Genomic DNA, 115,343 nt, shown 5'->3' with positions numbered 1-115,343 from the left:
GTGGAATACATGTTGGAGCAGAATGAAGATATAGGGATAAGCACAGGAACGGTAAACCCAATAGTGTGTGAATGCAATGACGGTTACCTGAATGACATAAGAGGACTGCACGTTAAGAAGAGACACGTATTTGAAAGCCTTAGAAGTGCAAGTCAATACTTTGAGGAAGGCGCAGTGGGTGCCGGCACAGGAATGTCCTGCTTTGGACTTAAAGGCGGCATAGGCTCATCCTCCAGAATGATTAAGCTGGATGATAAGGGTTATACTATAGGAGTTCTGGTGCTATCAAATTTTGGTGTAAAGGAAGACCTGATGCTGGACGGCGTGAAGGCAGGGAATACTATTTGGAGAAAGGGGTTGGCAAAGGAAGAGGACAAAGGCTCGGTAATTGTAATTATTGCAACTGATGTACCCTTGTCTGACAGGCAGCTTAAAAGAGTATCAAAAAGAGCGGCAGTGGGTTTGTCCAGACTGGGCTCGTTTTTAGGCAACGGAAGTGGCGATGTTGTAGTATCCTTCAGTACTGCAAACAGAATAAATCACTACGAAGAGCGGGATATTATTGATATTAAGCTGATAAATGAAGAGAAAATAAATCTGTTGTTCAGAGCCGCCGCAGAAGCTACTGAAGAGGCTGTGCTTAATTCCATGGTTGCATGTGATGCTGCGGAAGGAAGAGATGGAAATGGGAGAGATACGCTTAAGAAGTATATTGAGATAATTAAATAATAACGGAGAGTGGATATATGAGGACCATTGGAATAGTTGGCGGAATGGGTCCTTTGGCTGCCGCCAGACTGTTTGAGCGAATTGTTGTACTTACAAAAGCTAACAGTGATAATGAACATATTCCAATGATAATTGATAATAATACAAATATACCGGACCGGACGGAATCCATATTGAACAATGGGGCTAATCCCATCTTTGAGCTTGTAAGGTCTGCGTTAAAGCTTGAAATGATGGGGGCAGATGTGCTAATAATGGCATGCAATACTGCCCACTATTATTATGATGAAATTATTAAGTTTGTCAGGATTCCCATGATAAATATGGTGGAGGAGACGGCTAAATATATAAAAAGCAGTTGTCCATCCGCAAGACGTATAGGCTTGCTAGCCACTGAAGGCACTTGCAAATCAGGAATATATACAAAGGTATTTGAAAAGTCAGGAATGGAGATTGTCATACCGGAGCGGTCGGAGCAGGAACATATTACAGCACTGATATATGACATCAAAAAGGGTAGAGGGGATATTGATCCTGCTAATGTAATAGATGTTGTATCGGCTTTGAAGCACCGTGGAGCTGAAGTGATAGTGCTGGGCTGCACCGAGCTTCCACTGGCAGTCAGCAGATTCGGCATATGCAGCAGCTATGTGGATTCTTCCGAGGTTCTGGCAATGAGTGCAATAGCTTATGCAGGGAAGGACATACTATATGAAAAAAAGGATAGCAGCATGCAGTGATTTTTTAGCGATTTTCTGGTAATATAGATGATAGTACTTTATTGGGGGATAAGCTAATGAAAAAAATAAGTGTGATTTTTGTAGCATTGTTCATTGTATTGATGCCGATTATGCTAGTTCTAACAGATGTGCAGGTGGTTGCATATGACAGGGATTACTACAGAACGGAGTACATTAAGTATAATGTTCCTGAGCAAATAGGCATGAGTATTGAGAACCTTATGCTTTCAACAGAGCAGCTGCTGCTGTACCTTGAGGATAAAAGGGCTGACTTGGAATTTAAGGCTGAGTTCACTAAGGGCGCTGAAGAATTTTTCAGTGAGAGGGATAAGCAGCATATGGTGGATGTTAAGGGGCTTTTTGTGAAAGGGCAATTTCTTCGAAATCTTTCATTTTTCTATATAGTAGGCTTTATGTTGTTTTTGTTCTGGAGGAGGAACCATGCAGGTCAGCTGCGAAGGCTTGCTAAATATGGTATTGCCGTGGCTATAGCAGGAACTGCACCGGTGCTTATACTTGTTGCATTGATGAATATTGATTTTTATAAGTATTTCACGATTTTTCACGAGATTTTCTTTACCAATGACTTATGGCTGCTGGATCCGGCTGCGGACAGGCTGATTAATATTTTTCCAGAGGCGTTTTTTACCGATATGGCTTTCAGCATATCCTATCTGTATATGGCAGAGATGGCGGCAATATTGGTTGGCAGCCTGCTGATACTGAGATTTGCCAAAGCCAAAGCCAATTAAATTATCAGGTGCCTCTTAACAGTTAGAGATTCTAACCCTGTAGAGGCACAGCATTAAAGAAGTGCGTTTTTGGCACTTTAATAGTTAAAAGTTTGCTGTGCTAAAAAGCACGAGGAGGTTTTACAATGAAAAGGTTATGCCTGTTGCTTGCTTTTATCATGCTATTTACCTCAGGATGTTTTACAAAGGATCCAGTGAAATCCGGAAACTTTAAGCTTTATTTTGCTGCCAAAGGTAATACTGGCCTTGGGATAGAGAACAGGGAAATAAAGTTCGAGGATGTTAAAAGCAAATATGTGAATACCCTGAAGGAGCTGCTGAAGGGTCCTTCTGACAGCAGCAAATTCGAAACAAGTATCAATAAGGATACAAAGATATTGGATGCAAGGGTCGAGAACGAGAATTTGACTGTTGATTTTTCAAAGGAGTTCAATGTGTTTTCCGGCAGTCTTCAGGTCGCAGCTGTGGTGTCTTCGGTGGTAGATACTATGCTTCAGTTTAGTGAGCTGAAGAAAGTGAGGATACTTGTTGAAGGTCAGGAGCTTATTGCTCCTAGCGGAGAGCCCTATGGCTTCATGGAGTTTATAGATTTCAACACTGGGGATATGTCTGAAAAGGAAATAACTCTCTATTTTGCAGATTCCCAGGCTATGTATATGGTACCTGAGAAAAGAACTGTTTTTCTAAAGAAGGATATTAAAGATGACGAGTTATACAAAATAGCACTTGAGGAGCTTATAAAGGGACCTAGCTCTGAAAATTTGTATAGAACTATACCGGAAGAAGTTAAGGTTGAATATGTAAAGCTGGAAGGTGACCTTCTGAAGGTTGATTTTTCTGAAGAAATGCACACAAAACACTGGGGCGGGGCTGCAGGAGAATCTATGACCATTAATTCCATAGCTGATACAATGACTGAATTTGAGGCGATCAAGGGAGTTATGCCTACGGTCGACGGAGGGCCGCTGAGCATAGAGCATATGGTGGTTGAGGAACCTTTGACAAGAAATGAAAGTATAATATATAGGCAGTAGGTATGAGGTTTCGGGGTTACGGGGTTTCGAGGTGTAGGGAACGGTGCCCTCACCGTTCCGTGGTAGGGGCGATTCATGAATCGCCCGTACAGGCCTAGAGCCATAGTAAATAATCCAAGATATGTGAAGGGGATTTGAATTTGGAATTAGAAAACTCAGGAAAAATATCCTTTTTCGGAGCCAATTTCTTATACATGACTATAATGATTTTGTTCGTGACTATAGGATATGTGGCGCAGAATTGGGACTTCCATTATGGAATACTCATTACAGAGTTCCTGTTGATTGCGCTGCCTACAGTCATATATGTAAAAGTCAAGGGAGCGTCGCTGAAAACCGAGCTTAGGTTCAATAGGTTGAGTCTTGTTGATGTACTGCTGGTTGTAGTTACTTTTATTGCAGCGTATTTTGTAGCGGTTTTCATCAATCTGCTGGGTGAAATACTCATAAGCATGCTTGGAAATTTAATTGTGCCGGATATCCCCTTTGCAACAGATCCCGCGGAATACCTGGTGCTGCTTTTCGTAATAGCGGGCTCGGCGGGCATTTGTGAGGAGCTATTGTTCCGTGGGTTTATACTTAGAGCCTATGAGAAGCTTGGGATGTGGCCTAATATAATAGTGACGGCACTACTTTTTTCAATATTGCATCTTAACATTCAGAACATATTGGCACCTTTCTTCCTTGGCATTGTACTTGGCTTTGTGGTTTACAAGACCAACTCAATATTTGCAGGGATTATTGGACATTTTATAAATAACGCCATATCAGTTACCTGGGGCTATGTGATAATGAGCCTGCCCTTTTATAAAAACATTGATATTGCACAAGTCCAAGAGGGTATGACAACGCAATCCCTAATAGGAGCAGCAATTCTTTTTGGAATTATTCTGCCCTTTGCGGGTACTATAATGATTATATGCCTGAAGGCTATAAGCGACCGGCACCCTGAGACAGCTGCCAAGAGGCCGGATACCGGGGTTTTCGGCATGTTGGGAAGTATCAAGCTATCTTGGCCTCTGTTGGTAAGCCTTCTGATATTTATAGGAATGATGACTTTGGAAATAGTACTTATAGTAAGCGGAAAATCGCTTTTCAATTTATAATAAAGGAATGATGAACAAATGATGGATGTTGCTATAATAGGCGGAGGCCCTGCGGCCATTTCCGCATCCTTGAATCTTAAAATAAGAAACAAAAGCTTTATACTGCTTGGCGGCAATGAGAAGGTCACCGGCCTCATGAAAGCTCCTCAGATTGACAATTACCTGGGTTTGAAGGGAATAAGCGGCAGTGAGCTCATAGCAAGCTTCAAGGAACATGCGGTTTCTATGGGCATAGATATAAAAAAAGAGAAGGCATTTAATATTTTGGATATGGGCGGGTATTTCTCAATAAACGCAGGGAATGAGTTTTATGAGGCTCAGGCAATTATTATTGCTATAGGACATGGAAAAGCAAATTATTTTGAAGGTGAGAAGGAATACCTGGGTAAGGGAATAGGCTACTGTGCCACCTGCGATGGTCCCCTTTACAGGAACAAGGCTATTGCTATAATAGCAGAGAACGAGGAAGGGGAAGAGGAAGCCAATTTTCTTTCTGAGATCTGTTCTGAGGTTTACTATATACCTACCTATCGCACAGATCCCAAGCTTAAGGAAAATATTAAGCTGCTCAAAGAAAAAGTAACCAAAATTCAAGGTGACGGCAACAAGGTTCGTAGCCTGACAACTGACCAAAGGGAGCTTAAAGTGGACGCAGTATTCATTATTAGGAACGTAATTCCGGCAAACCAGCTGATAGAAGGACTTGAGCTTGATGAGGGTTCTATAAAGGTAAACAGAGAAATGGCTACCAGCATTAAAGGAGTTTTTGCCTGCGGAGACTGTGTAGGAAAGCCCTATCAGATAGCAAAGGCGGTAGGGGAAGGCAGCATGGCATCGCTGAGCGCAGTGAAGTATTTAGAAGAAAAAAATAAATAAGATTATTGACAATAAAAGGCTGTCATCATATAATGATATTAAGATAACACGTACCCCGTATAGGTATATAAATAATCAAAAATTACATATAATAAATGGGGGTGAAAAAATGCTTAATAAAAGTATGGTAATAGATGATATACTATATAAATATCCTCAGCTTGAGGAGATATTCAAAAACCACGGAATAAAGTGCTTTGGCTGAGGCGGCGCAATGTATATGACTGTAGAGCAGGCTGCTCTCAGGTATAGGATGAACACAGACGAACTTATGGACGATTTGAATAAAGCTGTCCAGTAGCAGAATGCCGCCCCATGGGCGGTATTTTTTTACTGCTGCTGTTGTGTTGAATTGACACGTCTGGCAAATTAATATAAAATAGTCAGTGATAAACAATGCAAAATGTAAAAAAGAGTATCTTTTTTACATTTCTGCTTCCTTAGTGTGTATTGCGGAAAACAAAATAGTCCTTTAAAATATATCCGCAATCTATATGCAACCATTACTTTCTGTAGTGCAATTAAATTTTTTCGGGGGTCAGTTATGCTGCATAAATACGAACAAAACAGTTTGAAAATTGTTATAGACGTCAACAGCGGCACTGTACATGTGGTTGACCAGCTCACTTGGGACATATTAGACCACTACACAGACAGTGTTGAGGATATAATTGAAAAACTTAATGATAAGTATTCTGAGACAAGTATCAGGGAAGCATGGGGTGAAATAGGCCAGCTTGAAAAGCAGGGACTGCTGCATTCTGAAGATACATATATGGATAAGGTACAAAACGAGAAAAGGGAAACGCATACTAAAGCCTTATGCCTGAATATAGCCCATGACTGCAATATAAGATGCGGCTACTGTTTTGCATCAACCGGAGACTATCACGGGGGGCGCAAACTGATGCCTTTCACAGTGGCTTCCAAGGCTATTGACTTCCTTCTGAGCACTTCTGGAGCAAGGAAGCGCTTGGAGGTTGATTTCTTCGGCGGAGAGCCGCTTATGAACTTTGACGTGGTAAAGGAAACGGTGCTTTATGCAAGGGAGCGGGAGAAGGAGTATGGCAAGAGGATCGGTTTCACCATCACTACTAACGGAACGCTCTTGGACAAGGATATAGAAGAATTTATAAATGGAAACATGGATAATATAGTGTTGAGCATAGATGGAAGAAAACGAGTAAATGACCGCATGAGAAAGTTCGTTGACGGTTCCGGCACATATGAGAGCATTATGCCAAAAATGAAAAGCTTTGTAGCATCAAGAGGCGATAAGAGCTATTACATAAGGGGAACCTTTACAGCGAACAATCTGGATTTTTGCAGCGATGTACTGCATCTTGCCGATGAAGGCTTTAAGGAGATTTCCATTGAGCCTGTGGTTGCGGAAAAAGAAAAAGGCTATGCTCTTCGCGAGGAGCATCTGCCGGTTATATATCAAGAATACGATAAGCTTGCCAGTAAGTACATTGAGTACAACGAGAGTGGAAAGGGCTTCAGATATTATCATTTCCTTATGGATTTGGATGGAGGTCCTTGCATCTACAAGAGAGTATCCTCCTGCGGGTCTGGAGTTGAATATTTTGCTGTCACTCCGGATGGAGAGCTCTATCCCTGCCATCAGTTTGTGGGAAGGCAGGAATACCTCATGGGAGATGTCTGGAAGGGCGTAACCAATGGGGAACTTCAAAAAGAGTTCTCTGAAAATACTGTTTATCATAAGGAGAAATGCCGGGAATGCTGGGCGAGATTTTACTGCAGCGGAGGTTGTCAGGCAAATGCGGCGGCTTTCAATAATGACCTCAAGAGCCCATATGACCTTGAATGCAAGCTGCAGAAAAAGAGAATCGAGTGTGCAATAATGATAAAGGCGTATGAATCCCTGAAGGGATAACAGGCAGGTATTCCTATAGGGAATGGTTGCGAGTTACGAGTATGCAAGCAAGAGCTTCGAAGAACATACGTGAATCGCGTAACGCGAAACCCGAAACGCGAAACAAGATAGAAAGCCAAAAAGAATCTTAAGTAATAAATTGTGTAATAGTTCAAATTAAGTATAAATATAAATTCGATTGGAGGAAATAAAATGGAGAAATTAGTACCAGTAAGCTTATCAAACAGACATATCCACGTTTCAAAGGAGCACTTAGAAATACTTTTCGGTAAAGGGCACGAACTTACTAAAATGAAGGATCTTTCACAGCCTGGGCAGTTTGCTTGTGATGAGAAGGTTGATGTAGTTGGTCCCAAATCAACTCTAAAAGGGGTAAGAATACTTGGGCCTGTAAGACCGGAGACTCAATTGGAGATTTCTATGTTTGATGCAAGGACTATGGGAGTTGAGGCTATGGTAAGACCCTCAGGAAAAATACAGGGCACACCAGGTTGTACAATTATTGGACCCAAGGGGCAGGTTGAATTAAAAGAAGGTGTTATAGTAGCAGCAAGACACATTCATTTTCATACAAGCGATGGAGAAAAGTTTGGTCTTAAAGACAGGGATATAGTAAAGGTAAGAGTTGGGGATGAAAGGGCAGTTGTATTTGACAATGTTATGTGCAGAGTTCACCCTGATTTTGCTTTAGATATGCATATTGACATAGAAGAGGGAAATGCAGCCGGAATACAAAATGGCACTATGGGAGAAATTATCCGATAATTAAGAATAAAATTGGGGGAAAAATCATGAACAAGTTGGAACTGGCCCGTTATATAGACCACACAATTTTAAAGCCTGATGCTAAGGAAGGGGATGTAATAAAGCTCTGCAGGGAAGCCTTGGAGTACAAATTTGCATCTGTATGCATAAATGCTTCTAATGTGAAGCTTGCAGACTCCTTTCTCCATGGAACAGAAGTAAAGGTCTGCACAGTCGTAGGTTTCCCTCTGGGAGCCACTACTAAGGAGACCAAAGCATTTGAAGCAGCCCAGGCTATTGATAATGGGGCAACTGAAGTGGACATGGTCATTAATATTGGAGCTCTAAAGTCTGGAAAGATGGATGAAGTGGAAGCGGATATCAAGGCAGTAGCTGATGCCTGCAAGGGAAAGGCATTGCTCAAGGTTATTATCGAGGCCTGCCTTCTCTCAGATGAGGAGAAGGTAACCGCATGTGAGCTTTCCAAGAAGGCTGGAGCTGATTATGTAAAGACCTCCACTGGTTTTTCTGCAAGCGGTGCGACAGTTGAAGACATAGTCTTGATGAGAAGGACAGTTGGTCCCGAAATGGGCGTTAAAGCTGCAGGCGGAATAAGAAACCTTGAGACCTCATTAAAGATGATAGAGGCGGGTGCGACAAGAATAGGTGCAAGTGCTTCGATAAGTATATTGAATGAGCTTTAATATAAAACCGTTTTAACACTGTAGTTAAAACGGTTTTTTTATTCTATATTCTCTTTAAGTGCTATACTCGTGATTATCTCGTTATCATCCTCGCTTTTCTTTTCGAAAATGCTTGCATACTGGGAGGTGAAGGACTTTGTGAAGGAATGCAGCCATGCGGTCTTTATGGCATAGAACCTGGAATTAAATTTCCCAAAGCCTTCATTGACGCTGCTATTGCCCTGCTTGCTGAAATGCCACACTAAATCGTCATTTGTAATGTCCATGTAGTCCAGTTCAGGAATATTAATATACAGGTTCTTAATCACATAGTTAATATCAACGATATCGTCTTGAATGAAAAGCCTTTTCTTCAGCTTCTTTCCCCATTTGGATCCATTCTCCTCAAAAATTTTCTTGGCATTCAACACAGCACTTTCTCCAAATACTTCAAAAAGATTTATCAAATAGTTGGCAAGTCCTGCTGCCAGCGCGTCATATCTATAGAGATCCTCTGAGACATCCTTGGGAAGGCTCTTTTTTACAAACCTTTTCTGATTACTCACTATTTTGGATAATATATTCCGGTATTGATGTTCGTAGCCTATCTTCAATGTCTTTTCCAAATCTTTTATTATCATGAGCTTCATAAAAGTCAATTCCTCGATATTAAGCAGCGGCATAAGACTCACCTCCATTAGCTGCATCTTTTTCTCTCCTAAACATATAATTATATTATTACAATATTGGTTCTATTTATGCTTTTTGAAGAAGTAGTGCCTCTTTAGTTCTCGAAATTAACATGATGTAGCTTTTATTCCTCACTAAAACAACTTCATGCACATATTATGTGTAGTAGAAAAAACTGCTTGCAGTTTTTCGCGAGCGAGAGGGGTTTTAGCGTGTTGAAAATAACAAATAAAAAGAGGTTGAGCTTGCTTAAAAGCATTGAGAAGATGCGCAATTCCAGATTGATTTCGTATATATCCTACACCCCAATGGATGATTATGTGTTGGTTCCTTTGTATAAACAGCTTTGCAGTATTGGAAAAACGGAAAGGATTGACCTTTTTTTAAATAGTTATGGTGGTGCTGTAGATACCCCTTACAAAATAGTGAATTTGATCAGGGAATTTTGCGATAACTTCAGTGTTATAATACCTTTTGTCGCGAAAAGTGCCGCAACCATGGTGGCTATTGGTGCAGATGAGATAGTGATGGGGCCGATTTCGGAATTGGGACCCATCGATCCCCTTGTGAAGCACCCGATGTATACCGATTTGTGGGTTCCCGTCCAGTCGATAAGATTGTGCATAGATTTTATGGAGGAGAAGCTTGCGCAAAGCAAGGATTCAAAGATTACAGCATCAGTCTTGTACCCAATATCCAACAAGCTTGACCCATGGATTCTAGGAGATTATGAAAAATCAATTAAGGCATCCTATCAGTATGCTGAGGCTTTGCTTGAAAATAATATGTTCAAGCAAAGCAAGGAAAGGGCGAAATCGGTAACTAAGATGATGACTGAGAAATACTTCTCCCACGGTTACTGTATTAACAGGAAGGAAGCTTCTAATGACTTGGGGCTCAATATAGTTTATGCCGATGGGGATATGTGGGATTTGATCTGGGCTTTGTACCTGGCCTATGATGATTATATGCAGGGTAAGAATTATTCGTCGGTAATGGAAACGGTCAGTGGAGTGCTGGATCTAGCCAATTCAGACTAAGTAAGTGCAGTGAGTAACTGTCGGGCCTGGCACAAACAAGCTTGATGGAATAAATATCCATAATTTGGGGATGATATATAACAAGCTTGACAGCTAAGGTGAAAAGTACTTATAATCAAACAGTAAAGTTATATGAAAAGAATGTGCTGCATGAAGCAAGATTGGAGGAAAGGCTATGAATCCTGTGGCTTTTGAAATATTCGGGATATCAGTAAGGTGGTATGGTATACTGCTTTCAGCAGGAATACTGGCAGGATTACTGCTGGCATACAATGAAGCTAAGAGATTGGGGTATGACCCCGAGTATATAATCGATATGGCATTATGGTGCATTCCGGTGGCTGTAATAGGTGCAAGACTATACTATGTCATTTTTGAGTGGGATTATTACAGAGGCGACATAATGAAAATCATAAATATCCGTGAGGGGGGCTTGGCAATCCATGGAGCCCTTATAGCAGCTGTGCTGAGTGGATATGTTTTTACAAGGATAAGGAAAATCTCCTTCTGGGAAACTGCGGATATAGCAGCCCCTGGTATAATTATCGGTCAGGCCATAGGGCGGTGGGGAAACTTTGTAAACGCAGAAGCCCATGGTGGACCAACAAATCTGCCCTGGGGAATAATGGTGGAAGGTGTAAGGGTACATCCTACATTCCTGTATGAATCATTATGGAATATCGGCGTTTTTATTATCCTTATCATGTACAGAAGAAAAAAGAAGGTGGATGGAGAGGTGTTCCTGCTGTACGGGATACTCTATTCAATCGGGAGATTTTGGATTGAGGGCTTGCGAACAGACAGCCTTATGTTTATGGGTATGAGGACAGCTCAGATCATTAGTCTGATAATAATAGCAGCTTTTGCTGCTTTGATGGTTTACCGTAGGAAAAAGCATAAAAAAATTATATAAGTTTTTCAAAAGAGTAGGGTAAATGGTACAAAGGGAATAGGCCTTTTGTACTATTTTTATTTTTTTTGTCCATTTTTCAAAAAATAGGAAGGAGTTTTTATTTTAATATAGAATATGTCATGAAGTGGATTGAAGTGGAGCAAAGTGGTATAAAGTGATAAAATATACATAAAGGAGGTGAGTATATGTTCATAGGTGAATACCAGCATACCCTGGACCCTAAAAACAGGGTTATAATGCCTTCGAAGTTCAGGGAAAAGCTTGGAGACAGCTTCGTTATGACCAAGGGCCTGGATAACTGCCTATTCATATACTCATCAGAAGAATGGAGCATTGTGGAGAACAAGCTCAAGAGCTTGCCTATGACAAATAAAGATGCAAGAGCCTTCGTGAGGTTTTTTTTCGCGGGAGCCTGCGAGTGCGAGCTGGACAAGCAGGGCAGGATAGTGATGCCCAACCATCTTAAGGACTATGCCAATATTGACAAAGAGCTTGTCATAATAGGTGTTTCAACACGAATAGAAATATGGAGCAAGGAAGAATGGAATAAATTCAATAGCGATGCAAATATTAGTTATGAAGATGTGGCTGAAAAAATGTCACAGCTTGGGATATAGCAATAAGACATATGGAGTAGGTGAAAATATTGAATTTTGAACATAAACCTGTGCTTTTAGAAGAAACCTTGAAATATCTCGACCTTAAGCAGGGAGGGGTTTATATTGACGGAACCCTTGGGGGGGCCGGTCATTCTTCAGAAATAATCAAAAGGATAATACCGGGAGGAATACTCCTGGGCATAGATCAGGACAGCAATGCGATAAGCGCAGCAAGAGAGCGTCTTGAAGCCTACAAGGACAATGTAATAATAGTCCGAGACAATTTCAGAAATATTAAGGCCATTGCCCAGGAAAACGGGTTTAAGGAAGTTGATGGAGTATTACTTGATATAGGGGTATCCTCTCATCAGTTGGACGAGGAGGAACGAGGCTTCAGCTATATGCATGACGGTCCTTTGGATATGAGGATGGATACCAACCGTGATTACACTGCCTCGGATATCGTGAACAATGCCTCAGAGCAGGAGCTTATCCGTATAATAAGCGATTATGGCGAAGAAAAATGGGCAGTGAGAATTGTCAAATTCATAATAGAGGAAAGAAAAAATGGTAGGATAGAAACAACCTTCAAGCTGGTGGATATTATAAAAAGGGCAATTCCGGCAGCAGCAAGAAGGGAAGGCGGTCATCCGGCCAAAAGGACTTTCCAAGCTTTGAGAATAGCTGTAAATGACGAGCTTGAGGTTCTGGAACAAGCAGTCAAGGATGCGGTGGATATTTTAAAGCCGGGAGGAAGGTTAGTGGTAATAACCTTTCATTCCCTTGAGGACAGAATAGTAAAAACAGTTTTTAACAATATTGAAAGACCATGTACATGCCCGCCTCAGCTGCCTATATGCATGTGCGGGAAAGTGCCTCTTCTTAAGGTTGTTACAAGAAAACCAGTGATTGCAGGGGAAGAGGAGTTGGAGTCCAACACAAGGTCTAAAAGCGCCAAGCTTAGGGCGGCTGAAAGAGTAAGTTCTAAAAGGGGTTAGGGGGGAATAAGAATGATAAGAGCAGATAATAGAGCATATGATTATAGCAGATATGAGCAGCTAGAGTTGCAGCAAGATTCAGAGCCAAGCGCAAAACCCCTTAAAAAAGTTAAGAAGAAAGCAAAACCCAAGACTCATCTAATGAGTATATTGTTTGTTTTTGGGTTGAGCATTTTTATTATATCCCGCTATGCATATATGGCAGAGATTAACTTTAACACCACTAACCTGGAAAAGGAATATACAAAGGTCGTTAAGGAGAACACCGATCTCAACGTACAGCTAATGAAGTCGGTCAATCTTGAGGCTTTGGAAAAGGCTGCTCTTGAAAAGTTAAACATGCAGTATCCTGATGTTCAGAACCAGATAGCTTATGTGAATGTGAACAATACAGTACAAGCAGCTGACAATGCAGAGCATGATTTTTACAATATAAGTGATGTACAAGAGAATAAATATATAGCATATACAAAAGCTGCGATAAATAATATCCTCAATGTACTAGATTAGTTAAGGTAGTTTCCGAAGGTGGTGTATTGATTTGTCCAGCATAAAGGTTACGATAAAAAGAAGAGTGGTATTTATCTTCTTTGCTTTTTTTGCAATATACTTAGGGCTTATAGGACGGCTTGCTTTTATTCAGATAATAAATAGTACCGAGTATCTGCAAAAGGCAGTAGAACAGTGGACCAGGGATATTCCCATTCAGTCCAAAAGAGGAGTAATATTCGACAGAAATTCAAAGAAGCTTGCAATCAGCGCAACAGCTTATGAGATATATGTAAGACCAGCTATGGTCAAGGACAAGGATGCGGTTGCCAATGCCCTCTCTGAAATTCTTTCCATGGATAAGAAAGCATTGGCGGAAAAAATAATCGCTAAAAAGGACACTGTGCTTATCAAGAAAAAGGTTGATGCTGACAAGGTTAAGCTTTTAAGAGAAAAGGAGCTTGCAGGAATCATATTTAATGATGATAGTAAGAGATTTTACCCACAGAGCAATTTTGCATCCTATGTATTGGGCTTTACGAACAACGACAACCAGGGGCAGGACGGTGTTGAACTTACCTATGAAAAGTATCTGAACGGCTTTCCGGGAAGAAATATAATGATGACAGATGCCCATGGGCAGATGCTTCCTGGAAGTGATACAAAATACTATGAGCCTGAGGATGGGCTAAACTTGGTTTTGACCCTTGATGAGGTTATACAGCATTTTGCCGAGAAGGCTGTTGAGAATGCGGTTATTGAGAATAAAGCAAAGCGAGTTACTGCGATAGTTATGGATCCAAAGACCGGGGATATACTTGCCATGACTTCCAAGCCTGACTTTGACAACAATGACCCTCGAAAAATCCCTGAGGAATTTTTAGCCACATGGGATACTATGAGTCAGAAAGAGCAGTATGATGCGCTTTACAAGATATGGAGAAATCCCGCGATATCCGACTCCTATGAGCCGGGTTCCACCTTCAAGGTAATAACCTCTTCAGCAGGTCTTGAAGAAAATGTGGTAAAACCTGATGATCATTTTTATGATCCGGGTTATATTATGGTAGCAGGAAAGAGAATCAAATGCTGGAGAAGTCATAATCCTCATGGAAATCAGACTTTCGCAGAGGCTGTAAAAAACTCCTGTAACCCCGTATTTGTGGAAGTTGGTCAAAGGCTCGGAAAAGAAAAGCTTTACAAATATATCAGAGCCTTTGGATTTGGCACTCCTACAGGTGTTAAGCTGCCTGGAGAGGCCGGCGGTATTGTAAGAACCTTAAGCGGGATAGGACCGGTGGAGCTTGCAAATAACGCCTTTGGCCAGGGAATATCGGTAACACCTATTCAGTTGATAACAGCTTTCTCTGCTGTTGCGAACAATGGCTATCTTATGGAGCCTAGAATTGCAAAAAAGGTAATTGATGATGAAGGGAAAACTGTGCATGAGTTTCAGTCTCGTACTGTCAGACAGGTAATTTCCGGGGAGACCGCGGCTACAATGAGGCAGATTCTTGAATTTGCTGTTGCACCGACAGCAGCCTCCTACATACCGGGTTACAAAGTGGCAGGAAAGACTGGCACAGCACAAAAAGCTGAAGGCGGCATATATGTACAGGGCAAATTTGTTTCATCCTTCTGCGGTTTCGCACCCGCCAATGACCCTAAGATTGCAGTCCTGGTAGTAATAGACGAACCCGGCGGGGCGCAGCACTTTGGCGGCGTAATTGCAGCACCGGTGGCAAAGAGCATTATATATGACACCTTGAGATATTTGGATGTCAAGCCGCAATATACAGAGGAAGAGCAGAAGCTTATGCAGAAACCGCTTGTAAAGGTGCCTGAAGTAAGGAACATGCCACTTCGGGATGCTATAAAGGAATTAGCTAAGAGCAAGCTCAAATATAGTGTGGATACAGAGTATGAGCATAGCATGGAATCCGCAATTCTGGATCAGACTCCAAAACCTGGAGCGGATATAAACGAAGGGTCTATCATAATTTTGAATGCTAAACCTTCAGAATAATTTAACATGAATTGCCAAGGCAACGAAATTAAGGAAACCCTTTAATTTTGGTTGCCTTTTTATAAAAGGTGGTGGATAATGATAAGGTAATTTATAGTGTTTATGAATACAAATTTACAATAGGTAAAAAGCTGTTTTGGCATACAGTTGCCAAAACATGTCAACAATAGTTATTGAAGTCAAAGGAAACGTTTGTGCGAAAACCAGATGACTATGAAAGCTGTTTTTTGCATAACGCTGAGAAGGGGGATTGGAATGAAGCTTCGAGAGTTGTTAAAAGACATTGATATTATATCTTCCAAAGGGGATTTGGATGTAGAAATAAATGGAATAGTATATGACTCCAGAAAGACAAAGAAGGGTAACCTGTTTATCTGTGTAAGCGGCTATACCCAGGACGGACACAAATATATAAGTGATGCTCTGCAGAAGGGTGCAGCTGCCTTTATAGTAGAGAAGGATGTGGATGTGAAGGGCGCATCGGTGGTTAAGGTCCAGAGTTCAAGAACTGCTATGCCTTTATTGGCCTCCACCTTCTATAATAACCCGACACAAAGACTACGGCTTGTGGGTATCACCGGGACTAACGGGAAGACTACAACTACATATCTGATAAAATCTATAATGGAGGCCAATAAGCAAAAGACCGGACTTCTCGGAACCATTTCAACACAGATTGGGGATAAGATTTTTGTGTCCTCCAGGACCACTCCGGAATCTCTAGATCTTCAGAGCTTATTTAGAGAAATGGCAGATAGTGATATTGATTATGCGGTAATGGAGGTGTCCTCCCATTCTCTCGAGCTTGGAAGAGTGGATGGCTGCAATTTTAGAATCGGAGTTTTCACTAATCTTACACAGGATCATTTGGATTTTCACAAGACTATTGAGAATTACAGGAATACGAAGAAGAAGCTTTTTTATATGACAAAAGGTGCAAATATTATTAATATTGACGATGAGCATGGGCGAATAATTGCTGACGAGGTAAGGACGCTGGGGATACAGATTATCACTTACGGTATAGACAATAAAGCCGACATAATGGCGAAGAATATTGATATTACAGCAAAAGGTGTTGCCTTTACCCTTGTAACGCCTGAATACGAAACGGAGTTAAGTATAAAGATACCTGGAAAGTTCAGTGTGTATAATGCATTGGCTGCAGCAACCGTTGCTTATGCGGAGGGGATTGGCAGAGATGCGATAAAAGAGGGACTGAATAATGTGGATAATGTCCCTGGAAGATCAGAGATAGTAAAGACAAATACTCCTTATACAGTTATTGTGGATTACGCACACACCCCTGACGGACTTCGGAATATATTGGCTTCGGTGAAGCAGTATGCAAAGGGAAGAGTCCTAACATTATTCGGCTGCGGCGGGGACAGGGACAGGGAAAAGAGGCCGATAATGGGTGAAATAGCCGGGAGGATGTCGGATTTCTGCATTGTAACCTCTGACAATCCAAGGTCGGAAGAACCAATGGACATAATAAGACAGGCAGAAGCCGGTATAAAATCCACAGGTTGCGACTATATTTGTATTGAAAACAGAAGAGACGCGATAAAGTATGCACTGACAATGGCAAAACCGGATGATATAGTCTTATTGGCAGGAAAAGGCCATGAGACATACCAGGTTTTGAAGGATAGAACAATTCCCTTTGATGAAAGAGATATTGTAGAAGAGCTTCTAAGGGAGGAAATATAATGGAAGACTTGAGTATAGGGGAAATTACTGCTTCCGCTCAAGGTACACTTGTGAATTCTGACAGAGACTTCTTGGTAAATGGAGTGAGTATTGACAGCAGGAGGATAAACCCTGGGAACATGTTTATAGCACTTAAGGGTGAGAGCTTCGATGGGCATGATTTCATAAGCACGGCTATTGAAAACGGAGCTGCTGTGGTAGTGACTCAGAAGCCGCTAAATGAGTGCAGCATACCATACATATTGGTAGGTGATACTCTGAAGGCGTTACAGGACATTGCCAGATACTACAGGGGCAAATTTCAGATACCTTTTGTAGCAGTGACAGGCAGCTCAGGGAAAACAACCACGAAGGATATGATTGCTTCAGTACTTTCTCAGAAGTTCAATGTACTTAAGACTGAAGGAAATTTCAATAATGCTATCGGACTGCCCTTGACGCTTTTGAAGCTTCAATATGATCATGAGATAGCAATATTGGAGATGGGTATGAACAGCCCCGGGGAAATAAGCCTGCTTTCGGATATAGTGAGGCAGGATATTGCGGTAATATCAAATGTGGGCAATGCACATATAGAGAAGCTGGGCTCCAGAGAAAATATATTAAAAGCAAAGCTTGAAGTATTTGATTATTTTGATAGCTCCAGCACAGCAGTTATAAATGGAGATAATGACATGCTGTCGGACTTCAGCTCCGAGAAGTACAGGGTAATCAGATACGGTTTGGAAAAGAGCAATGATTTATACGCTTTCGGGATAAAAGAAAAGGGCGAAGATGGAATAGACTTTGAGGTTAACAAGGGAGGCGCCTCCGAAAGCTTCACAGTACTGCTTCCGGGAATGCACAATGTTTATAATGCCTTGTCTGCCATAGCTGTTGCAAGGCTTTTTGACATGAAAGGGTCGGATATACGGAAGGGACTTTTGAGTTTTAAACCATCAAAGATGCGGATGGATATCATTAATACCAGCAACGGAGTTAAAATTATTAATGATGCTTACAATGCAAATCCTGAATCCATGAAAGCAGCAATAAATGTGCTTCAGAGCTTGAAGGCTGGGGGAAAAAGCGTATGCATAACTGGTGACATGCTTGAACTGGGGGATGCATCTGAAGGAGAGCATTATAACATTGGAGCATATGCAGCTGAAATTGGAGTTGATATAATAGTTGCGATAGGCAATTTCTCCGATGCAGTAAAAAAGGGAGCGGAAGATTCCGGAATGAGTAAAAACAACTTATATGCCTTCCTGGTAAAAGACGAGGCAGCTTCAACCTTGGACAAAATCATAAGACCGGGAGACGTGGTTCTGGTAAAGGGTTCAAGAGTTATGAAGATGGAGAATATAGTTGATTTATTACGTGAGAGGGGATAATCTTTAATGTACAATTTGATGTCCAGTGAATACAATGTCTATATTATATGCATCATTTCTGCTTTTGTATTGGCTTTAGTTGCAGGACCGGTTTTTATACCGTTGCTTACTAGAATGAAATTTGGGCAGACGGTTAGAGATGACGGACCCCAAAGTCACTTAATAAAGACAGGAACCCCGACCATGGGGGGTATAATAATAGTTATACCTGCAGCTATTGTAGCATTGGCTTTCTCGAAAGATAAAGATATGCTCCTGATACTTATTACAACTATATTATTCGGACTCATAGGTTTTATAGATGATTATCTAAAAATAAAGAATAAGCGATCTCTTGGGTTAAGAGCATATCAGAAAATGGCTGCACAGCTTTTTGTGGCTATTTTCATGGCTTTTGTAGCTTCTGGCATATCCCAGGTCGGAACAGAGGTTTTGATTCCATTTACAGGGAGGTTCATTGACCTGGGAGCGATGTACATACCTTTTGTAGTTCTGGTATTCGTAGCTACTGTAAACAGCGTCAATCTCACAGATGGGCTTGATGGCTTGGCAGGAGGAATCACAGTCGTAGTGCTCGGATTCTTCTCGGTAATAGCTCTTGCTGCTGCTCACGTAGGATTGCTGGTGTTTTCAGGTGCTATGATAGGTGCACTGCTTGGATTCTTAAGGTTCAATTCACATCCTGCACAGGTATTTATGGGTGATACAGGTTCACTGGCATTGGGAGGAGCTATAGCAGCCTTGGCTGTTATAACCAAGCTTCCCTTCTTCATCCTCATAATCGGTGCGGTATATGTATTGGAAACCTTATCGGTAATAATACAGGTAACCTACTTTAAGCTTACGGGGGGAAAGAGATTTTTCAAAATGTCTCCTCTGCACCATCATTTTGAGCTTAGCGGCTGGGCTGAGTCAAAAGTAGTATCAGTGTTCATCATTGTCTCAATAATATTGTGTCTGGTCGGGATATTAGGGCTGTCATAAAATAGTTTTCGGAGGATAGTGTAATGCAGTTAAAGGATAAAAAAGTGCTGGTTATTGGAGCGGCTGTTACAGGCGTACCTGTAGTTAAGGAATTGAGCCGCTTAGGGGCTTCCATCATATTGAATGATTCTAAGAAGGTTGAGGACCTGAAGGAAGTAATAGCTGAAATTGAGCATCTTCCTATAAGGCTGGTCGCGGGGGGGCACCCCGTAGAGCTGGCTTCTGATTGCGACTTTGTAGTAGTTAGTCCAGGAGTGCCTTTGGATATACCCCTGGTACAATACGCCAAAGCCTTGGGCAAAGAGGTGGTAAGCGAGATTGAGCTGGCTTTTCGTCTTACTTCCACTCCAATAGTGGCAATTACGGGGACAAATGGGAAGACAACTACTACAGCTCTCCTGGGAGAAATAATGAAGGCCAGCAAGAGAAAGACCTTCATTACCGGTAATATCGGCCATGCAATGATACTTGAGGTAGAGAACTCAAAACCCGAGGATGTTTTTGTCCTTGAAGTGAGCAGCTTTCAATTGGAGTCAACAGCAAACTTCAAACCGAAGGTTTCAGCAATACTGAATATTACACCTGACCACCTGAACAGGCATAAAACCATGGAGAATTATATCGATACAAAGTGCAAGGTATTTATAAATCAGGAGGCTGAGGATTATACGATATTGAATGGGGATGACTCCGAGACTTCAAAACTCACAGACAGACCCAGAAGTAAAGTGCTGCTTTTCAGCAGAAAGAAACCGGTAGATGAGGGAGCATATATTGAGAACGACCATTTAGTAATCAAAATAGGTAATAAAAAAGAAACCATAATACATAAAGATAAAATATATATACCGGGCAATCACAATCTCGAAAATTCTCTGGCAGCAGCTCTTATGGCGTACTGCTTGGGCGTGGAGGCTTCTGTAATTGCTGAGGCACTTGAAAGCTTCAGGGGTGTGGAACATAGGATCGAGTTTGTTTCCGAGCTTAATGGAGTAATATACTATAACGATTCCAAGGGTACCAACACCGATGCTTCCATCAAGGCTATTGAAGCAATGAAGCGGCCTACAGTTATAATAGCCGGAGGTTATGACAAGGGAAGCGAATTTGACGATTTCATAGAGGCCTTTGGAAACATCATCAAGCATATGGTGTTAATAGGAAAGACCGCTGATAAGCTGGAAGAAACTGCCCACAAGCATGGGTTTATGAAGACACATAAAGTAAAAGGCCTGAGAGAAGCTGTGAAAAAGTCTCAAGAACTGGCTGAGCAGGGTGACTGTGTTTTACTTTCACCAGCCTGTGCAAGCTATGATATGTTTAGTAACTATGAGGAAAGAGGCAGGCTTTTTAAGGAATATGTAAGGGAGCTTAAGGCAAAAGAAATAGGAACGAAAACCACTGAAGACACTGAAATCCACTGAAGACACTGAAATTTTAATAAAGTCCGCCGTGTGTACAGTGGAACATCCGTGTGTTCGGTGTTACCCGAAACTAATTAGGAATGTCAAGGCACTACATGAGGTACGAGGGATATTTTGAATGTATAAATCAATATTAAATTAGAGTATATATGTTGAGGGGGCTATAAAATGCCTGTAAGAAATAAAAACAACATCGACTTCACATTGCTGATAACAGTACTAGTATTGCTAGCTATTGGTGTTGCTATGGTTTTTTCCGCCAGTTCCATTTCCTCTTTTATGAAGTTTAATGATAGGTTTTACTACCTGAAATCTCAAGGTTTTTTTGCAATTATCGGTATTGTGGCAATGCTGCTTCTAAGCCGGTTTGATTATAGGGTACTGGGGAAATTTGCGGGGCCTCTTGTACTTTTGAGTTTTGTACTGCTGATTGCGGTATTCATACCGGGTATTGGTCATGGGGCCAAGGGTGCGGTCAGGTGGATAAAGATTGGACCATCGACAATGCAGCCCTCTGAATTTGCAAAATTTGCACTGATAATATTCATGGCGAAAAGCATAAGCAACAAAAGGGAGAAAATAAGGAGCTTCAAAAATGGAGTCATGCCTTACATACTTCTAATGGGCATATATTTTGTGCTTATTATTCTTGAACCAAATTTAAGCATGGCAGGAAGCATAGTAATGATTACCTTTGCAATGCTGTTTGCCGCAGGAACGAAGATAATCTATCTTATAGGATGGGTTGTGCCACTGCTGCCTGCAGTAGCGTATATCATAATGAAAAAAGCTTATATGCTTGAACGTGTAACCTCCTATTTGAATCCCTGGGCAGATCCGCTGAATACAGGCTATCAAGCAATACAGTCCTTGTATGCTCTGGGCTCTGGAGGGATTTTTGGCCTGGGACTTGGAAACAGCCGCCAGAAGTTCTTCTATATACCAGAGCCCCAGAACGACTTCATATTCTCTATAATTGGGGAAGAGCTTGGATTTATAGGAACTGCTACTATTGTGATACTGTTCCTTCTTCTGATATGGAGAGGACTAAGAATAGCCCTGTTCTGCCCCGATACCTTCGGGTGTCTTCTTGCTACAGGCATTACATGTATGGTCGCAATACAGGCTACTCTTAATATAGCTGTGGCTACGGTTTCCATACCAACTACGGGAATCTCGCTTCCCTTCATAAGCTCGGGGGGCTCGTCGCTGCTTTTTGTAATGGCAAATATGGGAATTCTCTTAAATATATCTAAAAGTGTTAAAACGGGTGGGAGTTGATTGTAATGAGGGTCATACTTTCTGGAGGTGGTACAGGTGGACATATCTATCCTGCAGTATCCATCGCGAAAGAAATAATAAAACAATACAAGAACGCTGAAATATTATTCATAGGTACTGAAAGGGGATTGGAGAGCAGTATTGTTCCAAAGGAAGGCTTTAACCTGTTCAAGATTAAGGTGAGAGGCTTCGAACGCAAGTTGAGCCTTGGGAATGTTGCAGCTGTGGCGGAATCTTTTACCAGCCTCTTTAGGGTATCTAAGATAATAAGAGAGTTTAAACCTGATATTGTAATTGGCACTGGAGGATATGTCTGCGGCTCGGTTCTGCTCGCAGCCGCATTAATGAATGTGCCAACTCTGATTCATGAACAGAATGCCTTTCCGGGAGTTACAAACAAAATCCTGGCAAGGCTTGTTGATATTATTGCGGTAAACTTTTCCGAGGCTAAAAAGTACTTTCCGCAAAACGACAAGGTTATTGTGACAGGAAATCCAATTCGGAGCGATATGTTAAGCATCAGCAGGGAGGATGGACTGAAGGAGTTCGGCTTCTCCAAGGAGCTGCCAGTTGTTTTCGTCGTGGGTGGAAGCAGAGGAGCCAAAAGGTTGAATGAAAGCGTAGTGCTGCTTGCAAAGGAAGCCGCCGGCAGGAAAAACTTCCAGATGCTTCATATGACAGGGGAAACACAGTATGAAGATATTGTGCAGCAATTCAGCAGTGAAGGGATAGCTTTGGACACAGCATATCTTAAAGTAGTGCCGTATCTGCATAATATGCCTCATGCGTTAGCTGCATGTGATATTATCATAAGCAGGTGCGGAGCCAGCACGCTATCGGAAATAACAGCGCTAGGCAAGCCATCCATATTGATCCCCTATCCCTATGCTACTGACAATCATCAGGAGTATAATGCACGAGCACTTGAAAAGAATGGGGCAGCCGTAGTCATTTTGGAAAGGGATTTAAATGCGGAGCTGCTATATAATGAAGTTTTAGATATGTTGAATAAACCAGCAAAAGCAAATCAGATGAAAATAAAAAGCAAAGAGCTGGGCAGAACTGATGCAGCTTATGTGATAGTCAAAGCAGCTGAAAAGCTTGTTAAAAAGATGGAAGTCTAGCATTTGCAGTGCTTGATGCTGCATGACCACTGACAATTCATGTAACACCTTAGGAAGTAATGCATAGTATATTAATATGATTGAATAATAATGGCTTCCTGGGGGTGTAAATCGTTGATGGATAGGTACGTGATAAACGGCGGGCATAGATTGGAAGGGGAAATAAAGGTTGATGGCTCCAAGAATTCTGTTTTGCCCGTACTTGCCGCTACCATAATAAGTGGGAAAGAATCGGTTATTCATAATGTTCCGGAGCTTAAAGATGTTGATTTGCTTATAGGACTGCTCCGAACGATAGGCTGCAAGTGTTTTTTTGAGAATAATACACTGATAGTAAAGTCCAATAGTCAACTAGAGACGTATATACCGGAAAAACCGGTAAGAGAAATGAGATCCTCAATAATATTAATGGGGTCTATGCTTGCTAGGCATGGTCAAGTAAAAATAAGCTATCCTGGCGGATGTGAAATTGGACCCAGGCCTATTGATATTCATTTGTCAGGGTTAAGAAGGATGGGAGCTAAAATCACCGAGGCCCATGGGTATATAAACTGCGAGTGTGATAAGCTTAAAGGTGTGGAAATTAATCTGGACTATCCCAGCGTGGGTGCTACTGAGAATATAATGCTTGCTGCCACTACAGCCGAGGGAGTAACCATAATACAAAACGCAGCTAAGGAACCGGAGATTATTGACCTTCAGAACTTTTTAAATGGGATGGGAGCTAAGATATCCGGGGCAGGGTCTAGTACTGTGAAGATTGAAGGAGTAAATGAATTCCATGATGTAGAGCATACTGTAATTCCGGACAGGATTGTTGCAGGAACGCTCATGGCAGCAGCTGCAATAACTGGTGGGAATATTGTATTGAACAACATTATTATTGAACACTTGAAATCTGTATCATCAAAGCTTTCTGAAAGTGGCTGCATTATTGCTGAATACCAGAACAGTCTCCATATACAATGCAATAGAAAGCTCAAAGCTGTGGAGGTCATAAAGACTCTTCCTTATCCTGGTTTCGCAACAGATATGCAGGCGCAGATGATGGCGGTAATGACTGTAGCTAAAGGCACAAGCATCTTTATTGAGACTGTATTTGAGAGCAGATACAAGCATGTAGAGGAGCTTATGAAAATGGGCGCCAGCATAAAGGTAGACGGAAGAACTGCTATTGTGCGGGGTGTCAAAAAGCTTACCGGTGCAGAGGTTAAAGCCGGTGACCTGAGGGGTGGCGCTGCGTTGGTTCTTGCAGGGCTTGTGGCAGAAGGGACTACGATGGTAGATAACGTAAAATTGCATATAGATAGAGGATATGATAAACTAGAAAATAAACTGGCAAGATTAGGTGCTGACATACACAGAGTTTAACTATTATATATACTTGTACAGCTTTTTATTAACCTGCATTTTTGCGGATTACATGCGTTTGCTAATCTTCCGGAATTGTATGCAGTGTTAATTTTTAACAGAAAAAAGGACAAGCACACGATGTTAATGAGAGAATACTTGTGTTATATTATATAAAGGGCTTTTATTGAAGCATTTCAACGGTCAAGGAAGCTTCGCATGAAACTCGTTTAGTAAGCATGACAAATTAAGGTATAATATATGCCTGCTCGTTATAGGAGTGAAAATATGAGGGGAAGATTCAAGTATGTAGTTCTGCTATTCATAATCTGCATCTTTACAGCATTTTTCCTATCTTCCAGCTTTTTTCAGATAAAGTTCATAGCTGTAAATGGGGTCAATAGCGTAACGAGAGAAGAAATAATAAAGCTATCATCAATATATTATGGAGAAAATATATTCCGGATAAATAAGAAAAACTCAATGAAGAGCATCTTTCAGAATCCTTACGTCAGAATGATAAAGATTAAGAGAGGCATACCGAACAGGGTGGCAATTGACATCATAGAGAGGGAAATCATGGCATATGTACCCTATGTAGGCTCTTATCTGAACATTGATGAGGAGGGTATGATACTGGAGATAAATCCGGCTATAAAGCGCCCTGATTTACCAGTAGTAAAAGGATTGAAGTTTGAGACCTTTAAGGTTGGAGAGTGTCTGAGCATTGAGAATAAGGATCAGTTTTCCACCATCACTATGCTTATTAAAGAAATAAAGAATGCAGGAATGATTAATCTGATTTCGGAGATTGATGTATCAGATTTGACCAACATAAGGCTGAAGATTAAGGAAGGTATAAAAGCGAACCTGGGTGGAGCGGACAACATGAATTATAAGGTTAATTTTGCAAAATCAATAGTAGAAGATGTAAAAAAACAAGGTCTTAAGGGTACCATAGAAATGAGTCATACGGGAAATCCTGTTTTTAAACCGGAATAAATAGTTGGGGCAGGTAGGAGGACAAATAGTGAAGAATATAAAGTTTCAAATTGCAATTGCTTTAGTATGTTTGGTACTAGGTCTCATGGTTTCTATTCAATTCAGAACCATAAAACAGGGTGTAGGTCCTGTGTCTGAATATAGAGCAAGGGAGCTTGCAACTCAGCTTAAGAAAGCAAAGGAAGAGAATGTTAAGCTTCTGAATGCAAAAAATGAGTATGAGGCAAAGATTAAAGAGTTTGAAGATAGTGCATCACAAGGAAGCGTGTCAGCAAAGCTATTGAAGCAAGAGCTTGACCAGACCAGGATACTGGCTGGCATTGAGGATGTGGAGGGACAGGGGATTACAGTCATTGTGGATGATTTGAAATTCAGTGAGAAGGTAAATTATCCGCTTATATCATATTCAATGCTTCTTGAGCTTTTGAACGAGCTCAATGCAGCGGGGGCTGAAGCTGTTTCCATAAATGACCAGAGGATGATTTCCACTTCTGAAATAAGACAGGTAGGCGGAATTCATATAAATATCAATACTGTTTCTTATGCACCGCCTTTTGTATTTAAAGCCATTGGAGACTCCAAAACCCTTGAAGCCGCACTCAGGATGAGGGAAGGAATAGTGGAGAGGATTGAGACCAGTGGAGTTGCTATTACGATTACGCAGGAGCAGCTTGTTAAAATACCAAAATACAATGGGGTTATAGAGAAAAAGTATGCAAAAGTTGTTAAAAAGGGAGAAGCCCAGTAAAATGAATAGGAGAGTATTTAAATATTACTTGTTTGCACTGGCTGTCATTATAGGGTTTATTACCACAGTGCAGTTTAAATCAGATACTACCTACCAGGGCATAGTCACTATACCTAAACTCTTAGATCTGCAAAACGAGATAAAGAGCGTGGAAGCGGAGAATAAGCTGTTTAACGAATCTATCAGTGAACAGGCTAAAAGGCTTGCCGATTATAAAGCAGGGGTGGAGAGCACAGGCAGCGCATTCGGTATAATGCAGGATGAACTGGAGAAAATCCGCAATTATTCTGATTATGAAAAAGTAGAAGGAACCGGGATTATTATAACCTTAAATGATAGCCAGCAAGAAATTGCTGAGGGTGAGGATATAGCATGGTACCTGATACATGATATAGACATCCTCGAAGTAGTCAATGAGCTCAGAATGGCAGGAGCAGAAGCGATTGCCATAAATGACGAAAGAGTAACCGCCAGCACCAGTATCAGATGCGGCGGACCAACAATCAATATTGACGGAAAGAGACACGCAGTACCATTTGTGATAAAGGCCATAGGGGATCCAAAGACCCTGGAGGCCTCGGCACTGGCACCTGAGAGCTACATAGAGCTATATATGTCGTACAGCGGCATACAAGTAGAAATTCAAAAAGTAGAGAAGCTTATTATAAAAGGCTATGAAGGTCGGGATAAGCAAAGATATCAGAGAAAGGCAGAAGGTGGTGAAGCTAAATGATCATACCTATTATTGGAGTGTTGTTGGGTATAATTATTGGATTGTTGTCCCCGATAACCATACCCATCCAATATTCAAGCTATATGTCAGTTGCAATTCTTGCGGCTCTGGATTCTGTTTTTGGTGGAATAAGGTCTAGCATAGAAAAAACTTTCAATATAGAGATTTTCATTTCCGGTTTCTTTGGCAACGCGGTACTTGCTGCAATACTTACCTATATAGGAGACCAGCTGGGAGTGCCAATATATTATGCAGCAATTTTTGCATTCGGTGTGCGATTGTTCCAGAACTTTGCAATAATACGCAGATATATTCTTATGGGAAATAAAAAAAATAACAAAAATTAAAAAAAATAAAGGAAAATCAAGAGACGTGTTGAACTTATTAAGATGAATTAATTTTAGTACACTATTTAAATCATATATGATAGTTGTAAAGTAGGGAGGGTATATTGTGCTTGAATTTGATGTAGATATGAATTCTGTTGCGCAAATTAAGGTTGTTGGAGTCGGTGGGGCAGGAAATAATGCGATAAATAGAATGATCAGTGCAGGTCTTAAGGGTGTAGAATTCTACGCTATTAATACCGACAAGCAGGCTTTATATATGTCACTGGCTCCTAATAAAATGCAAATTGGTGAAAAGCTCACAAAAGGCTTGGGAGCCGGAGCGAATCCGGAAGTTGGCAAAAGAGCTGCTGAAGAAAATTATGAAGAAATAAAGAAGATGCTTGAAGGAGCTGACATGGTATTTGTAACTGCTGGTATGGGCGGTGGCACCGGAACTGGAGCTGCACCTATAGTAGCACAGATTGCCAAGGAGCTGGGAATACTTACAGTAGGCGTAGTAACCAAACCTTTCGGCTTTGAAGGAAAGGTAAGAAAGATGCAGGCTGAAAAGGGCCTGGGAGAAATGAAGGAAAAGGTTGATACTCTAGTAACGATTCCTAATGACAGGCTGCTTCAGATTGTGGACAAAAAAGCGTCCATAATGGAAGCTTTTAAGATAGCTGATGATGTTTTGAGACAAGGTGTTCAGGGCATCTCGGATCTTATTGCCGTTCCAGGACTTGTAAATCTGGATTTTGCAGATGTTAAGACAATAATGCTTGACAAGGGTTATGCTCATATGGGAATTGGAAAAGCTAGTGGTGAAAACAGAAGTGCAGAAGCTGTAAGACAGGCTATACAAAGTCCACTTCTTGAAACTTGCATAGAAGGTGCTAAGAGCGTACTCCTAAATATTACCGGCGGTGTGAATCTGGGTATTTTTGAGGTTAATGAGGCTGCGGATCTTGTATTCCAGTCTGCAGACCCGGATGCAAACATTATCTTCGGTGCAGTTATTGATGAGAGCATGCAGGATGAAATCAGAATTACAGTTATTGCAACAGGCTTTGAAGAAAGCACAGGGCGAATATTTGAAAGAAAAATTGAAGCTACAGGTCTCCCTGAGGAAAAGAAGGACGGACATAGAACGTCAGGCTATGGCAATGAAGATATTGACATACCTACTTTCTTAAGGAATAGGTTTAAGTAGAACTGGTATGAGGTTCGAGGTGCGGGGTACGAGGAGTATCAAGCAAAGCTTCAAAGTAAGATTTGAATTTAGAATATTTAAGAGAACCAATTAATTTTGGTTCTTTTTTTGTTGCAATAGGAATATATATTTTATTTATAGGTAATAAGAGATTGTTTTAAGCATCTCTTCAAAGACCAGCTAAAATCCCCGAACCTCGAACCTCGCACCCCGTACCAGAGATTTCTTGTCGATTAATCTGCCAATATAATTTATTTCGACTACCAAAAGCGACAGGTATTTTATGGAATTTTATATATAATTATCATAAGCGGTTTATTGCAATACAGCAAATGAAAGACAAGGAAATGAAAAGGTGGATACATATATTTATGCGGATGTGATTTTAGTAGAGAACTTAATAATGAATTATTTGATTTTATGGAGTACGGCACGGCTTACACGCTATAACTACTCCAAAGTAAAGCTTGGGATTGCTTCTTTATTGGGGGCGGTCTATGCTGTGCTGTCTTACTTTCCGGAATACAGCTATCTATTCAGCTTTTTCATGAAAATACTTTTTTCGATACTAATAGTAATTGTTGCATACACACCTGCATATTTTCACCTGCTTCTAAAGCTCACAGGTATATTTTACATTGTTTCGTTTGTGTTTGGAGGAGCCGCCTTCGGATTGTTTTATTTTATAAATGGGCTTAACCTCACCAGTAATGGAATTTCCTTTATAAAGGATTTTCCAATAAAAATATTGGTTGCTGCAATAATTATTGCTTACATTACAATTAAGTATAGCTGGGACTATGTACAGCACAGGATAAAACGCGAGAGGCTGATTGTCAGGGTGGAGATGAGCTTTGATAAAAAGCAGTTGAGCCTTGATGCATTGGTTGATACAGGAAATTCCCTGAAGGACCCTATTACAAATGTGCCGGTTATGATTACGGATTACAGCATGATAAGAGAGCTGCTGCCTGAGGACATACAAAAAATCTTTGAGCAAAGCGGGGAAAATGATTTAAATGCCATAGCCGAAATAATGTCCATTTCAAAATGGGCTACAAGGTTCAGAATCATTCCTTTTAAGTCATTAGGCAGAGAGAATGGCATGCTTGTGGGATTTAAACCGGATATGCTAACAATATTCGACAGTGGCAGAAGAATACAGTTGAATAATATTATAATCGCAATATATAGAAAAAACCTCTCCAAGGACGGGGAATACAATGCGCTGATACACCCTGAGATGCTGAAGGAAAACTAAGGTTGAAATGCTTCATAATATAAGCACTTCTATGCTCTAAAAACTTGCAGCTGCATCAATACAAAATGGAGGTAGGGATATGAGAAAGGTAGCTAGAAGACTAAGTTTAATAAAACGCATGTTGATAATCAGAATACTTCAGTTTTTTAATACTTATAGAGATACATGGGTTCATTATATAGGTGGAAGTGAAGCTCTGCCCCCTCCACTGGAAAATGATGAAGAAAGTTTCCTGCTTTCCCGCCTGAAGAGTGACGAAGAAGTTGTGAGAGCGATACTGATTGAAAGAAACCTCAGACTTGTGGTTTATATAGCACGAAAATTCGAGAACACAGGAGTCGGAGTTGAGGACCTGGTATCCATAGGCACAATAGGACTGATAAAAGCTGTAAACACCTTTGATCCTGATAAAAAGATAAAACTTGCCACTTATGCCTCCAGATGCATAGAGAATGAGATACTAATGTACCTCAGAAGGAATAATAGAACCAAGACAGAAATATCCTTTGACGAGCCTTTGAACATTGATTGGGATGGGAATGAACTGCTGCTTTCGGATATCCTGGGTACTGAAAATGATATAATCTATAGGTATCTTGAAGATGAGATCGACAAGCAGCTTTTGGAGATTGCCCTTAGGAAGCTGTCTGAGAGGGAGAAACGCATAATGGAGCTTCGTTTTGGACTCAATGATGGTGTCGAGAAAACTCAGAAGGAAGTTGCGGATATGCTTGGAATATCGCAGTCATACATATCAAGGCTGGAGAAGAGGATAATAAAACGATTGAAGAAGGAGATAAACCGCATGGTATAAAGATTGCTGCACATTTTTCTACAATTATGTAATAAATCAATGAAAACAAATTGGTACAAGCCACAATGTGAATAATAAAGTTGGCGTATGGTAATAATTAAAATGTCAACATTAAGAAAAGGGTGTGCTTGTGCTATGCTTAATAAAGTGGAAATCTGCGGAGTTAATACTTCAAAACTACCCGTTCTCTCTAATGATAAAATGGTTATGCTGCTGAAGCAAATGCAGAGTGGAGACCAGTCTTCAAGGGAAGAATTCATAAAAGGAAACCTTAGGCTTGTATTAAGCGTTATTCAAAGGTTTAACAACAGAGGGGAATATGTTGATGACCTTTTTCAAGTAGGTTGTATAGGGCTTATTAAGGCAATAGATAATTTTGATCTTAGCCAGAATGTCAAGTTTTCAACCTATGCTGTACCAATGATTATAGGAGAGATAAGAAGATATCTGAGGGACAACAACTCCATAAGAGTCAGCAGGTCCTTGAGGGATATCGCATACAAAGCCTTGCAGGTGAGGGATTTGCTCATTAGCAGGAATTCAAAAGAGCCCACGGTGTCAGAAATAGCGAATGAGCTGAAGCTTCCTGTGGAAGAGGTGGTATTTGCACTGGATGCAATTCAAGACCCGGTATCACTTTTCGAACCCATTTATCATGACAGCGGTGATGCAATATATGTAATGGACCAGGTGTCGGACGATAAGAATATAGATGACAACTGGCTGGAAAGCATTGCTCTCAAAGAGGCTATGAAAAAGTTGAACGACAGGGAAAAATTGATATTGAACCTCAGATTCTTTGAGGGAAGAACGCAGATGGAAGTGGCAGAAGAAATCGGGATTTCACAAGCCCAGGTTTCACGTCTTGAAAAGACGGCTTTGGGACATATGAGAAAATACATATAACGAAGGCTTCCATTGAAGCATCTTAACGACCAAGGAAGCTTTCGTTGAAGCTCGTTTAGGTCGCATTGTATATATGCTCCTACTCGTTATAGAATATGAGATTGAATTCATAGAAACCTTAATTGGGTGGTTATATTCCAATTGAGGTTTCTGTTCTATTTTTTGTGCCTATTTATATATTATATAGATGAACAAGTATGGGAGGGGTATATATGGTTAAGATATCAGAGCTGAAGCAGAGGGAAGTAATAAATATAAACGACGGCAGAAGGCTTGGCATTGTATATGATGTGGAAATAGATATGGAGAAGGGCCGGATAGATGCGATTGTAGTACCAGGCACGGGAAGAGTGCTTGGGTTGTTCAGCAAGGAAAGTGATATTGTTGTCAACTGGGAGAATATCAAAAAGATAGGTACAGATGTGATACTTATTGATGGTGGAGGTTACTAATGTAATTAAATCGCAGAACTAATTAATATGAAACTGATTTAACTTCTGCGAAACACACTAAGGAAGCATAAGCGCACAAATTTTGTGCGTTATGCGTACCTCCAAAATTTTCATTATTATGACAAAATGAGATTGGTAAAGGATAGCAGAGGTAGCATATAGTATTTCATTATTTTGGTACAATCAGAAGAGTGATTTTACTACATTATGTATAATATAATATTAGATAGCACAATATATTGATGCAAAAATAGGAACAGAGACTCATACAAATAGTAGTATAAACCCTATTATTACGACAGAATCTTCCATATACTTAGAAGAGGGGGGGATGCATTTGAAATGTCCTTACTGTGGTTACAGTGAAAGCAAGGTCGTAGATTCAAGGCCAACTGATGAAGAAGCGGCAATAAGAAGAAGGCGAGAATGCGAAAAATGTGCAAAGAGATTTACTACCTACGAAAAAATTGAAGAAATGCCTCTTATTATTGTCAAGAAAGACGGAAGCAGAGAAGTCTATCAGAGAAGCAAAATGATGAACGGACTTCTGAGAGCCTGTGAAAAGCGGCCCATATCAATCTCCCAGATTGAAGCAATTGCGGATGATATTGAAAAAGAGCTTTACAATTCAATGGAGAAGGAAATAGACAGCAAGAAAATTGGTGAAATGGTGATGAACCGGCTCAAAAAAATAGATGATGTCGCATATGTGCGATTTGCTTCGGTTTATAGACAGTTCAAGGATATTAATACTTTTTTGGAGGAGCTCAACAAACTAATAAACGAAAGATAGGGGGAAATTGAATGTTCACAAAGATACGCAAAAGGGATGGCAGAGTAGTAGACTTTACTAAAGAGAAAATTACCAGTGCAATATTCAAAGCAGCAAGGCAGGTAGGAGGGGAGGACTACGAAACCGCGGAAAATCTCACTGAAAGAGTAATTTCCTATCTTTTCAAAACAAACAAGGAAGAAATACCTGATGTGGAAACAGTCCAGGATGCTGTTGAAAAAGTGTTGATTGAGACAGGCCATGCAAAGACTGCTAAAACATACATATTATATAGGTCCAAAAGGACAAGGATAAGAGATACAAAAAGCGAGTTGATGGATGTAGTAAAGGACATATTGGTAGAAACTAGCAGGGATAATGCCAATGTCGGGAATTCACCATCCGCAAAGATGCTGCAGATTGCTTCGGCAGCCAGCAAGCATTATTATCTTAATAATGTGATTCCAGAGGAAATGAGCAAGGCTCACCTTGCAGGAGATATTCACATACATGATTTAGATTATTATGGCAAGACATTAAACTGCCTTCAGATAGATCTTACTACACTTTTGGAAAAGGGCTTCAATACGGGTTATGGTTTTATAAGACCACCGAAAAGGATAGGCTCTGCAACAGCTCAGGCTGCTATAATCCTGCAGAGCAATCAGAACGATATGTTCGGAGGACAGAGTTTTCCTCATTTTGATAAGAGCATGGCTGAGGTGATAAGAAAACAATGCCCGGATACTACTAATAATGAGATATTTCAGGCGATGGAAGGCTTGGTATATAATCTCAATACAATGCACAGCAGGGCTGGTGCACAGGTGCCTTTCAGCAGCATAAACATAGGTACTGACACTACTCCTGAAGGAAGAAAAGTGAGCGAGGCAATGCTCAAAGCCTTTGATAAAGGTCTGGGAAAAGGTGAAAGCCCTATATTCCCCAATCTGGTATTCAGGTTGAAGGAAGGGGTAAATATGGACCCTGAAGATCCCAATTATGATTTGTTCCAGCTAGCTATAAATGTTGCGTCCAGAAGAATGAACCCAACCTTCAGCTTTATGGATGCCAGCTTCAATAAGGCATACGGGGACGAGGTTGCATATATGGGCTGCCGTTCAAGAGTTATTGCAAACAGGCATGGAGCTGAAAAATCTTCAACCAGGGGAAACATTACACCGGTAACTATCAATCTTCCCAAGCTGGCTTTGAGAACAAAGGATATAGATGCGTTTTTTGTTGAATTGGATAAATTATTGGATTTGTGCAGCAGACAGCTGGTACATAGATTCAACGTCATAGCTGCTCTAAAGGTGAAAGACCTTCCCTTCTTAATGGGACAGAAGCTTTACATGGGCTCTGAAAACCTTAAGGATCAGGATGAGATAAGGGAATCAATAAAGAACGGATCCTTGGCGATAGGCTTCATAGGACTTGCAGAGACCCTTATTGTGCTTACAGGCAAGCATCACGGAGAGGACGGGGAGTCATGGAAGCTTGGTTACCAAATAATTGAGGGTATTAAAAAAGCTACTGACAACTATTCCGAGAAATATGACCTGAATTTTGTGGCCTATGCTACTCCTGCTGAAGGAACCAGCGGAAGATTTATTGAGAAGGATAGGAAAGAATTCGGAGTAATAAAGGGAGTTACTGATAAAGCATACTACACCAACTCTTTCCACATCCCCGTCAACTATCAGATAAGTATATTTGATAAGATAGAAAAGGAAGCTCCCTTCCATAAGCTATGTGGAGCGGGACATATTTCTTATGTAGAGCTGCCTTCTTCACCGAAAAGCAACCTGCAGGCTTTTGAGAAGATATTAAAGCATATGGCAAAATGCGATATTGGTTATGCGGGGATCAACTTCCCTATAGATGAATGCAGAAACTGCGGTGTGTCTGGAATAATAGACAATAACTGTGTGAGCTGCGGAAGTGACGACATAAGAAGAATCAGGAGGATTACAGGCTACCTGTCTACAATTGATAGGTTTAATGATGCCAAACAGGCTGAACTTGCAGATAGAATAAAGCATACATATTAGGTCCCTTCAAGGCAAGGTATTGCCTCTCAGCGATGCAGCTTTGCTGCACGAATGGACTAAATTAATGAAAACGTTTCGCACTATTGAACTATTATTTTAAGGATTTAGTGCTAAACATATTGGGGGCATCATTATGGAATTGAGAGTAGCCGGTATTGTAAAAGAAAGCGTAGTGGACGGCCCCGGCTTTAGATATGTGATTTTCGCTCAGGGCTGTACCCATGGCTGTAAGGGCTGCCACAACCCCGACACCCATGCTTTGGATGGAGGCTATGCGGTAGACACAGATAGTCTTATTGAAGATATTAAGCAGAGCAGATACATAGATGGAGTGACCTTCTCTGGAGGGGAACCCCTTCTGCAGGCGGAAGCCTTCATACATATTGCAGAAAAACTTAAGGAATTAAATATGAATATAGTATGCTATACAGGATTTACCTTTGAGGAGATAATGCAAAGCAAATACGAAAGCCATATAAAGCTATTGAGACTCACTGACATGCTTATTGACGGACCTTACATGGAAGAACTCAAGGATTTGGGTCTTACCTACAGGGGCTCCAAGAATCAAAGGATAATTGATGTGAAAAGAAGCATTGAAGAACAAAAAGTTATACTTGAAAGATTATATAGAGAAGCAAGCTAAACATATGCCAGGCATTTTGAGGTGCCTGGCATTGTGCTGTTATTTACCTATGTACTCATCTCTCATTATGCCTAGTGCGATAGTATCGTAGTATTTGCCGTCTCTGAAGATTTCATTCCTTAATACCCCTTCCCTTTTAAACCCACACTTTTCATAGCTTTTTATCGCTCTTTCATTAAAGGAGTAAACATTTAGCCGGACTTTATTTACATTAATCTGATTGAAAGCAAAGAAAAGCAGGATTTGCATGGCTTCTGTGCCGTAACCCCTGCCCCAGTATTCTTTATTGCCTATCAAAATCACAACATTGGCTACACTGTTTTTCCAATCAATACTGTTAAAGCCGCAGTCGCCGATATAATGGCTGCCTTCTATAGTTTCAATCGCAAACCTGTAAGAATCCTTAAAAGCAGAAATCGAATCAAACCATCTGAGTTCTTCATTAAGTGTCGTTGGATAGGGGATACCGGATTCCATATATCTCAGTACCTCAGGGTCATTGCCGTAGCTAAGCTTAAGGCTTATATCCTCTTTCCTGTATTCTCTCAATCTCACCAGTTTTCCATCAAGCATTATAAGCCCTCCCAGAGGTGAGTTTGAAATTAGATTTTCTTTTCTGCGGGCTGCTCGTGGGAATCCACGTGCAGTGTAGCAGAACCTATAGAACATCTTATTTCAAAACACCGTTTTTTTAAAACTTAATTGAATAATATTAAACAGCTTTACAGCTTGTAGGATTATACTGCCCTAAAATTAGTCTGAATATTAATAAACTGTAATATATATAGTTCTTAGGAATATTATGGTAATGATATTGTATCGCAGAAATATGCAAAGAAAAGGGGGATACTGTGTTATCTGATAAGGAATATATCAGGCATTCACTAGAGACAAATCTGTTTTTTCTCAGGATAGTAAAAGAACATGCAATTTTTGCGGCAGCTTCTCTGCCTCCCAGAGACCGCGCAATTGCAAACAAATTAGTTGCTATGAAAAACAGCTTTGAGGAACTGCTGTCTGAAGCGATTGAACTGGCAGATAGAGCTGTAAGCCACGAAGTGCTTGCTTCAGATGAGCTGATTACTGACTTTACTTTAGCTGCTGAGCTGAAAACTCAGTTCTTGACTGGTATTCCGATAAACACGGATCTGACTAGAAGGGAGCTTGAACTCAAAGCGGATAAAAGGAATGAAAACGTTAATGGGCTTCTGGAAGAGGTAAAAGAACTCAACATAAAGGCTATGGGTATGACTAAGGCTGCTATTGCTTTTAAGACCAAGCTTTTGAAAAACGTTTTGGAGTGTAAGGCTTTCAGCTACACCTACCCAAGCATGCTTGAGCATGTCATTGAAGAGAGTCAGTATTATGTCAAGCTGCTTGAAAAGCTGGAGAGAAGAGACGCTATTGACAGCGTAAAGGAAGTTATTGAAGAGGAAATCTTCTGGAACCATATAATGGGTGAGCATAGCAAGTTCATCAGGGGATATCTGGATCCGGAAGAGGAAAAGCTATTCAACACTGCTAATGCCTTTGCAAAGGAGTTTGACAGACTCCAGGAAAAGACAGAGCATGTTGAAGATCATTCAGACCTGGTCCCGGAGGTTACAAAGGAAAGCCTCAAAGATGTAACAGCTCTTAGAAACTTTAAAGTGCAGGGTACAGAGGGAATACTGAAGTGCAGGATTAAGTCCTTGATACCTCCTCTGCTGTCAGATCATGTGACAAGAGAGGCAAATCATTTTCTAAGGCTGCTAAAAACCTTTGAAAGATTGGTCTAAGCCGCATCGGCAGACTTTATAAAGAATATAGCAAACATATGTATAATGGCCTAGACATGTGTCAAATTACCTATAGTATACCTGTAAAAAGTACTATGAAAACTCATAGTACTTTTTATTTTATTCATAGGACCTGCATATATATACGGGTGGGTAGTTGTCCTCATGACGTGGGTACTTGTACTGCATAAAAAATGAGTACTTTGCTGGATAGTAGTCATGCATAATTATGAGTAAAATATAGTCATAAACAGAAAAATATAGGAGGCGATTTAGATGATTACAAAGTTGTATAATTATTGGTACAACATAAAGGAAACTTTAAAGGACAAAAAAGGACAGGGCATGGTAGAGTATGCACTAATCATAGGCTTGGTTGCCGTACTTCTTATTGGCGCGCTTGGGTTCTTACAAGATGATATAGAAGCAGTATTCACACAAATCACAGGCGCAATATAACAGCATCAGTGCCGGTAGCTTACCATCAGGCTGATATATGACCAGCAACCCGACCCTACTTGGTTAAAACAGGTAGGGTCATTTTATCTAAAGGGACAGGACTTATGAGAGGAGATAAGCCATGAAACTGAATAAAAAGGGCCAGTCTATGGTTGAGATGGCACTGATTTTACCTATTATTATAATGCTTTTTATGGGCATGGTTGAATTCTCAAGGATATTTGGCTCCTACCTTCTTGTAACACACGCATCAATGGAGGGGGCAAGGCTGGCATCCATAGGTAAAACAGATGCTGAGATACAGGCAAATGTAACCAGCAAGGTCAATATATTGAATGTAAGCGATTTGCAGATAATAATGACACCTGGAGACGGAGCAAGGGTAACTGGAGAGGATGTCAGGGTATGCGTGAAGTATAAGCTGGTGATATATGCTCCAGTTATAAGCAGCATTGTTTCAAATCCATTTGATATGGAAGCGAATACTTATATGAGGGTGGAGTAATATGAAGAATATTTTACTACCTATTAAATATGTAAAAGATAAAAAAGGCAGCAGTTCAATAATTCTTTTATTTATGATTACTGTTATCATAGGCTTGATGACGCTAACTGTGGATGCAGGACTGCTCTATCTGGAAAAGAGCAAGCTGCAGAATACAGTAGACTCTGTTGCATTGGCAGCTGTATCTGTATATGAGGAAGGGCAGGAAAAGATGCTCGAAGAGGCATACAAGTACTCCAATTTCAATGGCGTACCTCCTGAGGAGCTTACTATTGATATTCAGGAGAGCAACCGAAAGGTTACAGTAAATAGCAATAAGTCAGTTTCATTATATTTTGCAAAAATCTTCAGCATATCTAGTGCTGATGTTGGAGCTAAAGCCACAGCGGTAACAGGACCTGTTGCTGCTATGAAGGGTATTCGCCCCTTCGGAGTTGAAGATCAGGAGTTCATATATGGTGAAACCTATACTCTGAAAAATGGCGGAGGCGGGGGAACCACAGGCAACTATGGCGCGATAGCTCTAGGGGGAACTGGATCTTCTACATATAGAAACAACTTAATAAATGGGTACAATGTTCACGCGCTAAAAGTAGGAGATGAGATAGAGACAGAGACTGGGAATATGGATGGCTCTACCTTTGATGGCATAAGTGAATTATTGGGTTCTGATTTCCACGAGCATGGAGAGGATCTTTCACAGCTTGAAGTGGACTGCCCGAGGTTAATAAAGATACCGGTAATTGATTCTTTTAGTATTTCCGGTAGAAGTACTGTGAAGATTGTTGGATTTGCAGCTTTCTTTTTGGATAATGTTGTGAAAGAAAATGGAAAAACAGAGATAACAGGGCGATTTATAAAGATTATTGGTGAGGGAGTAATTGATGAAACTGGAGTGGGGTATGGCTTGTTCGGTACAAAATTGGTCGAGTAATGGGAGTGATGCAAATGGAAAGACTTAATAAGAAGATACTTCTACTGGCAGTTATAATGGCAATTGTTACAAGCTTATTGCTGTACTTCTATATTTCAAGGCTGGAAGATGGAAAGACAGATATTGAATATATAGAAGTATATGCTGCAAGATTGGAGATTCCTGCAAGGACGGTAGTTAAGGATGAAATGCTGATAAAGGTGCAGTTAACCAAGAACTCTGAAATAACAATGGGTTTGTCGGACAAGAGCCAGATAGTAGGGAAGCTAACAAAGGAAAGAATTATAAAAGGTGAGGCAATATTGCTGGACAGGCTTTATACAGGAGAGAAAACCAATATGGCGTTTTTGGTTCCCAAGGGAAAGCGTGCTGTAACTATAGGAGTAAATGAAGTTACAGAAGTAGGAGATTTTATAATACCGGGTGATTATGTGGATGTACTTGCAACCTTTGAAGAATCAAATTTGGATATTGGAGGAAGGAAGATATATTATCCTAAATATACAAAGGCTATATTGCAGAATGTGCAGGTCTTGGGGGTAGGTCAGAGCATGCAGGTTATGAAGGAAGAAGACAAGAAGCTTCCTGCCAGTGTGACGCTTGCCGTGACCTTGGAGGAAGCCGAAAGGCTTGTACTTGCTGATGAAAGCGGTGTATTGAGGCTTGCCTTGAAGCCGGCGGCAGATAGTAACAGCATACAGACTAATGGAGTGATAAAGGATGATATGGTAGTACCTAAAGGTAAAATTGAAAATTAATAAGTCAGGGAGCAAGAGGGTGATATTATGGAAAATAAAATAAAGGTTGTTATAGTCGATGATTCTGAGCAGACGAGAGATAACATTGCAGCTATAATGAACTTTGATAAGGATATAGTTATAGTTGGGGAAGCTAAAAATGGAATGGAAGCTATAGCAGTTGTAAAGGATAAGAAACCTAATGTTGTGCTTATGGACATTAACATGCCTGAAATGGATGGGATAAAAGCCACACAGACCTTAACTGAAGAAGGTGTGGAATCTTCTATAATAATGATGTCTATCCAAGGTGAAGGTGAATATATAAAGAGGGCAATGTCTGCGGGAGCTCGTGACTATGTTGTGAAGCCCTTTGGTATAAAAGAACTGGTGGATACCGTAAGACGTGTATATGAGCTGGATATGAGCAAGAAGAGAAAGATAAGCAGTGTTTCTGCAAATAAAGTAGAATCAAAGATAATAAGCATCTTTTCAACTAAGGGGGGAGTGGGTAAGACCACTGTAGCGACTAATCTTGCTGTAGCGCTTTCAAACCTGACGGGTAAAAAGGTTGCATTGCTGGATTTTGATTTGCAGTTTGGGGACGTTGCAATATGCTTGAACTTATATGTCAAGAACTCAATAACAGAGTTGGTTAAAGATTTTGCCAACATTGAGCAGGACCCAGGTTTATTGGAGGAATACCTTCTTACCCATTATTCGGGGATAAAGGTGCTGGCTGCACCTATTAGACCTGAAAATGCCGAGTATGTTACTGCAGATCATATAAATAAGATAATTGATCATCTAAAGGGCAGGTATGACTATATAATCATTGATACCTCCCATGGCTTTAATGATATTGTAATAACTGCTCTGGATATGTCGGACTTGATAATATATGTATCAACCCTTGACCTACCATCTATAAAAAACACTAAAAACGGGCTTGAGGTTATGAAATCACTTAATTACCCGAATGAGAAGGTTAGAATTGTAGTAAATAAGTCAAATGAAAGCTTTGGAATAAATCACACAGATTTTGAAAGTGCTCTTGGAGTGGGCATTTGGGTAATGATACCGGATGACGTAGCATCAGTAACTGTATCGGTAAACAATGGACACCCTCTAGTATCACATCGAAGATCATCGCCGGTGTCAAAAAAGATTTGTAAGCTTGCCCAGAGCATAATAGGTGACGAAAAGGTGAAAAAGAGTTTATTTGCAGCGATGTTCTAGGCATAATGGGAAGGGCTCTGTGGAGGTCACGAGATACGCGTTACGGGTTACGCGTATTGGGGCAAGTCTTCGAAGACTCTTCTAAATCTCGCAACTCGAAACTCGAAACGCGAAACCAGACCATATAGGAATACCCGGGAGGCGATCATATGAGCTTACTTAAGAGGATGGAACAGGAAAAAAGTGAAGTGCTGTTGGAAGGCAGACAATCAAGCAGGGAGACGAAGAAAGAGGATCCTCTTGGTGATGTCAAAAGCGCAATACATAAGAAAATCATTGAAAGAATAGACACTGGGATGCTGGGCAGGGAAGATGACGAGCAAAAGCTAAATGCAGAAATAGCGGATATAGTGGAGGAGACCCTAAAAGAGAAGGAATTGCATTTCTCGCGCACTGAGCGTCAGTCTATGATTAACTATATTATAGACGAATCAATAGGCTTCGGTCCAATAAGCAAGTATCTTCTGGATGAGGAAGTATCAGAGATAATGGTCAATGGACCAGAGCAAATATACGTGGAAAAAAAGGGGCGCCTTGAGATAGTCGATACATTCTTTGAAGATAACCAGCATGTGATGAGAATCATTGAAAAGATAGTATCACCCTTGGGAAGAAGAATAGATGAGAGCTCTCCTATGGTTGACGCACGACTTCCTGATGGTTCCAGAGTAAATGCAATAATTCCGCCACTGGCCCTTAATGGACCGACAATAACTATCAGAAAGTTTGCCAAGAAGCCTCTGCAAGTGGGCAACCTGATATCCTATGGCACTTTGACCTCGGATATGGCAGTCTTTATTGAGGCGTGCATTAAGGCACGGCTTAATATTGTAGTATCAGGAGGCACCGGCAGTGGTAAGACTACAACCTTGAATATACTTTCTTCCTTTATTCCTGATGACGAAAGAATATTAACCATAGAAGATGCAGCAGAGCTGCAGCTCCGTCAGGAGCACGTAGTAAGGCTTGAAAGCAGACCTGCCAATATTGAAGGAAAGGGAGCCATAAATATAAGAGACCTGGTAAAAAATTCTCTTAGAATGCGGCCTGACAGAATAGTAATAGGCGAGGTTAGAGGCGGAGAAGCCTTGGACATGCTGCAAGCAATGAATACAGGTCATGATGGTTCTCTCACTACAGGTCACTCCAATTCACCAAGAGATATGCTTGCCAGGTTGGAAACAATGGTGCTTATGGCTGGAATGGACCTACCAGTAAGAGCTATCAGAGAGCAGATATCTTCGGCAATAGATATTATAATACAGCAGAGCAGGATGAAGGATGGCAGCAGAAAGATAACACATATTACAGAAGTGCAGGGTATGGAGAAGGATACAATTATACTTCAGGACATATTTGTATTCAACGAAAAGGGAACGGATGAAAAAGGAAGAATCACGGGCAACTTTACTGCTACCGGCATCAGGCCTAAATTCATGGAAAAGCTTGCGAATACCAGGGTGCCTTTACCAAACGACCTGTTCAATCAGGTATGAGAAAAGAGGGGTTTCAACATGCTGGAGTTTTTACTGTTGATATTTTTTATGAGCTTGATACTTGTCATATACTTGCTATGCGAATATTTTTCAGGGAGAAGAAATGTAACTAGCAGATTGAAGAACTATCTTAACCCGGAGAAGAATAAAGAAAAGCCTGAAAGAGAAAAGGAGATATTCTGGCGCGATGGTATGCTTGCTTTTGGCAAAACTCTCGGAAAAAGCAAATGGGGAAGCAGGTATAAGGAGAAAATAGAAATCCAGCTAGTTCAAGCGCATTTACCGCTAAAATCGGAAGAGTATATAGCAATAAATATAATGATCTTTTTAGCAGCAGCTGTATTTTTCCTCGTATTTACAGAAAACCTTGTGGGTTCAATTGCTTTAGCGTCACTTGCCGCTTGTGCTCCGCTAATTTATGTAAATTCAAGGAAAAAGAATATCATACAGAAGATTGACCAACAGCTTCCGGATACGTTAGCACTGATATCAAATACTCTAAAGTCAGGATATAGCTTTTTACAAGCAGTTGACGCTGCGGCAAGAGAGCTGCCTCCGCCTATTTCCCATGAATTCCAGCAGATATTAAAGGAAATAAATTTGGGGGTAAATACAGAAAAGGCATTGGAAAGCTTAAGCAAGAGAGTTCAAAGTAAGGACTTGGAGCTTATTATAATGGCAGTGCTTATACAAAGGCAAATAGGTGGCAATCTTTCAGAAATATTGGACAGCATTTCCGAAACAATTCGTTCGAGGATAAAGATAAAAGGAGAGATCAAAATACTTACAGCACAAGGCCGGGTTTCAGGAATGATAATATCCCTGCTGCCTGTAGCTCTTGGTATTTTACTTTACTTAATCAACCCTTCATATATTTTGACGTTATTTGGAGATCCGATAGGGTGGGGAATGCTGGCATTGGCTGCACTTATGCAGGGTATAGGGATATTCCTAATCAGGCGAATCATAAGAATAGAGGTGTAATTATGCTTACGGCTATAATCATAGGTACATTTGCAACTGTCAGCTTTTCTATGGTGCTGCTGCTAAGCATGCTTTTCAGGAATAAGCTGAATATACAGAGTAGGATAAAAAACTTTGTGCATGCCAACGAGAAAGTGCCGGGTACACAGGAGGGCTCATTTTCAGAAAGGGTAATAACACCTGCGCTGGGTAAGGCTAATAGCTTCTTGGACAGGATTACACCAAAGAACTATTATAATCAGATGGAAAGGAGAATAAAGGAGGCAGGAAACCCAAAGGGAATAACCGTAGGGGGCATTGTCTTTTTTCAAATATGCTTCACTTGTGCTTCTGCTGCAGCTGCTGCTTTACTGTGGATTGTAATGGATGCAGCTTTGCTTAAGGTGTTGGTCATTCTAGGCTCATTGTTAGGCATAATCAATATTTTGCCTAAATACTATCTGAAGCATAAGATTGTTGAGAGGCAAAAGGAAATAGAAAAGAGTCTTCCTGATGCACTTGACCTTCTTACAGTATCTATTGAAGCAGGGCTAAGCTTTGACGGTGCAGTTGCAAAGCTGGTGGAAAAAATGTCTGGAGTGCTTGTGGAAGAATTCGCTATTGTATTGAAGGAGATGCGAGTGGGTGTATCCAAAAGGGACGCATTTAGGTCTCTTATAGAAAGGGTGCCGGTGCCAAGCCTTGTTACTTTTGTAGGTTCCATACTACAGGCAGATCAATTGGGGGTAAGCATAGGAAACGTTCTTAGGATTCAGTCCTCTTTGGTAAGACAGAAGAGGAGGCAGAAAACACAGGAGAATGCTATGAAAGCACCGATAAAAATGCTGATACCGATGATAATATTCATTATGCCCACAATATTTATAGTGCTTATTGGACCAGTGCTGATAATAGCAATGAAAGCTTTTGCCAAATAAGGAGGTAGCTTATGCTATACAATGAAACAAAGAAAATCATGATTGTAGATAATTTGAAAATCGCTAAAACCTTTAAGGAACGCTTTCTGGGCCTTATGTTCAAAAGAAGGCTACCTGCTCATGAAGGATTGATGCTTTTAGGCTGCAGTGCAATACACACCTGCTTCATGAGGTTTGCGATTGATGTTGTCTTTATGGATATAAATCATAGGGTTATAGGGATAAAGGAAAAAATAAAACCGTGGCAGCTTAGCGGCTTTGTCCGTAAGGCATATATAGCTTTGGAGCTGCCAGAAGGCACGGTTGATAAAAAAAATATCACAATAGGAGATATTCTGATTCTAGGATAAATCAGTCATTATTTATATTGATGTGTTTGCTGAGCCGACCGGAGAGAAGCGCTGCAACTACAATCTTTACCATATCGCCGGGTATAAATGGAAGTGCGCCGAATATAATGGCTTTTGATATCCCTATTCCTGTGACATAGTTCAGCCATATTACACCAAAGGCATATACTGCGAGAATTCCGCCTATTGCATTGACAAAGAGAAGTCTCATAAAGCCAGCCTTTTTCCCCTTTAATGCTGAAATGAGAACTGCTCCGGCAAGAAAGCCAATAAGATAGCCTCCGGTCTTTCCTATAATTATGCCTAAGCCGGCAGTGCCGCCGGAAAATACAGGAATACCGATTGCTCCCATGGACAAAAAGACAATAATGCTTGCAGCAGTGTGCTCAACAGGCAATAAACTACCAGCCAGCATAACTGCAAGAGTCTGAGCAGTTACCGGCACCGTAGAAAAGGGAAGGGGTATTGATATGTACCCTGAAACTGCTATCAGTGTGGCAAATAATGATATGTAACTCAAGTCTCTAATCGAAAATCTCTTCTGCATATTAAACCCCCTGATATTTGAATTGGATAATTACAGAACTAATTATATATAGTTGGAAATGAATTGTCAACCATGAATAATGATATGGGTTGACAATTAGAATAAAAAGATACGTGTAACACTGAACACACGGCGGAAAAAGAAAAGAATATTTAGATAAAAAATGGTCATTGGCAAACTCTAATATACCAATGACCATATTAATTACTAATATAAATAAAATATGCCGTGTAATTCCGTGGAACATCCGTGTTTTCAGTGTTATCCGTATCCTTTTATGCCATAACCGGCAGCATATTCTTTTTCAATTCCAGAAGGGGTAAGGGCTTGCTTATCAGGAAACCCTGAATCTCGTCGCAGCTCATTTGCTTCAGCATAGACAGCTGCTCCACTGTCTCGACACCTTCTGCTGTCACTTTTAGTTTCAGGCTGTGAGCAACATCTATTATTGACTTAACAATGACCTTGGTGTTCTGGTCATTTGTTATATCCTTTATGAAGGATTTGTCTATCTTCAGTATATGTATTGGGAAGTATCTTAAATAGCTAAGGGAGGAATAGCCGGTGCCGAAGTCATCCATTGATATGCAGACACCCATCTCATTAAGTCTATTCAAGGTTTTTATTGTGAAATCAATGTTCTCCATAGCTGTTGTCTCTGTGATTTCCAGCTCCAGATCTGAGGGGTTGAAAGCGGTCTCCTTAAGCACCTGGGTGACAGTATCCACAAGATTATGGTTTCTGAACTGGTAAGCGGAGAGGTTCACCGAAAGCCTTAAAGACCCACCGTATATTTCCTTCAGGTTATTAAACTGCGAACAGGCAGTCCTAAGTACCCAGGTATCCAATTGGCTTATCAAGCCGGTTTCTTCTGCAAGAGGTATGAACACCCCCGGATTTATGATTCCTCTCTCTGGATGATCCCATCTTATTAGCGCTTCTATTCCGATAACCATCCCTGTGACGCTGTCAATTTTAGGTTGATAATAGAGAATCATTTCATTGCGCAGAATGGCTGTACGCAGGTCCGTTGTCAAGGAGAAACGGTTTATTATCTCTTCGTCATCAATTACTTCATAACTTCTGTATGTATTTCGGCCATTTTCCTTGGCACTATAAAGGGCAGAATCAGCATGCTTCATTATAACGGCGGATTCTGATCCATCATCTGGATACACTGCTATTCCTATGCTTGCGGTTATGTATAGCTCATGCTCATCTATATTATATACGCAGGCCAGCTCCTCAGTAGCTTTGCGGGCGAGGTCGCAAGACTGCTCAGATCCATCAATTTGAGGTATAAGTATTGTGAACTCATCTCCACCCATTCGGGCAAGAACTTCATTATTATCAAGAACTTTTATAAGCCTCTTTGCTACCTGCTGGAGCAGCTTATCTCCGATATGATGACCCAAGTTGTCGTTAATATTCTTGAAGTAGTCAAGGTCAATCATAAGAACAGATAGCTTGTTATTATTCAGATTAGCACTTTCAAGGGCATTATTAAGATATTCATGGAAAAGCTTTCTATTGGGGAGGTCTGTAAGGCTATCATAATACTCATGATACTTTATTGTTTCCTCAGCCTGCTTCTTTTCAGATATATCCTGGAAGGCGATCAGTGCACCAATTACCTCATCCAAATCATTCTTAATGGGCGATGCTGAGCCGAGTATCAGATGATGGGAGCCTCCTTCAGATATGAGTACATTTAAATTATTGAAATTTACAGGATATCCCTTCTGCAGCACTTCCGTTGTAGGGATCTCATATCTCATTCCACTGTCTGTGTCTATTATATTCAGTATTTCATTCAAGGGCTTGTCCAAAGCTTCCTTTTCAAGAAAACCTGTAAGCTGTTCCGCAACGTGATTCATAAACGTTACTTTACCTTTTGCGTTTACTGCTACAACGCCATCTCTTATGCTTAATAGTGTGGTTCGGAGAAGTTCGTGCTCTTTTTTTAGATTACTGGTAGCCTTGTCTATCACCCTGCGAAGCTGCTTTATAAGTATATTAACGAATAATATCCCTGTTACCATTACAAGCAGAAGAAATAATCCTAAGTAAACTAATTTTCTTTGCTGATTTGACTTATAATACTCTGAATGCGTGTAGAAATATTTCAGGAAGGCTTGTTCATAGAGACCAGCTTTCTGAAGCCTCTCAATTTGTTCATTCATAAAGCTTATCAGCTCAGGCCTGGCTTTACTTACACCGAAAGCTAAATCTGTCGGATAGATATTAATAATATGGGGAATTATCTTATTGGACAATTGATGCTTTACAAGCAAGTAGTTCATTACTTCCTGATTGCCAAAAACAACATCTATTTTGCCGACCTCAAGAGCTTGGATGCTTTCCTCCAAATTGTTGAAGCTGAAATAGTCTTTTATGTTAAGCTCATCCTGGAGTATTGTCTCGGAGTAGTCGGACTTTTGTACACCTACTCTGTATGCTGCAATATCAGCAATATTTTCTATTTTAACATCCTTCGCAGCATAAACTGCTCTGGAGGTTTTTACTAAAGGTTTAGTAAACAACACATCCTTTTTTCGGCTTTCCGTTACAGCAAGCAAACCACATATATCGATTTCTCCCTTTTTTATACGATCATATACATTGACCCATGTATCGGAGGAATATTGCACGTTAAAATTCCCGCCACTGAATATCATTCTGCCGATATCAAGACCAAAGCCGTATACTTCACTACCGGAGGAAAACTCAAATGGTGGGTGGTTTCCGTCTACTTGATATATAATCTTAGAGGTGGGTTCTCCATAATATGCACTGCTTGAAGCAAAGGAAGAAATTAGTAAAGCAGCAGCTGCAAAAATTAAGACAATACTTCTAAAAATCACTTTCAACATTGATTACCCACTCACTTCCGCGATATATTTTTCTGCAACGTGCAATAATAAAAAAGGAAATCTGTATCTTTTATAAAATTTTACTTAATACGTATTCTGCATAATTCTGCATAATCCTTTATTTTTAGGCAGAAAACTACATAAAATGGCAAAATATACAACGATGTAGAGAAAGCTCCAAAACTTGATAAAAGGTATAAATATTGGTAAATTATTAGTATGAAGATGGTAGTGAAAATTCGCCGATGGGGAGGAAAATATGAATAATAACGAAATAAGGCTGCTTCAGGATAAGTGCAGGCACATTAGAAGGCTCATTATTAATGAAATAGGAAAGTTGGGAGTCGGACATGTGGGAGGGTGTCTTTCAATAGTAGAAGCACTTGTTGTGCTCTATTACAAGATTATGAACATTAATCCGGACAATCCTCATATGGAAGGAAGGGACAGGTTTGTGCTTTCCAAGGGACATGCTGGTCCCGGCCTTTATGCAGTGCTTGCTGATAAAGGATACTTCGATGTAAGCGAGCTTGACACTCTGAATAAGCCTGGAACCAATCTGCCAAGCCACTGTGATATGCTGAAAACAAGAGGAGTCGATATGACTGCGGGGTCATTAGGTCAGGGCATTTCTTGTGCTGTGGGAATAGCCAAAGCATCAAATATTAAGAGGGATAATGCATATATATATTCAATTATTGGAGATGGAGAGAGTCAAGAAGGACAGGTTTGGGAGGCGGCTTTAACGGCAGCTCAGTTCAAGCTTGACAACCTCATAGCCTTTACTGATAACAACAGGATGCAGATTGATGGGAATACAAAGGAGATAGTTGGAGTTGAACCTATAGGTGACAAGTGGAAGGCTTTTGGCTGGAATGTGGATGTTGTTGATGGTCATGATGTGGCTGCAATTTATAATGCTATAATCGAAGCTAAGAAATCTCAGGGCAGGCCAACTATGATTGTATTAAACACAATCAAGGGAAAAGGGGTTTCTTTTATTGAAGCTATGGGGGCAAAGAATCACAGTATGCCTGTGACTGAGGAGCAAAGAATAAAAGCCTTGGAAGAATTGAGGCAGGAGGTATGAAGCATGTATGAGAATATTGAAATGCGTCGAGTTTTCGGAGAAGCCTTAGATGAGCTTATGGCAAAGGACGAAAGAATTGTTGTGATAGATGCTGACCTGGCAAAGGCAAATGGAACTTTTTCCCTTAGGGATAAATACCCGGAAAGAGCTTTGGATGTCGGTGTAACAGAACAGAATATGGCAAGCTTCGCTGCCGGAATGGCGTCCTATGGCTTCATACCATTCATATGCACTTTTACGCCATTTGCCACCAGAAGGATGTGCGACCAGGTAACCATATCCATAAGATATGCAGGAAGGAATGTAAAGATTGTAGGTACTGATCCGGGAATATCTGCAGAGTTGAACGGAGGCACTCATATGAGCATGGAAGACATCGGGGTGCTTCGCAGCGTACCGGGTATGGTTATTTTTGAGCCTGTGGATGCGATACAGCTTGTAAAGGCACTGCCAAAGGTTATAGAATACGATGGTGCGGTATATATAAGAATGTTCAGAAAAACTACACCGATAGTATTCAAGGAAGACTATGAGTTTGATCTTTTCAAAGCAGATATGCTTAAGGAAGGTAAAGATGTGAGTATATTCGCATCGGGAATGATGGTTAAGGAAGCCCTTGATGCAGCTGAAATGCTCAAGGCTGATGGTATAGATGCCGAAATAATAAATATCCATACAATAAAGCCGATTGATAATAGGGCGGTAGTTGATTCTGCAAAGAAAACAGGTGCTGTAGTGACCTGTGAGAATCACAATGTAATAGGTGGCCTTAGGAGTGCTGTGGCAGAGGTGCTGATTGAGGAGTATCCTGTGCCTTTGCGATCAATAGGAATCAAAGATCACTTCGGCGAAGTAGGAAATATAGATTACCTGAAAAAGAAGTATAAAATGACGGGATTGGATATAGTAAAAGCGGCAAAGGAAGTAGTTTTACTCAAGTAAGCTGTGACTCTCTGTGAATAGGAGAAGGAATGCATGGGGTCTTGCAGCTAAGGGGGTTTTGAGATGTATCATAATGCTGCCATTTTGATAGAGCAGCTAATAAAGAACGATGCAGGCGGCAGGGGTCTGGGAGACATTACCCAAGCATCAGACATTGTCAGGGCAGCTGAAGAGCTGTATGGCGGCAATAAAATTCTTATAATTACGGGGTTCTGCATTGCGGAGACCCTGTGCGGTGAGACTGATGGGCCTCTTGGAGCAGCAACTTTGGCGTGCGCGTTGGAGAAGCTTGGAAAAACAGTAATGATAGTGACTGATAGATATTCGGAAAATATTTTAAGTGCATGTACCGGGCATATGAAAGTTAAGGCAGGCCGAGTGATATTGCCATATCAAGGTACCGGGGAATTCTGCTCTGGACTTTTGGACAGCTTTAAGCCCAGTCATGTTGTTTCGGTGGAAAGACCTGGGAAAGCGAAGGATGGAAGATTCTACTCAATGAAAGGCGCTGACTTGACCCACCTGATACCGGACAGTGACAGCCTGTTCGAATCTGCAAAGCTGCGAGGAGTAGTGACCATAGCGGTGGGGGATGGCGGAAATGAACTGGGGATGGGAAAGGTCAGGGAGCTGGTAGTTAAATGCGTTGATATGGGAGAAACCATTGCTGCTGTGATAAATGCTGATTATACAATTGTAGCAGGGGTTTCCAACTGGGGTGCTCATGGATTGGAAGCTATGCTGTCAATGCTCGCGGGGCGGATACTACTTCAGGAGACTGAGACAGAGAGGGCTCTTATCATGAAAATGGTTGAAGCCGGTGCAGTTGACGGCTGTACCAAAAGGAATGAGCCTACAGTGGATGGACTAAGCCTTGAACAAAATGTAGAAGTGCTTTCAAGCTTACGGAAACTTACGGCTGACTTAATACAAAAGTAAAGTAGAAGAAAGGACCTGCGGTAAATCACAGGTCCTTTTTTGGATACGGACAAATTGTAATAGCAGCAGAAGCTATGTATAGGTACATAAGCGCATTAGCTTTGTATATCGATACATAACTTTCCTCTACTGAGTAGCTAATTGGTAGAACAGCCATATCAATAGCCTAAATGTGCTTATACAGAAATTGTCAATGGCACTTAGGAGCGGAGCCTTAGAAAAGTCGTATGCGAGGCAGGACGCCGAAGCAAGCCTTCCACGTCCACGGATGGATATTGGAAGGCGCTAGACTTTTCTTAGGCGGAGTGAGTTAGTGCCATCAATTTTTGTATACTCATATGTGGCTATGATATGGCTGTTCTTATTTTGGGTGGTTTGTCTAAACAAGAAAGGACCTGTGATAAATCACAGGTCCTTTTGCATTTGCAAATCTTATATTATACTAAGCCTTGAGCCTTCATTGCTTCAGCAACCTTCAGGAAGCCGGCGATGTTAGCGCCTGCAACGAGGTTATATCCAAAGCCATACTCTTCAGCAGCTTTCATTGAGTTGTTGTGTATGTTGATCATTATCTGATGAAGCTTCTGGTCAACTTCTTCTGCTGTCCATGAAAGTCTCATGCTGTTCTGTGACATTTCAAGGGCTGAAGTAGCAACACCGCCGGCATTAGCTGCCTTTGAAGGTCCTACTAAAACCTTATGCTGCTGGAAGTATTCAACTGCTTCGTTTGTACATGGCATGTTAGCAGCTTCACAAACATACTTTATGCCATTAGCTACTATCTGTTTTGCATGCTCTATTGCTATATCGTTCTGAGTAGCAGCAGGTATTATGATATCAGCCTTAACATTCCATGGCTTTTCGCCTGCGAAGAACTTGCAGTTATATTTATCAGCATAATCCTTAACCTTGTCTCTGCCGGAATTACGCATTTCAAGTAAGTAATCAATCTTTTCGCCTGTTACACCGTTTTCATCATAGATGTATCCATCCGGGCCGGAGAGTGTAACAACCTTGCCGCCTAATTCAGCAACCTTTATGCATATACCCCAAGCAACATTGCCGAAACCGGAAATAGCAACTGTCTTACCTTTGATTGTGTCGCCTTCATGCTTGAGCATTTCATTACAGAAGTATGTAACACCATAGCCTGTTGCTTCTGGTCTTACCAAGCTGCCGCCGTATGGCAGACCTTTTCCAGTGAGTACGCCGTTTTCAAATACGCCTTTGATTCTTCTGTACTGTCCAAAGAGGTATCCGATTTCTCTTCCGCCAACACCGATGTCCCCAGCAGGTACGTCAACGTCTGGGCCGATGAATCTATAAAGCTCAGTCATGAAGCTCTGGCAGAATCTCATTACTTCGTTATCTGACTTTCCTCTTGGGTCGAAGTCAGAACCACCCTTGCCGCCGCCTATTGGCAGACCTGTCAAGGAGTTTTTGAATATCTGTTCAAAACCAAGGAATTTTATGATTCCAATGTATACTGAAGAATGGAATCTTAAGCCGCCCTTGTATGGCCCTATAGCTCCGTTGAATTGTACTCTGAAGCCTCTGTTAACCTGTATTTTACCGTTGTCATCAACCCACGGCACTCTGAAAGTGAATTGTCTTTCTGGTTCAACTATTCTCTCCATTATACCAAGTTCGATAAAATCTGGGCGCTTTTCGAGAACTGGTACCAATGAATCGAGAATTTCTCTAACAGTCTGATGGAATTCTGGTTCTCCAGGATTTCTTTTGACGACTCTTTCATAGAGTTCTTCAATGTATTGTTTTACGTTCATATGTATCTCCCTCCAAATATTATTTTTTGTCTTCACAATGATGTCAAAATTCTGAGCTTTTTTAGCTCATTATATAATATATTGACTTCTGTTGCGCCCATATATATTATATAACAAGTTGCCAAATAAAGAATAGGCTTTATATAATTTTTATGGCTAAAATGTAAATTATGCAACAAAAGCTTCAAAAAATAGTATAGCACATAAAAAAATTTGGCTATATAATATCTTTCTATACAAAAATTAAAATTCCTGCGTAATTTTTTAACAATTTTAAAATTTGATTTATATTTTTCTTGGAATACCATAGCATTAATGCGTCTTAACAGATATAATATACTCAAAAATTAGCAGTACAATTCAGATAATTGTAAAATATTTTGTTCAGGTTGCAAAAATGTAAATATCGAAGATATGTACATTAATAATATAGATTATATCGTTGGCAGAGCTAGGAGAATGCAACAAAATGATTAAAATATGCCAATCTATGGCTAAATTTATTATATGTGCTACAATAATATACTAACTACAAGACGGAACTTGCAGCATAACTTGCAAATTGAAGACAATTGCAATAAATAGTTCCTTTATAGGTACGAAGATGTAGCTATAACACTAATATTGCTATGAGGTTTTTTTTATTTCCTTCAGCATATTTTCTGCAAATTTTTTAGAGGCGGCTTCGATGTCAGGAATTTGGGAAACCGTCCCCGGATCGTTGGCGGTAGCCATAAACGAAAAATAGGGGGGCAGACTGAAGCCTTTGTTTATACAGAGAGCTCCTATAAGCTGCCTTGCCACTGAATCACTGCCTGAGTTACCCGATACAATTATTGAAAATAAGGTTTTCTGATAGAAGGGGGTTTTCCTGTATAGTGCCGTCATACGGTTAATAACGGCTGATAGGTTGGCGGATATTGCATCATTGTAGTTCGGGCACAGCCATATGACTGCATCTGATTTTTTTATGGCAGGAAGTATTTCCTCCACCATCGCCCCGCCATAGAAGCAGCCGTCATTCATGCTGTAATGTTTACAGGTTTTAAAGGAACAACCTTTACAGTCGATTATCCTTCCGTTCTCCACATGCTGTTCCCTGATTTCACATCCCTCCAAGTGCGCCTTCGCCATATTCCACAGGGCAAGGGTATTGGAGGTTCCCTTGAAGCTGGAATGAAGTGCAAGTATTCTTGGCCTTTCTATAAGCTTTGGATTATATGCAGAAAATCTCCCGCCTAACTTGGCACAAAGTTCCATGCAAATGTCATCAAGGGGAGCTTCAGTTACGTTCCTCCAAGTGGAGAAATTTGACAAGCTGGCAGTTGCTTCTACTACTGGATGCCCTAGAAAACGGCAGCCCAACCCGTTTAGAAGAAATATTATGAATGCAGCGGTACTCTTTGTATATAGTTCACTTGAGCTGTGCACTAGCAGTATTGCTGAGGAACCCCCAAGGGAATCCCGGCCTCGGCTTTGAAGCTCCGTTATTATTTCGTATAAGGGTATGCAGAATCCCGCTGGGCTTATTTCAACACAAATAATAATCTTCTTTTCTTTAAGTTCTGGAAGATTGGATTTATCTGATATATAAACTACATTTTTACCGTTCAACGCCGCTTCCAGCATTTTTTCGAGTTGAGCAGAAGTGTCAGCTGGTTTTATAACATAATACTTGCTCATAGCATTTTCCTCAGGCTTTCATATGTGTTTTCCATTCGGGAGAAAAGCCCATTCGGTATCGGCAGTCTCTCAAGCTCAATGCCGGTAGGAAGCAGTCTGTTTCGTGTTCCCCAATATACCCCGCCAAGGAAGGTAGCACTATAATGCCACTGTCCTCTAATGGTAGCGAGTATTGATAAGGAGCCTGATGAGAGGGCTGGCGCGATATAAGGCTTGAAGCCCAGACTGCGGACTGCAAGGTTCGCTGTTTTAGTTTTTTCTGTAAGATCCAAGGAAAGAGCTTCATTGTATTTTTCAATACTGTCTGCAATTATCAGGCCTTCACCATGAGGACCAAAAGCTCTGCCTTCTGTGAGATAATGAGCAGTCTCCGGATCCAGTCCGGCAAAGTAGGCTGCTCGTGCATGCATGACTCCAAGCCCGTAGCCTCTTATTTGCTCAGCTGCGAGACCTTTGAAATCAGGCTTGCCATTGCTGTCGGTGTTGCTGAAGTTAAAGGCAGCCTTGCACAACAGGTCCACAGGATCCGACACAACTGCAAATATACCCTTAAAGCCCTTACTCCTGGCTGAAAGTGCATATCCCTTTATTATCCCTGAATTGCCTTCATATTGTGCAATTCTAACATCGCTAAGATTTTCACTTAATGCAGGTACGCCAACGGTAACGCAGAATATGAACATATCACAATCAAAATGCTGTTCTTCTGATATGGGCAAAACCGCAGGATGACTCAAGTTTCCGGTAGGATCCATTATTTGATTGGTTTCAAACTCCCAGCGCTTAATCTTATTAGGATCTAAATCATATATTCCGATATGTGATATACAGTCGCCTCCTAAGAGTCTCAGCCCTGACACAAGAGTTCCTCCGACATCTCCAAGCCCCACAACATTTATTCTCCATTTCTCAGGAGCATTATAGAGCAGAACATTCTGCCAAGTGGGGTACTCGGTATTTATCATAGTGACTCTATTGTTCTGCACAGCCTGAATCAGAAAGTCGGGCACATTGCTGTCATTCAAAGGATGGAGGAGTAGCATACTCAAATCTTCTTTATCGGCAGACATCAGGTCGGACTGAGATACAGAAAAGCTCCTTCTGGTATTTTTCGGTGAACTGCTAGTTATAGCAAATATATTACCTTTGTCAGACGCCGCATCGTCCTCTGAAATTTCCATGAGCTGATTGTACCTTTCCCAGGATACTAAGGTCCTGTTAAGGTGTTTGTAATAAAACATTTCTATTCCTCCAAAAAGGTTTTATGTGCTGCGTAACAGTAAAACAATGCGAAGTAGTAAATGGGTAACGGATACCACTGAACACACGGATGTTCCACGGATTCCTACGGAATTGCACGGTTAATTTTGTATAATATATAGCGACATTAGAGAGTTTTGATACTTACTTCCGTATCGATTATTACTTATGTTTCAGAATATTTTTTTTCGCCGTGTATTTCGTGGAATTCAGTGTTTTTCCGAAGGAAAACCGTGGTACCCGTTCCCCCATTGTTTAAGACGCATTATTTATACGTTGTGCTAAAAAGCACTAGCATATGATATTCTCGAGCCTGTTTAGAAGCTCAAGGTCATTCTTCAAGTAAAAGGATGGGCTTAGATTCAGGTCATAATCCATATTTTTTCCATGATCAGGACACCTTGGTGTTATAAATACCTGACCCATGGATGACAGTGTTAAGCTTCTTTCATTGATATGCTGGAACTCATCTTCCAAGGTTGAAAGTATATCTATCGCATTTTCCATCGCAACTTGTGAAAGCTTGAATATTGATTTTTTTGACGACTCATTAAGGAAAGAGGGTGAGGTATATGGTAGTATCAAGTTTATCGAAGGAAGCAGGTTTCTTTTGGGGTATTCACCTCTCCATAAGGCATCTCCACCGATAAATGGATAAAAATTGTTTTCATTATACCATTCCCTCAACCTGGGTATGAAATATGCGCAATCAATATCTCGTCCCTGGATATCCATCAGTTCCTTTCCTTGTCCGGAAAGTATCCCTACAATTATTTTCTTTACCTTAAGATCCTCCTTCTTGAGCAAAGGATCCAAAACCTTAAGCCTGAATCCATGATGAAGTGTATCATCCACCAGGATTATAGGCCTTCCAAAGGAATGCAGCATCTTTATCTGGACTTCCAGATCCATGTAATATGGAAAGTGTCCAATTCTATAGCCCTCCATATCAGGGCTGAAGAGCTTTTCTGTATGGAGTGACTTCGTTACTGTGTTGGGAATGATGCTTCTGCTGAGCATGCTGCCATAGGGCACACACATTGCAGGGCCAAGCTTTCTTGGGGTGATAAGCTTTGTGGGCACATCATTCACTTCACATATTTTTCTAATCAGCGTGTCATCCATAACCGCTCTGTCAAAAGGCAATATAAGATTTCCGGCATATACCTCCGCCAAAGTGCTCTGAAGCCTTTTTCTGGTTCTTGATACCGCAGCTATAAATGCATTGCTGCTTCTGTAAGGTTCTTTAATAGTGGTTTCAATATCCAGATTCAAGGTGCAAGGGGTGCTGATATTCACTGCGAGCACCTTGTTGGAACATCCCAGGCAGGGTATGTCTCGGAAGCCCATAAGCCTGAGAACCTCAAGTATGCTATAGGATATGGAGTCATTCAAGGTGCTGTTATAAACCGCATAGTCATAGTCCCTTGATAAGCAGTAAGCTAATGTTTCAGCAAGAAGGACCTGCTCCATGTTCTCAAAAACCGCATTATTGGCAATAAATATACCATCAATAAGCACTATTTTACCTGTGGAGTTATTCCTAATATACTCAGTTACTGAGCTGCTTCCGAATTCTTGATAAAGCAGACTGAAATTCAGCCTATGGAAAGCAGAAAATCCAAGGATTTGCTTTCCATGCTCCGAATCCCTTATTAGCAGCAGCCTGCAGGAAGTTTTCTTAAGAAAGCTGGTGAACCTGACTGTCAGGGTCTCGCAGCTAATATTCATAGCTTTGGATAGTTCTTCTAAAATCTCTCTGTTGACTTCTTCCAATACTTCCATTTCAATAGATTTTGTCTGTATTATTGATTTATACTGGGGTTCGCTCTGGTAGAAGCCATTTTCATAAATGAACCTTTGTGCCAGAGGGTCAACCAGCATAGATATATCTCTATTTTCGTCCACATTATTTCTTATCTGAGAAGAACTGATATCCTCGTATTGCGGAGGAAGAGACAGCCGAATTACTTTCCCGTCAATTCTCCCAACCGTTTCCTCAAGGTAATCATCATCACTTTCATACTGGCTGTTCAAGCTCTTTCTTTCAAATAGTATGTGTGAAAACGTCTGTATGGAGTTTTTGCTTTTTTCCTTTTTATATGCAGAAGCATTAAGGATAACATCACTTCCAGCAACTATATATACTTCTGATAACGGGAAACTATCCCTCAATACTTCAAGATCCAAGTTATTTGCGATATTCACAGGATAGTCCTCGGGATAAATGTATATATTGAATTCATCCGCGATAGACATATTTATAATATTTTTTCTGATAAGGTTAGGAAGAGTTTTCTTTGACCAGGAAAATTCGTCTACTGCGAGATAGACTTCAAAGCCCATATCCCGGATGGCTCTTGCAATCTCTTTATGGCCGAGGGAGAAGGGGTCAAAGGCTCCCGGGAAGAAAGCAACCTTCTCAGGTATAACAATATCAATGTCCTTATAAAAAAAGGTATAATCGGAAATAAATCTGTATATGCTATTTAAGCCTGCAGAATTTGTAAGAAAAAGCAGACCTTCCTGGATATCATCCTCAAGAAGTGTCAGCAGCTTTTTTGCGATATGGGTAAATATCTGCCGCTTTTCATTAAGCATTAGAGTGGTGGAGCCAAAGATTTCCTTACCCAAAACGCTGAAGGCAGCCTGTTTTACATTTCCATCGTAATGGGCAAGTCCATTAATGATGATACCCAGCATTTTCTCAAGTCTGTTTTCAAAGATGTCTTTCTCTTCATGTGATATTTCAATATACGCGGGATAGTTTGCTATAGCTATGCTTATGGTTTTTACCATAAGGGAATCTAAGTGAGGGGTGGAGTTTTTGATTTTCTCCTTGAAATCGTCCAGGACTTCATCAAGCTCGACGGGCTCAAGGGAAAGTATCAGTTTTCCAAGATAGCTGGGTATGTATTCGGCAAACTGATAGCCATCAATTTCAAGAGCTCTCAGCATTTCTACAGCTATGTCATTCCTCTGTTCTACCGACAAATGAGGGACTATCTGTATCAGAGCTTCTCCGGCACGGTTGCGGACATTTTCTGAAGCACTGACCTTCAGAAGATTGCAGAAATGCATGGCTGAATAAAACCCATTGGATTTTGGGTTTTTCAAGGAATAATCCAAGAGCAGGTCTATCTGAAGTCTTTTTAACACCCACTCTGTTGCTGTCTTAAGATTGCTTAAGGAGATTTCGGAAAGCTTATGCACATCTTTTTGACAGAAGTCTGAAAGCATATCCAATATCATCGGTTCCATGCCAAGCAGAACTGCTATTCTGTATTTAAGGAAGTTTTCAGAGGCAAAACTGGAGCTTATCAGATTATTCGATATTAATTGCTTAACAGTAAGTGCAAAGTTGCTTATTACTGCTTCTTCGCCTAATGCGTCAATATGGCCTGAAGAACGGAACAAAACATTATAGGCCACATCTAAAGCAGAAAGCCTCAGAACGGTGTTCTTTTCTTTCAACATCCTTCCGACATACTCAAGAATTTTCTTGTCTGTCTTGTGCTCATTGGAGACTGGGATACACCTTACAGCTTCAAGCAGGTACAGTTTTGTCTCAGTAGACCTTCGAGAGGTTTCGTTATAATACTTGACGACAACCTTCTTGAAGCTTTCCACCTGATTCTTGCTGCAATGCGAAAACAATGAAGATATCACAATACTGATGTTGTATCCCAAATAGCCTCTGTGAAGAGGTACCATCTTGTGATCGGGATTGATAAAAAGCTGCATATATCTGTCCAAGAGTGCATAGCTGGTTATGGATGGAGTGTCAAGTATGGCATCCTCAGGGACCTCCTTGCGGTAGTCCTCATCAAAGGAAGCAATGAGCAGCCCGATAAGCTCCGAACACTGCCTTCGGATATCATCCTCCAAATGAACCGCCTGATCATAGAGAAACTTAATTGTTATAAGCTTTTGCTTCTGTGTGAGATATGTGGAATATTCCTCGAAAATCCGGATATATTCCCTTAGCCTTTTCCAATTGCTCTCACTCCTGGCTGATTCCAGTATCAGATTAAGTGAAGCTTCATCTCTTAGCTGATACATAAGGCTTATATTGTGGTTGATTGCGAGGTACTTGATATTCTTAATAACTTGCTTTCCGCCCATCAGAGAAAAATGCCAGTTTTTACGCTTATACTCCCCGTGGAAGCCATTGGTTATCCTGCTGATATCAACCTCGACACCTAGATTCACCATATAATCCTCAAAGTCTAAAAGCTTGGAGTACACACGTCTGTACTTCTTTTCCTTCGTATCATCCACATTGTCCAGTTTATCGAGAATAACCCTAAAGGAATCCTGAAGGGAATAAATATTCATTTCTTTGCTGCCCTCATTTGTTCTTTGTTTTACTCTGAAATCTGAGTAAATGAGTATGAGGGATTCCAGGGGGAGATTCTCAAGCTCCAGGTCCCAGGTGGAATGATTCATGGCTATGTGCCCGATATAGGTTATATCGTGATTCTTGAACCATAAATCGGTATAATAGTAGTGGAGATACGGCACTCTTTTAAGCTCCGAGGATTTACACCCGTATTTACCTATATCATGACCGGCAGCAGCCCCTGAAACCCTGCCAAGGTCAATGGGGATTCCTGCTTTTTTCAGTTCTCTTCCTATATATAATGATAAATAATGCACTCCGCAAATATGATCAAGCGTGTTATAACCCAAGACCTCCTGGTTGAGCTTCATCATCTCATATACATATTCATCATCGAAGGCTTTGAGGAACTTCATATATTCCAAGGGGTTCTCAAGTTCGGCCTCTTCTTCAGCAGAGAGGAATATCATGGGGTATTTACTTTGCCATGTGCTGTCACTGTCTTTTTTCTGGAATTCAGAAATTACCTTGAGAGTATTCAAATATATAAGGCATGAGTTTTCAAGGTTGTCTTGAAGCTCTGTCTCAACAGCATGGGGGAAGGATTTATTCAAGGCATACTGGTATACATATTCGAGCCAGCTTAGGGGGATATTATCGTGTGCAAGCTCATCCATAAGGCTCTTGCACAGTGTTAGTACAGCGCTGCAGCTGTAATCCCTGTTTTCTACTATCTTATGAAGATTATCCATGAAGCGGTTATCTTCCATATATGCTTTTATTTCAATCTGTGTATCCTCCATATAATGTGGCCAATCTGCCAAGAGCAGCCTGCTGCTGATATTATTGTAAAGCCGGGTTACGTTATCGTTATACATAGAATCCTCCTTAAGTGCCGGAAATAGTGGAGATATATGGGGTTAGCTTTATACATTTATTTTCATTATATTCTAATGGTTTTAATTTTTCAAACTTCTATGTTCTAGGACTTTCGCACTAAATCCTTTAAATAATAGTTCGATAGTGCGAAACGTCTTCATTAACGTTATAAATCGCAGCTAATCGAAGTAATCTTTCATGTGCGATTTATATAAGCATATTGTATAATATATTCTTAGTGGAATGTTAAAATATTTATGGATATATTGAACGCACGAAAGTATTCACATTGGGTATAGTGCGAATTCAATAACAACAAGGATACTTTTTACGAAATCTGAAGGAACAATGCTAAGGATATTTCGCAAAACGTTTAAAAGGAGAAACAGTGATGGGTACTAGACAGCGTATAGACAAGATATTATCCAATATGGGGTATGGCACTAGAAAGGAAGTAAAGGAGCTTATAAAAAGCGGCTCGGTTGAAATAGATGGAACTGTGGTGAAGGATTCAGGCCAGCAGGTAGAGGCTGAATCTCAGGAAATTAAGGTAGGTGGAAGAAGGCTCTTTTACAAGGACACTATATATATATTGATGAATAAGCCTCAGGGAGTAATATCTGCCACTGAAGACAGCCGCGAGCGGACGGTAGTGGATTTACTCTCTGATGAATTCAAAGCCTTCAACCCTTTTCCAGTTGGCAGACTGGACAAGGATACAGAAGGCCTTTTGCTGCTGACGAATGACGGGCAGCTCACTCACCGGCTGTTGTCTCCCAAAAAGCATGTACCCAAGACCTACCTTGCAAAAATCATGGGCAGAGTGACGGAAGAAGATGTGGAAGCCTTCAACAGCGGTGTTACTCTGGAGGATGGATACAGGACTATGCCTTCGCAGCTTAAGATACTGGAAAGTGGCGAAGCTTCTTTGGTTGAGATTACAATATATGAGGGCAAGTACCATCAGGTAAAAAGGATGTTTAAGTCAGTAGATAAAGAAGTTATATATCTAAAGCGAATTTCCATGGGGGATCTGAAGCTGGACGAAACCATGGAGCTTGGGGACTTCAGGGAACTTAACGAAAAAGAGCTAAGAATAATAGGTATTGAATGATTTAAACTTTCTGTTGCATGTTTGTTAATAAATTGGTAATATTTTTATTAGATATATATCTAATCGGGGAGGTGTTATGAATGCCAATGGAGATTTATGGGGAGAACAATGAGCCAAATGTAAAGATTTTTAATTCTCCGGTTATAGAACTGATTTGTGCCGTGCATTTGCTTACGGATGCTGCACATCACCAGTATGAAATAAAATGGGCGGATGAGGTATTATCAAAGCTTAAAACCAATGACCTGAAGGCGTTGGATACTATTAAGCTGTTTCCTGCCGGGGGTATGAATATATTGAACCTCATACTGGAAAGCGGTGAGCTTACATCAATACCGAAGTTTATTGAGTATATTGAGCACCTTGACTTGCTTGATTTCTACTACTTCTTATTAAATGAAGAAATAGAAAAAGTGAAGATAGAGAAAGCTTTTATCGATAAAAAGGAACGGTATAAAATTCAAGAAAAGATAAAGTGGATAATTGAAGACAATGACCTTATGGAGTTCTTTGAACACCCTGAGAATATAAAAAAGAACACTGTACATACCTATAAAACCGTACTTAACAATGATTTTATGGCAAAGCTGGAGCGGTGTAAGGACAGGATGGATGCTGGAATACAATATGTAGACAGCTTCACTGGTAAGGACAGTGTGGAATCAGCACTCGAAAAGATATCCGGAAGGCCGAGGAAGTTGTTTTCCGGCTACAAGGAATATTGCATAATTCCCTCATATTTCGTTTCACCCCAAAGGTGCATAAGAATATTCTCAGGTGACAAGCTCTATGTGGTTTTTGACTGCAGGGTAACTAGAGACAAACGAGAAGCCCTATTAGATGAGCTTTCCAAAATATTAAAGGTTATTGATGACAAATCCAGAATGGAGATACTTCGAATACTGGTGAACAATAAGAATTATGGGAAAGCATTGTCCGAGTTGGTTGGAATATCCACCCCAACAGTATCGCATCATTTGGATATATTAAAACAAGCGGGCTTTATACAGGAAGAAAAGATAAGAAATATTAAATATTTCTATGCAGATAAGGAAAAACTTAAAAAAGTAATAGATGATATAAACAAATATTTCTTCGGAGCGGATTAACCACAGGGCTGCATTTTATGCAGCCTTTAATATTTGTGCTAAATCGCAAAATAAGGACAGCCATGCAAATAGCCACGTATGAGTATACAAAAATTGATGGCACTAACTCGCTGCGCCTAAGAATTACCTAACGCTTTCCAAAGGACATCCTTGTCCCTGGAAAGCTAGCTCGACGTCCTGTCTCGCTCACGGTAATTTCTAAGGCTCCGCTCCTAAGAGCCATTAACAATTTCTGTATAAGCATGCTTAGGCTATTTGCATGGCTGTCTCACCAATTAACTACTAAGTGAACTAAAGCTCAGTAACGATTTAGGGGAGCATTAACTTATGTATATCAGCGAACACTTATATAAAAGGCTTCTAATAAAATATTTTTAGATTAAGGAAGTCTTTTATGAAGCTCGTTTACGGCGCATGACAAATTAAGGTGGATTAGATGCGCCTACTCGCTATAAGTCTTTGGGTAACAGAATAGAGTGAAGATACGTAGGAAAATCCGTAAGGTTTACGTGATGTAAACCTAGCGCATACCTAGATGTGGGCTACGCCCACAAACAGATGTAACCTATTTGCTTATGCAAAAGCCTTGGACGCCGGGTTTATGCGCGTTAGGATTTTACAAGTAGCAAGCTCTAATTCTGTCCAAAGCTTATATCGTGTGAGTCGATATACATAAGTGATTTGCACTTATTTACCGATACATTGCTCCTGTTGCCTCTCGTTATTTATGCAAAAAATTTTGCGAATATAAAGGAATATTTAAATTTATGTTGTATATTACATTTACGTATAAATAATATATTAAAATCTGTATATAATTCTTTTAACCGCTATGCATATGCAAGGGGAATTGCAAATGGAGATGGGTAAATGAAAATAAGAGAAATCACTGAAAATCTGGAAAAGCAAAATCTATCAAAGTATGCCGCTCTAAGCATGAATACAAGGGGACGGCTTACAGAAGAGACAAAATGCGATATAAGAACCGATTACCAAAGGGACAGAGATAGGATACTTCATTCTAAAGCTTTCAGAAGGCTTAAGCACAAGACACAGGTATTTATATCACCGGAAGGGGATCATTATAGAACAAGGCTGACGCATACTCTTGAGGTATCGCAGATAGCCAGGACTATAGCAAGGGCGCTCAGATTGAATGAAGACCTGACTGAAGCAATCGCACTGGGACATGACTTGGGGCATACTCCCTTTGGACATGCCGGGGAGAAGGAATTGAACAATATACATCCAGGCGGGTTTAAGCATAATGAACAAAGCCTCAGGGTTGTTGACTTTCTGGAGAGTGGAAGAGGCCTCAACCTGACCTATGAGGTAAGGGACGGTATTTTGAAGCATACAGGGAGCTTGGAGCCAGAAACACTGGAGGGTAAAATAGTAAGTATTTCCGACAGGATAGCTTACATTAATCATGATATTGATGATGCATTAAGAGGAGGTATACTGGAAGTATCTTCAATACCAATAGAATGCATGGAGGTTCTCGGCTTTACCCACAACCAAAGGATAAATACAATGATAACGGACATTATTAATGAAAGTATGGGCAGAGACAATATCGTGATGAGCAGTGCTGTAATGCAGGCTACTAACGAACTGAGGGAATTCATGTTTGATAATGTATATATTGGCTCCGCTGCAAAGGTAGAAGAGAAAAAAGCAAAAAATATAGTAAAGGGCTTGTACGAATACTATATCGAGTACCCGGAGGAAATACCCATTGAGGGTTTTGGGGAAAATGATAATGCGAATAAAGAAAGATATGTATGTGATTATATCGCAGGTATGTCCGACCGTTTTGCCATAAACTTGTTCACTGAGCTATTCATTCCTTCACCATGGAAGGTGTAGTGAACAAAAAATGATAAAATTTCTTATAATTTGAAGGATATTTGAATTGTGTGTCGAATAAAATTTAATTCGGCACTCTAATTATCTTATTTAACATAATGTGGACGGATTCTAAAGAAAAATTTTATGTTTTTGAATCCATCCAGTGATGGAGATACCAATATGAGAATACTTATAGATGGAGATGCCTGCCCAGTTACTGCCTTGATAGAAAAAGTTGCAGCCCGATATGGAATCGGTGTTGTTTTTTTTCACAGCATATGCCACCACAGCTGCAATTCCGGTGGGACCATGGAAAAAATAATGGTTGATAATGTATCGCAGGCAGTAGATATGGCAATAATTAATAAAGCATCAAAAGGAGATTTAGTTGTGACAGGAGACTTCGGACTTGCATCCCTGGTACTTGGCAAGAAGGCTTACGCAGTATCCTTCAGCGGGATGATATATGATGAGAATAATATTGACCAACTGCTTTTTGAAAGACATATGTCAGGAGTCGTGCGAAGGAGCGGCGGAAGAACAAAAGGCCCTGCAAAGCGTCGTGAAAGCGATGACAAGGAATTTGAAAAATCACTCAGCTTTCTAATTTCACAGAATATGAAGGATATTTAAAATATATGGAGAATAAATATATTAATTATCGATAGAAATATTCTAATAAATATAAAGGTGGAAAACAACATGCTTTTCTCAGAAGATAAGATTTCTGAGATAATAGAAAAAAACGATATAGTGGATGTTATTTCGGGATACATGACTTTGAAAAGAAGCGGCAGCAACTATGGAGCCTTATGCCCCTTCCATTCCGAGAAGACACCATCCTTCAGCGTGTCATCATCAAAACAGATATTTAACTGTTTCGGATGCGGTGTTGGAGGTAACGTAATAACTTTTATACAGAAAATCGAAAGAATCAATTTTATTGAAGCAGTGAAGCTGCTTGCTGAAAGAGCAGCTATACAGCTTGAAGAGGACAATGATCCCAGACAGCTCGAAAAAGCAAAGCTTCAAAAAGCATTATATAAGGTTAATACTGAAGCCGCAAGGTTTTTTTACAGCAATCTCAATAAAGACATTAAGGCAATGGAATACCTCAAAAGAAGAGGTCTGAGTGAAGCAATCATTAAGCGGTTTGGTCTGGGGTTCGCTCCGGATAAATGGCATGAGCTCTTGGATTTCTTGAAGAGGAAGGGCTTTAATGCGGAACTCCTGTATAAGGCTGGGCTCATTGTTAAGAATAAGGATGGCGAAAGATATTACGACAAGTTCAGGAACAGGGTGATGTTTCCTATAATAGATCTCAAGGGAAATGTAATTGCCTTTGGGGGAAGAGTTATGGATGACTCGAAGCCGAAGTACCTCAATTCACCGGATACACCTGTTTTTAACAAAGGGTACAATATTTACGGACTGAATTTTGTTAAAAAGCTGCAAAACCTTGAGAATATTATCGTAGTTGAAGGTTACATGGATGCAATAGCCCTGCATCAATTCGGAGTGGAAAATGCTGTTGCCTCATTGGGGACAGCCTTCACTGAAAATCAGGCGAAGCTGTTGAAGCGGTTTTCCAATGATATCATAATTTCTTATGATTCGGATTTGGCAGGCCAGACTGCAACAATGAAGGGTTTATCCGTCCTTGAGAAGGAAGGCTGTGTAGTAAAGGTTCTAAGCTTGCCCTCAGGTAAGGATCCTGATGAATATATCAGAAAGGAAGGCATAGATGCCTTCAGGGAAAGAATTAGGAAAAGCACTTCCCTTATAGAATACAAAATTGAAAATTTAAAAAAGGGTTTGGACATAAATAACATACAAGATAGAATAAGATTTACAAAGGGCTTTTCAGAAGTTTTAATGGATGTTGAAAGCAACGTAGAGGTAGATGCTTATATAAAAAAGTATTCGAACATCATGCAGGTAAATGAGCCGGCTCTTTACGCAGAGCTAAACAGGCTGAGGGATAAGAATAAAAATGGAAATAATAAACATAATATAATAAATAGTAAAAAAACAGAGCTAGAGTTGAAAAAAGGTGAAATAATAGCAGAGATTTATCTTCTCAATATATGTATTTATTATTTCAAGAAAGCAAAAAATATTTTTGAGCTCTTGAAGCCAGCTGATTTTTCCAATGATATCCATGCTAAAATTGCTGGAATTATTCAGAAATCAGCCAATGAAGAAAAGGCAATAACGGCAGGGGAGATTATAGGTTTCTTTGAAAATGACGATGAGAAATCAAGGGTTGCAGAAATCTTTAGCCAAAAGCTGCCTGACGCAGATGTAGACAGCCTGATAAAATCCAGCTTGGACAAGGTAAAACAATCAAAATCTGATAGGAATATTCACAAAATGACAGAAAAAATGGATGAGATGTATCAAGCCGGAGAAAGAGAAGAGGCTAATAGAATTTTTGTTGAGATTAAAGAACTGCAGAAGAAGAAAAGGTAATATCCGGAAGGGAGGGGATAACGGTGAAAACAGAAGAACTCAAAATGACATATGTGAAAGAACTTGTTGACAAAGGCAAGAAGAATGGAACGCTGACATATAAAGAAATAATGGATACCTTTGAAGAAGTAGAAATGGATCCGGAGCAGATTGATAAACTGTATGAATACCTGGAAACCAAAGGTATAGATGTAGTGGGAGCTGTAGAAAATGACGTTGATATGCCGCCACTTGATGAAGAAACTGAAGAAGTGGATCTCGATATAAGCATTCCAGAAGGTATTAGCATAGACGACCCTGTTAGAATGTATCTAAAGGAAATAGGCAAAGTGCCACTGCTGAGTTCAGAAGAAGAGGTTGACTTAGCTAATAAAATTAAGAGAAATGATCTTGATGCTAAGAGGAAGCTTACAGAAGCAAACCTTAGATTGGTAGTTAGCATAGCAAAGAGGTATGTAGGAAGAGGGATGCTGTTCCTGGATCTTATTCAGGAAGGAAACCTCGGACTTATAAAGGCTGTTGAGAAGTTTGATTATACAAAAGGCTTCAAGTTCAGTACCTATGCTACCTGGTGGATTAGACAGGCAATAACAAGAGCTATTGCTGACCAGGCAAGAACTATTAGGATACCTGTGCATATGGTTGAAACAATAAATAAGCTTATAAGGGTTTCAAGACAGCTCCTTCAGGAGCTGGGCAGAGATCCTATCCCAGAAGAAATAGCAAACGAAATGGGAATGACAGTGGATAAGGTGAGGGAGATTATGAAAATTGCCCAAGAACCTGTATCTCTTGAAACTCCTATAGGTGAAGAAGAAGACAGCCACTTGGGTGACTTCATACCGGATGAAGACGCTCCTGCGCCTGCAGAATCGGCAGCATTTACACTGCTTAAGGAACAGCTTATGGAAGTTCTTGATACCTTAACTCCGAGAGAAGAAAAGGTGCTTAAGCTCAGATTCGGTCTTGAGGATGGAAGAGCGAGGACATTGGAGGAAGTGGGCAAGGAGTTTAATGTCACCAGAGAGCGTATAAGACAGATTGAAGCAAAGGCATTAAGGAAGCTCAGACATCCAAGCAGAAGTAAGAAGCTGAAGGATTTCCTTGAATAGAAAAACTCAAAAAAAATCAATTTGATACAAAATTTACTGTTGACTTTCATAATAAAAGTTAGTAAAATAATATTTGTCAGTTTGAAGTTCCTCAATAGCTCAGTCGGTAGAGCATGCGGCTGTTAACCGCAGGGTCGTTGGTTCAAGTCCAACTTGGGGAGCCATTTTAGGGCCTTTAGCTCAGTTGGTTAGAGCAACCGGCTCATAACCGGTTGGTCCGGGGTTCGAGTCCCTGAAGGCCCACCATTTATGACAATAATAAACCTGATACATATGTATCAGGTTTTTTGCTGCGCTTATTTGTTATCTCCGGTTGGGGATGTTTTGATGTCGCTTTCACAGTCTTGACTTTCTATTATCGCGTTGACTGCAGTCATGGTCTCAAGCTGATTGGAAAGCTTATGCGCCTCATCTTCCCACTCTTTTGTAGTTCCTCCCCAATTGAATTTTTGTATTATTTCTGGTTTCATATGGATTTTTTTACTCATGCTTTTCACTCCCTTAGACATATTTTTCTCAATTTATAATAAAAAAATCAATAAAGTGTAGTATAATGAATAAGAAGATTTTGCAAATCTTCTGGTACGAGGTTACGAGGTTACGAGGTTACGGGGTTTCGAGGACTTAAGCAAGGCTTCGAAGCTTAGCTCAAAGCACGAGGCACGTGACACGAGGCACGAGGCAAAAAAGTTAGGATGATGATTTTGATACTTACTCCCAGATTAAAAATTATTGCAGACAGCATACAAGGCTTTGAAACAGTTGCAGATATTGGCTCAGACCATGCTTATCTTCCTATATATCTGGTGAAAAACGGACGGGTAAAAAGCGCAATTGCTACTGATATAAACAGCGGTCCTGTAGAAATATCAAAAAAAGCACTCAAAAGTCATAAGGTTGAGGAGTCAGTAAGAGTACGTCAAGGAAACGGCCTTGAGGTTATAGCACCGAAGGAAGCAGAAGTGATTGTTATTGCTGGTATGGGAGGAATTCTGATAAGGGACATATTGGATAAAGATGCGAAGGTGGCGGAAAGTGCAAAGCTTTTGATACTTCAACCAATGAGGGACTCGGATAAGGTAAGACGATGGCTGATTACCCATGGCTTTGACATCACAGATGAGGAACTGGTGAAAGAGCAGGATAAAATATATGAAGTTATTTGGGCAAAGCCTGCAGCTGCAGTAAAAACGGCAGAGGGCCTAATGCTTATGGGTGATAAAATTATTGAGAAAAAACACCCGCTTGCGGCTGAATACATAAATAAAAAAATGAGTGAACTTGAAAAGGTAGTAGCAGCGCTGGAGGTAATGGATATGGTCAGCTGCAGGGAGAGAGCTGAAGAATGCAGGGTTTTGATTAATTACTACTTGGAGGTATTGCAGTGGGTACAGTAAAATGTCAGACCATAGCGGGTATATTGGATGAATTAGCTCCAAAGAGGCTTGCTGAAAGCTGGGACAACGTTGGCCTGCTCGTTGGGGATGGCAAGCAGAAGATTAACAAGGTGATGGTATGTCTTGATACCCCGGAATGGGTGGTGGAAGAAGCCATTGATAAGGATGTTGATATGATTGTAGCTCATCATCCTATGATTTTTAACGGAATAAAAAGGGTAAATTCAGATACTGCGACAGGCAGAAAGCTTTTAAGCCTCATAAAAAACAATATATCCCTGTATTGTTTACATACTAACTATGATATAGTAGTAGGGGGCCTGAATGATATATTTGCAAAAGAGCTGGGACTTAATAATTCCAGAGTTATAGATGAGAAATACAGAGAAAAGCTGTATAAGCTTGTTGTTTATGTGCCTTCAGGCCACGAGGACAAGATTATGGATGCGATGTGCGGTGTTGGGGCAGGCTATATAGGAAAGTACAGCAGTTGTACATTCAGAGCTAAGGGTATAGGCACCTTTGAACCTCAAGCGGGAACGAAACCCTTTATCGGCACACAAGGACGCTTAGAGAGCGTTGAGGAATTCAGGGTAGAGACTATAGTTCCTGAGAAGCTGATAAACAGAGTAATCAAAGAGATGCTGAAAGCTCATCCATATGAAGAAGCTGCATATGATATATATGAGACAAGAAACGAGGGTCAAATCATGGGTCTGGGAAGAATTGGCGAGCTTGAAAATGAAACAACACTTGCAATATATGCCGACAATGTGAAAACGTTGCTGGGAGCGAGCCATGTGAGATTTGCAGGAGACCCGAACAGAACTATAAAAAAAGTTGCGCTATTAAATGGTTCTGGCAATAAATTTATAAATGATGCCAGGTTTGCAGGTGCGGATGTGCTTGTAACTGGAGATATGCAGTACCATGACATACTTGATGCCTTGGAAATGGGTTTGTGCGTAATTGATGCAGGCCACTATGCCACAGAAAAAATCATGATAAAGTATATAAGTGAATACTTGAATGGTAAATTTCGACAGTTGAAGCTTGATGTGGACGTTGTTGAATCAAGTGCGAATACGGAAATTTTGAGAGTTTTATAGGAATAGTTTTACTGTTCCTATTTTATTTTATTTTAAAAAATAAGGCAAGGAGATGGTTCGATGGATTTGCCATTACTTTACGAGCTGCAGGATTTGCACAAGGAAATGGATGTAATTGAGGAAAAGCTAAAGGAGCTTCGTGAGACAAAGGAATTAAGAAAGCTCAAGGATGAGTATCAGAGACTTAATAAGGAGTATCAGGAAGGCGAGGAAAGTCTCAAAAAAAATGCATATCAGCAAGAGATAAGAAATAATGAAATAAAGAATCTCGAATATAATAAAAAAGCCTGTGAGGAAATTAAGTTCAGCAAAGAAACAGATTCGGTGAAAAAGCTGGAAAGCATTGAAAAACAACTCGAGCAGCTTGAAGAGAAAAAGCAAGGGGTAGAAAATGACATAATAACACTCATTGATGAAGTAGATAATACTACTAAGAACCTTGCAGAAACAAAAAAACGATCTGTATTTATAAAGAAAAAATATGCAAGCAGCAAGGAGAACATAGAAAAGTCAATAAAGGAGCTGGAAACTAAAAAAGTGAAACTCAGCTCCAAGATTGACAGCCTTATAAAAAAAGTTGATAAGGATACCTTTGAATTGTATGGAAGGGTATTAAAATCACATACTGACCCTGTAGCACGGATGGAAGGCCGATCATGCAGCGGTTGCAATATGGAAGTGTCAGCAATGGATTATGAAGCTTTGAAAAGCGGCAGTCAGGAGCTGAGGTGCCAGAGCTGCGGCAGGTTGTTATATTTCGTTAAGTCTTGATACAGATTTACGAGATGGCAAATTGACGTGACATTTACATTATAGCAATATATATCATGTTGACTACATCATTGTTTGGCTATATAATAAGTATCTAGTGATTATTAACACAACAGATTTCATATCTTTCAAAGTGTTAAAAATCACATCCTTGATTCAGTGTCTCGCATGCTGAAAAAGGGATATACTTAACGAGGCACTATGCAAAACAAAATAAAAATTAATGAGTAAGCCAGATGATCGCGTGCGCAGTGATGCAAACGAGGAAAGTCCGGGCTCCAGAGGGCAGGGTGCCGGGTAACTCCCGGTGGAGGCGACTCCAAGGATAGTGCAACAGAGATATACCGCGAAACAGTTGGCTTAGGCCAGCTGCCGCAAGGGTGGAAAGGCGAGGTAAGAGCTCACCAGCGGTTAGGTAACTAACCGGCTATGTAAACCCCACTTGGAGCAAGACCAAATAGAGGGACAGCTGAAGCGCAAGCTTTAGCAGGAACGGCCCGTTCCGTCTCCGGGTAAGGTCGCTTGAGCTTGACGGTGACGTCAGGCCTAGATAGATGATCGTCTAATACAGAACCCGGCTTATAGACTTACTCATGGATTGAAACAAACACTGCGTTAACGTGGTGTTTTTTTTATAATTAAACACAATATTTAAAATTTTTATAATATTGAAAATAAAGGAGGAATTTTGATGAATTAATAGAATATATATTAGCAGATTACAATTTACTATCTGTTAAATAACTATCACAGTAGGACATGTAAACTAAGTAAAGCCAAAGTCTTTGGCGTTTTATTTTCGTAAAAAATGTAAACGATTACATTATGACACATAATACAGAACGGGAGAAGAAAATATGGCTACAATAGAGGAAGTCGCAAGAAAAGCAAAGGTTTCAACGGCAACGGTGTCTCGGGTGATAAACAATAATGGACCTGTATCGGAAAAAACCCGGCAAAAGGTAATGAAAACTGTAGAACAGCTTGGATATGCACCAAACATACTGGCTAGAAATTTCAGAACCAGGAAAACAAATACCATTATTACTGTTTTGCATGATATTTGCAATCCTGTACTGGCAGAGATGATAAAGGGTATGGAAGATGTAGCCTACAAGAATGACTACTGTCTGCTTATAGGAAACTCAGGAAACAATCCGGACAGGGCTATGGATTATTTAAAAACCTTGCGGGAGAAGAGAGCGGATGGCGTTATATTCGTCACACCTAGAATAGATGAGGCTGCCATAATAGGAATCAATAAAATCGTTCCGGTAGTCCTTGTTTGCGATTACATAGAGAATTCACACATACCCTCCGTACGAGTAGATGATTACAAGGCGGCATATGAGATGACCGAGTATCTGATAAATAACAGCCATAAGAAAATCTCATACATTGCAGGTCCACAAAATATCAGGATTGCTGCAGACAGACTCAGAGGCTTCAGAGCAGCCCTGAAGGACAATAACATAAATTACGAAAGCAACCTGGTAATCATGGATAATTCATCCTTGGAGGATGGCTATAGGTCGATGAAGAAGATACTTTCAAATGCTGCAGTTCCGGTTTCGGTGGTGGTATACAACGATGAGACTGCTATAGGAGCTTTGGAATATGCCAAGGAAAAGGGCTATAAGATACCGGAGGAAGTTGCAGTTGTCGGTTTTGACAATATTGGGATAGCAGGTTTGGTAAAGCCCGGATTGACAACGGTCAATCAGCCTAAGTATGAAATCGGTGCCACATCTATGAGAATAATGCTGGGAATTCTGCAAGGAATGGAACCGCAGTGTGAGGACAACATATTGGATTACCAGCTTATTATAAGAGAAAGCTGTGAGCTATAATTACTGGCTGGCGTTTAAAGATAAAATAATACATTTTGCAAAATGAAGCATTGAATGAGGAAATATTGTTGCAAATGTAAGGAAAGGGACGATGTCATTGATAAAGGTTATTCTGTTTGATTTTGACGGTACCCTGGTGGATTCCATGGGGGATTTGGCAGACATTGCATCTGATGTGATTCTTAAGTATTACAAACTTTCGAAGAACTATGGAGAAATGCTGTATAAGCTAACCTCAGGACTTCCTTTCTGCAGGCAGATCGAGATGATGTTTTGCGACTGTGAAAAGAATAAGCTTGCGGTGGATGAGTTTGAGACCCGTAAAAAGAGCAGTTTCAAAGAACACAGACTTTTCGATGATACAATTGAAACAATCGGATATCTGAGGGAAAAAGGATATATGACTATAATCTCATCTAACAACTTTAAGGAGGTAATAGAGGATTATTTAAGCGCCAGCGGTTTGAAGATAGATGAGGTATTGGGTTTCAGCGGAGGACTATCCAAAGGGAGAAGTCATGTAGAATACCTCAGTGACAAGTACGGCTTTCAAAAGGATGAGATAGTATTGGTTGGTGATTCCTTAAAGGATGCTGAGCTCGCAAAAGAATGTGGAATTAGTTTTATCGGAAAGACAGGATTAAATGAACGAGAAGGTTTTCTCGCATTATACCGAATGAAAATCATAGATAACCTCTTGGAATTGAAGGAAATTTTGTAAGGTGTGACGTTATCCGTACAGCTGTGCAGTGCATAAGTCCAGGTTTCTAGATTACTTGATGTAATCTGAAAATAAAATACATAAACAAAAGGGGGATAACATGAAAAAGAATCTGTTCAGAGTATTAAGCCTAACCCTGGTTCTAATCCTGATGGCAGCGGCCTTCGCTGGATGTGCACCTAAAGAAGCTCCAGCTGCCACTGCTGCACAGCCACAAGAAGAACAGAAACCCAAGTCTGATACCTTGACTATGTATTCGGCACTACAGGAAGAGGAGATTCTGGTTTATCTTGATACCTTTACCAAGGCAACAGGTATCAAAGTTAATTATGTGAGACTGTCAGCAGGGGAAATAATGACAAGAGTCGCTGCAGAAAAGGATAACCCTCAGGCAAGCATATGGTTCGGAGGTCCCTCCGATACTCTTGTACAAGCAGGCAGTGCAGGATTATTGGAAAAATACGATTCTGCCAATATAGCAAAGATACCGGAAACATACAGAGATAAGGCCGGCTTTTGGTCTCCAATCTATGTGGGCGCTATAGGCTTTGCATGCAATAGGGATTGGTTTGAAAAGAAAAAGCTTGCTTATCCCGAATCATGGGAGGATCTATTAAAGCCTGAATTTGCAAAACAGATTTCTGTTGCGCATCCCGGCTCATCGGGTACTGCTTATACCATACTTGCCACCATGGTGCAGCTCAAAGGTGAAGATCCAGCTTTTGAATACATGAAGAAGCTGCACAAGAATGTAATACAGTACACAAAATCGGGTTCAGCACCTGCAAAGAATGCAGCAATCGGAGAAGCTGCCATAGGTTTGTCCTTTGGCCATGATATCCTGAAGATAAGAAATACAGAAGGATATCCGATAGAGCTTAAGTTCCCGAAGGATGGAACAGGATATGAAATCGGCGGAGTAGCTCTTATAAAGAAGGGAATTGCCGGTGAAGAAGAAAATGCCAGAAAATTCATAGACTGGATAACAGATATACAGGCTCAGGAATTGGCTGAAGTGACAAAGTCCTACAGACTCCCGGTAAATATTGATGCCAAAATCACAGAAGGCTCCATAAAGCTGTCAGACCTTAAGACCATCAATTATGACAATGTATGGGCTGGAGAAAACAGAAAAAGACTGGTTGAAAAGTTTAGCGCTGATATAGCTACAGCCCCAAGCAAATAATCATCAGGATTTTTTAGGGGTGTCAAGTATTGCTTGCACCCCTGAAATTATACAAGGAGAATGGCATATGAAAAACAGCAATACCAGTTTAAGAGTAAAAATTTCAAAGCTAAGCCCCTTCGGGAAAGAGCCCCTTGTAACTGCAGTCATAATCACTATATTTGTATTTTTATTTTTGTTTATAGTATATCCGTTATACAAGATTCTGGCCATGAGTGTGACTGACAATGATGGGAGGCTGTCCTTTGAGGTAATAGGCAGTGTGCTTAGCAACAAGTATTATCTGCAAAGCCTTATGAACAGCATGGGCTTGGCAGCGGCTGTATCAGTCATATCACTGATTGTCGGCTATATTTTTGCCTATGCGATAACCAGAATAGATATTCCCTTCAAGTCATTTTTTAAGATGATGGCGACGCTTCCTATTATATCGCCACCCTTTGTTCTGTCCCTTTCTATGATAATGCTTTTTGGAAGGAACGGTTTAATAACAAACAGGCTGTTCGGTCTGGAAGATGTCAATATATACGGCTTCAACAGTTTATTGGTCGTTCAGGTAATGTCATTTTTTCCTATCGCATACCTTACTTTGTCGGGGATACTTGAGGCGATAGATCCAGCAGTGGAAGATGCAGCACTAAATCTGGGAGCACAAAGAGGCAGGATTTTCAGAACGGTTACATTGCCGCTGTCTTTTCCGGGAATTGCAAGTGCGCTTCTGCTGGTTATGGTGCAGTCCCTGCAGGATTTCAGCAACCCCATGGTGCTCGGTGGAAACTACCATACGCTTGTTGTGCAAGCATATGTTGAGATAATTGGAATGTATGACATGAAAAAAGGGGCCGTAATATCTATAATGCTTTTGCTTCCGACTCTGGCAGCATTCCTTCTTCAGAAGTATTGGGTAAGCGGAAAGTCCTATGTGACGGTCACAGGGAAGCCTTCCTATGAAAGGTCGAAACTGAACAATCCAATAATAAAATGGACTGCATTTGGGTTGTGTTCACTCTTTACAGCAGTCATATTACTGTTTTACGGAACGGTGCTTTACGGTTCCTTCGTTAAGATCTGGGGCGTTAACAATCAATTTACCCTGGCAAATTATAAATACATATTTACACTAGGTTCAGCACCTGTTAAAAATACCCTGCAATTGGCGGCATATGCGACTCCGATAGGGGGATTGCTTAGTATGATTATTGCGTTCCTGGTTGTCCGGAAGCAGTTTCTGGGGAGACGTGCTATGGAGTTTGTATCTCTTTTGGCTTTTGCCATACCGGGAACTGTTATAGGTATAGGGTACATATTGTCATTCAATCAGAAGCCCCTTCTCCTGACAGGTACAGGGTTGATACTTGTAATGGCTTTCATATTCAGGAACATGCCGGTTGGGATTGAATCAGCTACTGCAACCTTGAATCAGATAGATAAATCCATTGAGGAAGCTTCAACAAATCTGGGGGCAAGCAGTTTCCTGACCTTCAAAAAAATTACTTTACCGCTAATAAAATCTGCCTTTTTCTCAGGTCTGGTATATGCGTTCGTACGTGCTATGACAGCTGTAAGTGCAGTAATATTGCTTATATCTCCAAGATGGAACCTGGTTACGGTTTCAATACTTGCACAGGTTGAAAACCTTAGGCTTGGCATAGCAGCTGCATACGTAGTGATTTTAATAATCATGATGATGGTGGCTATAGTCATAATTGAAGCATTTGTAAAAAGACTTGTTGGAAAGAAAAGGGCTGCATAAGCAAAGAGGAGGGTCAATTTATGTCACACTCAAAACAGAATACTATGGAAAATAAATATAACTGCAGCAATGTTACACTGAATAACCTAGAAAAGATATTCACAAAGCATGATAAAAGCGGTGAACTTATTGCAGTAAACAAAGTGAGTCTGGAATTCGAAAGCTCAAAGCTTACAACCCTGCTTGGGCCCTCAGGCTGTGGAAAGACTACCATCCTAAGGATGATTGCTGGCTTTGAACCGGTTACCTCGGGAGATATAAGTGTTGGAGGGAAATCCATAGTGGACACAGCTCCAAATAAGAGAGATTTGTCTATGGTGTTCCAGAGCTATGCTCTTTTTCCGCATATGGATATTTACGAGAATATCGCCTACGGTCTGCGTGTAAAGAAACTTCCCGAAAATGAGATAAAAGAAAGAACAAACAAAGTTATCAAGCTGATGCAGCTGGATGGGATGGAAAAAAGGTATCCCAACCAGATATCAGGAGGCCAGCAGCAGAGAATAGCACTGGCCAGAGCAATAGTAATCGAGCCTAAGGTGCTGTTGTTTGATGAGCCGCTTTCCAACCTGGATGCCAAGCTGAGGGAATATATGAGGGATGAAATTAGGAAGCTGCAGTTGAGGCTTGGAATAACAAGTATTTACGTAACTCATGATCAAAATGAGGCAATGGCTATTTCAGATAAGGTTGTGATTATGAATCAGGGTAATATTGAACAATACGGTACACCACAAGAGATATACTATAAGCCGATGAATAAGTTCGTTGCTAATTTCATGGGGAAAGCGAATTTTATAAAAGGCGCAGTTCAGGGAAAAGAGAACAGTGTAGTGTATGTAAAAGTGGGAGATTACAGCGTGAAAGTCAACAATCCGGGATGGTATGACCCAAAACACGGGGAAAATGTGTCTTTGGTAATCAGACCTGAGGCAGTAAAGCTCTCAAATGATAGCGAAGGATTGGCAGGAACGATTATAAGAGCAACCTTCCTCGGAAGCATTGCGGAATATGAAGTAGATACACTGGGCAACAGTGTTTGCGTACAGGTATATAATCCCCAGCTGAACAGCGTGCTGGAAGTCGGGATGGATGTAAGGCTGCTGTTTGATCCTGATTGTATCAGGATACTCCCGGTGAAAAGCGGTGAAGGCGATGAAATATAGGCTTATAGTATCTGATATAGACGGAACACTGGTGAACAGCAGCAGACAAATTTCAGAAAGGACTAAAATAGCCATACATAAATTTCAATCCCTTGGTGGAGTTTTTGCTATTGCAACAGGGCGGATAGAGGAATCGGCAAAAAGCTACTATGATGAGCTGCAGCTGAACACTCCGGCGATTTTGTACAATGGGGCGAAGATTGTAGAGCTTAAAAATAACAAATGCCTTATGGAAAACATATTGGATGAGGAGCATTTCACCCAGGCTGTAAAGCTTCTTTCGGAGTTGGATTGCAGCGCAATAGTATATAGCAGCGGTAAAGCATATGTGAGACAGATGAATGATACAATCAGGACTTATATGGAGAAGGACAGCGTTTTGTGCATTCAGGTTGATGATTTTATGTCATGCATCGAAGGAAAACCAAATAAGATTCTGATAATAGGAAACAGCAGCATCTTTGAAAAATTCCTGAAAGCTTTTGAGTCCGTGTGCAGGGTGAAGCCCAATACGGTAAAGTCAGAGGCTGAGTATCTGGAAATACTTCCAATAAACACTTCAAAGGGCGAAGCCTTGAAGAACCTTGCGGAGCTTTTAAGCATACCTATGGAGCAGATAGCTGCTGCAGGAGATAATATGAATGATTATGAAATGCTGAAGGAAGCAGGGCTGGGTATTGCTGTAAGCAATGCGGCCCCAAAGCTTTTGGATGCTGCAGATTTAATTGCAAAATCCAATGACGAGGATGGCATAGCTGAAATCATAGAGCGGATTATTAGAGGAGAGCTATAGGATTTTGAGGATATCAGGGGGTACCGTTATATGGTGACCATAATAGCAGTAGTTACGGTAGCTGTAGGTTTTATATTTGCATTTATCAATGGGTTTCATGATGGATGCAACGTGTTGGCATCCAGTATTTCGTCACGGTCAATCCTACCTAAGCAAGCAATGCTCATAGCATGTGCGGCGGAATTCATCGGGGCGCTTATATTAGGAACTGCTGTTGCAGAAACCATAGGCAGGGGTGTCGTATACCCTAGCAATGTTTTGGCCGAAGAGCCTGTGATAGGTATCATATTTGTGCTTTCTACCCTGTTGGGAGGAATCATATGGAATTTGGTTACATGGAAGTACGGAATACCATCAAGCTCATCCCATGCTTTAATAGGTGGAATACTGGGATCGGGCATATTTCTGTTCGGATGGCATTCGATAAACTGGACTAATATATTGTTCCGGGTTGTCATTGTAATGTTCACTTCCCCAATTATAGGTTTTTCAATAGGATATTTCTTTATTAAGCTGGCGATTCTGCTTCTAAAGAACAGTACTACGGATGTCAACGATCATTTGAAAAAGGTGCAGCATTACAGTATGTTTTTTTTGGGTGTCAGTCATGGAAGCAGCGATTCTCAGAAATCAATGGGGCTAATTGCTCTTGTACTGCTTGTTTTAAATGGAGGTTCAGAATTCCATATACCGCTTTGGGTGAAGCTGGGATGTGCAGCAGCTATCACTGCAGGGCTTTCCATCGGGGGCTGGAAAATTATAAAAACAGTCGGAGACAAAATATACAAGCTAAAGCCCATTCACTCTTTTAGCTCTCAAATTGCCGCATCCAGCGTTATTGCTGCGGCTTCAATATTTGGGTCGCCGGTTAGCACCACTCAAATAGTAATTTCATCTGTAATGGGGGTAGGTGCCGGAGACCGCTATAAGAAGGTGAACTGGAACACTGTAAAAAGCATTGCAACAGCATGGTTGACAACGTTACCCTCTGCTGCTGCAATATCTGCACTTTTAGCATTTATAATGAAAATTATATTTAATTGACAGGAGGAAAATAAATTGGGAAAAGGCAATTTACTGATCGGACAGTCGGGCGGCCCTACTTCCGTAATAAACTCAAGCTTATACGGTGTAATTGATGAAGCCAGAAATTATGGCAAAATAGATACCGTTATTGGAATGCTTCATGGCATGGAAGGTGCTTTAAAAGAAGATTTTATCAATCTGTCGGCGCAAAGCAGGGAAACGCTTGAGGGAATCAGATTGACCCCGGGAGCTGCATTAGGCGGCTGTCGGTTTATGATAAAGAATACTGAGCCTGAAGATGATACCAACAAGAAATTATTCAGCATTTTTGAAAAATATAATATAAGGTATCTTGTTTATATGGGCGGCAATGACTCAATGGATACCGCAGATAAGGTATGCGAGCTGGCAAAAAAATTTAACTATGAGCTGAAGGTTATGGGAGTACCCAAAACTATAGATAATGACCTGGTAGAGACACATCACTGCCCGGGATATGGAAGCAATGCAAAATATGTGATAACAACGGTTATGGAAGCGGGACTCCATAACAGAAGCATGTATACCTCTGAGACAGTATCAATTTTGACAACGGTAGGGCGGAATACAGGATGGCTGCCAGCTGCCAGCATACTTGCCAAGAGAAGCCGGTCGGATGCACCACATCTGATTTATCTGCCGGAAGTGCCTTTTGATACTGAGAAATTCCTTGATGATGTAAAAAGGACAGTAGAAAGAATCGGTGGGGCATTTATTGTAACAGGTGAAGGACTCATGGACAGAAATGGTGAGTATGTGAATGTGAACCAGAATGGTGTGGCAACAGATGCATTTGGCCATCCCGAGCTGGGCGGTGTGGGAGAGTACCTGAAAGGTTTGGTTGAGAACAGGTTGAAGCTTCGGGCGAGGGTAATAAAGCCGGATATAGCCCAACAGGCAGCGATACACTGTGCTTCCCTTACAGATCTCAAGGAGGCTGAGATGGCTGGAAGGGCAGCTATCAATGCGTTTTCCACTGGGAAATCGGGTTATATGGTAACCTATGTGGTTGAAGGCTTAGGAAGTGACTACAAGTGCGGTACGGGACTTGTGGAACTGCATAGGGTTGCTAATGCAGAGCGAAAGGTGCCTTCCTCCTTCATTAATGCGGAAGGAAATTTTGTAAAGAAAGAATTTGCCGACTATGTGCTGCCATTGATTCAAGGAACGGTGGAGCTTCAGACTAATGGAGGCCTTCCGTATTATACAAAGCTGGAGAAACTTCCTGTTTTACCGCAGTCTTGAATATACTTTATTTGCTTTGAAAGGATGAGGGGTATGAGCCTTTTTAGAAGTCTGTTAAGTGAAAAATCGCAGGAAGGGTTTTATAAAATGCTTACTACGCAATGCGATATGGCGGTAGAAGCAATTGATGAGCTTTGTGAGTATATTGAAAATCCGAGTAAGAGCGTTCAATTGAAAATTACACATCTTGAGAGGGAAGCTGATAATATCAGGAGAGAGCTCATAGGTATGCTGGAAGCGGCTTTCATTACTCCTTTTGAAAGAGAAGACATTTTCTCTTTGTCAAAGGCTATTGATGATCTGCTCGACTATTCAAAGTCCACCGTGGATGAGATTGAGATATTCGAGCTGAGTACAAACAGGGATTTGAAAGATATGGTATATATTATCAGAGATGCTGTATTGTGTATATTCAATACTGTAAGGGTAATGGACAATCCAAAGAACAAATGCCAGGATAATATAATAAAAGCCAAAAAATACGAAAACGAAATGGAGAAGCTTTACAGATATGCGTTAGCAAGACTATTTGAAAATGAAGATATAAGGTATGTGCTGAAAATGAGAGAGGTTTACAGGCATTTGAGCAATTTTGCGGACAAAGTTGATATAACTGCAGACATACTCGGAAATATTATGCTGAAAAGAAGCTAAAACACTACTAATTGGTAGTGTTTTTTTCATTGTAAACATAACTTCAAGGCATTATAATAGAAGAGTTGAAATTGTAGATTGAGGTGCATCCTAATGTATACTAAAGCCTTAAAATGGAGTTTAATCATAGTAGTGCTGCTCTCGGTGTTGTGTCCGGTAGGAGCATATTTTGGAGTTGTTGTAGTGTTTATAACAGCCATTCAAGCCAGAAAGTCGAGGCAGATACTTGGGTCGCTCTCTGCAGATAAAGCTGCCCTTATTATGCTTTTCAGCATTCTACTGTCACTCATATATTCCAAGGATATATATATGAGTTTAGGTGCTGTATTTATTCTGTGCTTGAATATTGGGCTTTACTTAGTGCTAATGGTTGAACTGAAGAAAATAGAGTTGCAGAAATATTATAAGCTGCTGAACATTGCTTGTTTATTAGCTTGCATATTTGGAATATATCAGTTTGTCAGCGGGAATATGAATATTGAAAAGAGCTGGGTAGATGAAAAATCCTTCGGCTCCTTGGACAGGGTATATTCAACTCTTCTTAATCCCAATATATTCGCCGGTTATCTGGCAATAAACCTATCCTTCGCACTGGCGCGGATTCGAAGCTTGAGGGAGGATATACTGCTCACATCAAATATAGTTCTATCATCCATATGCTTGCTGGTGACCTATTCAAGAGGCGGTTTTGCTGCATTTGGTGCAGCAATGCTGGTACTGTGTCTGCTTAAGGAACGGAAAAGAGGATTGGCCTTATATCTGTCAGTAATGGTTGCAGCGTTTTTCGTCTTGAACTCCACAGGTCTTAACAATCGTGCTGAATTGGGTTCGGTTTACCATGACAGCAGCAGTCTTTACAGGCTTGAGATATGGAAAGCAGCATTGAATATGTTTCTTAACAGTCCTATTTTTGGAAATGGAATAGGTACTACCTGGTATTATCTTTCCAGCGGCTCTGATAAGCTGTACAGATATATACTGCATAGTCACAACATCTATCTTCAGGTAGCAGCTGAGATGGGAATTGTAGGACTTTGCGCCTTCATAAATTTAATTGGAAACAAGGTGTGGGAAGGCTATGGGCTTCTAAAAGAAAAAGTATCGAAGGAAGAAATATATATAATACAAGGCTTTATCGCATGTACTGCAGGTATCAGCATACATGGGCTGATTGATGCAGTTGTATTCGTTCCTGCACTGAGTCTGGTATTCATGGGGTATTTTGCATTATATAACAGAGTGATATCAAAGTATAGATTAGAGGCGGCATACATTTTAGAAGTACCTGGATTATTTAATAGCAAAGGTGTTCCTAAGCTGCTTGGTGGTAAATGTGCCTGTGAATATAAGCACCAGGGCGAAAAAGACAAGGCCTACCAAGCTTGATATCGTCATATTGGAGCTGTGCACGCCTTTTTCTATAAGATACAGGTTGCAGCTCATAATGGCAATGACCATCCCTATAAATGCCGCGAAGGGCTTTAGAAGGACATTTATATAATCTATTTTTATGTGGCGAATGCGCTTTAAATCCACGAGATTCCACAGGCAAACCAATATCGCACTTGCACAGAAGCCAATTATGTATCCGTATATTCCTATAGAGGGTATTGGTATAAGGAAATATGAACATGCAATAGATATAATAATATGTAAAATTGAGTTCTTAAGAACTACCTGCTGCATTCCGACCCCGTTCAGTACTGCAAAGAGAGTGAACTGCCAGTATTCGAAAACACATACGAAGGCCATCCAGAAAAGCATATCTCCTGCTTCGGGACACTTGAAAAATATTCGGCTGAGCTCCCAGGGAAAGATTAAAAAAAGAGCGGTAGAAGCAAAGGCTATAACTGATGTAATTTTGAGAGAATCATTGCATTTCTTGTTTAGTGCTGTCCAATTGCCTGCGGCATAGGAGGAGGTTATGGCAGGAACCAGCGTAATTCCGAGGGAGGCCACTATTACAAAGGGATAGAAAAGCAGTGGCATAACCATACCAGTCACTTGCCCATAAAGAGATAATGCATTTGAGTTGCTGTAGCCTGCAAAACGAAGCTGCATGGGTATAAGAATGGCAATTACCATGTCCATGATTGTTGTCAGAGCACCGCTGAGAGACAGAGGAAGAGCCATCTTGAGTACTCTCGCTATAATGGCAATAGTTGAATCAGTTTGCATTAGTACCGTTATAACGGTCTTTTTCATTTTATAGGTGAAATATAAAAGAGCGAGGCTGATAAGCTCCCCGGCAGCCATCGCAGCCATCACACCGGCACATACATATTCTATGCCGAAGGGCAGCAGGAAATATGTGACCAAAAGAAGCCCTCCCACGCGTATAAGCTTTTCAAGTATATCAATAAAAGCTGGAGGATTGACATTCTGCAGGCCGAAAAAATAGCCCTTCAATACCGCGCTTAAAGAAATAAAGAATACTGCGGGTGTGAAGACCGTAATTGAGAGAGATGTCCTGTAATCCTTGAGCACATTGTTTGCGAGGTACTCGGCATTGAAGAATATGAGGGTGCACAGGAATAGGCTCCACGTACCTATCGTAATCGCGCAGATTCTCAGAACCTTATACATATTCCTGTAATTATGGCTTGGAGCTTGCTCGGCTATGAGCTTTGAGACGGCTGTTGTTATTCCCCCGGAGACCAAGGTAATAAAAAGGAAGTACAAAGGAAGGACCAGCTGATATACTCCAATACCTTCAGAGCCTATAGCTCTGGTAAGGAATACCCTGTATATGAAAGATAGAGATCCTGTAATAAGATTAGTCATTGTCAGAATAAAGGCGCCCTGTATGTAAGTGAGCTTTTTCAACGCTTATCCTCTCCTCATAAAAACATCTATAATACATATAGTATTTTGATTGCAAGTACAATATTATAGAAATTTGGTTTCGCGTTTCGCGTTACGAGTTGCGCGTGGTTATGGTATGCCTTTGAAGCATGTAGGGGCGAACAGTGTTCGCCCGCTATCTGGAATGGTGCCCTCGCCGTTCCGGATAGAATAAAAAAAAGAAGGCAGCCAGGATTTTGGCTGCCATGAGAGTTGGATATGCTTGAGGTCTGGTTGATATTATTATTTTTCTATTTCGACCAGGAGGCCATTAGTAAATTTCAATGTTAATTCGTTGTTCACTCGTAAATCTTCTACCCTTGCAGTTTCTTCATCAATAACTACCTTGACATCTGAAGCCACTGTGTAGGTTCTGCTTGTGCTGCCAACCTTCAAAGTGATTTTCTTTTCAGTGCTGATGCTTATTCCTGTAAGTATGCCTGTAACTTCTGTTGTTTTATCTTCTGCAGTAACTGTTGTGACTCTTTCATCAGCTATCTCTACTGTTATATTCATACCCTTCACCAGGTCTGAGAAGCTTTCATTTTCATCGTCGTTAACTGTTATTTCTGCATCGGTTGGTATAGTGAGGGTAACAACAGAGCCATTTGACTTTTCTACTTTGATAGTTCTGCTGCTTGCGATTATAGAGTTTATTGTTCCTTCTACTTTAACTACTTCATCAAGTTCTACGACATCTACTTCAGCCAGCTTGTTGTTATCCTCATCGACAAATCTTACAGACTCAATATTGTCAAATTCCTTGAACTTTACAATGCTGTATGGGTATGAGGTTGTGCCGTCATTAGCGGATGAAGTGTCAGTTTCAATTATTGCTTTGATTGTATAATCGCTGCCACTTTCAATCTTGTATACATTATCTACGACGATTTCGTAGCCGCTGGAAGTCTTCTTGCCCATTGTAGCTATAAGGTATATATATTCGTCATACTCATAAGCCTTGTAATTTTTAGAAAGCTTCAGGTAGTCAACCTGATCCTTCAATTTGTCTGCCAGATCACTGTAGTCAACAGCTTCAACAGATAATTCATCTTCTTCACCATCCGTTGCAGTTACCTTTATTACCTTATCATCAGCTATTTCTACTTCCACGCTCATTCCTTCTTCAAGGTCTGAGAATTCAGCATCGTCATCGCTGTTTACTATGATTTCGGCGCTTGTGGGAACTGTATAACTTACTTTTGTACCATTGGATTTTTCAACCTTTATTATTTTGCTGCTGGAGATGATGTCGTATATCTCGCCTTCTACTATGGATGTTTCATCAACATTAACGATTTCAACTTCTGCGAGCTTATCTTCATCCTTATCAACAAACCTGACAGAATCAATATCGTCAAAGCTCTTAAACTTAACTACGCTGTAAGGATATGTCACAGCTTGAGTAACGCTATCGTTGGATGATGGTTCATCTGTATCTATTACTGCTTTTACTACGAAATCATCATCATTTTCAACCTTATACACTTCTTCGAAATCTATATCATAACCGCCGGTGCTCTTTCTGCCCATTGTAGCCAGGAGGTATATATAATCGTTGTATTCATAGGCTTTGTAGTTCTTTGTAGACTTAAGGTCATCTACCTTATCCTGAAGTACTTCAGAAAGGTCTTCATAGTCGACAGATGCCACAGATAATTCTGTTTCTTCAACTGTATTGTCTTCTGCATCTTTTACAACATCAATGAATATTATTTCTTTTTTATCATTGAATATTAACTGGAGTACATCACCTGCTACGAGGTCCTCAATAGTCTCGAAGGCGCCATCCTTATAAACATGAACATCTTCAAGAACATCATAAGTAACTGTGGTTCCTTTAACTTTTACTGTGATTTCATTGTCATTAACATCTGCTGAAACAAATACTGTGCCGTTCTTCTTGGTGTCAGTGTCCGGAAGAGTGATCTTTCCATCAGCCCTGTCGAGCAAAACAGCCATTTCGGCTCTTGTTACAGGCTCCATCGGCTTGAACATATTGTTATTGCCGGACATAATTTTCAGTTCATTTACTAGATACACATAACCAACTGATTTTTCAGGTACAGCACTGCTGTCTTTAAAGGAAAGGTCTTCGTCCATATACTTTAATGCTTCGTCAGTCTTACCCATTGCTCTGATTATATACTTTGCTATTTCGTGACGCTTTGCAGGAACGTTGGGATTGAAACCCTTAAGTTCTTCAGGAAGAAGAATTCCCTTTTCTATGGCCACGAAGATATATCCGAGGCCCCATACAGGTTTAACGCCATCATATTTTGGGTGTACTTTATTATTGATCTGGCTTTCTGCTAATTTGTCGTCGCCTGTGAGTCTCATCACCATTGCAAGGGCTTCAAGATGGGTGACATTGTTTCTTGGAGCAAATTTGCCTTGGCCTACACCGCCGAGTATTCCTTTGCCGGCTAACTTTTCTATTGCATTAAGAGCCCAGGTAACATCTTGAGAATCATTAAATTTGAATTTTTTCTCATCCTTGTCATTACCTTTTCCATTGCCTTTACCTGGATTAGTAAACTTTACAGTCACCGTTGAACCTGCGGCTGCCTTAGTAAAATCTGCTGCAAAAACCGTAGTAGTTAAGGAAGAGAGTGTGAATATTACTGCAATTCCTAGTGACATCATTTTTTTCTTCAACATAAGATTTCCTCCTCGTTTCTTTCTTAAAAGTGATTTGTTTTTTGTGTTTGATATAAAATACGCAAATAGGTTGCGAATTTAGGGAGTAATTTGAAAAAAAGTTAAAAATAATAATTTTGTATGTGAATTTACAACGGATGAAGGATAGTCTAAAAATGGCTCCTTTTATTTTTTAGACTGTTTTTGTATTGACAAAGTTCCATCATTATGCTATTTTTATAAGAAAGATAACCTTTAATTTAGTCCTGTGAGGCTAGAAGGTGTTGGATTTTAAACTTATGCGATAAGTCAAACCTTCATGCTCACAGGCAGGAAGGTTTTTTTATGCAAAAAAACTGCATTTGCCCTACCTAAAGTGGTTAACCTTTAAATATAGTCCGGTGAGACTAAGAAGGAGGAGAAATTCATGAGTTTAAAAGGAAGACATTTAATTGACCCCAATGATTTTAGCCTGGAGGAACTCAATGAGGTATTCGACCTGGCGGAAAAAATGATAGAGGACAGGGAAACATATGGCAGCATATGTAAGGGAAAGATACTCGGAACTCTGTTCTATGAGCCAAGTACAAGGACTAGACTGAGCTTTGAATCTGCAATGCTCAGAATGGGAGGTACAGTGTTAGGATTTTCAGATGCCAGCACAAGCTCCGTTTCAAAGGGAGAGACCATTGCAGATACTATACGAGTGCTGTGTACCTATGCTGACGTGGTAGTAATGAGACATCCCAAGGAGGGTGCACCAAAACTCGCTTCGGAGTATTCTTCCGCGTCTGTAATAAACGGAGGAGATGGAGGTCATCAGCACCCTACTCAGACTCTGACAGACTTGCTTACTATAAGAAAATATAAGGGAACCCTTGAAAACCAGACAATAGCCTTTTGCGGTGATCTTAAGTTCGGAAGAACGGTACACTCACTTATAAGTGCAATGTCACGCTATAAAGGTTCCAAATTCGTGCTTGTCTCACCTGCGGAGCTTAAACTGCCGGAAAACCTGAAATCAAGTCTTGAGGAAAAATACAACATAAGCATACATGAAACTGAGAGTCTTGAGAAAGTAATAGACCAGGTAGATGTTTTATATATGACAAGAATTCAAAGGGAAAGATTCTTCAACGAAGCAGATTACATGAGGCTGAAAGACAGCTATATACTTACTAGGAGCAAGCTTAATAACGCCAAGGAAGATATGCTGGTAATGCATCCTCTTCCAAGGGTTAATGAAATAAGTTATGACGTTGACGCTGATAAGAGAGCTGTTTATTTCAAGCAGGCTGAGTACGGAATATATGTAAGAATGGCGCTTATGGCGCTTTTGTTGGGGGTGGATTTGAATGTTAACCGTAAATAGTATTAACTGCGGAATAGTCATTGACCATATAACTGCAGGAAACGGCATAAAGATATTTGAAAAGCTTAAGCTCGGAGAGGTTAATTTTCCGGTTGTGCTGCTTATAAATGTTTCAAGCAGCAAGCTAGGCAGGAAGGACATAATAAAGATAGAAAACAAGATAGATGTTGATCTCACTATGCTTGGATTAATAGATCCAGGCATTAGCGTAAATATAATTGAAAACAACAAAATTGTGAACAAGATGAATACCAACATACCTAAAGAAGTGCAGGGTTTGTTCAAATGTAAGAATCCCAGATGTGTCAGCAACTTTGACGAATATGCGAGCCCCAAGTTCCAGCTGGCTCATTCAAATGGGAAGATACATTACAAATGCAGCTACTGTGAAGAACTGACCACTTATAGTATATAACTGGTTCGAGGTTCGAGGTGCGGGGAATTGGCACGTGGCTCGTGGCTCGTGGTTTTAGCTGGGCGATGGGTTAGGGTATTCCTGGAGGGTATGGTTACGCGTTTCGCGTTTCGGGTTGCGCGTGGTTCAGGTTTGACTTTGGAGAAATAAAAAATCCTAGGATTAAAAATGTCCTAGGATTTTTTGTCTATTCGGTTATATATGCCAGAAGAAGCTCGGCTGTGCATCTGATAGAGTCCAGATGAGTCCGCTCATATGAGTGGGAGGCAAATACTCCAGGACCTATGACGCCTGTTCTTAAGCACATCCCGGCTCTAAGAGCAGCTGATGCGTCTGAGCTGTATCGGGGGTATAGGTCCACCCTGTAGTCTATTCCGTTTTTCTTTGCAAGCTCAACAAGCCTGTTTCTCATTTTGTAATCATAGGGGCCGCTGTTGTCTTTGGCGCAGATGGAGACCGAGTACTCGTTGGTATTCTGTCCTGTGCCGGGGGCTCCCATATCAATGCAGAGAAGTTCCTCCGCTTCTTCGACTATGCCGGAGCAAGCACCATGTCCTACTTCTTCATAATCAGTAATGAATACTTGTATCGAGTTTTCCGGAATTATATTGTTTTCCTTAATATATTTGCATACTCCAAGTATTATAGCCACGCCTGCCTTGTCATCCAGATGCCTTGATTTTACAAAACCGGACTCTGTCACCCTGAACCTTGAATCAAAGGATATGTAGTCACCTATCTCAATTCCTAAGCTTTGAACGTCCTTTAAGGAAAACACCTTTTCATCAATTACTATTTCCATATTCTCAAGAGTCCGCTCAAAGGTACTTATATCTTCGTGCACGTGTACAGATGGCTTAGTGGTATAGATAGTGCCGGAATAAGTTTTGCCTGAGACGGTGTGAATCAGACAATTCTCACACTCTACCGAATTGCCGGCATAGCCTCCGACCTTAGCAAAGGATAGGCGACCCTTCTCCTTAATCTCCTTTACCATTGCACCCAGTGTATCTGAATGAGCTGCCAGAGCCTTTTTTACCTGCTTGTCCTTTCCTTCGATATATGAGAATAAGGAACCCTTATTTGTATAATAGAAGGGCATTCCGAGCTTATCAAATTCTTCTCCTAAAAGCTTGAAGGCATTTTCAGTATAACCTGTGGGACTAGCAGTGCTGCATAATCTTTGCAAAATATCTGTTATATATCCTGTATCAATCATCTGTGTACCTCCCAATTGAAATATATTTCTATTATAGCATTTGAAAGAACCAGTATCCATAAAATACATGTCAAAAAAATGTCAAATAGGTGGATATTGTCCATGGGTCTTGCCTATGTTAATATTAAGCTACTTAGGAATTTCAAAGGAAAATATAGGGATATATATTTTTTAATAGGAGGTGGATTATTTATGGAGAATGATATTGTTATTATTGGAGGAGGCCCAGGGGGATATGTAGCGGCTATAAGAGCTGCACAGCTGGGTGCAAAGGTTAGCGTAATAGAAGAGAAGGAAATGGGCGGAACCTGCCTTAACAGGGGCTGTATTCCCACAAAGGCATTATATACTAATGCTGAGATATTGAATACATTAAAGGACATAGACAGCTACGGTATCAAAGTGGATAACTATGAAATCAATGTGGAGCAAGTACAAAAAAGAAAGCAGGATGTGGTGGATCAGCTGGTGGGAGGCATTGAAAAGTTAATTAAGGCCAATGGCGTAAACCTACTGAGAGGACGAGGCAAAATCCTGGATAAGAATACAGTTCATGTGGCATTAAATGATGGAGGAGAGCAAAGCATCACTGCAAAAAATATAATAATTGCCACAGGGTCAAGGCCTTCAATACCGAATATACCGGGAGCTGGCTTAGAAGGAGTTATCACCAGTGATGATATATTAAACTTTACTGAGATACCAAAGCGTTTGGCAGTGGCAGGCAGTGGCGTTATAGGCATTGAGTTTGCATATATATTCAATGCCATGGGTTCAGAGGTTTCAGTCATTTCTTCCACTCTATTGAAAAGAACGGATAAAGATATCGTAAAAAGGCTGCCTGGCATATTGAAAAAGCAGGGGATTAAACTTTATGATGAGGTAAGAGCCAAGGAAATTATAAAGGGTGAGAATGGGCTGGTTATTAGGGCTTCAAGTAAAAAGGAAGGTAAAGAAGATATTGAGGTGCAAGCAGATTATCTTTTGATGGCATCGGGCAGAGAGCCTATACTGGAAGATTTAAACCTGGATGAAATGGGAATTAAATACGATGTAAAGGGTATCAAGGTAAATGAACACTATGAAACCAATATTCAAGGGATATATGCAATAGGAGATGTAATAGGTGGGGTCATGTTGGCTCATGTGGCATCCCATGAGGGAATTCATGCGGTTGAGCATATAATGGGCGTTACCTCCAAAGTGAGGCAGGAAGTGGTTCCGGATTGTATATTTATTAATCCGCAGATTGCATATGTAGGTTTAACGGAGGAAATGGCAAAGGAAAAGGGTCTGGATTATAAAGTGAGTAAATTTATGTTCGGAGCTAATGGAAAAGCCTTGGCAATGGGAGAGCCAGATGGATTTGTGAAGGTTATTTCCAGTGGGGCGGAAGATAAAATCATAGGGGTACATATAATGGGGCCCCATGCCTCAGATTTGATCCATGAGGGAGCCTTGGCCATAGCTCATGACATGAATGCTGAGGATATAGCCAATACCATTCATGCTCATCCTACCTTGGGTGAAGCCTTTAGTGAAGCGGTTTCAGGATTAAGGAACGAAGCCATTCATATGATGCCGGCTAAGAAAATATAGTTAGAAGCGGTGCATTAAACAACCTGCTGGCAACACCAACCTTGGCTGCGCTTATGATAGAGGCTGCTGTCAAGCTGATTGATCCCGTGCTTCCTAAGGGTTAACAAGCCAGGCCGTAATTAAATTTTCAAGTATATGTAAATATATTGTAAAATTTGTATTTCGGTTGTATTTTCAGTATATTTAGAATATAATATTCATACATAAATAATAATCAAATAAACTCAATCGATCGCTGAGTTCCTAGCAATAGGGAACGGGGGAACCAACAATTGGGGTGAATCCTGCAAAGGCAGGTAGGGCTAGACTCTTTCGGTCCGAATCCGTCAGCTAACCTCGTAAGCGTGGGAAGAGGAGGACTGGGTGTAATTTAATATAATTGCAGCCGTGGTTACTCCACGGCTTTTTGCTACCCTAAAATAGGCTACGACGCTATCTTCTTAATAAAAAAAGCAGCTATTATGAAGCAAAATTAATACCACCCGGTACTTCCTAAAATTTAGAGGAGGTATTGAAATGTCTGTAGTAACGAATTCTTATAGCAGTGTGAACCCATATCATCTTAAAAAGCTTCTCAGAGTGAGAAAGGCTGAGGTATGTGATTTAAATGCCATATTTGATGTTGCCGCCTCAGTAGGAACCTCAGAAAAAGTAGCAGAGCAAGGTTTTTTGGTGGATGATTATTTATCAAAGCCTGCCTACTATAAAAAGAAAATAAAGCATTGGATTCAAAACCTTGAGCATTTTTATGTAGCAGAGTATGACAAAGTATATGGATTCATGATAGCCTATACCAAAGAAGAGTGGCTCAGGGACAATCCTAATTGGCTCCATGACATATATTGGAATCCTGACTTTGACGCCACGTGGACAGAAAACTTCATGATAGTTGATAAGACTGCCGTATATGCTGACCTGACGGGCATGGGCATTGGAAGTCTTATCTATAAAAGATTTTTGGAGGATTTGAGAACTGACCGGATAGAGCATATATTCGCAGAGACCATAATCAGCCCTCAGCCCAACTTTGCATCACTGCAGTTTAGAAAAAAGCAAAACTACAGCTTGGCTGGAGTACGTTATGAAAAATACAACAACAGCATTTATACCGATCTGGTATATCATAAGGCTGCAGAATAGTTGCTGCATAATGAGTAAAGCAGATTTAAAATAAGAGCACCCCATATGGGAGTGCTCTTATTTTTATCGATATTAATATTATCTACCGGACATGCTTCTTTCAGCCTGCTCGATTAATCGTTTAACCATGTTTCCGCCTACTCTACCAGCGTCTCTTGCTGAAATGTCACCATTGTAACCTTCTTTTAAGTTTACGCCTACTTCGGATGCTATTTCGAATTTCATCCTATCGAGTGCCTGTGCTGCCTGAGGTACTACTTTCTGATTATTTCTTGCCATTTATATCACCTCCTGATATTATGATTTACCGAAATGAGAATAATATAAGTGTTATATTTTTGGTAGAGTTCCATTTTTGACTTGCATTTAAAAATCAAATATGATATAAAATAATTAAAGGTCAAAGAAAGTCAAAGTCAAAGTTTAGGGAGGATATATATGGATATAAATAAACTTACAGAGAAGGCTCAGGAAGCGGTTCTCGAAGCACAGAGCCTGGCTGTTAAGCATAATCACCAGACTATTGAAGGAGAGCATTTGCATTTTGCAATAATTTCGCAGAGTGAAGGTTTGATTTCAAAGCTGCTTACGAAAATGAATGTGCCCTTTGATTTCTATTATAAAGACATTTCTGACCTGCTTGAAAAGATCCCAAAGGTTTATGGAGCCACAACTGCCTCTCCTTATGTTTCCAGAAAATTTGAAGAGATATTCGTAAAGGCAGAGGAAGAAGCAAAAAAGTTTCAGGATGATTATATAAGCGTAGAGCATATATTTTTGGCGTTGATAGATGAAACAAATTCGCCCTCTTCAAAAATAATAAAAAAGTTCGGAATAACAAGGGATAAATTTTTAAGGGAGCTTTCTACGGTGAGAAGCAACCAGAGAATTACCAACCAGAACCCGGAAGAAACCTATGAAGCACTGAAAAAGTTTGGTCGTGACCTGGTGGAGGATGCGCGCAGGGGAAAGCTTGACCCGGTAATAGGCAGGGACGATGAAATAAGAAGAATAATCAGGATACTGTCCAGGAGAACCAAAAACAATCCGGTACTCATTGGAGAGCCGGGTGTAGGCAAAACAGCCGCAGTAGAAGGCTTGGCACAAAGAATTATGAAGGGGGATGTGCCTGAGGGTCTGAAGGACAAGACAATATTTTCACTTGATATGGGCGCGCTTATTGCAGGAGCTAAGTTTAGGGGAGAGTTTGAGGAAAGGCTCAAGGCTGTTCTGAAGGAGATAGAAAAGTCAAACGGCAGGATTATTCTTTTTATTGATGAGATTCACAATATAGTAGGAGCAGGGAAGGCAGAAGGGGCAATGGATGCAGGCAACCTGCTAAAACCAATGCTTGCCAGAGGTGAACTGCACTGTATAGGGGCCACTACCCTGGATGAATACAGAAAGCATATAGAAAAGGACGCAGCGCTTGAGAGAAGGTTCCAACCGGTTCTCATTGATGCCCCAAATGTTGAGGACACAATATCCATACTCAGAGGACTCAAGGAGAAGTTTGAAATACATCACGGAGTGAGGATCAAGGATAATGCGTTGATATCAGCCGCGGTGCTTTCTAACAGGTATATAAGCGACAGGTTTCTGCCTGATAAGGCGATTGACCTTATAGATGAGGCGGCTGCGATGCTGCGAACTGAAATAGACAGCATGCCTGGTGAGCTTGACGAGATAATGAGAAGAATAATGCAGCTGGAAATAGAGAGAGAAGCTCTGAGGAAAGAGAGCGACAAGCAGTCTGAGGAAAGGCTGGAGGTTTTGAACAGGGAGCTTTCAGAGCTTAAGTCCAGCGGGGATTCTATGAAAGCTCAGTGGGAGCTTGAAAAGGGCAATATAAAGAATATACGCGAAATAAAAAGGCAGATAGAAGAAGCAAAAGCAGAGATAGAGAAAGCGGAGCTGAAGTATGACCTCAACAGGGTAGCCGAGTTAAAATACGGCAGGCTCATTGAATTAGAAAAACAGCTTAATTCCGAAAAGTCAAAGCTGGAAAAGATGCAGAGCATGGGGCAGCTTCTTAAGGAAGAGGTTACAGAAGAAGAGATATCAGAGATAGTCTCCATGTGGACAGGAATACCTGTGAAAAGGCTTATGGAGAACGAAAGGGAAAAGCTGTTGAGATTGGATGAAATTCTCCATAATAGAGTTGTAGGTCAGGAGGAAGCGGTTTCAGCCGTAGCTGATGCAGTAATAAGGGCGAGAAGTGGCTTAAAGGATCCTAAAAGGCCTATCGGCTCCTTCATATTTCAAGGTCCCACAGGCGTGGGAAAGACGGAGTTGGCTAAAGCCTTGGCGGAGGCGCTTTTTGACAGTGAGGACAATATTATAAGGATAGATATGTCTGAATATATGGAAAAGCATACTGTTGCAAGACTAATAGGCGCGCCTCCAGGTTATGTGGGCTACGATGAGGGAGGACAGCTTACAGAAGCAGTCAGAAGGAAGCCTTTCTCGGTATTGCTGTTTGATGAAATTGAGAAGGCACACCATGATGTGTTCAACATATTCTTGCAGATACTTGATGAAGGAAGGCTGACAGACAGCCAGGGCAGGACTGTGGATTTTAAGAACACAGTAATAATCATGACATCGAATATTGGAAGCATGTTTCTTCTTGAAGGGGTAGACAAAGACGGAGAGCTGAAGGCGGAAGCGGAGAAGGCCGTAAATGAGGAGCTCAGAAGACATTTTAGACCGGAGTTCCTAAATAGAGTAGATGACATCGTATTCTTCAAACCACTGCTGAAGAATCAGATCAGGAAAATAGTTGATTTGCTCTTTGAACAAGTAGCGGTAAGGCTTAAGGATAGAAACATTCAAATCACTCTCAGCGACACTGCCAAGGATTATATAATGGACAATTCCTATGATCCTATATATGGTGCAAGACCCTTGAAGAGGTTCATACAAAAGAAAATGGAAACTTCAATAGGAAGAGCTTTGATTGCTGGGGAAATAACAGATGGAGACAACATACTTGTAGATGCGGTTGAAAATGATTTGAAATTTAAAAAACTTAACAGCTGATGTTCAGTAATTAAAAGAGCCTTATGAGGAAGCGTTAACCACAATTCCTTATAGGGCTTTTTATTGTAGACAGCGAAATTCCATGACATTATTTATTGCGAAATACACAGAATATATATGAATTTAATTAAAATGCGGAGGTAAGTATATGAAATGTAATGATTGCAAGAATTTTAAAGTGCAAGAGGAAAGAACCGAAAAGGATAGTAAGGAGAATGCCACTGGTACATGTGCAATAAACAATACTACATGTGATCCTACGGATGAATGCAAAACAGGATTGTTTGACAAGATGGGAGCGATATGACAAACAGGCTATGGGCAATAGGTACTTGGCAATAGGACTATAAATGACTTTTATATACTGAGTGGTTACGCGTTACGCGTTTCGAGTTGCGCGCTTTAGTCTGGCTATGGAGTAAGGAACGGGTATGGGGTTTTAATATGGTGTATATTTGATTTAAAGCCTAATTATGCTATATTAGTATATGTAGAAAACTTGGAGGAGGAGATGGAATGGGTAAGACGTATTCACAGATAAATGTCGGTGATACAGCAAGCTTTGAAAAGACGATAAGTGAATCCGATGTATATATGTTTGCAGGCGTAACAGGTGATCTCAATCCAGCACATATAAATCACGAAGCCATGAAGAACACTAAATTCGGGGGAAGGATAGTACATGGAATGCTAACGGCAGGCTTGGTGTCTGCAGTACTTGGAATGCAGCTGCCAGGACCCGGAACCATATATCTTTCACAGCAGCTCAATTTTAAGGCTCCTGTCAAAATTGGAGAGACTTTAAAGGCTGTTGCGGAAGTTGTTGAAAAGCTTGAAAAAGGCAGAGTAAGGATAAAAACTACCTGCTATAATCAGGATGGAGTTGAAGTACTGGGCGGGGAAGCGCTGGTCATAGCACCAAAAGAATAGGATGGAGAAATATAATTACAGAGTGATGAAATAGATTTATGTATTTGATATAAGACCACTACATTCCATTTGCAAATGGAATGTAGTGGTCTTATATTTCCAAGAATATAGCGAAATATACCGAAATGTGTCAACTAAATATATACAAAATTAGAAAAATATAGAAGGAATTACAAAATATTTACAGAATTATATTTATAAGAAATTATATAGTGATAGAATGAGCAATTATTTATACATTTTCAAGTACACCTTTTGTTATATCATTGCTTCTGAATTGTTGATATTTTCTTGTTTCCCATTTATACGAAAGCTACGTTATTAAGAGGTTATTCTTATTATGATTGAAGTTTATGCATTAAAAATTGATAGAAGAATTGAGTCAATCGAGTTTAATTCTCTTATGCACTATGTAGACAAAAGCAGGCAAAATGCAATAAGCAGATTCTGCAAGTACGAAGACGCCCAAAGATCCTTGTTTTCCGAGCTTTTAATAAGATCCATAGCTGCAGATAAGTTGAAAATAAACAGCAGTGCAATACAATTTGACAAAAACAAATTCGGAAAGCCATTTATTAAAAATCTGCCAGGCTTTTGCTTTAACATATCTCACTCAGGAGAATGGGTAGTATGTGCAATAGATAATGAAGAAATAGGAATAGATATAGAAGAAATATGCCCTATAGATTTGCAAATAGCGAATGAATTCTTTACGAAGCAAGAAATCATAGAGATGCAATCTAAATTACTTGAACAGAAGCTTTTATACTTTTATGACTTATGGACACTTAAGGAAAGCTATATTAAGGCATGGGGAAAAGGATTGTCTATTCCGCTGGATTCGTTTTCACTCAAAGTAAACGCATTTCAAAATATTGAACTAAAGACGAATAATGATTTTAGAGAATGTTACTTTAAGCAATATGATATAGATCCTGACTATAAAATGGCGGTTTGTTCTCTAAAAAGTGAATTTCCTAAGCATGTGACAGTAGAAGACATGGATGAATTTATTGAAAGTATCAAATAAAGAGGTGACGATGTTGAAAAAGATAAAGTTATTCTGTCTGCCATATGCAGGCGGCTCTTCCAATATATATTCCAAATGGGGCAAATGTATAGATCATTCAATTGAAATACATCCGATTGAACTCGCCGGAAGAGGGAAAAGATATGTCGATTGCCTATACGATAATATTGGGCAAGCTATTGATGACGTTTATAAAACTGTTGTGGAGAATATTGATGACTCTTCTTTTGATTATGCTATCTTTGGACATAGCTTGGGGGGGCTTATAGCATATGAACTGGTACATAGAATTAAACTGGAAAGCAAGTCTCAACCCATTCATGTTTTCTTCTCAGGCACAAAGGCACCTCATTTTGATAAAGAGAAGGACAAGACCTACGATCTGCCAGATGATGAATTTAAGCAAAGGGTATTGGAGCTTGGGGGAACCCCAAAGGAAGTACTGGAAAATGATGAACTGTTGAATGTATTTCTCCCTATATTAAGAGCAGACTTTAAGATTAATGAGACCTACGAGTATGTAGAAAGGCAGGATAAAATAAACTGCGACATAACGGTGTTAGGTGGAAAAAAGGATGATATGAAACTCAATGAGATCGTCGAATGGAGAAAACATACAGCAGGTAAGTGCAATATATTTATGCTGGAGGGAGATCACTTTTTTATAAATACCAATTCGGATGATGTGATAAAGCTCATTAATAATACTTTATCAAGAGAATAGACTCCAGAAAAAGGAGGGAATTATTAAATGACCAATATAAGAGCTGATTACGGAACTCTAATAGATGTATTGGAAAATAGCATTAAACTGAATAAGGGTATCACCTATATCAATGGAGATGAGAATGATGTTTTTGTTGGTTATGATAAGCTGTATTGCGATGCTCTTATTGTGCTTTACAACCTACAATTAATGGGCATAAAACCTGGTCAAGAATTAGTATTTCAGATAGAAAAAAATGAGGATTTTACGAATATATTCTGGGCATGTATACTTGGCGGTATAATTGCAGTTCCGGTTACCATCGGGGTGAATGAAGAACATAGGAATAAGCTTCTTAAAATATTAGATATTTTAAATGATCCTTTACTGATTATAGGTGAAGAAGTATATAACAAACTGGTATTATATCTTAAAAAAATAGGATTGAACGAAGCATACGATAAAATTAAAAACAGGGCTGTATTTGTAGAAGATGCATACAAAAAAGAAGGGGTAGGTACAATACATAGAGCTCAGAAAAATGATATTGCATTTATACAATTTTCTTCGGGATCAACAGGAGAGCCCAAAGGCGTTGTCCTTACTCATGAAAACCTGATAACCAATATGGCAGCTATTACAAAAGCCGTAGGCATTACAAGCCAGGACTCATCCTTTGGATGGATGCCGCTAACCCATGATCTGGGTCTTATAGGTTTTCATCTTACACCACTGTTCGCAGGTATAAATCAGTATATTATGCCCACTGTTTTCTTCATTACACACCCTATCAAGTGGTTAGAAAAGGCAAATCAATATAGAGTAAGCTTATTAGCTTCGCCTAATTTTGGATACAAGCATTTCTTGAATTTTTTTAATGATGATATAAGCAGGGATTGGAATCTTTCGTGCATCCGGCTGATAATTAATGGGGCTGAGCCTATTTCTGCAAGCCTAAGCAACGAATTCTATAATAAAATGGCTGCTTGGGGTTTAAAGAAGGAAGCGGCATTCCCAGTTTACGGTATGGCAGAAGCATGCGTTGCAGTAACTTTTTCACAGCCGGGAGCTGGGTTGATACCAGTGCCGGTGGATAGAAAACACCTTTCAATAGGAAGTGTCATAAAAGAAATAGACAACCCTCAAAACCGTGATGCGTTGGTTTTTGTGGAATTAGGTTATCCGGTAGAGGATTGCTTTGTAAGAATATGTGATGATGAGGATAGGGTATTAGGAGATAATATTGTTGGAAATATTCAAATACAAGGGAAAAATGTAACTTCGGGATACTATAATAATCCTGACGCCACTTCACTGATAATGACTTCAGATGGATGGCTCAGGACGGGTGATTTAGGTTTTTTTAAGCACGGAAGCCTAATTGTGACAGGGAGAAAAAAAGACATCATATTTGTAAATGGACAGAATTATTATCCCCATGACATAGAAAGAGTTGCCGAGGAAGTAGATGGAATAAATATAGGGATGGTTGCTTCCTGCGGAATCTATAACATAGAGCGTCAAAAAGAAGAGATTGGAATTTTTGTATTGTACAAACGCGAGTTGCAAAAATTCGCCCAACTTGCCTTGAAAATAAAAAGTTATATCAACAAACAAACAGGTCTGGAAGTCGGAGCCGTTGTGCCTATTATAAAAATGCCCAAGACAACCAGCGGCAAGATTCAGCGGTATATACTCAAGGAGATGTATGAGGCAGGAGAATTTACCGACGTTCTAGACCGTTTAAGGATATATATTGAGGAAATGCTTGAATTGAGGATAACAGAACCTCCCAGAGATGAGTTTGACGAGAAAGTGCTTAATATATGGATGCATGTATTAGATATAAATAGTATTAGCATAACGGACAACTTCTTTGAATTGGGCGGCAACTCCTTAAAAGCAGCTTATATTGCAAACGGCATATATAGGGAATTTGGTGTCATATTACCTCTCAAGGGTATATTTGAGGAGCCGACAATAAAGGCGCTGGCAGATTATATAAAAACTGCGGACAAGACGGTATATGAACCAATTGAAAAAATTAAAGAAGGACAACACTATGAGGTTTCTTCTGCAGAGAAGAGAATATTTGTACTGGATCAGCTGAATGGAAACGACATCAGCTATAATATTTCGCAAGCCATATGGATAAAGGGGCGAATCGACAAAGAAAGATTCGAATACGCCTGCAGGGAATTGGTGAGAAGAAATGAGAGCCTCAGGACATATTTTACAATTTATAAAGGGGCACCCGTACAAAGAGTCTTACAGGATATAGATTTCCAGTTCGAATACTTAAAATGTGAGCAAAGCAGGCTGCAGGAAACCATAACAGCTTTTATTAAGCCCTTTGACTTGGGAAGAGCCCCGCTTTTTAGAATGGGTCTCTTTGAGGTAGAAGCAGAAAAGTCTATTTTTATGCTGGATGTACACCATATTATAGCCGACGGAACATCGGTGAGTATTTTATGGGATCAGTTTATTAAATTATATGAAGGTAAACAGCTGGAAGAACCTAAAATACAGTACAAGGACTTTGCGGCATGGCAGAATAGGCAGATAGAGAGTGGTGGGCTGAATGAGAAAGCGCAGTACTGGATGAATGAATTTAGCGGAGAGATTCCTGTATTAGAATTGCCCTATGATTATTCGCGTCCATTATACCAGAGTTTTGAAGGTAATAAATTAAGCTGCGAGTTGGATAAATCCACTAGTCATAAATTGAAAGTACTTGCCGGGAAAAATGGGACAAGCCTATTTATGCTGCTGCTTTCTGCCTATTATGTACTTCTAAAGAAATATTCAAATCAGGAGGATATTGTTGTAGGGACTTCAGTTGCAGGAAGAATTCATCCGGAATTGGATGATATGATCGGTATGTTTGTGAATACTTTGCCCCTTAGAAATTATCCGGAGGGAAGAAAGACATTTGATGCATTTCTAAAAGAAGTAAAGGGAAATAGCTTAAAAGCCTATGAAAATCAAAGCTATCAATTTGAGTTAATTGTAGAAAAGCTTAACATCAAAAGGGATATGAGCAGAAACCCATTGTTTGATACGATGTTTGTCATGCAGAATATGAAAACAGATGAGTTGGGAGGAGAAAATCATGAATTTGAGATTTACCCGGTAAATAACCACATTGCAAAATTCGATTTGACTTTTTTTGCGTGGGAGCTTGATAAGAGAATTTGCATAGAAGTGGAATATTGTACAAAGCTATTCGAAGAAAAAACCATAGAGCGGTTGTTGGTGCATTACCTTAATATCTTAAATGAGATACTGGAGAACCCAGCGCTTAAGATATCAGATATTAGGATGCTTTCCCAAGAAGAAATGACAAAACTTGTGTATGGCTATAATGAAACCGGTCGTGCTTATCCACAAAATAAGACTATTATCGAATTAATAGAAGAACAGGCTGAAAAAACACCTGGAAATGTTGCGCTCATCTGGAATGATAATAAACTGACTTATGAGGAGTTGAAACATCATGTTAATCTGTTTGCCTGTCTTTTGAGAAACCGGGGTTTAGGAAGAAATGACATAGTTGCAATAGTTTCAGGTCGCTCAATAGAACTTGTGATTGCTATGCTGGCAGTATTAAAGGCCGGCGGCGCCTATTTACCAATTGATCCCGGCTATCCTTCTGAAAGAATCAATTTTATGTTGAAGGACAGCGGGGCAAAACTACTTTTAACTCAGGCACAATATATAGATAAATATGAATTTGAAGGTGATTATATTGATATCTGCGGTGAAAAGGCATTTCAAGAACAACCAGTAAGCCTTCAAAATATAAATATGCCTGAGGATTTAGCATATGTGATATACACATCGGGCAGTACCGGAAAGCCCAAAGGCGTCATGCTGGAGCATAGAAATCTGGTCAATTATATAATTTGGGCTGCGAAGAATTATGTAAAGGGAGAAAGCTTGAACTTCCCATTATATACTACCGTATCTTTCGACCTTACAATTACCTCAATATATACGCCTTTAATAACTGGTAACAGCGTTGTCATATACGGTGACGACGACCAGGAGGTATTGATTCGAAAAGTGATAAGAGAAAATAAGGCAGGAATCGTAAAAGCAACGCCGGCACACTTAAGAATCATTAGGAATGATGATAATACAATGTCTTCTATTAAAAGGCTTATCGTGGGAGGCGAACAACTGGATACTGAGCTTGCCGGCAGGATTCAGGAAAGCTTTGGGAAGCAAATAGAAATTTATAACGAATACGGACCTACTGAGGCAGCCGTGGGTTGTATGATATACAAATTTGATAAGAAAAAAGACCTGGGAGCAAACGTGCCGATCGGTGTTCCTGCGGATAACGTGCAAATTTATCTATTAGATAAGGATATGAAGCCAGTACCGGAAAATGTACCCGGAGAAAAATATATATCAGGAGACGGAATTTCAAGAGGGTATTTGGGAAGAGACGAATTGACCGCGGATAAGTTTATTGAGAACCCCTTCCTTGAAGGTAAAAAAATGTACCGGACAGGGGATTTGGCAAAAAGATTACAGGGTGGCAATATTGAATTCATTGGAAGAATAGACCATCAAGTGAAAATCCGGGGCTATAGGATTGAACTTGGAGAGATAGAAAGCCAGCTGTTAAAGCATACATTAATCGAGCAGGCAGTGGTTGTGGATAGAGAAACCGTCAGTGGGGATAAATATTTGGCTGCGTATCTGAAATCAAGTACAGATATTGCTGCATCCGAACTAAGAGAATATCTAATAAATGAACTGCCGGAGTACATGGTTCCTTCATATTTTGTAAAATTAAATGAAATACCCTTAACCATAAATGGGAAAGTAGATAAAAAAGCTTTGCCGGAACCGAATGAATTTATTTCACGGGATAATGAATATATTGCGCCGGAGAATGAACGAGAAGTAATATTTGCAGGTATATGGGCGGACATTTTAGGCGTTTCCAGGGTAGGTGTGCTGGATAACTATTTTTCATTAGGCGGAGATTCCATAAAGGCAATTCAAATCGCATCAAGGCTCAGCCAATCAGGGATTGATATCAGTGTGAAGAATATATTGACATACCAAACAATCCGACAATGCTGCCTGAATTGCAAGGAAGATTCCAATATAAAGGAATATGAACAAGGTCTTATTGAAGGGTCAATTGGGTTTACACCTATTGTCCAATGGTTTTCGGCTTTAAAGCTTAAAAGTCCTAATTACTACGATCAATCGGTTTTATTGAGGTTTAAAGAAAAAGTAGATGTTGAAAAACTTGGACAAACATTGACCAAGATAGTAGAGCACCATGACGGACTAAGATTAAACTTAGAATCTGAAAGAGACGCCTTATATTTCAACAACAATCATTTAAAAACGGGATTTAATGTTGAGATATTCGATATATCTGGTTTTTCAAAAGAAAATCAAGCTTTAGAGATGGAAAGAATCGGTATAGATTTGAAATCAAGCTTTGATATGGAGAAATCCCTATTGATAAAATGTGCGGTTATAAATGCGGATGAAAATGAACAGTATGTACTTCTTGCGGCGCATCATATTGTTGTAGACGGGGTATCATGGAGAATCATTCTTGAAGATTTCTATAATATCTATATCTCATTGAAAAACGGCAAAGCAATTACTATGCTGCAAAAGACTGCATCCATGAGCGATTGGCATGACTGGCTGACAAGCTATTTGAAAAGCAAAGAATTAGCAGACAGTAGGAGCTATTGGCAAAACTTGTGCTTCAGTAAGTTTAAGCTGCCATTGGATAAACAGAGGTCTGAGTGGAGCAATCATAGTAAATCGATCATTGGTTTTGAATTGGGGGAAAGAGACACCTGCAAACTTCTCAAGGAAAGCCATAAAGCATACAATACGGATGTTAAGGATTTGCTGATTACTGCCCTTGTAAGAACACTAAGAGACTGGACAGGCATGGACGAGATTGTAATAGAGCTGGAAGGCCATGGCAGGCATTTTGAAGATATAGACGTATCAAGAACGGTGGGATGGTTTACCTCAATTTATCCGGTAAGGTTTATTGCGGCTTCAGATGATGTAAGCGAGCAGATTAAGTCTGTAAAAGAAGAATTAAGAGGGGTGCCTAATGAAGGCATTGATTATGGCATACTGAGAAATATCACTCATGATATTAACGATGAAGTCGAAAACTTAGCACAAGTCAGATTTAATTATCTTGGACAATTTGATAATGAAGTTGAAAATGAGTTGTTTTCGTACGCTAATAATAAAACTGGTGATGATGTGGGTATGAACAATGATATGACGGCTATTTTAGAAATCAATTGTATGGTTGTAAAGGGTCAGCTTGAATTTAATATGAACTTTAATAATAAAGCATTTGAGGAAGAAACGTTACAGTCATTCTCAACTAATTATCTAACAAACCTGGAATATATAATAGATCATGTTTTAAATAGAGATGATGTTTATTTTACACCGTCAGACTTTGAAACGATAGAGATTAAGCAAGAAGATTTAGACATACTTTTTGATTAAACATTAAGGAGGGAAACAAAACAAATGGAGAATTTACAAGTAAGCACAGAAAAGCAAATCCCAATCAACTTTAAACTGAATTTCATACTGGTTGTAATGGGGAGGCTTGTATCAAACCTTGGAACTGCGATATTTAACTTTGCATTAAGTCTTTATGTATTGGACATAACAAAATCAGCTTCAGCATTTACTATGGTCATTAGTTTTGCCATATTGCCCGGGGTGTTTGTTAACATACTTGCCGGTGTATTTGTTGATAGGAATGACAAGAAAAAGATTATAGTAGCAAGCGATATACTAACAGGAATATGTGTGTTCATTTTTATGATATTTTTTAAGATGTATTCAACGTCGATCCTCTTATTCATTCTATATGTCATTGTAATAAATACAATACAGGCGTTCTTCAACTTATCCATTAATTCATCTATACCAAATATCGTTAGTGAAGAAGGTACGAATAAAGCTAACTCCGCGCTGCAATCGGTGGGTGCCGTAATAAATATAGTGGGACCCATAGTCGGAGCCATACTATATAAAACAATAGGCATGGAGGCGATATTCCTGGCAAATGCAGTATCATTTGTTCTTTCAGGGATTTCTGAAATGTTCATTATATTTATCAAGAATGCTGAAGTTATAGAAGAAAAACCGCAGAAAAGTTATATCGAAAATGTGAAAGAAGTATTTACATATCTCAATACACAAAAAATATTGAAGTTTTTGCTTATAATAGCCGTCGCTCTGAATGCCGTTTTAAATCCCATGGTATTGCTGGTATTGCAGTATATAACCTATAATGTCATAAAAATAACCGGTTTTCAATTGTCATTGATTGAGTCATCATGGGCAATAGGGACAATAGTTGGTGCACTATTTGTCATGACACGTAAATCAAATGCTCCGATACTGAGGAGATTCTTTATACTTCTTGAGGTACAAGCTTTGCTTATAGTACTTTGGTTTTTCCCAAGAGTGTCTATTTTTGCTGATGCATCCAAATGGACTATTACAATACTATTTGCGCTGCTGATTTTTCTATACGGTATGCTTAACACAATACAAAACATACCGCTCTTCACCCATTTTCAATTAAAGATACCGGAAGAACTGAGGGGACGTGTATTCGGTGTATTGTTTACTGCATTGAATATATCAACACCTATAGGCATGTGGGTATTTGGGTTTGCGCTTGTAAAGGCAGATTGGGTATATATACCGGTTGCATCCGGCATACTGGTGTTTATCGTATGCTTGATAGAAAACAGGAATAAGCATTTCAGAGAATTTACTAATAATCTTGAAGATTAGGGGGTACGAGGATATGTCAGGAGTTAAGGCTTTTTCGCTATTGATCATTATAGCAATGCTTACAAATGTGACATTAGTATCAGGAATGAATATGACAATGGGACAAAAACAAGCCACAGATAATACATCGGAGTTTCAAAAGAAGCTTGATAGTCAGGTGCCTGATTTGTTGAAAAAATATGGGGTTCCCGGGGTAAAAATAGCAGTGATAGAGGGTGATAAAGTTTGGGAAAAAGAATATGGTTATGCAGATAAATCCGCTAAAAAACTGATATCAGCAAATACTATTTTTCAGGTTGGTTCTGTTTCTAAGATGGTCACAGCTTGGGGCGCAATGAAGCTGGTGGATCAAGGTAAAATAAACTTGGACACACCTGTAGAAGAGTATTTAACAAGGTGGCATCTGCCAAAATCCCAATACAACAGTGAAGGGGTTACATTACGCAGGATACTTAGCCATACCGCTGGACTTTCTTTGCAAGGTTATGCAGGGGCAGCACCTTCAAAAAAACTGGTAAGCATTGAGGAATCCCTATCCGGAAGAACCTATGGGGCAGGGGATGTAAGAATCATATATGAACCGGGAAGCAGATTTCAATATTCAGGTGGAGGCTACACACTGCTGCAGCTAATGATAGAGGAAGTAAGCGGGATGCCCTTTGAAAAATACATGGAGCAGGAAGTACTGAAGCCTTTAGGAATGAACAATAGTGCATTTGAATGGAAAGATGAGTTTAAAGCAAATATGTCAAAAGCATATGGTGTACTGGGACAAACACTGCCAAACTACCTATTCACTGAAAAAGCTGCAGCCGGATTATTTACGACTGCTGCAGACCTTGCAAAGTTTGAAATGGCAGTGATGAATGTATCGGGCGAGGAACCCGCAGGTAGAGGCGTAGTGAAGCCTGAAACAGTTGCTTTAATGACAACCAGCGTGACAAATGCCGATTGGGGTTTAGGCTACCAAATGATAGATTTGCCCAATGGAGAAACCGCAGTAGGCCATGGAGGAACTAACAGGGGCTGGAGGGCTCAATTGGTCGAAATACCGGACAAAAAGCAAGGCTTGGTCATCTTAACCAATAGCGATATGGGAGACAATGTTATCGGAGAAATTGCAGCACTCTGGATGGAACAACAGACAGGAGGGCTTCCAGATTTCTATAGCAATATGCATAGCATGGATAGAAGTACATTGATGCTGGCTGTCATATTAGGGTTCTTATTTGTTGCAGCTTCAATGTTGGTAGCAAATAGTATCATGAAGGGGAAAAGACAATATGCATATTTAAAAGATAAGAAGATGGGGAAAAAAATATTGAGAATATTAGCTCCTGTACTCATAACAGCTGCGTGGTGGATAGGATTGTATGGACCGATCGTACGCGGATGGAATGTAGCCGGATTTTTACCTGCATCACTAAAATGGGTAACTTTAGCTGTAACTCTGTGGTGTATGTTGTTATTGGTGATAGCCGTACTTCCGAAAAAAAATAAGAAGAAAAGTGTAGATAATAAATTAAATATAGATAGCTAAACGCGAATAATAAATTTCAATAGAGCAGGCTAATGGAGGGTAAAAAAAGTAACTATCATTCAATAGACTGCTCTATTTTCAATATGTGCCAGAATTTCCTCATTACATTCAGAAAAGGCCCAGGGGCTTCAAATGCGGCTGAGCCGCCTTTGTTCTCAAACAATGAAGGGAGTGTTACAAATGAGAAATAAAATTGCAAGGAAAAATGTAGAGGATATATTTGCATTAACACCGCTGCAGCAAGGAATGCTGTTTCACTACCTGAAGGATACCGGGAGCAATGAATATATAGAGCAGTTAAGCCTCAGGCTCAAAGGCACAATAGACGCCGGAGCAGTAAAAAGGGCGTGGGACCATGTAGTACAGTGCAATGAAATGCTAAGAACAGTATATAAGTGGGAGAAGCTTGAGGCACCGGTACAGATAGTACAAAGAGAATATGAGGTGCCGGTAAGATATATAGAGATAACAGAAAAAGACGAAGCAGAAAAGCTGATAAAAGAGATAAGAGAAAAGGATAAAGAAGAAGGAATAGACATAGGCACCGAGCCCTTCAGAATAACAGTGGCAAAGCTTAGCGAAGATGAAGGGGAAATGATAATCACCAATCATCACATGCTCTATGACGGTTGGAGCAGTGGAATAATAGTAAAGGAATTTATAGAAGCCTATGAAAGCATACTGGAGGGGAAAGCGCCAATAAAACGAGTAAAACCAAGGTTCAAGGAATATGTAAAGTGGCAGCAGGGGCAAAACAAGGAGGAACAGCTTGAATATTGGAAGAGTTATCTGAAGGGCTATGAAGAAAAGGCTGTAATAACAGGTAATAGAGCAGAGAAAGAAAAGGAAGAAAAAACAGCCGTATACCATGAGGAACTGGAGCCGGAATTGAAGGGCGCAATGGAAAGAGTATGCCGTGAAGAGAAAGCAGCAATGGCAACAGTGATAAACACAGCATGGGGGATACTGCTGCAGCGGTACAACAATACGGGAGATGTGGTATTTGGCACGACAGTATCGGGAAGGGCGGCAAAGCTGGAGGGGATAGAAGAGGCAGTGGGGCTGTACATAAACACGCTGCCCATAAGAGTAAAGGCAGAAGATAAAGAAAGTATAGGGGAATTGCTGAGACAAGTAGAGAGAGAGACAAGAGAAAGAGAGGCATATGAGAGCCTAGACCTGGCGGAAATACAGGGAGCGGTAGAAGCAGGGGTCGGAGAAAGCCTGTTTGACACACTGGTGGTAATAGAGAACTACCCTATAGATAAGCATTTGATTAATAGGGAAGGCAAAGTAGAAGTTGAGATTGGTGAAATAAGAGAAGAGACAAACTACGATATAACCATGGGAGTGATGCTCAAGGACAAAATCGTACTTAGCATATCCTATAAGGAAGGCAAGTATGAAGCAGACGGGATAAAAAGACTGACCGGGCACCTGAAGAATATATTATGGGATGTCAGCGAAAATAGCAAGAAGCGTGTAAAAGAAATTGAGATGACAAGCAAGAAGGAGAAGCAGCAGCTATTATATGAATTTAATGACACCTATGCTGAGTACCCAAGGGACAAGACTATCCATGAGCTGTTTGAGGAACAGGCTGCAAGGACACCTGATAATATAGCAGTAGTGTATGAGAATAGTCAGCTTACGTATAGGGAGTTGAATGAGAAAGCTAACCAGCTTGCAAGGGTATTGAAAGAAAAGGGAGTAGTGTCTGATAGTATAGTAGGCATCATGGTAGAGCCGTCTTTAGAGATGATAACAGGGATCATGGGGATATTGAAAGCAGGGGGAGCATATCTGCCTATAGACCCTGAATATCCTGCTGACAGGATAAGGTACATGCTGGAAGACAGTGGGTCAAAGCTGCTCCTCGTGCAGCAGCATCTGAGGGATAAGACTGTCTTTGATGGAGAAGTAATAGAACTGGACGATGAGCAGTCGTATGCAGGAGACAGAAATAATCTAGAGACTTTTAACGGGACGGATAATCTGGCATATGTGATATATACCTCCGGAAGCACAGGCAGACCCAAGGGAGTAATGATAGAACATAAATCACTGAAAAACCTGTGTAATTGGCATATCAATCAGTTCAATATAGTTCAAGAAGATAAGGCAACTAAATATGCAGGATTTGGGTTTGATGCGTCAGTATGGGAAACATTTCCTTATTTAATTAAAGGTGCAAGCTTATTTATAATTAGTAAAGATATAATGCTGAATATTGAAAGCTTAAATAAATATATAGAGAAGAATGGAATAACCGTATCCTTTTTACCTACTCAGGTATGCGAGCAGTTTATGAAATTGGAAAACAGAGCCTTGAGACTACTACTGACCGGAGGAGACAAATTAAAGCAGTACAAGCATAATAGCTACGATGTTGTAAATAATTACGGACCAACAGAAAATACTGTAGTGACAACAAGCTATTATATAACTGAGCAGAAGGATAATATTCCAATAGGCAAACCAATATCAAACACCAGCATATACATAATAGATCGAAACAACGACCTTCAACCAATTGGAATATCCGGAGAACTATGCGCATCGGGAGACGGACTGGCGAGAGGATACTTGAATAAACCAGAACTAACTGAAGAAAAATTTGTACCGAACCCCTTCGAACCGGGAACAAGAATGTATAGAACAGGGGACTTGGCAAGGTGGCTGCCTGACGGAAATATAGAATTTTTAGGCAGGATAGATCACCAGGTAAAGATTAGAGGTTTTAGGATAGAGCTGGGGGAGATAGAGAGCCGCCTATTGAAACATGAAGCTGTAAAAGATGCAATAGTAATATCAAGAGAAGATAAAAATGGTGATAAGTATTTATGTGCATATATAACAGCGGGTAGAGGACTGACAGTGAGTGAGCTAAGAGAATACCTAGGTAAAGAATTACCAGAGTATATGATACCGTCATACTTTGTACAACTGGAATCGATGCCGCTAACACCCAATGGAAAGATAGACAGAAAGGCGTTACCCGAGCCTAACAGTAGTACGACAGCAGGAGTAGAATATGAAGCTTCGAGGAATGAGATAGAGGAGAAGCTGGTAAAGATATGGCAAGAAGTATTGAAAGTAGAGCAGGTAGGAATCAATGACAACTTCTTTGAACTTGGTGGGCATTCACTGAAGGCAACAAGCCTTGTCGCAAAGATACACAAGGAACTGAACGTAGAAATGCCGCTAAGAGAGATATTCAAGGCGCCCACAATAAAAAGAATAGCGGAATACATAAGCGGACAGGAGGAAAAAGTATATGCAGCTATAGAGCTTATAGGGGAGAGACCGCATTATGAGCTGTCATCAGCGCAGAAGAGGCTGTACACACTGCAGCAGTTTGACCAGGAAAGTACCGGATACAACATACCAGGAGTAATGGAGATAGAAGGGAAGCTGGATGCAGAAAGACTGAAAGGTGCATTCAGGAAGCTAATTGAGAGGCATGAATCCTTCAGGACAAGCTTTGAGCTTATTGGAGAGGAGATAGTGCAGAAAATACATAAGGAATTAGAGTTTGAAATAGAGTATACGGATAAAGCATTATCTGCAGAAGAGGTAAAAGGAATAGCAAGAAGCTTTATAAGACCCTTTGATTTAGGTAAAGCACCACTTTTGAGGGTGGGGCTTATTAAACTGTATTCAGAAAAATATATACTTATGTTCGACATGCACCACATTATATCTGACGGGACTTCAATGGGAGTACTGACAGACGAATTTGTAAAGCTGTATGAAGGGCGGGAACTGTCACCACTAAGGCTGCAATACAAAGATTATGCAGCATGGCAAAATAGTATGTTAAGCAGCAAGGCAATGAAGAAGCAGGAAGAACATTGGCTGGAAGTCTTTGCAGGAGAGATACCCATACTTAGCCTGCCGACAGATTACCCCAGACCTGCCATACAAAGTTTTGAAGGAGACAATGTTTACTTTGAATTAAATAACGAGATAACAGAGGGACTAAGGAAAATAGCAAAAGAGACAGGAGCAACCATGTACATGGTGCTATTGGCTGGCTTTAATATACTATTGTCCAAATACAGCGGGCAGGAGGACATAGTAGTGGGAAGTCCGATCGCCGGGAGACCTCATGCAGACCTGGAGAACATCATTGGCATGTTTGTAAACACACTGGCAATGAGGAACTATCCTGATGGAAATAAGACATTCAGAGAGTTTTTAGAAGAAGTAAAGGTAAAATGCCTTAAGGCATATGAAAACCAGGGTTACCAGTTTGAAGAGCTGGTAGAGAAACTGGACATAGGTCGTGATATGAGCAGAAATCCATTATTTAGTGTAATGTTTGCATTGCAGAATGAAGAGATGGAAGCGCTGAACATAGAAGGGTTGAGAGTTAGGAGCCATGAGAACGGACATAGAATATCCAAGTTTGATATAACTCTAAATGCAATGGAATCAGGAGAAAAGTTAGGACTAAATATAGAATACTGCACAAAGCTATTCAGGAAAGAAACAATAGAGGGGTTAGCTAAACACCTGACAAACATACTTGCAAACATAACAAAGACTGTAGAAGTAAAGATATCTGAAATAGATATGTTGAGCGAAGAAGAGAAACATAAGCTGCTGGTTGAGTTCAACAATACATATGCAGAGTATCCGAAAGATAAGACAATACATGAATTGTTTGAGGAGCAAGTGAAAAAGACACCTGATAATGTGGCAGTGGTGTATGAAGACAAGCAGCTTACGTACAGGGAGCTAAACGAGAAAGCTAACCAGCTTGCAAGGGTATTGAAAGAAAAGGGAGTAGTGCCTGATAGTATAGTAGGCATCATGGTAGAGCCGTCTTTAGAGATGATAACAGGGATAATGGGGATATTGAAAGCAGGGGGAGCATATCTGCCTATAGACCCTGAGTATCCTGCTGACAGGATAAGGTACATGCTGGAAGACAGTGGGTCAAAGCTGTTTCTGGTGCAGCAGCATCTAAGGGATAAGACTGTCTTTGACGGAGAAGTAATAGAGCTGGGCGATGAGCGGTCGTATGCAGGAGACAGCAATAATTTAGAAGCGTCTAACGGGTCAGATAATCCGGCATATGTGATATATACATCCGGAAGCACAGGCAGACCCAAGGGAGTAATGATAGAGCATAAATCACTGCAAAACCTGTGTAATTGGCATATCAATCAGTTCAATATAGTTCAAGAAGATAAGGCAACTAAATATGCAGGATTTGGGTTTGATGCGTCAGTATGGGAAACATTTCCTTATTTAATTAAAGGTGCAAGCTTATTTATCATTAGTAAAGATATAATGCTGAATATTGAAAGCTTAAATAAATATATAGAGAAGAATGGAATAACCGTATCCTTTTTACCTACTCAGGTATGTGAGCAGTTTATGAAGTTGGAAAACAGAGCCTTGAGACTACTACTGACCGGAGGAGACAAATTAAAGCAGTACAAGCATAATAGCTATGATGTTGTAAATAATTACGGACCAACAGAAAATACTGTAGTGACAACAAGCTATTATATAACTAAACAGAACGATAATATACCAATAGGCAAACCAATATCAAACACCAATATATATATAGTGGATAGAAACAACAAGCTTCAACCAATTGGAACAGCCGGAGAACTATGCATATCGGGGGACGGACTGGCGAGAGGATACTTGAATAAACCAGAACTAACTGAAGAAAAGTTTGTACCGAATCCCTTCGAACCGGGAACAAGGATGTATAGAACAGGGGACTTGGCAAGATGGCTGCCTGACGGAAATATAGAATTTTTAGGCAGAATAGATCACCAGGTAAAGATTAGAGGTTTTAGGATAGAGCTGGGAGAAATAGAGAGCCGCTTGCTATCTCATGAACACATAAAAGACGCGATAGTGTTGGCAAAGGACGACGAAAATGGAAGCAAGTATCTATGTGCATACATAGTAGGAGAAAAAGAACTGACAGTAAGCGAACTGAGAGAGTACCTTGGTAAGGGATTACCGGACTACATGATACCGGCATACTTTGTACAGCTGGAGAAGATACCCTTAACACAGAACGGGAAGATAGATATGAAGGCATTGCCGGAACCAGATGGAAACATTAATACAGGAGTGGAATACGAAGCACCAAGAAATGAGGCAGAAGAGAAACTTGTAAAGATATGGCAAGAAGTATTGAAGGTAGAGCAGGTAGGAATCAATGAGAATTTCTTTGACCTAGGCGGGCATTCACTGAAAGCAACAAGCATGATGTCAAAGATACATAAGGAACTCAGTGTAGAAGTACCATTAAAAGAAATATTCAGGATACCTACAATCAAAGGATTGTCAGAGTACATAAAAGGACATGCAGAAAACATATATGCAGCTATAGAGCGTATAGAGGAGAGACCATATTATGAGATGTCATCAGCGCAGAAGAGGCTGTAT

General features: G+C 40.3%; 92 protein-coding genes, 2 tRNA genes, 1 other RNA gene and 1 riboswitch (1 of these 96 running past the window's edge). Of the genes, 82 read left to right on the top strand and 13 right to left on the bottom strand.

What is annotated here, in order from left to right:
• The 9 genes from VEB00_03375 to deoC all read left to right on the top strand — a co-directional run.
• On the top strand, positions 1-729 hold the 3' portion of the coding sequence (locus tag VEB00_03375; protein ID HYF82055.1) for a P1 family peptidase. It extends 315 nt beyond the left edge of the window; 729 of the gene's 1,044 nt are visible here — the last part of the coding sequence; its start codon lies beyond the left edge, outside the window; the stop codon is at positions 727-729.
• Between the two features lie 17 nt (positions 730-746).
• A complete protein-coding gene (locus VEB00_03370) occupies positions 747-1,469 on the top strand; it encodes an amino acid racemase (protein HYF82054.1) in 723 nt (240 codons plus the stop codon).
• Between the two features lie 56 nt (positions 1,470-1,525).
• On the top strand, positions 1,526-2,221 hold the full coding sequence (locus tag VEB00_03365; GenBank protein ID HYF82053.1) for a TIGR01906 family membrane protein: 696 nt from the start codon (positions 1,526-1,528) through the stop codon (positions 2,219-2,221).
• Between the two features lie 125 nt (positions 2,222-2,346).
• The gene (locus VEB00_03360; protein HYF82052.1) at positions 2,347-3,255 is read left to right on the top strand and encodes a GerMN domain-containing protein; all 909 of its coding nucleotides are present in this window, start codon (positions 2,347-2,349) and stop codon (positions 3,253-3,255) included.
• Positions 3,256-3,395: 140 nt separating this feature from the next.
• Entirely contained in the window at positions 3,396-4,361 is a 966-nt protein-coding gene (locus VEB00_03355; protein HYF82051.1) for a type II CAAX endopeptidase family protein, read from the top strand.
• Between the two features lie 18 nt (positions 4,362-4,379).
• Positions 4,380-5,237 carry an FAD-dependent oxidoreductase gene (locus VEB00_03350; protein ID HYF82050.1) on the top strand — a complete coding sequence of 286 codons (858 nt, stop codon included), beginning with the start codon at positions 4,380-4,382 and terminating at the stop codon, positions 5,235-5,237.
• Between the two features lie 544 nt (positions 5,238-5,781).
• Entirely contained in the window at positions 5,782-7,134 is a 1,353-nt protein-coding gene (scfB, locus tag VEB00_03345) for a thioether cross-link-forming SCIFF peptide maturase (protein HYF82049.1), read from the top strand.
• A 192-nt stretch (positions 7,135-7,326) separates the two neighbouring features.
• Positions 7,327-7,899 carry a phosphate propanoyltransferase gene (locus VEB00_03340; protein ID HYF82048.1) on the top strand — a complete coding sequence of 191 codons (573 nt, stop codon included), beginning with the start codon at positions 7,327-7,329 and terminating at the stop codon, positions 7,897-7,899.
• A 26-nt stretch (positions 7,900-7,925) separates the two neighbouring features.
• A complete protein-coding gene (gene deoC / locus VEB00_03335) occupies positions 7,926-8,582 on the top strand; it encodes a deoxyribose-phosphate aldolase (protein HYF82047.1) in 657 nt (218 codons plus the stop codon).
• Positions 8,583-8,620: 38 nt separating this feature from the next.
• On the opposite strand, the gene VEB00_03330 is transcribed toward deoC, so the two are convergent.
• Complete coding sequence (locus tag VEB00_03330) at positions 8,621-9,268, bottom strand: hypothetical protein (GenBank protein ID HYF82046.1); 648 nt, start codon at positions 9,266-9,268, stop codon at positions 8,621-8,623.
• 204 nt (positions 9,269-9,472) lie between these two features.
• Between VEB00_03330 and VEB00_03325 the strand changes: the two genes are divergently transcribed.
• From VEB00_03325 to nrdG, 25 genes are all read left to right on the top strand, one after another.
• Positions 9,473-10,291 (top strand): ATP-dependent Clp protease proteolytic subunit, encoded by an 819-nt coding sequence (locus VEB00_03325; protein HYF82045.1) that lies wholly within the window; start codon positions 9,473-9,475, stop codon positions 10,289-10,291.
• A gap of 175 nt (positions 10,292-10,466) precedes the next feature.
• Positions 10,467-11,204, top strand: a complete 738-nt coding sequence (lgt, locus tag VEB00_03320) for a prolipoprotein diacylglyceryl transferase (protein HYF82044.1) — start codon at positions 10,467-10,469, stop codon at positions 11,202-11,204.
• 185 nt (positions 11,205-11,389) lie between these two features.
• Positions 11,390-11,821, top strand: a complete 432-nt coding sequence (gene mraZ, locus VEB00_03315) for a division/cell wall cluster transcriptional repressor MraZ (GenBank protein HYF82043.1) — start codon at positions 11,390-11,392, stop codon at positions 11,819-11,821.
• 29 nt (positions 11,822-11,850) lie between these two features.
• Complete coding sequence (rsmH, locus tag VEB00_03310; protein ID HYF82042.1) at positions 11,851-12,801, top strand: 16S rRNA (cytosine(1402)-N(4))-methyltransferase RsmH; 951 nt, start codon at positions 11,851-11,853, stop codon at positions 12,799-12,801.
• A 12-nt stretch (positions 12,802-12,813) separates the two neighbouring features.
• Positions 12,814-13,311: a hypothetical protein gene (locus tag VEB00_03305; GenBank protein ID HYF82041.1), complete on the top strand. Its 498-nt coding sequence runs from the start codon at positions 12,814-12,816 to the stop codon at positions 13,309-13,311.
• 31 nt (positions 13,312-13,342) lie between these two features.
• Positions 13,343-15,316: a stage V sporulation protein D gene (locus tag VEB00_03300; GenBank protein ID HYF82040.1), complete on the top strand. Its 1,974-nt coding sequence runs from the start codon at positions 13,343-13,345 to the stop codon at positions 15,314-15,316.
• Between the two features lie 255 nt (positions 15,317-15,571).
• Positions 15,572-17,029 (top strand): UDP-N-acetylmuramoyl-L-alanyl-D-glutamate--2,6-diaminopimelate ligase, encoded by a 1,458-nt coding sequence (locus VEB00_03295; GenBank protein ID HYF82039.1) that lies wholly within the window; start codon positions 15,572-15,574, stop codon positions 17,027-17,029.
• A complete protein-coding gene (murF, locus tag VEB00_03290) occupies positions 17,029-18,405 on the top strand; it encodes a UDP-N-acetylmuramoyl-tripeptide--D-alanyl-D-alanine ligase (protein HYF82038.1) in 1,377 nt (458 codons plus the stop codon). Before VEB00_03295 ends, murF begins: the two co-directional genes overlap by 1 nt.
• 6 nt (positions 18,406-18,411) lie before the next feature.
• Entirely contained in the window at positions 18,412-19,389 is a 978-nt protein-coding gene (gene mraY, locus VEB00_03285) for a phospho-N-acetylmuramoyl-pentapeptide-transferase (protein ID HYF82037.1), read from the top strand.
• A 23-nt stretch (positions 19,390-19,412) separates the two neighbouring features.
• Positions 19,413-20,813 carry a UDP-N-acetylmuramoyl-L-alanine--D-glutamate ligase gene (murD, locus tag VEB00_03280; protein HYF82036.1) on the top strand — a complete coding sequence of 467 codons (1,401 nt, stop codon included), beginning with the start codon at positions 19,413-19,415 and terminating at the stop codon, positions 20,811-20,813.
• 168 nt (positions 20,814-20,981) lie between these two features.
• Positions 20,982-22,094 carry a stage V sporulation protein E gene (spoVE, locus tag VEB00_03275; GenBank protein HYF82035.1) on the top strand — a complete coding sequence of 371 codons (1,113 nt, stop codon included), beginning with the start codon at positions 20,982-20,984 and terminating at the stop codon, positions 22,092-22,094.
• A gap of 5 nt (positions 22,095-22,099) precedes the next feature.
• Positions 22,100-23,218 (top strand): undecaprenyldiphospho-muramoylpentapeptide beta-N-acetylglucosaminyltransferase, encoded by a 1,119-nt coding sequence (gene murG / locus VEB00_03270; protein HYF82034.1) that lies wholly within the window; start codon positions 22,100-22,102, stop codon positions 23,216-23,218.
• Positions 23,219-23,335: 117 nt separating this feature from the next.
• Positions 23,336-24,589, top strand: a complete 1,254-nt coding sequence (gene murA / locus VEB00_03265; protein ID HYF82033.1) for a UDP-N-acetylglucosamine 1-carboxyvinyltransferase — start codon at positions 23,336-23,338, stop codon at positions 24,587-24,589.
• 267 nt (positions 24,590-24,856) lie between these two features.
• Positions 24,857-25,570, top strand: a complete 714-nt coding sequence (locus VEB00_03260) for an FtsQ-type POTRA domain-containing protein (protein HYF82032.1) — start codon at positions 24,857-24,859, stop codon at positions 25,568-25,570.
• Between the two features lie 28 nt (positions 25,571-25,598).
• Positions 25,599-26,318: a DUF881 domain-containing protein gene (locus VEB00_03255; protein ID HYF82031.1), complete on the top strand. Its 720-nt coding sequence runs from the start codon at positions 25,599-25,601 to the stop codon at positions 26,316-26,318.
• A gap of 1 nt (position 26,319) precedes the next feature.
• Positions 26,320-27,051 carry a DUF881 domain-containing protein gene (locus VEB00_03250; protein ID HYF82030.1) on the top strand — a complete coding sequence of 244 codons (732 nt, stop codon included), beginning with the start codon at positions 26,320-26,322 and terminating at the stop codon, positions 27,049-27,051.
• Entirely contained in the window at positions 27,048-27,398 is a 351-nt protein-coding gene (locus VEB00_03245; GenBank protein HYF82029.1) for a small basic family protein, read from the top strand. The genes VEB00_03250 and VEB00_03245 overlap by 4 nt, the downstream gene beginning before the upstream one ends.
• Before the next feature lie 106 nt (positions 27,399-27,504).
• The gene (gene ftsZ, locus VEB00_03240) at positions 27,505-28,590 is read left to right on the top strand and encodes a cell division protein FtsZ (GenBank protein ID HYF82028.1); all 1,086 of its coding nucleotides are present in this window, start codon (positions 27,505-27,507) and stop codon (positions 28,588-28,590) included.
• Positions 28,591-28,945: 355 nt separating this feature from the next.
• On the top strand, positions 28,946-29,851 hold the full coding sequence (gene spoIIGA / locus VEB00_03235) for a sigma-E processing peptidase SpoIIGA (GenBank protein HYF82027.1): 906 nt from the start codon (positions 28,946-28,948) through the stop codon (positions 29,849-29,851).
• Positions 29,852-29,969: 118 nt separating this feature from the next.
• Entirely contained in the window at positions 29,970-30,665 is a 696-nt protein-coding gene (gene sigE, locus VEB00_03230; GenBank protein HYF82026.1) for an RNA polymerase sporulation sigma factor SigE, read from the top strand.
• Between the two features lie 135 nt (positions 30,666-30,800).
• On the top strand, positions 30,801-31,571 hold the full coding sequence (gene sigG, locus VEB00_03225) for an RNA polymerase sporulation sigma factor SigG (protein HYF82025.1): 771 nt from the start codon (positions 30,801-30,803) through the stop codon (positions 31,569-31,571).
• Positions 31,572-31,783: 212 nt separating this feature from the next.
• Positions 31,784-32,023, top strand: a complete 240-nt coding sequence (locus VEB00_03220) for a YlmC/YmxH family sporulation protein (protein HYF82024.1) — start codon at positions 31,784-31,786, stop codon at positions 32,021-32,023.
• A 337-nt stretch (positions 32,024-32,360) separates the two neighbouring features.
• A complete protein-coding gene (gene nrdR / locus VEB00_03215; protein HYF82023.1) occupies positions 32,361-32,816 on the top strand; it encodes a transcriptional regulator NrdR in 456 nt (151 codons plus the stop codon).
• Positions 32,817-32,827: 11 nt separating this feature from the next.
• Positions 32,828-34,849: an anaerobic ribonucleoside-triphosphate reductase gene (gene nrdD, locus VEB00_03210; protein HYF82022.1), complete on the top strand. Its 2,022-nt coding sequence runs from the start codon at positions 32,828-32,830 to the stop codon at positions 34,847-34,849.
• 133 nt (positions 34,850-34,982) lie between these two features.
• Entirely contained in the window at positions 34,983-35,495 is a 513-nt protein-coding gene (gene nrdG / locus VEB00_03205; protein ID HYF82021.1) for an anaerobic ribonucleoside-triphosphate reductase activating protein, read from the top strand.
• A 39-nt stretch (positions 35,496-35,534) separates the two neighbouring features.
• Here the strand turns inward: nrdG and VEB00_03200 are convergent, their stop codons facing one another.
• Entirely contained in the window at positions 35,535-36,068 is a 534-nt protein-coding gene (locus VEB00_03200; GenBank protein ID HYF82020.1) for a GNAT family protein, read from the bottom strand.
• A 278-nt stretch (positions 36,069-36,346) separates the two neighbouring features.
• On the opposite strand from VEB00_03200, the gene VEB00_03195 reads away from it, so the two are divergent.
• The 10 genes from VEB00_03195 (at position 36,347) to VEB00_03150 (ending at position 44,894) form a co-directional block, all read left to right on the top strand.
• Positions 36,347-37,273 (top strand): DUF2935 domain-containing protein, encoded by a 927-nt coding sequence (locus VEB00_03195; GenBank protein ID HYF82019.1) that lies wholly within the window; start codon positions 36,347-36,349, stop codon positions 37,271-37,273.
• 276 nt (positions 37,274-37,549) lie between these two features.
• Positions 37,550-37,732, top strand: coding sequence for a Flp family type IVb pilin (locus VEB00_03190; GenBank protein HYF82018.1), 183 nt, complete (start codon positions 37,550-37,552; stop codon positions 37,730-37,732).
• A gap of 121 nt (positions 37,733-37,853) precedes the next feature.
• Positions 37,854-38,237: a TadE family protein gene (locus VEB00_03185; protein HYF82017.1), complete on the top strand. Its 384-nt coding sequence runs from the start codon at positions 37,854-37,856 to the stop codon at positions 38,235-38,237.
• Position 38,238: 1 nt separating this feature from the next.
• Positions 38,239-39,171, top strand: a complete 933-nt coding sequence (locus VEB00_03180) for a Tad domain-containing protein (protein HYF82016.1) — start codon at positions 38,239-38,241, stop codon at positions 39,169-39,171.
• A 14-nt stretch (positions 39,172-39,185) separates the two neighbouring features.
• Complete coding sequence (gene cpaB, locus VEB00_03175; GenBank protein ID HYF82015.1) at positions 39,186-39,929, top strand: Flp pilus assembly protein CpaB; 744 nt, start codon at positions 39,186-39,188, stop codon at positions 39,927-39,929.
• 27 nt (positions 39,930-39,956) lie between these two features.
• On the top strand, positions 39,957-41,147 hold the full coding sequence (locus VEB00_03170) for a response regulator (GenBank protein HYF82014.1): 1,191 nt from the start codon (positions 39,957-39,959) through the stop codon (positions 41,145-41,147).
• A gap of 149 nt (positions 41,148-41,296) precedes the next feature.
• A complete protein-coding gene (locus tag VEB00_03165) occupies positions 41,297-42,643 on the top strand; it encodes a CpaF family protein (GenBank protein ID HYF82013.1) in 1,347 nt (448 codons plus the stop codon).
• 18 nt (positions 42,644-42,661) lie between these two features.
• Complete coding sequence (locus VEB00_03160; GenBank protein HYF82012.1) at positions 42,662-43,627, top strand: type II secretion system F family protein; 966 nt, start codon at positions 42,662-42,664, stop codon at positions 43,625-43,627.
• A gap of 2 nt (positions 43,628-43,629) precedes the next feature.
• On the top strand, positions 43,630-44,544 hold the full coding sequence (locus VEB00_03155; protein HYF82011.1) for a type II secretion system F family protein: 915 nt from the start codon (positions 43,630-43,632) through the stop codon (positions 44,542-44,544).
• Between the two features lie 11 nt (positions 44,545-44,555).
• Positions 44,556-44,894 (top strand): DUF192 domain-containing protein, encoded by a 339-nt coding sequence (locus VEB00_03150; GenBank protein HYF82010.1) that lies wholly within the window; start codon positions 44,556-44,558, stop codon positions 44,892-44,894.
• Position 44,895: 1 nt separating this feature from the next.
• Here the strand turns inward: VEB00_03150 and VEB00_03145 are convergent, their stop codons facing one another.
• Positions 44,896-45,441 carry a biotin transporter BioY gene (locus tag VEB00_03145; protein HYF82009.1) on the bottom strand — a complete coding sequence of 182 codons (546 nt, stop codon included), beginning with the start codon at positions 45,439-45,441 and terminating at the stop codon, positions 44,896-44,898.
• Positions 45,442-45,716: 275 nt separating this feature from the next.
• On the bottom strand, positions 45,717-48,314 hold the full coding sequence (locus VEB00_03140; GenBank protein ID HYF82008.1) for an EAL domain-containing protein: 2,598 nt from the start codon (positions 48,312-48,314) through the stop codon (positions 45,717-45,719).
• Between the two features lie 259 nt (positions 48,315-48,573).
• On the opposite strand from VEB00_03140, the gene VEB00_03135 reads away from it, so the two are divergent.
• From VEB00_03135 to VEB00_03125, 3 genes are all read left to right on the top strand, one after another.
• Positions 48,574-49,404 (top strand): transketolase, encoded by an 831-nt coding sequence (locus VEB00_03135; protein HYF82007.1) that lies wholly within the window; start codon positions 48,574-48,576, stop codon positions 49,402-49,404.
• A 3-nt stretch (positions 49,405-49,407) separates the two neighbouring features.
• Positions 49,408-50,346 carry a transketolase C-terminal domain-containing protein gene (locus VEB00_03130; protein ID HYF82006.1) on the top strand — a complete coding sequence of 313 codons (939 nt, stop codon included), beginning with the start codon at positions 49,408-49,410 and terminating at the stop codon, positions 50,344-50,346.
• Between the two features lie 63 nt (positions 50,347-50,409).
• Entirely contained in the window at positions 50,410-51,285 is an 876-nt protein-coding gene (locus VEB00_03125) for a DUF4392 domain-containing protein (protein HYF82005.1), read from the top strand.
• Positions 51,286-51,722: 437 nt separating this feature from the next.
• Here VEB00_03125 and gdhA read toward each other — a convergent pair whose 3' ends face one another.
• The 4 genes from gdhA to VEB00_03105 all read right to left on the bottom strand — a co-directional run bounded on the left by gdhA (position 51,723) and on the right by VEB00_03105 (position 61,235).
• Positions 51,723-53,072, bottom strand: a complete 1,350-nt coding sequence (gdhA, locus tag VEB00_03120; GenBank protein HYF82004.1) for an NADP-specific glutamate dehydrogenase — start codon at positions 53,070-53,072, stop codon at positions 51,723-51,725.
• A 627-nt stretch (positions 53,073-53,699) separates the two neighbouring features.
• Complete coding sequence (locus VEB00_03115; GenBank protein HYF82003.1) at positions 53,700-54,755, bottom strand: NAD(P)H-dependent oxidoreductase; 1,056 nt, start codon at positions 54,753-54,755, stop codon at positions 53,700-53,702.
• Complete coding sequence (locus VEB00_03110; protein ID HYF82002.1) at positions 54,752-55,996, bottom strand: lactate dehydrogenase; 1,245 nt, start codon at positions 55,994-55,996, stop codon at positions 54,752-54,754. The genes VEB00_03115 and VEB00_03110 overlap by 4 nt, the downstream gene beginning before the upstream one ends.
• A gap of 310 nt (positions 55,997-56,306) precedes the next feature.
• Positions 56,307-61,235, bottom strand: coding sequence for a cytidyltransferase (locus VEB00_03105; GenBank protein ID HYF82001.1), 4,929 nt, complete (start codon positions 61,233-61,235; stop codon positions 56,307-56,309).
• Positions 61,236-61,627: 392 nt separating this feature from the next.
• Here VEB00_03105 and VEB00_03100 point away from each other — a divergent pair, with 392 nt between their 5' ends.
• The 8 genes from VEB00_03100 to VEB00_03065 all read left to right on the top strand — a co-directional run bounded on the left by VEB00_03100 (position 61,628) and on the right by VEB00_03065 (position 69,140).
• Entirely contained in the window at positions 61,628-62,350 is a 723-nt protein-coding gene (locus VEB00_03100; GenBank protein HYF82000.1) for a pseudouridine synthase, read from the top strand.
• An 80-nt stretch (positions 62,351-62,430) separates the two neighbouring features.
• On the top strand, positions 62,431-63,459 hold the full coding sequence (locus VEB00_03095) for a winged helix-turn-helix domain-containing protein (GenBank protein HYF81999.1): 1,029 nt from the start codon (positions 62,431-62,433) through the stop codon (positions 63,457-63,459).
• 870 nt (positions 63,460-64,329) lie between these two features.
• Positions 64,330-65,328 carry a deoxyguanosinetriphosphate triphosphohydrolase gene (locus tag VEB00_03090; protein ID HYF81998.1) on the top strand — a complete coding sequence of 333 codons (999 nt, stop codon included), beginning with the start codon at positions 64,330-64,332 and terminating at the stop codon, positions 65,326-65,328.
• Positions 65,329-65,490: 162 nt separating this feature from the next.
• A complete protein-coding gene (locus VEB00_03085; GenBank protein ID HYF81997.1) occupies positions 65,491-65,943 on the top strand; it encodes a YaiI/YqxD family protein in 453 nt (150 codons plus the stop codon).
• A 69-nt stretch (positions 65,944-66,012) separates the two neighbouring features.
• The gene (gene dnaG / locus VEB00_03080; protein ID HYF81996.1) at positions 66,013-67,782 is read left to right on the top strand and encodes a DNA primase; all 1,770 of its coding nucleotides are present in this window, start codon (positions 66,013-66,015) and stop codon (positions 67,780-67,782) included.
• A gap of 44 nt (positions 67,783-67,826) precedes the next feature.
• Complete coding sequence (gene rpoD / locus VEB00_03075) at positions 67,827-68,894, top strand: RNA polymerase sigma factor RpoD (GenBank protein ID HYF81995.1); 1,068 nt, start codon at positions 67,827-67,829, stop codon at positions 68,892-68,894.
• An 88-nt stretch (positions 68,895-68,982) separates the two neighbouring features.
• Positions 68,983-69,058, top strand: a tRNA-Asn gene (locus VEB00_03070).
• Between the two features lie 5 nt (positions 69,059-69,063).
• Positions 69,064-69,140 (top strand) — tRNA-Ile (locus tag VEB00_03065).
• Positions 69,141-69,190: 50 nt separating this feature from the next.
• On the opposite strand, the gene VEB00_03060 is transcribed toward VEB00_03065, so the two are convergent.
• Entirely contained in the window at positions 69,191-69,382 is a 192-nt protein-coding gene (locus tag VEB00_03060; protein HYF81994.1) for a hypothetical protein, read from the bottom strand.
• A gap of 216 nt (positions 69,383-69,598) precedes the next feature.
• Between VEB00_03060 and VEB00_03055 the strand changes: the two genes are divergently transcribed.
• The 14 genes from VEB00_03055 (at position 69,599) to VEB00_02990 (ending at position 83,990) form a co-directional block, all read left to right on the top strand.
• Positions 69,599-70,291 (top strand): class I SAM-dependent methyltransferase, encoded by a 693-nt coding sequence (locus VEB00_03055; GenBank protein ID HYF81993.1) that lies wholly within the window; start codon positions 69,599-69,601, stop codon positions 70,289-70,291.
• On the top strand, positions 70,279-71,400 hold the full coding sequence (locus VEB00_03050; protein ID HYF81992.1) for a Nif3-like dinuclear metal center hexameric protein: 1,122 nt from the start codon (positions 70,279-70,281) through the stop codon (positions 71,398-71,400). The genes VEB00_03055 and VEB00_03050 overlap by 13 nt, the downstream gene beginning before the upstream one ends.
• A 60-nt stretch (positions 71,401-71,460) precedes the next feature.
• A complete protein-coding gene (locus VEB00_03045; GenBank protein ID HYF81991.1) occupies positions 71,461-72,171 on the top strand; it encodes a C4-type zinc ribbon domain-containing protein in 711 nt (236 codons plus the stop codon).
• 224 nt (positions 72,172-72,395) lie between these two features.
• Positions 72,396-72,769, top strand: an RNA gene (gene rnpB, locus VEB00_03040) — RNase P RNA component class A.
• Between the two features lie 259 nt (positions 72,770-73,028).
• Complete coding sequence (locus VEB00_03035) at positions 73,029-74,021, top strand: LacI family DNA-binding transcriptional regulator (GenBank protein HYF81990.1); 993 nt, start codon at positions 73,029-73,031, stop codon at positions 74,019-74,021.
• Positions 74,022-74,112: 91 nt separating this feature from the next.
• The gene (locus VEB00_03030; protein HYF81989.1) at positions 74,113-74,742 is read left to right on the top strand and encodes an HAD hydrolase-like protein; all 630 of its coding nucleotides are present in this window, start codon (positions 74,113-74,115) and stop codon (positions 74,740-74,742) included.
• A 100-nt stretch (positions 74,743-74,842) separates the two neighbouring features.
• Entirely contained in the window at positions 74,843-75,928 is a 1,086-nt protein-coding gene (locus tag VEB00_03025) for an ABC transporter substrate-binding protein (GenBank protein ID HYF81988.1), read from the top strand.
• A 67-nt stretch (positions 75,929-75,995) separates the two neighbouring features.
• Positions 75,996-77,681 (top strand): iron ABC transporter permease, encoded by a 1,686-nt coding sequence (locus VEB00_03020; protein HYF81987.1) that lies wholly within the window; start codon positions 75,996-75,998, stop codon positions 77,679-77,681.
• A 20-nt stretch (positions 77,682-77,701) separates the two neighbouring features.
• On the top strand, positions 77,702-78,847 hold the full coding sequence (locus VEB00_03015; protein HYF81986.1) for an ABC transporter ATP-binding protein: 1,146 nt from the start codon (positions 77,702-77,704) through the stop codon (positions 78,845-78,847).
• Positions 78,837-79,640, top strand: coding sequence for an HAD family hydrolase (locus VEB00_03010; GenBank protein ID HYF81985.1), 804 nt, complete (start codon positions 78,837-78,839; stop codon positions 79,638-79,640). The genes VEB00_03015 and VEB00_03010 overlap by 11 nt, the downstream gene beginning before the upstream one ends.
• Before the next feature lie 30 nt (positions 79,641-79,670).
• Positions 79,671-80,684, top strand: a complete 1,014-nt coding sequence (locus VEB00_03005) for an anion permease (GenBank protein HYF81984.1) — start codon at positions 79,671-79,673, stop codon at positions 80,682-80,684.
• 15 nt (positions 80,685-80,699) lie between these two features.
• Positions 80,700-81,950: a 6-phosphofructokinase gene (locus VEB00_03000; protein ID HYF81983.1), complete on the top strand. Its 1,251-nt coding sequence runs from the start codon at positions 80,700-80,702 to the stop codon at positions 81,948-81,950.
• 33 nt (positions 81,951-81,983) lie between these two features.
• On the top strand, positions 81,984-82,604 hold the full coding sequence (locus VEB00_02995; GenBank protein ID HYF81982.1) for a DUF47 family protein: 621 nt from the start codon (positions 81,984-81,986) through the stop codon (positions 82,602-82,604).
• 93 nt (positions 82,605-82,697) lie between these two features.
• Positions 82,698-83,990 (top strand): O-antigen ligase family protein, encoded by a 1,293-nt coding sequence (locus VEB00_02990; GenBank protein ID HYF81981.1) that lies wholly within the window; start codon positions 82,698-82,700, stop codon positions 83,988-83,990.
• Here the strand turns inward: VEB00_02990 and spoVB are convergent.
• Complete coding sequence (gene spoVB / locus VEB00_02985) at positions 83,895-85,430, bottom strand: stage V sporulation protein B (protein HYF81980.1); 1,536 nt, start codon at positions 85,428-85,430, stop codon at positions 83,895-83,897. The two genes, VEB00_02990 and spoVB, sit on opposite strands and share 96 nt — an antisense overlap.
• A 261-nt stretch (positions 85,431-85,691) precedes the next feature.
• Positions 85,692-88,109: an S-layer homology domain-containing protein gene (locus VEB00_02980; protein ID HYF81979.1), complete on the bottom strand. Its 2,418-nt coding sequence runs from the start codon at positions 88,107-88,109 to the stop codon at positions 85,692-85,694.
• A gap of 406 nt (positions 88,110-88,515) precedes the next feature.
• Here VEB00_02980 and pyrB point away from each other — a divergent pair, with 406 nt between their 5' ends.
• Positions 88,516-89,460 carry an aspartate carbamoyltransferase gene (pyrB, locus tag VEB00_02975; GenBank protein ID HYF81978.1) on the top strand — a complete coding sequence of 315 codons (945 nt, stop codon included), beginning with the start codon at positions 88,516-88,518 and terminating at the stop codon, positions 89,458-89,460.
• Positions 89,444-89,875 (top strand): aspartate carbamoyltransferase regulatory subunit, encoded by a 432-nt coding sequence (locus VEB00_02970; protein HYF81977.1) that lies wholly within the window; start codon positions 89,444-89,446, stop codon positions 89,873-89,875. Before pyrB ends, VEB00_02970 begins: the two co-directional genes overlap by 17 nt.
• Before the next feature lie 187 nt (positions 89,876-90,062).
• Here the strand turns inward: VEB00_02970 and VEB00_02965 are convergent, their stop codons facing one another.
• The gene (locus tag VEB00_02965; protein HYF81976.1) at positions 90,063-91,094 is read right to left on the bottom strand and encodes a M42 family metallopeptidase; all 1,032 of its coding nucleotides are present in this window, start codon (positions 91,092-91,094) and stop codon (positions 90,063-90,065) included.
• Between the two features lie 192 nt (positions 91,095-91,286).
• On the opposite strand from VEB00_02965, the gene lpdA reads away from it, so the two are divergent.
• Entirely contained in the window at positions 91,287-92,693 is a 1,407-nt protein-coding gene (gene lpdA, locus VEB00_02960; GenBank protein HYF81975.1) for a dihydrolipoyl dehydrogenase, read from the top strand.
• Positions 92,694-92,916: 223 nt separating this feature from the next.
• A riboswitch (cyclic di-AMP (ydaO/yuaA leader) is annotated at positions 92,917-93,052 on the top strand.
• A 157-nt stretch (positions 93,053-93,209) separates the two neighbouring features.
• Positions 93,210-93,833 carry a GNAT family N-acetyltransferase gene (locus VEB00_02955; GenBank protein ID HYF81974.1) on the top strand — a complete coding sequence of 208 codons (624 nt, stop codon included), beginning with the start codon at positions 93,210-93,212 and terminating at the stop codon, positions 93,831-93,833.
• Positions 93,834-93,911: 78 nt separating this feature from the next.
• On the opposite strand, the gene VEB00_02950 is transcribed toward VEB00_02955, so the two are convergent.
• Complete coding sequence (locus VEB00_02950) at positions 93,912-94,112, bottom strand: alpha/beta-type small acid-soluble spore protein (protein ID HYF81973.1); 201 nt, start codon at positions 94,110-94,112, stop codon at positions 93,912-93,914.
• A gap of 159 nt (positions 94,113-94,271) precedes the next feature.
• Between VEB00_02950 and clpB the strand changes: the two genes are divergently transcribed.
• From clpB to VEB00_02905, 9 genes are all read left to right on the top strand, one after another.
• Positions 94,272-96,875 (top strand): ATP-dependent chaperone ClpB, encoded by a 2,604-nt coding sequence (gene clpB / locus VEB00_02945; protein HYF81972.1) that lies wholly within the window; start codon positions 94,272-94,274, stop codon positions 96,873-96,875.
• A 148-nt stretch (positions 96,876-97,023) separates the two neighbouring features.
• A complete protein-coding gene (locus VEB00_02940) occupies positions 97,024-97,182 on the top strand; it encodes a hypothetical protein (GenBank protein ID HYF81971.1) in 159 nt (52 codons plus the stop codon).
• Positions 97,183-97,391: 209 nt separating this feature from the next.
• Complete coding sequence (locus tag VEB00_02935; protein HYF81970.1) at positions 97,392-97,805, top strand: MaoC family dehydratase; 414 nt, start codon at positions 97,392-97,394, stop codon at positions 97,803-97,805.
• A gap of 340 nt (positions 97,806-98,145) precedes the next feature.
• Entirely contained in the window at positions 98,146-98,835 is a 690-nt protein-coding gene (locus VEB00_02930; GenBank protein HYF81969.1) for a 4'-phosphopantetheinyl transferase superfamily protein, read from the top strand.
• 10 nt (positions 98,836-98,845) lie between these two features.
• Positions 98,846-99,559 carry a thioesterase domain-containing protein gene (locus tag VEB00_02925; GenBank protein ID HYF81968.1) on the top strand — a complete coding sequence of 238 codons (714 nt, stop codon included), beginning with the start codon at positions 98,846-98,848 and terminating at the stop codon, positions 99,557-99,559.
• Between the two features lie 27 nt (positions 99,560-99,586).
• The gene (locus VEB00_02920) at positions 99,587-106,066 is read left to right on the top strand and encodes an amino acid adenylation domain-containing protein (protein HYF81967.1); all 6,480 of its coding nucleotides are present in this window, start codon (positions 99,587-99,589) and stop codon (positions 106,064-106,066) included.
• Positions 106,067-106,090: 24 nt separating this feature from the next.
• Positions 106,091-107,377 (top strand): MFS transporter, encoded by a 1,287-nt coding sequence (locus tag VEB00_02915; GenBank protein HYF81966.1) that lies wholly within the window; start codon positions 106,091-106,093, stop codon positions 107,375-107,377.
• A 13-nt stretch (positions 107,378-107,390) separates the two neighbouring features.
• Positions 107,391-108,917 carry a serine hydrolase domain-containing protein gene (locus VEB00_02910; GenBank protein ID HYF81965.1) on the top strand — a complete coding sequence of 509 codons (1,527 nt, stop codon included), beginning with the start codon at positions 107,391-107,393 and terminating at the stop codon, positions 108,915-108,917.
• Between the two features lie 180 nt (positions 108,918-109,097).
• Positions 109,098-115,343: amino acid adenylation domain-containing protein (locus tag VEB00_02905; GenBank protein ID HYF81964.1), on the top strand; the 6,246-nt coding region annotated here is incomplete at its 3' end.

The sequence above is a fragment of the Clostridia bacterium genome (assembly GCA_035628995.1).
Taxonomy (GTDB): domain Bacteria; phylum Bacillota; class Clostridia; order Lutisporales; family Lutisporaceae; genus BRH-c25.
This window is presented reverse-complemented; position numbering and strand designations above follow the sequence as displayed.

Bases quoted from the DNA above. Each gene is read 5' to 3' on its own strand.
- VEB00_03015 (HYF81986.1), top strand. From the start codon at position 77,702: ATGTCACACTCAAAACAGAATACTATGGAAAATAAATATAACTGCAGC.
- VEB00_03245 (HYF82029.1), top strand. From the start codon at position 27,048: ATGATCATACCTATTATTGGAGTGTTGTTGGGTATAATTATTGGATTG.
- VEB00_03370 (HYF82054.1), top strand. From the start codon at position 747: ATGAGGACCATTGGAATAGTTGGCGGAATGGGTCCTTTGGCTGCCGCC.
- clpB (HYF81972.1), top strand. From the start codon at position 94,272: ATGGATATAAATAAACTTACAGAGAAGGCTCAGGAAGCGGTTCTCGAA.
- sigE (HYF82026.1), top strand. From the start codon at position 29,970: ATGTTGATAATCAGAATACTTCAGTTTTTTAATACTTATAGAGATACA.
- VEB00_03365 (HYF82053.1), top strand. From the start codon at position 1,526: ATGAAAAAAATAAGTGTGATTTTTGTAGCATTGTTCATTGTATTGATG.
- lpdA (HYF81975.1), top strand. From the start codon at position 91,287: ATGGAGAATGATATTGTTATTATTGGAGGAGGCCCAGGGGGATATGTA.
- VEB00_03185 (HYF82017.1), top strand. From the start codon at position 37,854: ATGAAACTGAATAAAAAGGGCCAGTCTATGGTTGAGATGGCACTGATT.
- gdhA (HYF82004.1), bottom strand. From the start codon at position 53,072: ATGAACGTAAAACAATACATTGAAGAACTCTATGAAAGAGTCGTCAAA.
- VEB00_02980 (HYF81979.1), bottom strand. From the start codon at position 88,109: ATGTTGAAGAAAAAAATGATGTCACTAGGAATTGCAGTAATATTCACA.
- VEB00_03095 (HYF81999.1), top strand. From the start codon at position 62,431: ATGCCAATGGAGATTTATGGGGAGAACAATGAGCCAAATGTAAAGATT.
- murD (HYF82036.1), top strand. From the start codon at position 19,413: ATGCAGTTAAAGGATAAAAAAGTGCTGGTTATTGGAGCGGCTGTTACA.
- VEB00_03125 (HYF82005.1), top strand. From the start codon at position 50,410: ATGTATCATAATGCTGCCATTTTGATAGAGCAGCTAATAAAGAACGAT.
- mraZ (HYF82043.1), top strand. From the start codon at position 11,390: ATGTTCATAGGTGAATACCAGCATACCCTGGACCCTAAAAACAGGGTT.
- deoC (HYF82047.1), top strand. From the start codon at position 7,926: ATGAACAAGTTGGAACTGGCCCGTTATATAGACCACACAATTTTAAAG.
- mraY (HYF82037.1), top strand. From the start codon at position 18,412: ATGTACAATTTGATGTCCAGTGAATACAATGTCTATATTATATGCATC.
- murA (HYF82033.1), top strand. From the start codon at position 23,336: ATGGATAGGTACGTGATAAACGGCGGGCATAGATTGGAAGGGGAAATA.
- cpaB (HYF82015.1), top strand. From the start codon at position 39,186: ATGGAAAGACTTAATAAGAAGATACTTCTACTGGCAGTTATAATGGCA.
- VEB00_03295 (HYF82039.1), top strand. From the start codon at position 15,572: ATGAAGCTTCGAGAGTTGTTAAAAGACATTGATATTATATCTTCCAAA.
- VEB00_03250 (HYF82030.1), top strand. From the start codon at position 26,320: ATGAATAGGAGAGTATTTAAATATTACTTGTTTGCACTGGCTGTCATT.
- VEB00_03010 (HYF81985.1), top strand. From the start codon at position 78,837: ATGAAATATAGGCTTATAGTATCTGATATAGACGGAACACTGGTGAAC.
- VEB00_03340 (HYF82048.1), top strand. From the start codon at position 7,327: ATGGAGAAATTAGTACCAGTAAGCTTATCAAACAGACATATCCACGTT.
- pyrB (HYF81978.1), top strand. From the start codon at position 88,516: ATGAGTTTAAAAGGAAGACATTTAATTGACCCCAATGATTTTAGCCTG.
- lgt (HYF82044.1), top strand. From the start codon at position 10,467: ATGAATCCTGTGGCTTTTGAAATATTCGGGATATCAGTAAGGTGGTAT.
- VEB00_03160 (HYF82012.1), top strand. From the start codon at position 42,662: ATGCTGGAGTTTTTACTGTTGATATTTTTTATGAGCTTGATACTTGTC.
- VEB00_03115 (HYF82003.1), bottom strand. From the start codon at position 54,755: ATGAGCAAGTATTATGTTATAAAACCAGCTGACACTTCTGCTCAACTC.
- VEB00_03025 (HYF81988.1), top strand. From the start codon at position 74,843: ATGAAAAAGAATCTGTTCAGAGTATTAAGCCTAACCCTGGTTCTAATC.
- murG (HYF82034.1), top strand. From the start codon at position 22,100: ATGAGGGTCATACTTTCTGGAGGTGGTACAGGTGGACATATCTATCCT.
- scfB (HYF82049.1), top strand. From the start codon at position 5,782: ATGCTGCATAAATACGAACAAAACAGTTTGAAAATTGTTATAGACGTC.
- VEB00_02965 (HYF81976.1), bottom strand. From the start codon at position 91,094: ATGATTGATACAGGATATATAACAGATATTTTGCAAAGATTATGCAGC.
- VEB00_03305 (HYF82041.1), top strand. From the start codon at position 12,814: ATGATAAGAGCAGATAATAGAGCATATGATTATAGCAGATATGAGCAG.
- VEB00_02940 (HYF81971.1), top strand. From the start codon at position 97,024: ATGAAATGTAATGATTGCAAGAATTTTAAAGTGCAAGAGGAAAGAACC.
- VEB00_03110 (HYF82002.1), bottom strand. From the start codon at position 55,996: ATGTTTTATTACAAACACCTTAACAGGACCTTAGTATCCTGGGAAAGG.
- VEB00_03360 (HYF82052.1), top strand. From the start codon at position 2,347: ATGAAAAGGTTATGCCTGTTGCTTGCTTTTATCATGCTATTTACCTCA.
- VEB00_02910 (HYF81965.1), top strand. From the start codon at position 107,391: ATGTCAGGAGTTAAGGCTTTTTCGCTATTGATCATTATAGCAATGCTT.
- sigG (HYF82025.1), top strand. From the start codon at position 30,801: ATGCTTAATAAAGTGGAAATCTGCGGAGTTAATACTTCAAAACTACCC.
- VEB00_03155 (HYF82011.1), top strand. From the start codon at position 43,630: ATGCTTACGGCTATAATCATAGGTACATTTGCAACTGTCAGCTTTTCT.
- VEB00_03330 (HYF82046.1), bottom strand. From the start codon at position 9,268: ATGCAGCTAATGGAGGTGAGTCTTATGCCGCTGCTTAATATCGAGGAA.
- VEB00_03140 (HYF82008.1), bottom strand. From the start codon at position 48,314: ATGTTGAAAGTGATTTTTAGAAGTATTGTCTTAATTTTTGCAGCTGCT.
- VEB00_02915 (HYF81966.1), top strand. From the start codon at position 106,091: ATGGAGAATTTACAAGTAAGCACAGAAAAGCAAATCCCAATCAACTTT.
- VEB00_03260 (HYF82032.1), top strand. From the start codon at position 24,857: ATGAGGGGAAGATTCAAGTATGTAGTTCTGCTATTCATAATCTGCATC.
- VEB00_03180 (HYF82016.1), top strand. From the start codon at position 38,239: ATGAAGAATATTTTACTACCTATTAAATATGTAAAAGATAAAAAAGGC.
- VEB00_03045 (HYF81991.1), top strand. From the start codon at position 71,461: ATGGATTTGCCATTACTTTACGAGCTGCAGGATTTGCACAAGGAAATG.
- spoVE (HYF82035.1), top strand. From the start codon at position 20,982: ATGCCTGTAAGAAATAAAAACAACATCGACTTCACATTGCTGATAACA.
- VEB00_03170 (HYF82014.1), top strand. From the start codon at position 39,957: ATGGAAAATAAAATAAAGGTTGTTATAGTCGATGATTCTGAGCAGACG.
- VEB00_02920 (HYF81967.1), top strand. From the start codon at position 99,587: ATGACCAATATAAGAGCTGATTACGGAACTCTAATAGATGTATTGGAA.
- VEB00_03145 (HYF82009.1), bottom strand. From the start codon at position 45,441: ATGCAGAAGAGATTTTCGATTAGAGACTTGAGTTACATATCATTATTT.
- VEB00_02930 (HYF81969.1), top strand. From the start codon at position 98,146: ATGATTGAAGTTTATGCATTAAAAATTGATAGAAGAATTGAGTCAATC.
- nrdD (HYF82022.1), top strand. From the start codon at position 32,828: ATGTTCACAAAGATACGCAAAAGGGATGGCAGAGTAGTAGACTTTACT.
- VEB00_02950 (HYF81973.1), bottom strand. From the start codon at position 94,112: ATGGCAAGAAATAATCAGAAAGTAGTACCTCAGGCAGCACAGGCACTC.
- VEB00_03350 (HYF82050.1), top strand. From the start codon at position 4,380: ATGATGGATGTTGCTATAATAGGCGGAGGCCCTGCGGCCATTTCCGCA.
- VEB00_03150 (HYF82010.1), top strand. From the start codon at position 44,556: ATGCTATACAATGAAACAAAGAAAATCATGATTGTAGATAATTTGAAA.
- dnaG (HYF81996.1), top strand. From the start codon at position 66,013: ATGCTTTTCTCAGAAGATAAGATTTCTGAGATAATAGAAAAAAACGAT.
- VEB00_03165 (HYF82013.1), top strand. From the start codon at position 41,297: ATGAGCTTACTTAAGAGGATGGAACAGGAAAAAAGTGAAGTGCTGTTG.
- VEB00_03020 (HYF81987.1), top strand. From the start codon at position 75,996: ATGAAAAACAGCAATACCAGTTTAAGAGTAAAAATTTCAAAGCTAAGC.
- rpoD (HYF81995.1), top strand. From the start codon at position 67,827: ATGACATATGTGAAAGAACTTGTTGACAAAGGCAAGAAGAATGGAACG.
- nrdG (HYF82021.1), top strand. From the start codon at position 34,983: ATGGAATTGAGAGTAGCCGGTATTGTAAAAGAAAGCGTAGTGGACGGC.
- VEB00_02990 (HYF81981.1), top strand. From the start codon at position 82,698: ATGTATACTAAAGCCTTAAAATGGAGTTTAATCATAGTAGTGCTGCTC.
- murF (HYF82038.1), top strand. From the start codon at position 17,029: ATGGAAGACTTGAGTATAGGGGAAATTACTGCTTCCGCTCAAGGTACA.
- VEB00_02925 (HYF81968.1), top strand. From the start codon at position 98,846: ATGTTGAAAAAGATAAAGTTATTCTGTCTGCCATATGCAGGCGGCTCT.
- VEB00_03190 (HYF82018.1), top strand. From the start codon at position 37,550: ATGATTACAAAGTTGTATAATTATTGGTACAACATAAAGGAAACTTTA.
- VEB00_03090 (HYF81998.1), top strand. From the start codon at position 64,330: ATGAAAATAAGAGAAATCACTGAAAATCTGGAAAAGCAAAATCTATCA.
- VEB00_03220 (HYF82024.1), top strand. From the start codon at position 31,784: ATGGTTAAGATATCAGAGCTGAAGCAGAGGGAAGTAATAAATATAAAC.
- VEB00_03085 (HYF81997.1), top strand. From the start codon at position 65,491: ATGAGAATACTTATAGATGGAGATGCCTGCCCAGTTACTGCCTTGATA.
- VEB00_03105 (HYF82001.1), bottom strand. From the start codon at position 61,235: ATGTATAACGATAACGTAACCCGGCTTTACAATAATATCAGCAGCAGG.
- VEB00_03100 (HYF82000.1), top strand. From the start codon at position 61,628: ATGGGTACTAGACAGCGTATAGACAAGATATTATCCAATATGGGGTAT.
- VEB00_03005 (HYF81984.1), top strand. From the start codon at position 79,671: ATGGTGACCATAATAGCAGTAGTTACGGTAGCTGTAGGTTTTATATTT.
- VEB00_02935 (HYF81970.1), top strand. From the start codon at position 97,392: ATGGGTAAGACGTATTCACAGATAAATGTCGGTGATACAGCAAGCTTT.
- VEB00_03060 (HYF81994.1), bottom strand. From the start codon at position 69,382: ATGAGTAAAAAAATCCATATGAAACCAGAAATAATACAAAAATTCAAT.
- VEB00_03035 (HYF81990.1), top strand. From the start codon at position 73,029: ATGGCTACAATAGAGGAAGTCGCAAGAAAAGCAAAGGTTTCAACGGCA.
- VEB00_02955 (HYF81974.1), top strand. From the start codon at position 93,210: ATGTCTGTAGTAACGAATTCTTATAGCAGTGTGAACCCATATCATCTT.
- VEB00_03130 (HYF82006.1), top strand. From the start codon at position 49,408: ATGTATGAGAATATTGAAATGCGTCGAGTTTTCGGAGAAGCCTTAGAT.
- VEB00_02970 (HYF81977.1), top strand. From the start codon at position 89,444: ATGTTAACCGTAAATAGTATTAACTGCGGAATAGTCATTGACCATATA.
- VEB00_03030 (HYF81989.1), top strand. From the start codon at position 74,113: ATGTCATTGATAAAGGTTATTCTGTTTGATTTTGACGGTACCCTGGTG.
- VEB00_03200 (HYF82020.1), bottom strand. From the start codon at position 36,068: ATGCTTGATGGAAAACTGGTGAGATTGAGAGAATACAGGAAAGAGGAT.
- VEB00_03135 (HYF82007.1), top strand. From the start codon at position 48,574: ATGAATAATAACGAAATAAGGCTGCTTCAGGATAAGTGCAGGCACATT.
- VEB00_02995 (HYF81982.1), top strand. From the start codon at position 81,984: ATGAGCCTTTTTAGAAGTCTGTTAAGTGAAAAATCGCAGGAAGGGTTT.